Genomic DNA, 111,362 nt, shown 5'->3' with positions numbered 1-111,362 from the left:
GGCTGCGGCGTGGCCTGGCTCCTGGGCCTGGACGTGCCCCACGCCCTGGCCTGGTCCGTGATCTTCGGCGGGTTCGGGCAGATGCTCATGCAGCAGCCCGCCATGAAGCGCTTCGGGTTCAGCTGGTTCGGGCCGTGGAAGCTCTTCGACGAGGGCGTCATGCGCATGGGCAGGCTCATGCTGCCCACGGTGTTCGGCGCGGCCATCTACCAGATCAACATCCTGGTGGGCACGCTCTTGGCCTCGTTTTTGGCGGCTGGGTCCATCTCCGCGCTCTACTACGCGGACAGGCTGGTGCAGTTTCCGCTGGGGGTCTTCGGCGTGGCCGTGGGCACGGTCGCCCTGCCGAGCCTCGCGCGCCTGGCCTCGGCCGGGAAGATCGACGAATTCAAGGGCACGCTTTCGGCGTCGCTTCGCCTGACGCTCTTCATCTGCCTGCCCGCCACGGCCGGGCTCATCGCCCTGGCCTCGCCCATGGTGGCCGTGCTCTTCGGGCGCGGGGCCTTCACGCCGCAGGCCCAGCAGGCCACGTCCGCCGCGCTCGTGGCCTACGCCGTTGGCCTGCCCGCGTTCGCCTGCGTGCGCCCGCTGGTCTCGGGCTTCTACGCCCTGCACGACACGAAGACCCCGGTGAAGGCCGGGTTCTACAGCATGGTGGCCAACATCGGCCTGGGCGTGGCGCTCATGTTCCCCATGGGCCACGTGGGGCTCGCGCTGGCGACGTCGCTCTCCTCCTGGCTGAACGTCTGGCTCCTGGCCAGGGCGCTCAAGGCCAAGGCCGGGCACTGGTCCGTGGCCGGGCGCACCACCACGGTCAGCGCGGCCCTGAGCCTTTGCGTGGGGCTCGGGGCGTGGGGCTTGCCCCTCGGCAATTACGCGGCCCTAGGCATGATCGCGGTCTGGGCCGCGCTCTACATGGCCCTGGCCTTGGCGTTCAAGGTGGAGGAGGCGGCCATGCTCGGGGACTTCCTCTCCAGGCGGCTCGCGCGCCGCCGCGCGGGCTGAGGCCTGCGCCGTGGCTGAGCCCGCTCTGACGAGCGCGGCCCTCGCCGCGCGCCAGGCCTTTCCCACCGGGCTCGCGCAGCCCAGGGGCGGCTACCGCTTCTCGCTCGATCCCCTGCTTCTGGCGGCCTTCGCCAGGCCCAAGAGAAACGCCCGCGTGGCCGACCTGGGCACGGGCTGCGGCGTGGCCGCCCTGGCGCTTTTGCTTACGCACTCGACGCCGAAAAGCGCCACGGGCTTCGACATCGACCCGGCCATGGTGGACGCGGCTTCGCGAAACGCGGGAAGGCTCGGGCTGGAGGGGATGTTCGAGGCCAGAGAGCTGGATCTCAAATCCATCAGGGAGGCCGTCCGGCCGGAATCGTTCGACTGCGCCCTGGCCAACCCGCCCTACCGCGAGCCCGGCACGGGCCTGCCCTGCCAGGGCCAGGAGCGCAACAGGGCGCGCTTCGCCACCAGCGCGGGGCTTTCGGACTTTCTCGCGGCAGCGTCCTGGCTGCTGGCCAACCGGGGCTGCCTGAACGTGGTCTTTCCGGCCGCGCGGCTGGCCGGGCTCTTGCGCGGCTGCCTGGAGGCCAGGCTCGCGCCCAAGCGCCTGCGGCTCGTGCATTCCAGGCTGGACGAACCGGCCAGGCTCGTCCTGCTGGAGTGCGTGAAGAACGCGGGGGAGGAGCTCGCGGTGGAGCCCCCCCTCGCGCTCTACGAAGGCCGTGGCGAAGAGACGCGCATGACCCAGGCCGCCTTGGAGTTCTGCCCTTTCCTGGCCAAAAACCCCTAGGCGGCGGGCCTCCCCGCTACTCCGCCGCGTGCTCCTGCGGCAGGCCCAGCACCTGGGCCCTGAATCCCGGGGCCTTCTCGATCAAGTCCAGGATGAGCATGGCCGCGTACATGTTCTTGCGGTTGGCCGCGTCCACGGCCTGGAGCATGTAGTTGCGAAGCTGGGCTGCCGCCTCGGCCAACTCCACGTGATCGCTCGGAGTGGCGTGGGCCGCGGCGTCCATGAGGTTCAGAAGCAGGTAGGCCCAGACGTCCTCGTAGTAGAGGTAGTAGTTGAGCACCTCGCGGATCTTCAGGATGCCGAAGACGACGTTCTCCAGTTTCCCGTAATCCTTGGACCAGACCTGGCTGTCGTTGATGTAGGGCTCTCCCGGGGCCTGCTCCGGCGGGTCCGGGGCGAGCGAGACCTTGTCGCGAACGAATTCGCGCATCGAAATGACCTTGGCCATGGGCGACTCCTTGGGTCAGAAGACATCCGTGTCGGCCGCGCCCGCAAGCGCGGTCCCTTCCCAAGGAGATTGATCGGTCAGCGAAGGGAATTCTTAAGGTCAGCCCGCGCGCAAAAGTCCGGCGAGCTTGTCCGAGGGTTCGAACCCGGGCAGCACCTGGGCCAGGGCCGCCCGGTCCAGGCCGAAATGGTCGAGCACGACCCGGGCCACCACGTCGCGGTAGTCCACGGCGGCGGCCAGGTCCAGCCCGTCCGAGAGCTTGTCCGGGGCGAGCCCGGGCCACGGGCCGTGCAGGGCCCCGCCCGCCACGCGCCCGCCCAGGAGCATGAAGAGCGTGCCGTGACCGTTGTCCGTGCCGCCGTACTCGTTTTCGCGCAGGCCCCGCCCGAACTCGCTCATCACCAGGACCAGCGTGTCGTCCAGCGACGGCCCGAGCGCCTTGCAGAGCCCGGCCAAGCCCTTGCCCAGCGGCGCGAAGGCGTCGGCCAGGGGCCCCTTGGCCGCGCCCTGCTCGTAGTGGGCGTCCAGCCCGCCCAGGGCGGCGTAGCCCAGGCGCACGGCCGGGTTCTTGTTCATGTAGGAGACGATCTGCTCCCCGATCTTGGGCAGGGCCGCCACGGACGGGGCCCCGGAGGCGGAGACCGTTATTTCCCGGTCCAGCTCCGTGAACTGGTTGCGCATGACGATCTGCGACTGCTGGTAGGCCCGGCTCAAGGGGTCGGCGCCCTTGTAGAGCGCGTCGAAGGACTTGAAGGCCTCGGGCCGCGACAGGGGCCAGCGCGAGGGCGGATACCCCTGCGGGGCGATGTTCTGCGCCCCGGGCTTGCCCTGGCCGATGAGCGGCGGCTTGGGGGCCAGGGTGAAGGCCTTGGCGTCCTTGCCGAGCAGCGCCAGGAGCCTCGCCAGCCAGCCGTCGCGCATGTGGCGTTCGCCCGGCTGGCCGCTCTCCATGGCCTGCTGGGCCTCCACGTGGGAGCGCAGCGGCGCGGGCAGCCCGCAGGCCGGGACGAAGGCCAGCCTGCCCTCGCGCCACGGCCCCAGGAGGTCCTCCAGGGCCGGGTGCAGGCCGAAGCCCGGGACGAGCGGCAGCGCCCCCCCCTCCCTGCCCGGCGGGGGCAGGGCGATGGCCGGGCGCGAGCGGTAGTAGTCGGGCTCGTCCAGAGGGACCAGGGCGCTCAGCCCGTCCAGGCCGCCGCGCAAGAAGAGCACCACGAGCCTGCGCGAGAGGGCCTGGCCCTGCGCGCGCGCAGCCCCGGGCGCCATGGCTGCGAGGGCGGCCATGGCCGCGGAGGAGAGGAATTGCCGCCGGTTCATGCCTGCCTCAGTGCTGCTGGGCCTCGGGGCTGCCCAGGAGCACCCCGGCCTTGAGTTCGGGTTTGGCCTGCTCGATCACTTGCGAAAGCGCGGGCGGGAGCCTGAGCCCCATGGTCCTGGCCAGAGAGGGGGCGTCCAGCTTCTCCACCGGAGCGTAGGCAGGAGGAGCCCAGCAGGGCAGCGCGCCCTTGCCCGCGATGACGGCCAGGTTCAGGCGCTTGAGCATCAGGTCCGCCGCCAGCCAGCGGGCGCGCTCGTCCTTGAAGCCCGAGGTCCCGGGGGCGTCGTAGAGCGGCTGGCCCAGCCATTCGAGGTTTTCGGCCAGGGAGCGCGTTTCCTGCACGGGCCTCGCGCTCGCGCGCACCATGGACACCACGTAGCGCGAGGGGCTCTTGAACTTGTTGAAGGCGAATTTCAAGTCGGAGAATTCGGGGCTCGCAAAAAGCGCCTCGAGCACCTTGCGCAGGTCCCCGCCGGAGTCGAGGAACACCTTGGAGAGGCTCTCCACGAGCTTGTCCTGCGGCTCCTCGGTGAGGAAGAAGCGCACCAGCTTGGAGCAGACGTTCTTCGCCGTCTCGGGCTGGGCGGCCAGGACCGCCAGGGCCTCCAGGCCCTGGGCCATCCCCCCGGCCTTGAGCGTCCTGCCCATGAAGGAGCGCTCCATGGGCACGTGGCGGCGCTCGTCGAAGACGAAGCCGTTCACGTCCTGCGGCCCCTTGGGCGAGCCGATGCTCCACCCGGCCAGGATGTGCGCCAGTGTGGCGATGTCCTGGGCCTTGGGCCTGGCGTCCGCGCCCATGGTGTGCGCGGTCATCAGCTCGCGCGCGTGCAACTCCACCAGCGGGCGTTGCAGGGCCTTGCCGATCTGGCTCTCGGGCGAGGAGCTCTGCCAGTTCTCCAGGTGGATGAGCATGGCCGGGTGGCGCGTCACGGCCGCGAGCATGTCCCCGAAGCGCCCGAACACGTGGGGCCTGATGGCCTCGCGCTCGAAGCTGCCCACCCAGAGGTGTGCGAGCCCCTTGGACGCGGGCACGTTGAAGTGGTTGTACCAGAACTCGCACAGAAGCTCCTCCAACTGCCTGGGGGAGAGGATGGCCCGCCAGAGCCTGGCCTCGGCGGCCTCGGCCTGGATCACGGAGGCCTTTTCCTTGGCGGCCTGGATCTCGTCCATGGTGGGATTCTTGCGGGGCCCGCCCGGGGCCTTGGGGCCGTAGGCGCGGAAGAGCTGGACAGTGTCCATGTTCCAGGTGGGCAGCGCGTCCAGGCGCGCGGTGAGCGCCTGGGGCAGGGCCAGGCCTTCCGGGTGCAGTTGCTCCTGGATGTAGGCGCGGGCGCCCATGGCCCGCACGCGCTCGATCTCTCCCGGGAAGGGTCCGTAGGAGAGGCGGTTCAGCACGTGCACGGCGAAGGCGTCGTCGGCGAGAGCCTGGGCCCAGCCGGCCTGGGCGGCCAGCAGGCAGAGCGCCCAGGCGAGAACGAGCGGTTTTGCCCACATGCCGAGCTTGTTAGCGCGCCCGTGGCGAAAATTCAAATCGTTTCGCCCCGAGGCCTCCTCCCGCGCAAAAGAGCGCGCCCCGGCACGAAACCGTAACCCCGGCGGCCTAGTGATGGCCCGAATCAGGCCCCCGGGGGGATATCCATGCCGCATTCCGCAGCCGCCCTGCTGAGGGCCGCCGTGCGCCAGGGCCCGGCCCTCTCCGTGAGCGGAGCGCTCGAGCGCATCTTCTGCCAGCAGTACCGCGCCCTCAAGGAGCAGTCCCCGGACGGGGCGCTCGAGGAATACCGCAAGCGCGTGGAGAAGCTGGCCTGCGGCTTCCCCCTCTCGGACAACCCCTTCGCCTGGCAGGCCTTCGGCAGGCGCTACGGCCGCCAGGGCACGGGCGAGGTCCCGGACTACCTGCGCGCCGCGAACTTCGAGCGTTTGCGCAGGGCCGCGCAACGAACCACGGTCACCCACGACAGCCTCCAGGGCCACCTGGCCCGCCAGGGAGCGCGCAGCCTGGACCGCTCCTGCCTCTACGGGGGCTTCCACCTCTACCGCCTGGCGGAGTGAGACATGGACCACGCCCTGCGCATGGACCGCATCTGCGGCTTGCAGAGGCACTTCTACGACGTGACACGCCGCTTCTACCTGCTCGGGCGCGACAGGCTGCTCGAAGGGCTGCCCGCGCCCCAGGGCGGCACCGTGCTGGAGGTCGGCTGCGGCACGGGCCGCAACCTGGCCAGGCTCGCGACACTGAGGCCCGACCTTGCGCTTCACGGCCTGGACGTGTCCGGGAAGATGCTCGAGACCGCCGCGCGCACGCTTTCGGGGCGAAACGCGCGCCTGGTGCAAACAAGCGCCGAGGAGCTCGACCCGGGCCGTGATTTCGACCTGCCGGGCGGCTTCGACGCGGTGTTCTTCTCCTACTGCCTGTCCATGATCCCGGGCTGGCAGGCCGCCCTGGAGGCGGGCTTCCGGGCGCTCAAGCCCGGCGGGACGCTTGCCGTGGTGGACTTCTGGGGACAGGGCGGGCTGCCAGGGTGGATCGCGCACGCGCACGCGCGCTGGCTCGGGCTCTTCGGAGTGGATTTCAGGCTCGAGGTGCTCACGCGCCTGCGGGAGATGGAGCGTGCGGGCAAGGCCCGCCTGGCGGTGGAGTCCGTGCGGCGCGGCTACGCCTTCCTGGCCTGGGCCAGGGCCTGCGTGTAGGCCGCAGGCTTCCGGCGGGGCCTCCCCTACTCCCCGCCGCCGCGCAGGGCCTCGATGGGGTCGAGGGAGGCGGCCTTGCGCGCGGGCTTGAGCCCGAAGACCACGGCGATGGCCACGGCTGCCAGCAGGGCCATCACGAAGAGCTTGCCCGAGAGCTGGATCTCCAGAATCCCCAGCTTGCTCAAAAGCTGGCCCATGGCGATGCCGATGCCCACCCCGGCCAGCGCCCCGCCGATGGTCAGAAACACCGCCTCGGCCAGGAACTGCAGGGTGATGTCCGTGGAGGTCGCGCCCATGGCCTTCCTGAGCCCGATCTCCTCGCGGCGCTCGCTCACGGAGAGAAACAGCAGGTTCGCCAGCACGAATCCCCCCACCGCGATGGCCGCCCCGGCCGTTATCCCGAGAAAGACCATGATGCCGCCGGTGATCATGTTCAGGAACTTGAGCACCTCGCTGGCCGAGAGGATGGAGAAGTCCGAGGGCTCCTCGGGTTCGAGCCTGTGGTTGTGCCTGAGGAGCGAGCGCAGGTTCTCGATGTGCGAGTCCATGAGCTCCGGCTCCAGGAACTTGACCCGAAGCGCCCGGAACCAGCGCCGCTCCAGGTGGAAGCGCTGGGTGAGCGTGGTCAGGGGCATGATGATGCGGTCGTCCACCGAGCTTCCCCCGCCGCCCGGCGCGAACCCCCTGTAGGCGAGCCTGCCGATCACCTGCACGGGCAGGTCCTGCACGAGGATCACCTTGCCGATGGGCGAGGCGTCGCCGAAGAGTTCCTTGGCCGGGTAGTCTCCGATGAGGCAGACCTTGGCCGAGTGCTTCACGTCCTCCTCGCTGAAGTCGCGGCCCTCGGCCAGGGGCCAGTTCCAGGACTGGGCGTAGCCCGCCGTTGCCCCCACCACGATGGGGGTGACCATGTTGCGGTTCTCGTACTTGAGCGTCACGCCCACCTTGGAGCGCATGGGCACCACCAGGTAGGCCCCGGGCAGGGAGCGCTCGATGGACAGGGCGTCCTCCTCGGAGAGCGTCATCACCCGCTGGCCCACGGCCCTGGTCTCGATGTTGCCGCCGAAGACCAGCACCGCGTCGGGGCCGAACCACTCCACGATCTCGAAGGCCTTGCGCCTGGCACCGTCCACCGCGGCCACGATGATGGTCAGGGCCGCGATGCCCAGGGCCACGGCCAGGGAGACGAAGAAGGAGCGCAGCTTGTAGGCCCACAGGGCCTCCCAGGCCGTGCCCAGCACGCGCGCGAGCCTGGCCGCGCGCCGCCGGGCGTCAGGAAGCCAGGCCGTCCTGGACCAGGATGCGTCGCGTGGCATAGCTCGCGGTCTGCTCGTCGTGGGTGACCACGACGATGGTCTTGCCCTGGGCGTTGACCCTGGCGATGAGGTCCATGATCTCCACGGACGTCTTGGTGTCCAGCTGGCCCGTGGGCTCGTCGGCCAGGATCAGGTCCGGGTCGTTCAGCATGGCCCGGGCCATGGCCACGCGCTGCTGCTGGCCTCCGGAGAGCTGCGAGGGCTTGTGGTCCATGCGGTCGCCCAGGCCCACCAGGTCCAGGAGATTCCTGGCGCGGGCGCGCAGCTCGGACTGCGGTGCCGGGCTGTAGAGCCCGGGCAGGAGCACGTTGTCCAGGGCCGTGGCGTAGGGGATCAGGTAGAAGCTCTGGAACACGAAGCCGATGACGCGGTTGCGGGCTTCGGAGAGCTCGTCGTCGGGCAGCTCCGAGACGTCGCGGCCTTGCAGGTAATAATGGCCGGACGTGGGCCGGTCCAGGAGCCCGATGATGTGCAGGAGCGTGGACTTGCCCGAGCCGGACGGGCCCTGCAGGGCCACGAACTCCCCCGCGCCGATGCTCAGGCTGACCCCTTTGAGCACGTGGGATTCGATGTCGCCCCAATGGTAGGACTTGGTGATGTTCTCGAGCCTGATGAGCGGTGCTGCGTCCATGACGCCCGGCAGTCTGCCAGATCGGGGCGCCAAGGTCGAGGGGGGGCGGGCGATTCCCGCGCCCGGACGAAAGAGGGGCCCCGGCGCTTTCGCGGCGGGGCCCCGGTTTTTCTTTTCTCGAGCGCCCTAGGGCTTCTTGGCGGGTTCGTCCGGCTTGGCCTGCTCCCCGGCCTCGGGCGCCTGCCCTTCCGGCGCTGCCTCGCCGCCCGGCGGGGTTTCGGCGGGCGAACTCACGGACCCGTCGGCGTGGCTCTCGTCTGCGTCGTGGCCCAGAGCGGCGGTGTCGTGGGCCTCGCGCTCGGCCTCCTCGGCGGGAAGCGCGGGCGCCTCGGCGGGCTTCTCCCCGCCTTCCTCGACGGCCGGGGCCGGATTCTCGGAGGCTTTCGCGTCGTCCAGGGCGGAGTCCGTGGCCGCTGGGGCCTCCCCGCCTTCCGGGGCTTCGTCCTGCACGGCGGGCAGGTTCTCTTCCTCGGGCGCGGGCTTCTTCTTGCCGAAGAAGTAGGCCACCCAGATGCTCACCTCGTAGAGCACCACCATGGGCGCGGCCATGAGGATCTGGTTCACGGCGTCCGGCGTGGGGGTCAGGATGGCCGCCACCACGAAGAAGACCACGATGGCCCAGCGGCGCTTCTGCCTGAGCCAGGTGTGGTCCACCACGCCGAAGCGCGCCAGGAAGAAGATGAACACCGGCATCTCGAAGATGATGCCGAAGGCGAACAAAAGGCCCATGCAGAAGGAGTAGTACTCCGAGAGCTTGGGCATGAGCGTGACCACGTCGGCCGCGTAGTTGGCCAGGAAGGTGAAGCCGAACGGGAAGACCACGAAGTAGCCGAAACAGGCCCCGGACACGAAGCACAGGGCCGTGAAGAAGGCCACGGGAACGGCCAGCTTGCGCTCGGACTCGTAGAGCCCCGGGGCGATGAAGCGCCAGATCTGGTGGAAGATGATCGGGCTGACCAGGAACAGGCCCGCCACGAAGGCGGCCTTCATGGAGATGAAGAAGCCCTCGGTCAAGCCCGTGGTGATGAGTTCACTCTTGGGCGGCAGCACCTGCTTGAGCGGGTGCAACAGCACTTCGAGGATGCGCTCGGCGAACGCGAAGCAGATCGCGAAGCCCACCGCGGCGGCGATGATGCAGCGGACCAGGCGCGCCCGAAGCTCCTCCAGGTGGCCCAGGAGGCTCATCTCGTGGCCTGGTCCGACGGGATCGGGAATCGAACTCACGCCTTCTGGCCCTGGGCGGTCTGGGCGTCGCCGTCACGCTGGAGGGCGTCCAGGCCGGAGCCCAGGTCCACCAGGATGGGGCTGGCCATGAAGATCGAGGAGTACGTTCCCGTGGCGATGCCGATGATCATGGCCAGGGAGAAGTCCCTCAGCACGCTGCCGCCGAAGAGGTAGAGCGTGACCACGGTGAAGAGCGTGAGCAGCGAGGTGAGCATGGTCCGCGAGAGCGTCTGGTTCACGGCGCTGTTCACCAGGGTGACCATGCACTGGTCCTTGTTGGAGTGCAGGCGCTCGCGGATGCGGTCGTAGACGATGATGGTGTCGTTGAGCGAGTAGCCCAGGATGGTCAGGAGCGCCGCCACCACGGTCAGGTCGAACTCCAGGTTGAAGATGGAGAAGATGCCCACCGTGATGAAGATGTCGTGGAGGTCCGCCACCAGCGCGCCCAGGGCGAACTTGAGCTTGAGCGCCCAGCACAGGCCCAGGGTGATGAGGATCGCGCCCATGATCAGGTAGCCCGTGGAGAGCCCCAACTTTCGCAGGGCCCAGATGCCTATCCCGAGCCCGGCGGCCATGGCCGCGGCAGCCAGCCAGCGGCCCTCGAACCGGCCCGAGATGTACACCGCGATGAGCAGCACCGAGTAGAAGATGGCGTTGAGCGCCCCCGCGCGCAGGTCCGCGCCCACCTTGGGGCCGACCACCTCGAAGCGCTGCACCTGGTAGGCGCCCTCGCCCATGTCGGCCTTGAGGGCCTGCTCCACGCGCACGCGCACCTGCTCCAGGGGCTCGCCGCGCTCGGAGGCGCTGATCAGGAAGGCGGCGTCGGACTCCTGGCCCATGCGCTGCACCGTGATGCCGAGCAGGCCGGCGGCGTCCAGGGGTTTCTTGATCGCTTCGGCGGTCACCGGCTTGGCGAACTTGAGCTGGATGGTCATGCCGCCCGCGAAGTCCACGCCGTAGCGCGGCCCGCCCTTCATCACCAGCGAGATCGCGCCGGCCAGCATGAGCAGGGCGGATAAGACGTAGGCGTACTTGCGGTAGCGCATGAAGTCGAAATTGATGTTCGGCTTGATCAGCTCAAGTCCCATGGATTCCCCCAATGCGGAAAGTGGCGCCGCGTGCGGCGCAAGTGGAGTGAATTCGGTTTTTTCCCGGCCCTTGTCAAGTCTTGCCGCCCACCGGCCGGGGCCAAGGCGCGGCCCGGGGCTCAGAACAGCCTGCGCCGCACCAGCAGCCAGACCCCGGCCGCCGTGGCGATCCCGGCCACGGCCAGGGTGGTCAGCACGCCCGCCTCGCTCTCCTGGAAGGGCAGCTTCACGTTCATGCCGTAGAAGCTGAAGACGAGGTTCGGGATCATGAGCACGATGGTCACCGTGGTCAGGAACTTCATCACCACGTTCAGGTTGTTGGAGATGATGGACGCGAAGGCGTCCATCATGCCCGAGAGGATGTTGGTGTAGATCTTGGTCATGTGGATGGCCTGGAGGTTCTCGGTGATGGCGTCGTCCAGAAGCTCGGCCTCCTGCGCGCTCATCTTGATCACGTCCGCGCGCTGGATGCGGGCCATGATGATCTCGTTGGCCTTGATGGACGTGGTGAAATACACGAGGCTCTTCTCCAGGTTCACGAGCATGATGAGCTCCTCGTTCTTCATGGCCCGGTGCAGTTCCTGCTCGTAGGCGTTGGTCTTGCGGTTGATCTCCTTCAGGTACTTGAGGAACAGGATCGAGGTCTGGTGGAAGATCTGGATCACGAAACGCGCCGGGTGCTCGGGACTGAAGTTCTTCACCTTGCGCGAAAGAAAAAGCTCCATGATGTCGATTGGTTGGCTTGACACCGTGACCAGACAGCCGTTTTTCAGCACGATGCCCAGGGGCACGGTCCTGAAGGGGACGCTGCCGTCCTCGCGGTCGCGCACGGGGGTGTGCAGCACCACGAGCAGGCACTGGCCGTCGATCTCGATGCGGGCGCGCTCGTCCAGGTCGAGGGGATCGGTAAGGAAGTCCTGCGGGATCGAGAACGTCCCGGCCACCTGGCGGATCTCCTCCTCCGTGGGCGCGGCGAGGTTGACCCAGCAGGCCCCGGACAGGCCGCACCCGGGCGTGGCGACGCCAAAGGCCACCGAATAGCAGTCGATCATGAAAGCCCTCCCGGCTTGCGGTGCGCGGCCCGCCCGTCGGCTTTCGCCACGGGAGGCGGGCGCGTCAGCTTTTTTTCGCCGGTTTGCGGGACGGCTGCTTGGCGGAAGACTGGGCAGCCTTGGAGGGCTTGGCGGAGTTCTTCGCCGCGGCGCTCTTCACGAGCTTCTTGGAGGGGGTGACCGAGGCGCTCAGCTCGGGCAGGGGGCTTAGCCCCCTGAATTCCGTTTCGATGGGGCGAAGGGGCACGGGCTCCACCGCTGGGGGCCTGTCGCGCTCCACCAGGCGGGTCATGGCCTGCACGCCCTCGGCCGAGCAGAGTTCGCCGCCCTTGACCACCAGGGCGACGAAAAGCGCCGCCAACAGAATCATCCTGATGTTGAAAAATTGCATCTCGATCCTCGGAACAAGCCAGATGCGCCCGTGCGCGCAAGACCCCGATCCGTTACACCCGGCCCGGCAAATTGGCAACCCGGCAACTACCACCGCACGGTTACGGACCCGTGACGCCCGTCCGGTTTTCCCAGGCGCGGCAAGCCGAAACGAAAAAAGGGAGGCCTTCCGGCCTCCCCGTTTTTTCGTCGTCCCCGCCGGCGCGAGGCGCTACTTGAGGTACTTCATGAAGCCCGAGCCCGGGGTCATGATCACCCGGCCGTTCTCCTTGAGGGACTTCTTGTAGGCGTCGAGGCTGCGCATGAAGCCGTAGAACTCGGGCGACTTGCCCAGCGACTCCGCGTAGGTCTTGGTGGCCAGGGCGTCGCCGTCGCCGCGCAGCACCTCGGAGGCCCGGCCCGCCTCGGCCAGGAGCACCGTGCGCTCACGGTCGGCGTTCGACTTGATCTTGGCCGACTCCTCCTGGCCCTCGGAGCGGTAGAGCTTGGCCTGGCGTTCGCGCTCGGCCTTCATGCGCCCGAAAATGGCCTTCTCGTTCTGGGGCGGCAGGTCGGTGCGCTTCACGCGCACGTCCATGATCTGGAGCCCGAAGTTCTTGACCGTGTCGTTGACGTTGCTGGTGACGATGGACATGATCTCGGCGCGGCGCGAGGAGACCACCTCGTCCATGGTGTAGTTGCCGATGGCCACGCGCACCTCGGCGTAGACCAGGTCGTCCAGGCGCGACTGGGCCCTGGGCAGGGTACGCAGGGTACGGAAGAACTGCAACGGGTCCACGATGCGCCACTTGGCGTAGTTGTCCACCACGAGGTTCTTCTTGTCCTTGGTGAGCACCTCGGCGGACTTGGCCTCGTAGTGCAGCACGCGCGAATCTATGTAGACCACGTTCTGCACGAAGGGCAGCTTGAAGTGCAGGCCGGGGCCGATGCTTCCGGACACGGGCTTGCCCAGCTGGAGCACGATGGCCTGCTGCGTTTCGTCCACGGTGTAGACCGACTGCATGGCCACCACGGCCGCCACCACTCCGGCGATGATCAGGAATGCGAAACGGCGCATGGCTACTTCCCTCCCTTGTCGCCGGATTTGACCCTGCCCTGCCGGTCCAGCGGCAGATAGGGCACGGCCTGCTTCAGGGCGTCGTCGGAGAGGATGGTCTTCTCGAGCTCGGGGTTGGCGAAGATTTCCTCCATGGCTTCGATGAACATGCGCTCGCGGGTGATGTCCTTGGCCTTGTCGTACTCGGCCAGGATGGCCAGGAAGCGCGCGGCCTCGCCCCTGGCCTTGCGCACCACGGACTCCTTGTAGGCCTGGGCGTCGTTCAGCATGGCGGCCGCCTGTCCGCGCGCCTTGGGCAGGATGTCGTTGGCGTAGGCGTCGGCCTCGTTGATCACGCGGTTCTTGTCCTCCAGGGCGCTGGCCACGTCCTTGAAGGCCTCCATGACGTCCTTGGGCGGGTGCACGTCCTGGAGCTGCACGGCCACCACGGTGACGCCCGCGTTGTAGCGGTCCAGGATGGACTGGAGCAGCTCCTTGGTGGTGTTCTGGATCTCCAGCTTGCCCGTGGTCAGAGCGGTGTCGATGGTCTTGTTGCCGATGACCTCGCGCATGGCCGCCTCGGCCGCCGCCTTGACGGTCTCGATGGGGCGCTGGATGCGGAAGAGCCATTCCACAGGGTCGCCGATCTGGTACTGGACGATGAACTGCACGTCGATGATGTTCTCGTCGCCGGTGAGCATCAAGGCCTCCTCGGGGATGGCCTTGTACTGGGTGGCGGCCCCCGTCATGCTCTCGATGCTCTTGAAGCCCACCTCGACCCGCTGGACGAACGTGACCTTGGGTCTCTGCACGCTTTCCACCGGGAAGGGGATGTGGTAGTGCGGTCCCGGCCCGGTGGTGCGGTCGTACGCGCCGAAGCGCTGCACCACGCCCACTTCGTCGGGCTCCACGATGTAGATGCCCGAGGCCAGCCAGAGAAGGCCCACGATGAGGATGACGAGCTTAGGCCCGCCGGGAATCCGGAAATTGAAATCAGTGATTTTCTTGAACTCGTCGCCGAAGTTCTTGAAGTCTGGCTTGGAGCCGAATTGCCGCTGCCTTTTGTCCTGCAACCTTTCCCAATCCCAATTCATGTAACACTCCCGTTCGAGGACGGACGACGACGATCATGAAGACCATCTCGCCTGACATTTTCCGAGCATACGACATCCGGGGCATAGTGGACAAGGACTTTGACTCTAACTGGGTGGAGGTTTTCGGCCGCGCCTGCGGGGCGTACTTCCTGTCCAAGGGATTCGCGCGCGCGGTGGTGGGGCACGACGCGCGCCTCTCCTCCCCGGACTACCAGGAGCGCCTCGCGGCCGGTCTCGCGTCCACGGGCGTGGACGTGGTCATGCTCGGCATGGTCTCCACGCCGGTGTGCTACTTCGCGGCCAAGCACCTGGGCATGGACGCCGGGGTGATGGTCACGGCGAGCCACAACCCTCCGGAATTCAACGGTTTCAAAGTGATCGCCGGGCCCTCCACCATCTACGGGGAGGAAATCCGGGAGCTCTACCGGATCATGGCCCGGGGGGAGTTCCCCCAAGGGCGCGGCCTGGTCTCCGCCCACGACGTCGCGCCGGCCTACGTGGAGGCGCTCTCCTCCCAGGCCAGGCTTTCCCGGCCCCTCACCGTGGTGGTGGACGGCGGCAACGGCGCGGGCGGCCCCGTGACCACGGCCGTGCTCGAGGCCGTGGGCGCGCGCGTGGTCCCGCTCTTCTGCGAGCCCGACGGAACCTTCCCCAACCACCACCCGGACCCGGTGGTGGAGAAGAACGTGACGGCCCTTGTCGAACGCGTGAAGGCCCTCGGCGCCGACTGCGGCATCGGGCTGGACGGCGACGGCGACCGCCTGGGCGTGGTGGACGAGACGGGCAGGCTCATGTTCGGCGACCAGCTCCTGGCCATCTTCGCCCGCGAAGTGCTCGCGGAGAACCCCGGGGCCACGGTGATCGGCGAGGTCAAATGCTCGCACCTGGCCTACAAGGACATCGCCGCCCACGGGGGCAAACCCGTGATGGGGGCCACCGGGCATTCGCTCATCAAGGCCCGGATGCAGGAAACGGGCGCGCTCCTGGCCGGGGAGATGAGCGGGCACATGTTCTTCGCGGACCGCTACCTGGGCTTCGACGACGCCACCTACGCGGCCATGCGCTTCCTGGAGGTGCTGGACCGCCACCCGGACAGGAAGGCCTCCACCCTGCTCTCCGACTGGCCCAAAACCTACAACACCCCGGAGATCCGCTTCGACTGCCCGGAGGAGATCAAGTTCGGGATCGTGGAACGGGCCAAGGAGCACTTCCGCGCGGATCACGAAATGATAGACGTGGACGGCGCGCGCATCGTATTCCCCGACGGATGGGGCCTCATCCGGGCCTCCAACACTCAGCCCGCGCTGGTGCTGCGCTTCGAGGCCGAAAGCCCGGAGAGGCTTGCGGAGATCCGCTCCCTGATCGAGAAGCCGCTTGACGCCTGGGTCGCGGAAATGAGTTGAACATGCGCAACAAGCGGATCTGGATCGCGGCGGCCGTGCTGGTGGCGGCCGTGGCCGCCTACCTCGCGGGCCGCGACGGCTCCTCCAAGGAGGTCAGGGTGCTCTCCACGGCCCAGGCCCACGTGGGGGACGTGCGCAAGGTGCTCCAGGCCACGGGCATCGTGAAGTCCCAGGTGGGGGCCATCGTGCGCATCGGCGCGCGCGCCACGGGCACCATCAAGGAGATGCGCGTGCGCGTGGGCGACGAGGTCCGCGCGGGCGACGTCATCGCGGTCATCGACGACCGCGAGCTCCAGGCCCAGAAGGACCAGGCCGAGGCCACCCTGGAGAAGGCCCGGGCCGAGGAGTTGCGCGTGCTGGACGTCTACCCCCGGCGCATCGTGGAGGCCGAGGCGCAACTCAGGCTGGCCGAGGCCCAGCACGACTACGCCAGGGCCAACGCCTCGCGCCAGACCCAGCTTTTGCGCCAGAACCTGGTCTCCCGCGACACCCAGGAGGCGGCCCAGCGCGAGGAGCTGGTCACGGCCAACACCGTGCGCGCCCGCAAGGCCACCCTGGACCTGACCAGAACAGAATCCGAGCGCGAGAAGGTCAAGGCCGCCAAGGCCGTGGAGGAATCCCAGGCCGCGCTGGACACCATAACCACGCGCATCTCCTACACGCGCATCGTCTCGCCCATCGACGGCGTGGTCAGCCAAGTGACCACCCAGCAGGGCGAGACCGTGGTGGCGGGCCTCCAGGTGGCCAACCTGATCACCGTGCTCGACCCCACGCGCCTGGAGATGTGGATCTACGTGGACGAGACCGACGTGGGCCAGGTCAAGCACGACATGCCCGTGGAGTTCCGCGTGGACGCCTACCCGGACCTCAAGTTCTCGGGCAGCGTGGACACCATCTACCCCCAGCCCGAGATCCGCGACAACATCGTCTATTACCAGGCCCTGGTGCGCCTGAGCGCCGAGAACGCGGCCAAGCTGCGCCCGGAGATGACCACCCAGTGCCAGATCGTGGTGCGCGAGAAGAAGGGCGTGCTCGTGATCCCCAACTCAGCGCTCAAGTGGGTGGACAACCAGCAGGTGGTGTTCGTGGTGGAGGACGGCAAGGCCGTGCGCACCAAGCCGGAGCTTGGCCTGGCCGGTCTCAACGAGACCGAGGTGATCTCCGGCATCGCGGACGGGCAGCTCGTGGCCACCCAGGTGGTGCTGCCCTCCTCGGGCAAGAAGCCCGACCCGCAGCAGCAGGCGGGCGGACGCCCCGGAGGGCCTCCCGGCGGCGGAGGCGGCAGCGGGCCGCCCAGGGGGCGCTAGCGGCGCAGGTGTGCCTGTGGCGCCACTCGCCTAACAGCCTGAAAAAGCTGAATCCAGAGCGGGACATTTCACATCGTGGAATTGAAATCGCGGCCGATTTGTCCTACACGACAAATCGGTCGCGTGCCGAAGCATCGCGCACGGACGCGCCAGCCCTCCGCACTCAAGCAGGGCCGCCGAAAGGCGGGCCATCATCCGGATGCCCCATGCGCAAGGCGGCCTTCCTCATCGCGCTTTTGCTCTTCGCCCTGCCCGGCGGCGTCAGCCGCGCCCAGGTGAAGATCGCCACCATCGAGACGCCGCCCTGGGCTTACAACGACCCGGCCACGGGGCGCCCCGAGGGCGTCTTCCCGGACGTGGTGCGCGAACTCGAACGTCGCACCGGCGTGGCCTTCGCCATGTCCCTGATACCGTTCCCGCGCATCGCCCCGGAACTCGAATCCGGCGCGCAGGACTGCGCCGTGAGCGTCTGGCTGGAGAGCGCCGGGCAGTACGCGGTCAAGGGCGAAGAGGTCGCCAGCCACTCCATCGGCGTGGTTCCCCGCAGGGGCGTCCCGCTGGAAAGCTACGCCGACCTGCGCGGGCTGATCCTCTCCACGCTGCCCGGGCTCGTTTTCGGCGAGCCCTTCGACTCCGACTCCACCATCCGCAAGGTCCGCGACCCCGACTACTTCACCGGGGTGCGCAAGGCCGCGCACGGCCGCGTGGACGGCGTGGCCGGGGCCGTGCCCACCATTCTGTACATCGCCGGGAAGGAGGAGCTGGCGGCGGCCTTCGACGAGCCTTTCGTCCTCGCCCGCGCGAGCATCGTGCTCCAGTTCTCCAAGGTCTCGCCGCACCTGGGCCAAAAGCCCAGGCTCGACCAGGCCCTGGCCGGCATGCGCCGCGAGGGAGCGTTGGAGGCCATCCGCGCGGCCCACTACGGCGGCCTGAAGCCCTGAAGCCGCAAAAAGCGAAACCGGCGGACAGGTCTCCCCTTGGGGCCTGTCCGCCGGTTGTTTCTTACCCGCGCGGCGTCTGCTTCCCTGCCCGCCGCGTGGATTCGCGCCCTGCCGCGCCCTGTCCGCCTCCCCGTTCCGGCAGGGGGGCCGAACACCCGCCCGCCTTGCCTGGAATCACGGACCTTACGCGTAGTCGCGCCTGAACCGGTGAATGCCTTCCGTGACCATACCGGCCAGATAAAGAACACCGTTGAGCATCGCCGGAATCACGTCCGGCACCATCTGGGCGCGCCTGGGCTCGGCTTCCAGTGCGTCCTCCTCTTCCGCCTCGCCCCAAGGCTCGCCGGTCCAGCGCTCGTAGAGCGAGAGCGCCTCCTCGTCGTGCCCCGAGAGCATGAGCGACTGGCTCACGCTGCGCCGGGCCAGTTCCGGCTCGCGTTTGAAGTGGTAGGCCTTGGCCAGCTCCAGGTGCGCCTTGGGGTCGTAGGGGTCCAGCCAGACCGCGTTTTTCAGCGCCATGAGCGCGCCGTCCCAGTCCATGCCCCTGCCCAGGCGCATGCCCAGGCTGACGAAGGGGTTGAAGCCGCGCGGGTCGGCCTTGAGGATGTTCAGGAATTCTTCCTTGTAGCGCTCGAAGCGCGCGGTCCTGGCGCAGACCTCGGCCGCCCGGGTCAGGGCCTTGCGGTAGCGCACCTCGTCGCCCAGGGCCAGCCAGCAGCGGGCCAGGCCCAGATGCGCCTCGGCCATGAGCGAGCTCAACCGCGCGGCGGCCCCGAAGGCCTCGGCGGCGGCGGAGTAGTCCTCGCGGGCCAGCAGGCGCAGGCCGCGCTGGTAGTGGTGCACGGCCTCGTCCGGGGTCTCCAGGGCCTTTGTGAGCACGGGCAGGGCCTCGTCCTCGCGGCCCTCCTCCACCATGTCCAGGCCCTGGGCCACCTGGGCGCGCTCCTCGCCCAGAAAGCAGCGGGACTGGCGCGCCAGGGCCAGGTGCTTGAAAAAGGTGTCCAGGGTGTAGGGGCGCACCAGGTAGCCCGTGCAGCCGAGCTTCACCGCGCCGAGGACCTTCTCGCGGTCGCCCGAGGAGCTGACCATGATCACGGGCACGCCGCCCAGCACCGGGTCGGCCTTCAAGGCGCGCATGAAGTCCCAGCCCGCGCCGTCCTCCAGCACGTCGTCCACCAGCACCACGTCCGCGCCGTTCTTGCGCAGGTGCTTGATGGCCTCGGCGCCGCTCCTGACGGCTCTGGAGACGCTTATCTTGGCGTTTTTCAGGCTGATGCGGTCCACGCGGGCGTGGCCTTCGTTGGCGCTGACCACCAGGGCGGTGCGAAGGGGCTCCTGGGGAGAGATTTTCCTGACGGCGTTCATGGCGAACCTCGCTTGAGTCGGATGCGGCGGACGCATTCGTCCCCCGATTGCGGCGCGGCTTCCCCGAACGAACCGGGCAACCGCACCGCAATCTCCTCTCCCCTGAAAGGGGTATCGGTGGTTCCGGGAATTGCTTTAGGGGCCTCGAGGCAAAAAACGGGCGGAACGCTTGCGGCGGGCTCGGCGGATGGAAATGAAAAAAACCGCCTGTAAGCGGCGGTTTGGGACGGGAAGGCGGCCCTCCCCGGGACGGCCCCGGCGAGGCCTCAGACCTGCTTGTTGACCACCACGCCGGGGGTGAGCCCGGAGGCGTCGTAGGCGTTGGCCGAACCGGCGCGCCTGCGCCTGATGGAGCGCCCGCGCCTTTTGGCGCCGTGAGAGGGTTCGGCGGGGGCCGCCTGGACCGCTTCCCGCGCCTCCGTGCTCGCGCCCCCTCCCGCCGCCTGCCCGTCGGCCTCCGGGTCCACGGGGAAGCCGGATTCGTCCACGGCCGGGGCCATCTCGTCGGCCAGCGTGCCCGAACCGTCCCGGGCCTCGTCCAGGCTCTTCTCGAAATCGTCCTGCGCGGAGCCCATGAGCATGGAATCCGGGTCCACGGCGTTCTCCGTGAACTTCTTCATCACGGCCGCGATGGCCTGCCCGGCGGCCTGCCCGAGCTTCTGCGTGGCCGAGCCAAGGTCCTGCGCCAGGAAGGACTCGTCCTGGCCGTTCTGGAAGTAGCCGTTGATGGCGCTATTGAGCTCGCCGTTGAAGTGCTCCATGGCCCGGTCGCCCGAGGCGATGCCGAAGGTGCGGTCGATGAACTCCAGGGCGTCCACGAAGCCCTCGCCCAGGCTGTCCTCGTCGAGCGCGCCCGACGAGGCCCGCTTGAGCACGATGCCCATGACGGTCCTGGCCGCGCGGTCCCCGAAGTTCTCCTCCACGTAGGACACCGCGCCGGACACGGCCTTTTCCAGGCCGCCCAGGTCCACCGTGCGCTCGGCCCCCTCGGGCAACGCGGTCTGGGACGCCCGGCGGGCGATCTCCTGCGCGAAGCCCTCCACCGCCCCGGATTCCAGGGGGATGAAGGCCCTCGAGAAGAACGAGCCGGGGTTTAGCGCCTTGGTGGCCGGGCCGATGTTCATTTACCGCGCACCTCTCGCGTCCCATCGGACGGGCGCGCGCGCAACTTTAGGGTTGCCCGCGCCGCGCGGGCGCGGGTAATGACCGGCCCATGAACGACTGGACGAAATACGTGCTCCGCGTGGACCTCGCGGCCATGACCGCCACGCGCGAAGCCATCCCGGACGCGGCCCTGCGCGAGGACCTGGGCGGCAGAGGCCTGGCCGGGCGCTTCCTCGAACCCCATGTCCGCCTGGACCGGGACGACCCCTCCATGCCCCTGTGCCTCTTCACCGGGCCGCTCGCGGGAACGGACGCGCCCGGCAGCGGGATCTTGTGCATGGCCTCGCGCTCGCCCCTGACGGGTACCATCTGCGACGACTCCGCGAGCACGGATTTGGCCGTGCAGCTCAAGCGCGCGGGGCTCGACGGGGTGGTGGTCACCGGCAGGGCGCAAGGCCCCGTGGGCGTGGTCATCGACGGAGAAGACACGCGCGTCGTGGACGCGCGCGGCATCGAGGGCCTGCCGCACGCCGAACTCCGCGCCCGCCTGGGCGGCCGGGGCGCGCTGGCCTCCGTCGGACCGGCCGCGTGGTCCGGCGTGCGCTTCGCGGGGGTGAACGCGGACGGGGCCGGGCTTTTCGGGCGCGGCGGCCTGGGGCTTTGCTGGGCGGCCAGGAATCTTCTGTATCTTTCCGTGAAGGGCGAGGGGGAAACCGGCGTGGCCGACCCGCGGGCCCTGGCCAAAACCCGGGAGGACATCCTGCGCCTCGCGGCGGCCTCCCCGGTGCTCTCGGGCGGCTACGGCTTCTCGCGCTTCGGCGAGGGCGCGCTCTACGACCTCATGGACTCGCGCTCCATTATGCCCACGGACAACTTCCGGGACACCCGCTTCGCCGCCGCCCCGGGGCTCGGCGCGGTGGCCTACTCCAGGGCCTTCGGCTCGCGGACGGTCCCCTGCGCGGGCTGCCCCGTGGGCTGCGGCAAGGCCGCGCGCGACGGCCGCCCCCTGCCCGGGTTCGAGGTGATGTCGCACTTCACGGCGCTTCTGGGCCTTGCGGACATGGAGCTGGTGATGGAGGCGAACGCGCTCTGCCTGGGCCTGGGCATGGATCCTCTGTCCGCCGCCGTGACCCTGGCCTGCCACGCGGAAGTCACGGGCGAGCGCCCGGACTCCGCGCGCGTGCTGGACCTGCTGGGCGCCATCGGTCGCGGCGAACGCCCGGACCTCGGCCAGGGCGCGGCCCGCTACGCGACGTCGCTCGGCAGGCCCCGGGCGGCCATGACGGTCAAGGGGCTGGAGCTTGGCGCGTGCGACCCGCGCGGGGCCTACGGCATGGCCCTGTCCTGCGCGGTGGCCACCGTGGGCGGCCGCCACGACCGCGCCGGGGCGCTCGGCCACGAGATCTTGCGCAAGCCCGTGGCCACGGACCGCCTGAGCTTTCTGGGCAAGGCGCGCATCGTCAAGCTGGGCGAGGACGCCGTGGCCGCCGCTGGCAGCCTGCCCGTGTGCGCGCCCATGCTCCTGGCCGCGTCCCTGGAGGAGTACGCCTCCGCGCTCCAGGCCGTCACGGGCGAGCCCGCCAGCGCCCAGGGGTTGCAACGCGCGGGCGAGCGCGCCTGCTACCGCGAGCGGATCATGAACGCCCGCCTCGGGTTCTCGAGCACGCATGACGACCTCCCGGCGCGCCTCTTCCAGGAGCCGGGCCAAGGCGACGTGGCCGGCGGAGTGCGGCCCGTGCCGCGAGGCGATTTTCTGGAGGCGCGCGCCCGCTACTACGCCGCGCGCGGGCTCACGCCCCAGGGTCTGCCCACTCGTGAGAAAGCGCGCGAGCTGGGCCTCGAGGAGTGCTTCGAACGCTCGCAGGAGGCTTCAGCCGGGCCAAACGGAGGCCACCCATGATCAGGCTCCTGGAAAAATACGCACAGAAGCTGGTGGAGGCCCATTTGGCCGAGCCCGGCGCGCCGCTCTTGGCGGGCATCGACGACACCCTCGTCTTCAGCCGCGAGGCCCCCGAGGCGGCCGTGCTGGCCGGGGTCATGGAGCGCATGAGCGTCAACTCGCTCCTCTTCCTGCCCCCTGCCGAGCCCTACGCCTCCATGGTGGACTTCCTGGCGTTAAGGAGCGGCGGGGCGATCCAGCCGAGCGACTGCGAGACGCGCACCTTCCTGCACGACCTGCCCGTGGTCCGCGAGTTCACCCCCGAGGCCATCGCCGGAGCGCTCAAGCGGCGCAAGAGCGTGATCGTGCCAGGCAGGGGCGTGCTGGCCCACGGCACGGTGAGTCCGGAGCAGGCCTTCGTCAGCGCGAGTTCCGTGCTGTTCGCCTGCTTCGTCAAGTTCTTCGCCGACTACCTCCAGGCCGTGCGCGAGGGTTTGGCGGACGCGGAGTGGACCGCCGCGTTCGAGCGCGCGAAATCGCGCCTCGCGCCAATGCGCTCGCGCCCTCCCCTGCTCATGAAGGGCCCCTTCGAGGCGCGCGAACAGATCGTCCGCGCCATGGACGAGGTGGGCAAGGCCACCGTGGGCTACGGCCTGGTGGACTCGTTCTTCGGCAACGTCTCCTACAACCACGCGGGCGTACTTTCCATCAGCCAGACCGGGTCCTCGCTGGACGAGCTCGAAGGCTGCGTGGACCACTGCCCCCTGGACGGCTCCTCCTGCGCGGGCCTCACGGCCTCGAGCGAGCTCACCGCCCACGAGGGCGTGGTGCGCGCAACCGGAGCCAGGGCCATCCTGCACGGGCACCCGCGCTTCGCCGTGATCATGTCCATGGACTGCGGCGAGCGCGACTGCGCGGACCGCGAGCGCTGCCACGTGGACTGCGCGCGGGCGCGCTTCGTGTGGGACGTACCCGTGGTGCCGGGCGAGGTGGGCACGGGGCCGAGGGGGCTCGTGAACACGCTGCCCCCGGCCATGATCGGCAGGCGCGGGGTGATCGTGCACGGGCACGGCCTGTTCGCCGTGGGGGACGAGGATTTCAGGCGGCCCTTCGCCACTCTCCTGGAGGTGGAGAACTGGTGCCGGGAGGAATACTTCAGGCGCGTGGAGGCTTTGAGGGGCTAGCCGCATCGAGCATCCCGCCTGCGGGTGGAGCCGTGCCGGAGGACAAGGCGGGGACCACGGCGGTTTGACGCGCTTTTCGGAGCCATGCGCTCCGTGCTGGAAATCCGTTCGCGCCGGCCGCAGCCCCCTGACGGTCTATTTCCCTTCGCGCCCGCCCTTGCCCGTGACCCACTTGATCTGGCGGCACACGCCCATGAGCAGGTTGAACTCGGCGCGCTTCAGGCGGATGCGCTCCACGAACGCCCGCACGGGCAGCATCCAGTAGTCCGCGTTGTCGTCCTTGATGAAGTCGATGGCCGTGAGCGCCTGGCGCAGATTGGAGAACAGGGCCTCGCGCTCCTCGAAGGTGGCCGCGCGCCCGCCCCGCGCGGAGACGGGTTCTTCCCGCGCGGGGGCTCCCTGCTCCGCCTCGTCGGGTTCGGGCGTTTCGTGCGCCCGGCCGGGCCTCCTGGAGGCCTTGAGGAACTCGTAGAGCAGGATGAGCACGGCCTGGGCCAGATTGAGCGAGCTGGCTTCGTCGGACGTGGGGATGGTCACCAGCCTGCCGCAGACCTTGGTCTCGTCGTTGGTCAGGCCCTTGTCCTCCGGTCCGAAGAGCACGGCCACGCGCGCTCCCGAACGCAGGGACTCCACGCCCCTGGCCGCCGCCGTCTCCGGCGAGAGCAGGCCCTTGCGCCAGCCCCCCGTGCGCGCCGTGGTGCCGAAGACCACCTCGAAGGTGGCCAGGGCCTGGGCCAAGGTGTCCACGACCACCATGCGGTCCAGGATGTCCTGGCCCTTGGCCGTGGCCAGGGCGCGGGCGCGGCCCTCGTCCCACTCCTGGGGGCTGACCACGATGAGCTCGGCGCAGCCCATGTTGGCCATGGCCCGGGCGGTGGAGCCCACGTTTTCGGAGAATTTCGGGCGAAACAGTATGACGGCGAGATTTTCGAGCATCCAGGGCCTCCGTGACCGGGGCGTGTAGCCCCGCGCGGCTTGGCTTGCAAGCCCGGCGGTGATAGTGTGCCGCGCCCTTGCCCGGGAGCCCGGGTTCCTGCCTCGAGGCCCGGAGGACGCCCCGCGCGCGATTTGAAGACGATCCGTCGCCCGCGCGGCGCGGACGGCATGCAGGGGCAGGAGCATCCGGACGGCTGCCTTGCGGCGAAAACTGCGGAACAACGCCCCGATCATCATTTTTCTGGAGGGACCATGGCGGTATCGCCCGAGAAGAACATCTACCTTGTCGGCCCCAGGGCCTGCGGCAAGACCACCATCGGCCGGATGCTGGCCCGGAAGCTCGGCCGCCCCTTCATGGACCTGGACGAAGAGTTCACGGAGACCACCGGCCGGACCATCGCCGACGTGGTGGAGACCGAGGGCTGGGAGAGCTTCCGCGAACTGGAGACCGCCGTCTTGGCCGCCGTGGCCGAGACGCCCGGCAACGTGGTGGCGACCGGCGGCGGCGTGGTGCTCAAGGCCCGCAACCGCGAGATCCTGGCCGGGGGCGTGGTGGTCTACCTCCAGACCGACCCGGAAAAGGTCGTGGCCCGGCTCATGGAGGAGTTGAAGCCCGCCCAGCGTCCGGCGCTGACGGAGCTCTCCCTGGAGGACGAAGTGCGCAAGACCGTGCTCGAGCGCGAGCCCTACTACATGGCCGTGGCCACGCTGATCGCGCCCGACAGGCCCGCCCACGTGCTGGCCGAGGAGCTGGCGGCCAAGCTCGAGGAGTGGCCGGAGTAGCGGCCCCGCCGGTTTGCTCGTGTCGCGTCCTTGAGGAACATGAGCATGTTTTCAAGGAAAAAATAATTATTTCAAATTATTACCCACAAAATAAATGTACATTTATTTTGTGGGCGAGACACTACGCCTTGCAGGCCACGCTGCGGTTGGCCATGGGCGAGACGTCGTACTGGCCCGTGGACTCGAGCACCGCGCGCCAGTAGTCCGAGGCCAGGTCCAGCTTCTTGCGCCGCCTGGTGACAAGCTCCAGGGGCAGGTGCACGAAGCGCCCGTAGACTTGGCTGACCACCATGCCCGTCTTGCCCGCCATGGCCGCGTGCACCGCGAACTGGCCCAAAAATCCGCAGTAGACCCTGTCGTTGGCGTTGGCCGGGACCGAGCGGATGATGTAGCTCGGGTCGATGTACTTGAGCGAGAAGGGCATGCCCTTGGCCTTGAGATGATCCGAAATCTCCCCGATGAGCAGCGTGGAGATGTCGCCCAGCACCAGGTTGCCCGAGGCGTCCGTCCTGCCGGACTGCTCCAGCAGGTGCTGCCCCGCGCCCTCGGCCACCACGATCACCGCGTGCCCGCGCTTCTGGAGCCTCTTTTCCAGAGAGGGCAGAAGCCCGTGCTCGCCCGAGAGCTCGAAGGGGTCCTCGGGCACGAGCACGTAGTTCACTTCCTTGAGCGCCAGCGTGGCCTGCGCCGCGATGAACCCCGATTCCCGGCCCATCAGCTTGACCATGCCGATGCCGTTCTGCGCGCCGAGCGCCTCCGTGTGCGCGCAGCGGATGGCCTCCGTGGCCTTTTCCACGGCCGTGTCGAAGCCGAAGGAGCGCGTGACCAGGTTGACGTCGTTGTCGATGGTCTTGGGCACGCCGATCACCGCGATCTTGCAGCCGCGCCGCTCGACCTCCTCGTGGATCTTGCGCGCGGCCTTGAGCGTGCCGTCCCCGCCGATGACGAAGAGCACCCCGATGTTGGAGCGCTCCAGCGCGTCCACGATCTCCTCCGGGGCCTGGGGCCCGCGCGAGGAGCCCAGCATGGTGCCGCCGAACTCGTGGATGTTCGAGACCGTGGCCGGGGTCAGCTCCACGATCTCGTGGCCGTACTTGGGGATGAAGCCCTGGAGCCCGAAGCGGATGCCCAGGGTGGCGGCCATGTTGTAGTTGTGGTGGGCCTCCATGACGATGGCCCGGATCACGTCGTTGATGCCCGGGCACAGCCCGCCGCAGGTGACGATGGCCGCCTTGACCTTGGAGGAGTCGAAATAGATGTTCTCGCGCGGCCCGGCGGGCTCGAAGAGCGCGTCGCTGTCCTGGTCGCCGTTGTCCAGGTCGTCGGGCGAGACTCGGATGGGCACCAGCTCCTCGTCGCGCACGAAATGGCAGTAGGTCAGCGGCGAAGGGACGTTGGCCGGTCCCAGGGTCTTGATGGCGGTGTCGAGGCAGTTGGCCTTGGCGCGCTTGGGCATGGCTCCTCCAGGAAAGGTGACGATGAGGGAGCCATAGCCCAAAGACGCCTGAAATCAAAGCTCGGGAACTCTAACGAGTCCTCTTCTTCCTGTGTTTCATTTGGGATTACCCTCCGGTTACGGTCGGGATGGCGCATAATCCGGACCGCGTCCGCAGGCTGGCGCGCCGGGGCAAAAGAAGGTAGGGGTGGCCGCCGGGGCGCTTCCCGCGCCCGGCTACCATCTGCCATCATTTTGGAGGTTCGAGTGGGCATACTCGCAACGAGCGGCAGCTTCACCCGCTACGCCATAGTCGAGGAGATGACCGGCCAGCTGGCCTCGGAGCTGCCCGAGCGCCTGGCCAAGTTCTCCTTCCGCGACATCGACCAGACCACCGACGAGAGAAGCTACGGCTGGGTCTGCCTGGAGGACTGGCTGGACAGCTTCTGGCGCGCGGCCCCGCCCGAGAAGGCCCACTACCTGGCCTTCTCCCTGCGCCTGGACACCAGGCGCATTCCCCCGGCCGTGATCAAGAAGCACTTCCTGCTGGCCGTGAAGGCCGAGAAGGAGGCCATGAAGGAGGCGGGCAAGACCTTCATCACCAAGGACCGCAAGCAGGAGCTCAAGGACCAGGTCATGCTCAAGCTGCGCTCGCGCTTCCTGCCCATCCCGGCGGTGTTCGACGCGGTGTGGAACCTGCGCGCCAACGTCGTCTGGCTGGCCACCACCAACTCCAAGATCAAGACCATGTTCGAAGAGTACTTCAACCTGAGCTTCGGGCTGAACCTCGAGGCCCTGACCCCCTACTTCCTGGCCCTGCGCACGGCGGACAAGTCCCGCCACGCCATGATCGACGACCTCGAACCCAGCGCCTTCGCGGCCCCGTAAGGAGAAGCCTTCATGGACCTCATCAAGGCCGCATTGCAGGACGTGGTCCTCGGCCAGGACTTCCTGACCTGGCTGTGGTTCCGCTCGGAGAAAAACGGCTGGCTCTTCAGGATGGGCGACGGCTCGGAGTTCAACGTCTACCTGGAGCAGCGCCTCTCGGTGCGCGGCGGCTCGGGCGAGAACGTGGAGAAGGCCGTGGTCACGGGACCGCACGCCGAGTTCACCGAGGCCAAGCTGGGGCTCAAAAACGGCAAGCTGGTGGACAAGGCCCTGGTGCGCATCGAGCGCGACGGCGCCACCTGGACCGTGCTCCTGGCCGCCGACGACTTCTCGCTCTCGAGCCTGAAGACCCCCAAGATCGAGACGCGCTTGGAGGAAGGCGACGACCCGGACGCGCCCTTCCTGGAGAAGATGATGCTCGTGGAGCAGTGCACGGCGTTCGTGGACGAGCTCTACAAGCAGTTTTTGGACGTGCGCCTCTCCACCGGGTGGACCGACGAGCTGCGCCTGTTCAGGGAGTGGCTGGAGGAACGCTGAACCCGGGGTTTCAATCCGGAAACTTGTCATTTCCGCCGCACATGCCTTAATGGGGGTGGTGCGGCGGACCGCCGCCCGACCTTCGTAGCCGCATGACGGAGGGAGGCCAGCCATGAGCGTAGCGGAAAATGCCGTGAAGGCCGTTCTGGCAAAGGCGGGGATAGAGGCCGGGGGAAGCGCCCCGTGGGACATCACGGTCCACGACCCGAGGTTCTATTCCCGGGTCATGCGCGGCGGAAGCCTGGGCCTGGGCGAAACCTACATGGACGGCTGGTGGGACTGCCAGCGCCTGGACCAGTTCTTCGAGCGCGTCTGCCGGGCCGGGCTGGACGTCACGCACTCTCGCGGGCTGCTCTTCCGGTTCGCGTGCGCCCTGTCCGAGGCGCTCCTCAACCTCCAGTCGTTGCGCAGGGCCCGCCAAGCGGCCACCCGCCACTACGACCTCGGCAACGACATGTTCCTCTCCTGGCTGGACCCGCACGCCCAGTACAGCTGCGCCTACTTCGCCGATTGCGACACCCTTGAGCGCGCCCAGGAGCGCAAGCTCCACCTCATCTGCCGCAAGATCGGGTTGTCGCCGGGGGAAAAGCTCCTGGACGTGGGCTGCGGCTGGGGCGGGCTGGTGGCCTTCGCCGCGCGGAACTACGGATGCTCGGCCACAGGGGTGAACATCTCGGGCAGCCAGATCGAGAAGGCGCGCGAGGCCTGCGCGGCCCAGGGCCTGGACGCGGTGGTCCTGGACGTGGACTACCGCGAGATGCGGGGCCTCTTCGACAAGGCCGTGTCCATAGGCATGTTCGAGCACGTGGGCAGCAAGAACCACCGCGCGTTCATGCTCTCGGTACGCCGCTGCCTCAAGGACGCGGGCATCTTCCTGCTGCACACCATCGGCTCCAACGTCACGGCCAGGGGCTGCGACGCCTGGATACGCAAGTACATCTTCCCGGGCGGCGACGTGCCTTCCCTGGCACAGATCGCCCGGGCGGCCGAGGGCGTCTTCGTGGTCGAGGACGTCCAGAACCTCGGGCCGCACTACGACTCCACGCTCATGGCCTGGAACAGGCGCTTCCAGGAGGCCTGGCCGCGCCTGGCCGGGAGCTACCCGGCCACGTTCAGGCGGATGTGGGAATACTACCTGCTCTCCTGCGCGGGGGCATTCAGGGCCAGGGCGCTCCAGCTCTGGCAGCTGGTGATGACCCCAGAGGGCGCGCCGCAGCCGCCCTGCCGGGTGTCCTGAAGCATCGGCCTCTACTCGTTCCGCAGGTAGGGCCAGGCTTTGCTGGAGAGCATCCGCCACATGCCGGAAAGCGACATGGCCAGTGTGAGCGCGATGGCCGAGCCCACCACCAGGAGCACCGGCCCGGCGAAGAAGCTCCAGCCCACGTTCATGTAGCGCGTGACGAAGAACCACGAGAGCCCGGCCCCCAGGGCCAGGGCGGCTATCCCGGCCGCGAGCCCGGCCAGGCCGTGCTCCACGAGCATCATGGCCATCACGTCTTTTCTCGAAGCCCCGCAGACCTTGTAGATCACCGTCTCGTACACGCGCCGTGCCATGGCCGCGCGCAGGCTCTGGGCCAGCACCAATAGCCCCGCCGCCAGCGTGACCACGGCCGAGGCCCGCACGGCCAGCGCGATCTGCGCCGCCAGCCTGCCCACGTCCTCCAGGGCTTCGTCCACACGCTGCATGCTCACGTTGCCGAAGCGCGAGCCGACGCCGTCGTAGACCTGCCGGGCCGCATCGGGCTTGGCCGGGTCCAGGTAGGCCGTGGCCAGGTAGGTCATGGGGTCGTTGTCGATCACGCCCGGGGAGAGCACCAGGGCGTAGTTGAGTGAGAGCGAGAGCCAGTTGATGCGCCGAAGGCTCGAAACGGTGAGGTCCACCTCGCGCCCCAGCACGCTCACGGTCAGGTGGTCGCCCACCGAGAGCCCGAGGCCCTTGGCCACCTCGGCGTCCAGCGACACCAGGGGCGGCCCCGTGTAGTCGGCGGGCCACCAGCGCCCGGCCGAGAGCTGCGCCCCTTCCGGCATCTCGCGGGCGTAGCTGAGGCTCCTGTCGCCGCGCACGGCCCAGGCAACCTCCTCCGCGACGGTGAGGTTCTCCACGGGCACGCCCTTGATCTTCACGATGCGTCCGCGCAGGGACGGCGCTGTCTCCACGCGCGTAACCCCGTCGATCCCCCCCAGGATGTCCTTGAACTCGTCCAACTGGTAGGGCTGCACGTCGAGGAAGAAGAACGACGGAGCCTTGCCGGGCAGTTCCTCGCGCATGACGTGCTGGAAGTTGGAGTCCGAGAGCGTCACGGCGGCAAGCACCGTGAGCCCGAGCCCCAGGCAGGCGACCACCGGCCCCGTGGGGCTTCCCGGCCTGTAGAGCCCGCGCACGGCCAGCGACAGGCGCGGGTCGCGCAGCGTGGGCAGCATGCGCGCGGCCGCGGTCAGAAGCCTGCCGATGACCCAGAAGGCCACGGCGCAGGCCGCGGCCGAACCGAGGAATCCCCAGCCCAGGCGGCCGTCCGGGGCGCTTGCCAGCACCAGCCAGGCCATGGCCGCGCCGAGAAGCGCGGACACGGTGACGGAGCGCCAGCCCGGGCGGGCCCGCTCGGGAGCCGCGTAGCCCCTGAAGAGCGTCAGGGGCGAGACCCGCGTGCGCGACGAAAGCGGCGGCAGGGCGAAGGCCACGGCGGTCAAAAGCCCGAAGAGCGCGGCCAGCCCCAGGGCCAAGGGGTAGACCCCTGCCTTGGGGGCCACGGGCAGCACCTTGCCCAGCACCGGCGCGGCCAGGTACGCGGCCAGGCCGCCCACGGCGACTCCCCCGGCGATTCCGGCCAGGGCCAGGGCCAGTATCTGGGGCAGGAAGATCCAGTAGACCATCGCGCGCGAGGCCCCCAGGGCCTTGTACGTGGCAATGGAGCGAGTCTTGCCCTCCAGGTACCCGACCACGGCCTCGTAGACGCCGAGCCCCCCGAGCAGGAGCGCGGAGAGCCCCACCAGGGCCATGAGCCCTCCCAGGCGGGTGAACCCGTTGCTGATGGACGGGGCGGCCTCGGTGGCGGTGCGGGCGCGCACGCCCGGGTCGTCCATGGCGGCCTTGACGGCCTCGGCCGCCTGGGCCGGGGGCGAACCTTGCGGCAGGGCCAGGCGGTACTCGTAGCGCACCATGCTGCCGGGGCGGACGAGCCCGGTGCGCTCCATGCCCTCCTGCGAGACCATGAGCCTCGGGCCGAAGGCCAGGAGCCTGAAGGAACGGTCCGGCTCGGAGACCAGGGCCGCGCGCACCTGGAAGGCGGCGTCGCCCACGCCGATCACGTCGCCCACCTTGGCCCCGAGCCTGAGCAGCAGGTCCGGGTGGGCCACCGCCCCGTAGACCCCGCCTCGCTCGCCCAGGGCCTCGGCCATGGGCATGGGCGGGTCGAGGACCACGGAGCCCAGCAGAGGGTAGGCCCCGTCCACGGCCTTGAGCGAGGTGAGCGAGCGCTTGGGGGAGGCCGTGTCCTCGCTGAAGACCATGGCGCGCATCTCCACCACGCGCGAAACGCGGCCCAGGCGCGCGACCGCGCCCAGTTCGGCCTCGCTGAGCGGGCGGTTGCTCAGGCTCACCTCCACGTCCCCGCCCGTGAGCGAGGCAGCCTCGGCGTTCACTGCCGCGCGGAAGGACTCGGTGACCGAGCCCACTGTCGCGATGGCCGCCACGCCAAGAGCCAGGCAGCCGAGGAAGGTCCACAGCCCGCGCACGCCGCCGCGCATCTCGCGCCTGGCAAGGCGCAGGAAGAGGGGCAGGCCCGCGCTCACGGGCGCCTCCCGGCGCGCCGGTCAGGGCGCGCGCGGGAAGCGCCGGCGGAAAGCGGAGCCAGGGCGCGGAGGCGCGTCAGAAGGCGGAATTGCATCCGTAGAGCTCGTTGTTGCAGCTGGCCACGCAGGCTGCGCGGGCGCGCGCGTCGCGGATCTGGTTGCAGCGGGTGGCGCAGCGGCTCCACTCCACGTTGCAGCGCTGGCGCACGCGCGAGACGTAGGAATCGTAGCTTTCGTTGGGGTACGGCTGGAGGATGTAGCCGCCGAAGTAGCGGCGGTTGTGGCCGCGCCAGTAGTCGTTGTACCAGTTGCGGTATTCGCGCTCGCGCCTGCGCTCCTCCTTGCGCCACTGCTGCTCCCACTTGCGCTCCTGCTTGCGCATCTCCTGCTCGCGCCTGCGCTCCTCGCGCGAGTCCCGGTCCGGGCCGCGTCCGTGAGGGGGGGGGTAGCCCGGGGGCGGCCCGGGCTGGGGCGGCCAGGGCTGCGCGCCGGCGAAGTCGGGGATGGCCAGGGCCAGAACGAGGGCCGCGAGAATCAGGATCGAACGAAAATCCATCAACATCTCCTTTTTACGAACATCACACGCTCCCGCCGGGGCGCGGGGATCATTCCCCTCGCGCGGCAAGGCTCCAGGGTGAAGTCTACATCCGACACGGCAGCGTACGCAAGACGAAACGGCGATTCGTTCGCCCACCTCCGAAAAACGCGCCTCACGGCTTTCCCCCGCGCCCGGCCTGGGATATGACCCCGGAAACGGGGTTCGGGACAGGCACGGGTACCAAATGGACAGCGCGACGCTCAACACGGCCCGCTTGAGGGCCATAACCATCTCGCTCGCGGCCGGGGCGCTCATCCTGGCGCTCAAGTTCGGGGCGTGGCTGCTCACGGGCTCGGCCGCCCTGCTCTCCGACGCCCTGGAATCCATCATCAACGTGGCGGCCAGCGCCTTCGCCATGTGGAGCATCCGCGTGGCCGGGGAGCCGCCCGACGCCAACCACCCCTACGGCCACGGCAAGGCGGAGTACTTCTCGGCCCTGGCCGAGGGCCTGCTCATCGCCACGGCAGCTGTCTTCATCATCCACACGGGGGCGTCCCGGATGCTCGCCCCCTTGCCCTTGTCCAGGCTGGACGCGGGCCTGGCCGTCTCGGCCGCGGCCTCGGCGGGCAACCTGCTCCTGGGGCTCTTCCTCGTGCGCGAGGGCCGCAGGACCGGTTCCATCGCCCTGGAGGCCGACGGCAGGCACGTGCTCACCGACGTCTACACCACGGGCGGGGTGCTGTCGGGCCTCGTCACCGTGCGCCTGACCGGCTGGCTCTGGCTGGACGGGGCCATCGCCTGCGTGGTGGCCCTGGCCGTGCTGCGCACGGCCTACACGCTCATGTCCCGGGCCGTGAGGGGCCTCATGCAGGAGGCCGACCACGGCCTCCTGGAGGACATCCGCGCGTCGCTCGAACAGTTCCGCGATCCCTCCTGGATCTCCATCCACGGGCTTCGGGCCTGGCGCTCGGGCGGGTTCGTGCACGTGGACTTCCACCTGGTGCTGCCGCGCGCCATGCCCTTCGAGGAGGTGGACGCCCAGGTGAAGCGCCTCGAGAGGCTTTTCGCCGGGAAGTTCCACGGACGCGCCGACGTGCTGGTCAAGCCCGAGATCTGCGGGCAGGGCGCGTGCCCCGGAGAGTTCGCCATCACCCCCTCCGGGCCTGGCCCCGACGCCGGCGGCCCTTGACCTGCGGGGCATGTGCGTACAATAGAGCGCCTGACCGCCACTCCCAAGGAGCCCTTCCATGAACGCAGCCGGAAAATCCCCCGTCTATTTCGCCAACCTGCGGGCCAGGGGCCCCAGGGAGAACAAGGCCGCCCGCATAGCCAAGCTCTTCGACGCCGCCGGGTTCAAGTCCCTGGCGGGCAAGGGCGCGCTCGCCGCCGTGAAGGTGCACTTCGGGGAGCTCGGCAACGACACGTTCATAAGCCCGGTGCTGGTGCGCGCCGTGGTGGACCGGCTTAAGAAGCACGGGGCCAACCCCTTCCTGACCGACACGGCCACGCTCTACTCCGGCTCGCGCCACAACGGCGTGGACCACCTGCGCACGGCCTTCATGCACGGCTTCGGCCCCGAGACGGCCGGAGCGCCCGTGCTCATCGCGGACGGCCTGCGCGGCGACGACTGGAGCGAGGTGGAGGTGAGGCTCAAGCACTTTCAGAAGGTCAAGATCGCCTCGGCCTTTCTGGGCGCGGACTCCATGATCGCCGTGAGCCACTTCAAGGGCCACGAGATGGCCGGGTTCGGCGGCGCGGTGAAGAACCTGGCCATGGGCTGCTCCCCCCCGGCGGGCAAGCGCGACCAGCACTCCCCGCGCTTCCAGGTGGACACGCAAAAGTGCACGGGCTGCGCCGAGTGCCTGCGCGTCTGCCCCGAGAACGCCGTGACCGTGGCCGAAAAGAAGGCTTCCATCGACAAATGGCGTTGCGTGGGCTGCGGGGAATGCCTCACGGTCTGCCGCACCAAGGCCGTGACCATGGACTGGGCCACCGAGCTCGGCCCCTTCACCGAGAAAATGGTCGAGTACGCCTACGGCGCGGTGAAGGCCCTGGACGGCAAGGTGGGCTTCATCAACTTCCTGGTGAACGTCACGCCGGACTGCGACTGCGCCTCCTGGTCGGACGCGCCCGTGGTGCCGGACATCGGCATCCTGGCCTCCCACGACCCCGTGGCCATCGACGCCGCCTGCCTGGACCTGGTCAACGCCCAGCCCGGCATCAAGGGCACGCACCTGCACGGCAACTTCGAACCCGGCCAGGACAAGTTCCTGGGCATCTGGAAGCACACCCGGGGCGACATCCAGCTGAGCTACTCGCGCGAGATCGGCCTCGGCTCCACCGAATACGAGCTGGTCAAGGTCTGAACATTTATGTAGCTTTCCTACCGAAACGATTACGCGCCCCGGGCAGCTCCCCGGGGCGCGAGGTCATATCTCCGGCCCGCCGGAGAGCCACGCCAACCCTAACTCATCTTGGAGATTTTCGATGTCCGCTGACGCCAAAAGCGCCAACCCGGCCCCCCTGGGCCTTCTCGGTTTCGGCATGACCACCATCCTGCTCAACATCCACAACGCCGGATTCTTCCCCATCAGCGCCATGATCCTGGCCATGGGCATCTTCTACGGCGGAATCGCCCAGGTGATCGCCGGAATCCTGGAATACAAGAAGGGCAACACCTTCGCCTACGTGGCCTTCACCAGCTACGGCATGTTCTGGCTGACCCTGGTGTTTCTGATCGTGGCCCCCAAGTGGGGGATCACCACGGCCACGGAGCACGCCTACATGGGCTGGTACCTGTTCGTGTGGGGCCTGTTCACGCTGTTCATGTTCATCGGCACCCTGAACAAGGGCCCGGTGCTCAAGTTCATCTTCGGCTCGCTGACCGTGCTCTTCTTCCTGCTGGCCATCCGCGACTGGACCGGCTCGGAGCTCATCGGCACCCTGGCCGGCTGGGAGGGCATCGTCTGCGGCGCCTCCGCCTTCTACCTAGGCATGGCCGAGGTGCTGGAGGAGGCCCGGGGCCGCAAGATCCTGCCCTACTAGCGCGGGCGCGCCCTGAAGCTTCACGGGGGGCCGGGAGCCGCGAGGCTTCCGGCCCCCTCGACTACCGGGCGCTTCGGTGCTAGAGAGCCACAAAAAAAGGGGAGTGCTTCAAGGTATTTCTCTTTTTCCGCCCGGTTGTCCTTTGGTGGTCAAAGGCCATTTCCCCCCGGGCGGTTTTTTGCACAATCATACCGCGGAGCCGGACGTGGACAAGATACAGGACAAAGCCCTCCAGGTGGCCAAGGAGATAGTGGTGAAGTTCGTGGAGACGGGGCGCATCTCCCCTTCCAACTTCACCGAACACTTTTCCCGCATCTACCTCGAGGTGCTGCGCACCATCACCGAACACACCCCCTATTCCGGCCAGGACAAGGACGCGTAGCACGACCATGAGTTCCGATCACGGGCAGAAAGTCGCCTCCATGTTCGGGCGCATCGCCGGATGGTACGACTTTCTCAACCATTTCCTGAGTTTCGGCCTGGACATCCTCTGGCGCAGGCGGCTGGTGGAGCACCTCAAGCTGCCCCACGGACGCCCCTCGCGCCTGCTGGACCTCGCCGCCGGAACCCTGGACGTCTCCCTGGAGGCCCTGCGCGCCCGCCCGCGCTGCCGCGTGGCCGCCGCCGACTTCTGCCTGCCCATGCTGCGGCAGGGAGCCCGGAAGCTGCAAAGCAAAAGCGTGCGCTCCATCGACCCGGTGCAGGCCGACGGGCGCGCCCTGCCCTTTGCGGAGAACACTTTCGAGGCCGCCAGCATCGCCTTCGGCATCAGAAACATTCGCCCGCGCGAGGAGGCCTACGCGGAACTCCTGCGCGTGCTCAAGCCCGGCGGGAGGCTGTGCATCCTGGAGTTCGGCTCGGGCAAACAGCGCATCATGGGCGGGCTCTACAATTTCTACCTGAACTTCCTGCTGCCCCTGATCGGCAAGGTGTTCTCAAAGGACGACGGCGCGTACCGCTACCTGGCGGACACCATCCTGGAGTTCCCGGACGCCGACTCGCTGGCCGATGAGTTGCGCCGGGCCGGGTTCACGGGCGTGCGTTACGAAAAGCTCACCTTCGGCATCGTGGTGGTGCACGTGGGGGTGAAGGGGGCGTGAGGGGGCGTAGGGGTAAGGCTTTAGACCGGCTGCCTGGAAGCCAGTCGCTCCGGGTCCGGACCGGGCAAAGGCCCTGGCCTGCCGCTTAGGAGGCGACCGCTCAGGCCGGGCGGGGGAGGAAGAACCCCGTTCACTGCTTCATGAGCCAGACAAGCGCCAAGCCCAAAAGCATGGCCGCCATGCCGAAGAGCCTCAGGCTGCGCGTCGGCATGGCCGAAAGCGACCGCAGCACGCGCGGCATCTTTTCGGCGAAGAGGAAATACGGCATGCCCTCTATCACCAGGGCGATGCCCACGGCCATGGCCACGAGCTTGAAGTCGATGTTCATTGGCGGCGTTTAGACCCGCGCGGGCGTTCTGTCCAGCCCGCTTGATGCCCGGGGGAAAGTCCGGTACTGACGGCTTCCCCCAAAACATACCAGGGAGAACGGATTGGTCACCTTCGAGGATCTCACGTCGGGCAGGGAGAAGATAGCCGTGGTCGGGCTGGGCTACGTGGGCCTGCCCCTGGCCGTGGCCCTGTCCGCCCATTTTTCCGTGGTCGGCTTCGACATCTCGCAAAGGCGCGTGGAGCGCTTGAAGCAGGGCGTGGACGACACCGGCGAGGTGGAAGCCGCCAGGCTCGCGGCCGCCCAGGTGGAGTACACCGTGGACCCGGCGGCCATCAAAGCCTGCCGCGTGGTCATCGTGGCCGTGCCCACGCCCATCGACGCCCACCGCAGCCCGGACCTGCACCCCGTGCGCTCGGCCTCGGTCACCGTGGGCAGGAACCTCGCGCCGGGCGCGGTGGTGGTCTACGAGTCCACGGTCTATCCCGGGCTCACCGAGGAGGTCTGCCTGCCCCTCCTGGAGGAGCACTCCGGGCTCACTGGCGGCAAGGACTTCTTCATCGGCTACTCGCCCGAGCGCATCAATCCCGGCGACAAGGTCCACACCCTGGAGACCATCGTGAAGGTGGTGGCGGGCCAGAACGACGACGTTCGCGAGCTCTTGTGCCGGATGTACGGGGCCGTGGTCACGGCGGGCGTGCACAAGGCCAGCTCCATCAAGGTGGCCGAGGCCGCCAAGGTCATCGAGAACACCCAGCGCGACCTGAACATCGCGCTCATGAACGAGCTTTCGCTCATCTGCGAGAAGGTGGGCATCGACACCCTGGAGGTGCTGGAGGCGGCCGGGTCCAAGTGGAACTTCCTGCCCTTCCGGCCCGGCCTCGTGGGCGGCCACTGCATCGGCGTGGACCCCTACTACCTGACCTTCCTGGCCGAGGGCCTGGGCCTGCACCCGCAGGTGATCCTGGCGGGGCGGCGCATCAACGACTCCATGGGCAAGCACGTGGCCGAGGCCTGCATCAAGCGCCTGATCGCGGCCAAACGGCCCGTGAGCGGAGCCAAGGTGGGCGTGTGGGGCCTCACGTTCAAGGAGAACGTGCCGGACCTCAGGAACACCAAGGTGGTGGACGTGATCCGCGAGCTGAGAGATTACGGCGTGGAGGTCCTGGTGCACGACGCCATGGCCGACCCCGAGGAGGCCATGCACGAGTACGGCCTCGCGCTCGCCCCCATGGAGGCCTTCACGGCCCTGGACGCGCTGGTCGTGGCCGTGGGCCACGCGGCCTACGTGGACTTCCCGGCCGAGAAGCTGCCCGGGCTCTTCGCGGACCCGTCCGCCGGGCTCGTGCTGGACATCCGGGGCACGCTGGACAAGGCGCGCCTGGAGGCCCAGGGCCTGACCTGCTGGAGGCTCTAGCGCGCCACGGTTTTGCGGTTGGATCAAACGGCGTCCACGTGTTACGCCCGGAGCCCATATGGAAGAACTTCGCGGATCAGGCGTCCAGGCGCGGGCCATCCCCCGCCTCAACTGCGCCGGCGACTGCTGAAAGGGCTTCCTTGAAGCGAGTTCGCTTCTCAAGGGCCTGGAGAGCGGCGGCGAGATCGAGGTGGAGATCCGCCTGGACCAGCGGCGCAAGCTCGAGCTCGTGAGCGCGCACAGGAAGGCGGACGTGGTCGACCTGCGCGACATGGGCGAGGGCAAGTTCGTGGCCCTGGTGAGGAAGCGCTAGGGTGGCCCTGGCCCTGGTCACGGCCACGCCCCTGGAGATGCGCGCGGCCCTGGCCGTGGCCGCCCCGGGGCTCGAGCCCCCGGCGCGCGGAGTCCGCGAGGCCCGCATCGCCGGGCGGGACGCGCTCCTCCTGGTCACGGGGGTCGGGCCGCTGAACGCCGCCCTGGAGATGGGCGCGGCGCTCGCCGCGGGGGGCGTCGAGGGCGCGGTCAACCTGGGCGTCGCGGGAAGCTTCGACATGAACGCGGCCCCGCTGTGCGCGCCGGTGGCCGCCGACGCGGAGGTCTGCGCCGAATTCGGCGTGACCGGCCCTGGCGGCCTGGCGGACGCCTCCGGCTTCGCCTTCCCGCAGTGGGAAGGCCCCGGCGGCAAGATTTTCGAGCGAATTCCCCTGGACCCGGCCCAGGCGGCCCGGGCCATGGGGCTCTCGCTCGGCGCGGACGTCGCCCTGGGCGCGGCCCTGACCGTGGCCGGGGTGACCGGGTCGCGCGTGCGCGCGGCCGAACTGGCCCGCCGCCACGGGGCGCTCACGGAGAGCATGGAGGGTTTCGCCCTGGCCCTGGCCTGCCTGACCAGGGGCGTGCCTTTTCTGGAGGTCCGGACCGTCTCCAACGAGGTTGGGGAGCGCGACCGGGCCAGGTGGATGTTGAGGGAGGCCCTGACAGGCCTCGGAGACGTGCTGGCCGGGCTTTTGTCCGGCACCATACAAACCGGGTCGGACCCGTCTACACGATCATGATGCAAGAATTCGTCGACTACATGGCCCGGGAGATGCCCCTCATCGAGGACTGCCTGGGCCGCCACATCGCGGGCCTCGACCCGTACGTCCGTCCCACGGCCGAGCACGTGCTCAAGGCCGGCGGCAAGCGCCTGCGCCCGCTTCTGACCATCCTCTCGGCCAGGGCCCTGGGCTACTCCGGGGGGGACGCGGTCTATCCGCTGGCCTGCTCGCTGGAGCTTCTGCACTCCGCCACGCTCATCCACGACGACATCCTGGACGGGGCCACCCTGCGCCGGGGCAAGCCCGCCGCGCACACGGTCTTCGGCCAGGCCCACGCCATCCTCGCGGGCGACGCCCTGCTGGCCCTGGCCAACATCATGGTGGCCTCTTACGGCAAGCCCGAGCTGACCACCTGCCTCTCCGAGGCCATCCTGCGCACGGCCACCGGCGAGATCAAGGAGATCGCGCACATCCGCGACGTCGGGCTGACCCGCGAGGGCTACCTGGACATCATCACCGGCAAGACCGCCTGCCTGATCCAGTCCGCCTGCCAGGCCGGGGCGCTTTTGGCCGGGGCCGGACAGGCCGACGTGAACGCCGTCGCCGATTACGGCATGAACCTGGGCGTGGCCTTCCAGCTGGTGGACGACGCCCTGGACTACACCTCGCCCAAGGAAGTTTCCGGCAAGCCCAGGGGCTCGGACATCCGCGAGGGCAAGCTCACCCTGCCCCTGGTGTTCTACCTGGAGAGCCTGCCCGCCTCCCGCCGCGAGAGCTTTACAAAAGCCTTCAAAGAGAACACATTGAAGGACGATGAACTGGACTCGGCCCTGGCCGAGGTCGCCGCGGGGGACTTTGCCGAGAAGACCCGCGACATCGCGGCGGACTACCTCGAAAAGGCCGGGGCGAGCCTCTCCGGACTGCCGGACTGCATGGAGACACGGATCATGCATGCCGCCCTGGAGGGCATGGCCAAACGGGACAAATAAGCGGACCGTCAGTAGATGATCACGCCCATCGCCTCCCTTCGCCAGTGCATGAGGATCACCTTTCCTCCGGTGATGCTTCAGCTCTTGGAGGAGGCGGTGAAGCCCGCCGCCGATTTCGACGCCATCGCCCGGATCATGGGCATGGACCCGGTGCTCACGGCCACGGTGCTCACCCTGGCCAACTCGCCCTACTACGGCTCGGCCCAGAAGGTCACGGACCTGCGCCGCGCGGCCACCATCCTGGGCACCAAGGAGATCCTGAAGATCGCCTTGTCCATCACCTACCAGAAGCACCTGAACGAGGCCTTCGACAGGCGCGGCATCGACTTCTTCTCCAACTGGCGGCTGATCATCTGGTCCGCCATCGCGGCCGAGCTCCTGGCCGAGCGGCTCTGCCCCGAGTTCACGGACCAAGCCTACCTCACGGCGCTGCTCAAGGACATCTCGCTTCTGCTGCTCGTGTGCGCCGACCCCGAGAAGTTCCGCAACACCAAGCACGGCCCGATCATCACGGCCTACGTGTCCGGCCAGATCGACGAGGAGCGCGAGCTCTGGCGCACCGACCACTGCCAGCTGACCTCGCAGCTCCTGGAGGACTGGCGCATCCCCGTGCCCAACCCGGCCTGCATCGACCACCACCACGACTTCGACGGCGTGGACTCCTACGACCCGCTCACCCAGTGCATCATCCTGGCCACGCGCTGGTCCGAGATGGAGCTGTGCTCGCCGGACAACCCCACGGCCGTGGTCCTGTTTCGGGCCATGCTCCAGCGCCGCCTGACCATGAGCGCCGACGAGCTCGAGGGCATGGTCAACCGCTGCGCCCAGAAGTTCCAGTCCGTGCTCTCCACGCTGGGCATCGCCGAGTCCTCGCCCAACGAGCGCTACTACCAGCATACGCTGAAGCTCATGCAGGAGTACCACTTCTTGGCCTCGGAGGTCTCCGGGGCCACGGGCGGCAAGGAGGAAGTGGCCAACATCATCGGCCGCCACCTGCGCTGGGAGTGGGGCGTGGAGCAGTGGGAGCTGGCGCTTGGCGTGCCCGAGTACATGGACTGGGACCTCTTCGCCTTCTCCTCCAAGTCCGGCCTCACGCGCAGCAAGACCGAGCAGGGCCTTGGCGACGTGGCCTGGACCATCACCAAGGGCGCGCGCTTCCAGGTGAGCGCCCAGGGCAGGACGCTCGGGGAACTGCGCCTGCCGCGCCAGGGCCTCACCGAGGACTGCGTGCGCCAGATCGGCCTGTACGTGCGCTTCGTGAGCCAGAGCTACGAGAACTACGTCATGCGCCAGACCGTGCTCGAACTCAAGGCCCACACCCTGGACCAGTTGCCCGTGGGCGTGGCCAGGCTCTCCCCCAAGGGGGCCATCCTGGAGATCAACGATCGGCTGCGCCAGTTCCTGGGCGTGGACGGCGAAAGCCGGGGCATGGACCTCTGGGCCGCGCTGGGCGAGGGCAAGGACTTCGCCCGCGACGCCCAGTGGAACGCCTTCCTGGCCGACCCGGAGCTCACGGCCCTGCACAAGATCTTCTGCCTCTGGAAGGGCGTGAACCACGGCCAGGACGCCTGCGTCTACCTGGCGGCCGAGAAACGCCGCTGGCAGGGCCGCGACGAGATACTTTTGTTCCTGGAGGACGTGAGCCTGGTCTCCGGCTGGGAGTTCAAGGCCCTCAAGCAAGGGGAATTCCTGGAAAAGCTCATCACGTCCATGCGCGACGCGGTGTTCACCATGGACCAGACCGGGCGCATCACCTTCGCCTCCAAGCGCGTCTCGGACTACCTCGAGAAGAACCTCTTCCATGTGGCCCGCCCCGTGGCCAGCTACCAGGGCGCCTGGGGGCCGGAGATGCTCGCGGGCGCGCCCGCGCCCGTGGAAGCCGTACTCTCCGCCGGGGAGGAGTTCGGCCACACCCTGGAGCTGGTCTTCTCGCCCCTGCCCAAGGCCCCGGACGGCGTGCGGCACTGGCTCGTGGTCGGGCGCGACATCACCGTGGTGCGCCGCCTGGAGGAGAAGCTCAAGCGCCTGGCCCTGTTCGACGGCCTCACCGGGCTCCTCAACCACTACCAGTTCCACGTCATCCTGGACCGCGAGGCCCAGCGCTCCCGGCGCACGGGCAGGTCCATGGGGCTTTTGTTCTTCGACCTGGACAATTTCAAGGCGGTCAACGACACCAAGGGTCACCAGGCCGGCGACGAGGTCCTGCGCATGGTCTCGCGCATCCTCAAGTCGCGCCTGCGCAAAGGCATGGACTACCCCTGCCGCTACGGCGGCGACGAGTTCGCCGTGGTGGTCACGGAGATCGAGGCCCCGCAACTCGAACAGCTGGCCCGCAGGGTGAGCGCCACCATCGAGGAGCAGTTCAAGGGCGAGCTCGGCATGAGCGCCGGGCTGGCCATGCTCGGCCCCGAGGAGAGCCCCTCAGCCCTCTTGCGCCGCGCGGACAAGGCCGCCTACACGGCCAAGAACGAAGGCGGCCGCCGCATCCTCTGGGCCGGGGAGGAGCCGCACCCCTGACGCGGCAGTTTTCCACGGGGAGCAGGCGCGCGCCGCCCTCCCCCGTAACGGCCGGGCGGCCCGTGGCTGGCCGCCCCGCGAATGAAAAGCCCTAACAGAACAAGGATATCCGTCATGCTCTTTCGGGTGGAAGTAGCTCCCAAACCGCATATTCCCGACGTACCCGGCCGCCGCGCCGCCCACCGCATCACCCACGAGCTGGGCGTGCCCGTGGAGGACGCCTCCGTGGTCAAGACCTACACCGTGGCCGGGCTCGAAAGGCCGGACCTCGAGCGCGTGGTGGAGGCCGCGGCCCTGCACGACCCCGTGTCGCACGTGGCCTCCCTCGACCCGCTGGCCGGGGACTTCGACTGGATCGTCGAAGTGGGCCTGCGCCCGGGCGTCACGGACAACGAGGGCCGCACCGCCCGCGAGACCATCGCCCTGGTGCTCGGCCTCGAAGGCGAACGCGCGAAAAAGCTCGCGGTGTACACCTCCGCCCAGTACGCCCTGCGCGGCGACCTCGCGCGCGAGACCGTGGAGCACATCGCCCGCGACCACCTCTGCAACGAGCTCATCCAGCGCTTCGAGATCAAGTCCGCCGCCGAGTGGGCCGCCAAGCCCGGCTTCGAGGCCAGGGCCGCCCAGGTCACGGGCCACTCCTCGGACGAGGTGAACTCCATCGACCTCTTCGCCATGACCGACGAGGAGCTTCAGGCCTTCTCGCGAGAGAACGTGCTGGCCCTGTCGCTCGAGGAGATGCGGGCCATCCGCGAGCACTACCGCGACCCCGGGGTAGCCGCCGCGCGCAAGGCCGCCGGGCTCGGCCCGAACCCCACCGACGCCGAGCTCGAGGTGCTGGCCCAGACCTGGTCCGAGCACTGCAAGCACAAGATATTCGCCGCCGACATCGACTACCTGAACGCCGAGACCGGGCGCAGAAGCGAAATCTCCAGCCTCTACAAGACCTACGTGCAGGGCTCCACCGCGAAAATCCGCCAGAACATGGGCCAGGGCGACATCTGCCTCAGCGTGTTCAAGGACAACGCTGGCGTGATCCGCTTAAGCGACGAGCACCACCTCTGCGTGAAGGTGGAGACCCACAACTCCCCCTCGGCCCTGGACCCCTACGGCGGGGCGCTCACGGGCATCGTGGGCGTGAACCGCGACCCCATGGGCACGGGCATGGGCGCGAACCTCCTGTGCAACACCGACGTGTTCTGCTTCGCCTCGCCCTTTCACGACAAGCCCCTGCCCCCGCGCCTCCTGCACCCGCGCCGGGTCATGGAGGGCGTGCGCGAGGGCGTGGAGCACGGCGGCAACAAGTCCGGCATCCCCACGGTGAACGGCTCCGTGGTGTTCCACGAGCGCTTCCTGGGCAAGCCCCTGGTCTTTTGCGGCACCGTGGGCGTCATGCCCGCCACGGTGAACGGCAAGCCCAGCCAGCATAAGCGCGCCCTGCCCGGCGACTTCATCGTCATGACCGGCGGGCGCATCGGCAAGGACGGCATCCACGGCGCGACCTTCTCCTCCGAGGAACTGCACGAGGGCTCGCCCGCCACCGCCGTCCAGATCGGCGACCCCATCACCCAGCGCAAGATGTACGACTTCCTCATGCGCGCCCGGGACATGGGCCTCTACCACGCCATCACCGACAACGGCGCGGGCGGCCTCTCCTCCTCCGTGGGCGAGATGGCCAACGACTCGGGAGGGGCGGAGCTGGACCTCTCCAAGGCCCCGCTCAAGTACGACGGCCTGCGCCCGTGGGAGATACTGCTCTCCGAGGCCCAGGAGCGCATGACCGTGGCCGTGGGCCCGGACCAGATCGAACGCTTCATGGCCCTGGCCTCCGAGATGAACGTGGAGGCCACCGCGCTCGGGCGCTTCACGGACGGCGGCGTGTTCAAGGTGACCTACGGGGACAAGCCCGTGGCGCTCCTGGACATGGACTTCCTGCACGAGGGCACCCCGCGCATGCGCCTGGAGGCCGTGTGGGAGCGCCCGGCCGGGCAAACCTCGGCCGCGCCCGCGGTTGAGGACCACGGCGGGCTTCTCGAGCGCATGCTCGGCAGGCTGAACATCTGCAGCAAGGAGTACATGATCCGCCAGTACGACCACGAGGTGAAAGGCTCGAGCGTGGTCAAGCCGCTGGTGGGCGCGGAGCGCGACGGCCCGGCCGACGCTGCCGTGATGCGCCCGGTGCTCGGGCGCAAGGAGGCATTGGTGCTCTCCCACGGCATCTGCCCCAAGTACTCCGACCTGGACGCCTACTGGATGATGGCCGGGGCCATCGACGAGGCCGTGCGCAACGCCGTGGCCACCGGCGCGGACATGGGCCACATGGCCGGGGTGGACAACTTCTGCTGGTGCGACCCGGTGCAGTCCGAGAAGACCCCGGACGGCCGCTACAAGCTCGCGCAGCTGGTGCGCGCCAACCAGGCCCTGGCCCACTTCTGCCAAGCCTACGGCGTGCCCTGCGTCTCGGGCAAGGACTCCATGAAGAACGACTACACCGGCGGCGGCGAGAAGATCTCCATCCCGCCCACGGTGCTCTTCACGGCCCTCTCCGTGATCCCGGACGCCGCCCAGGCCATGACCTCCGACTTCAAGCAGGCCGGGGACGTGATCTACGTGCTGGGCCTGACCCGGCCCGAGCTCGGCGGCTCGGAGCTTGCCTCGGAGCTGGGCTTCGCCTCGGCCGAGGTGCCCCAGGTGGACGCGCTCTCCGCGCTCAAACGCTACCGGGGCGTGCGCAAGGCCATCATGGGCAAACAGCTCAACGCCTGCCACGACTGCTCCGACGGCGGTTTGGGCGTGGCCCTGGCCGAGATGTGCATCGGAGGCAGACTCGGCGCGGACGTGGACCTCGCCCGCGTGCCCGCGAGCCCCGACTGCGCCTCGGCCCTGGAGATCCTCTACTCCGAGAGCCATTCGCGCTTCGTGGTCGGCGTGCCCTCGGGCAACGTGCCGAGCTTCGAGAAGATCTTCGCGGGCCAGTGGATGGCCCCCATCGGACGCGTCACCGCCGACGGGACTCTCACCGTGCGCTCAAACGGAGAGACGCTCCTGAGCCGCTCCGTGGAGGACCTGGCCACGGCCTTCAAGGCCACCCTGGACTGGTAGGGCCCTCGCGGGGCCGCCCCGCTTCGTGACACGCGCGACAAGCGGCGGGAGGAGACTCCCGCCGCTTTTTTTATTCAACGCCTGAATTATCGTAAACGCGCAATTGCTTTCGAACAACGCGTATAAACCTTCCCCCCGAACCAAGCGCCCCCTTGCTCACGCGCGGCCGGCAACCCTCCCGAAATGGTCCATTATTCCAAGGAGGTGCCGAGGCGCCGCCAAGAAAGCCCGGTCACGTTTTTCGTGTTGCCCTACCCGGCATTAATACGTAACAGAGGGGCGGCGAATCCATCGTGCAAACCCAAGCCTTTACGGAGGTTGCGCATGCGGTGCGTGGCAGCTCTCTTGGCAGTGGTGTTGTTGCCGTTCGGGCTCCTGGCCGCCGTTCACGCGGCGGAGAACAAAACCTACGTTGGGTCCAAGGCTTGCGAGGAGTGTCACCAGAAGGAGTACTCCTCGTTCCATAGATTCGCGAAGAAAGCCCACTCCTTCAAATCCATCCAGGTCATGGCCTCCAAGCTCGAGCCGTCCGAGCTCAAGGAGTGCTATTCCTGCCACACCACGGGGTACGGACAGCCCGGCGGCTTCGTGAGCGCCGAGAAGACCCCCGAGCTCGCCAACGCGGGCTGCGAGGTCTGCCACGGCCCCGGCTCCGAGCACGCCGCCAGCGGCGACAAGTCGCTCATCAAGGCCAAGCCCAAGGTCGAGGAATGCCAATCCTGCCACAACGAGCAGCGCGTGAAGTCCTTCGGCTTCAAGCCCATGCTTTTCGGCGGGGCGCACTGACGCGCGCCCGCGGGCAGCGCGACGCGGCGAGGCCCGCGAAGCACGGCCGCCCGGGGGGCGTGGCGGGCGGGCGCGGCCGGAGCGTTCACCGGGTTGGGAGTCCCCGTGGGGGGGACGAGACAGGGAGGGGGAAATGCATCTGTTTTACCAGTCGCTCGGCGTCCGGGTCATCCTTCTGATCACGGCGGTGTCCGTGGCCGTGTTCGGCGGCTTGTACGCCGCGAACTCCACCTGGCAGAACCGCTCCACCATGCAACTGGTTTCGGCCGGATCGGACCGCACGGCGGACCTCATCCTCATGGCAGTGGAAGAGCCCATGCGCCTGGGCAAGAACGCAGAGACGGCCCACGTGTTCGACAAGGTGGCCAGGCGCGACTCGGCCTCGCACATCTTCCTCACCGATTTTCGCGGCAACGTGACCTACTCCACCAATCCCGGGGCCCTGCGCAAGGACCTGGGGCCCTTCCTCAGCAATCCCCTGGTCAACTCGCTCCTGGCCGCGAGCCTGGCCGGACGCGACGGCTCCGGCAGGACGGACATGGGCGAGAAGCACCTGCTGGCCATGTCCAAGCCCATCCGCAACGAGGCCGAATGCCACCACTGCCACGGGGCCTCCAAGCCGGTGCTGGGCGCGGTGGTGGTGCTCCAGGACATCACCCCCACCATCGACCAGACCGAGCGCGACCAGTTCATGGGCGCGGCGATCTCCCTGGCCGGGCTCGTGCTCCTTCTCGCGCTGGTGACGTGGTTCATGAAGCGCGCCGTGCTCTCGCGCATCAGGGCCATCGCCTCCAACGCCGCGCTGGTGAGCCAGGGCCGCCACGACGTGGACTTCAGCATGTCCGGCCAGGACGAGCTCTCCGGGCTCTCGCGCGACCTGGCGGGCATGGTGCGCACCATCCAGGACCAGCTGGAGTACAACCGCAGCGTGCTGGCGGGCATGACCATCCCCATCTATATAAGCGACGAAAAGGGCGAGTTCTGCTACATAAACGACCGCCTGGCCTCGATACTCGGCCAGAAGAGGCAGGACCTGGCCTGCGCCGACGTGGACGTGACCCTGAGCGCGGGCGGCGCGCCCGTGACCCTCACGGCCGACGTGATGCGCTCCGGCCAGGCCCAGAGCGGCAAGCTCCTCTACGAGCGCGCGGACGGGGTGATCTTCCCGCTGCATTTCGAGGTCTCGCCGCTTCGCGGCGCGGGCGGCAAGACCGTTGGCGTCATCGGAGTGTTCATGGACCTCACCGAGGAGGAGGAGGCCAAGCTGGCCATCGAGGAGCAGCGCGCGAGCCTCATGGAGGTGGCCCACGAGGTCATGCAGGTCTCGGCCAGGCTCGAGGAGGCGGCCATCGAGCTCACCGGCCAGATGGAAGGCCTGACCCAGGGCGTGGAGAAGACCGCCGCCGAGACCTCCAAGCTCACCCTGGCCATGGACCAGATGAACGACACCGTGGCCGACGTGGCCAAGAACGCCTCCGAAACGGCCAGGGCCTCCGAGACGGCGCACAAGGTGGCCCAGGAGGGCGGCAAGGACATCGTGAACACGGCCCGCGAGACCAAGGAAGTGGCCGACAAGGCCGAGGAGCTGGCCATGTCGCTGGGCGAGCTCAAGGACCGGGCCATGAACATCGGCAAGGTGATGGACGTGGTGGGCGACATCGCGGACCAGACCAACCTCCTGGCGCTGAACGCGGCCATCGAGGCCGCCCGCGCGGGCGACGCCGGGCGCGGCTTCGCCGTGGTGGCCGACGAGGTGCGCAAGCTAGCGGAGAAGACCATGCACGCCACCGCCGAGGTGGCCCAGGCCGTCACGGAGATCCAGGACGGCACCAGCCGGGCCGCCGGAGGCATGGCCGGGACCAAGGAGGCCGTGGAGCAGGCCGCGGGCATGGCCGAGCGCTCGGGCCAGGTCTTCGCGGACATCGTGGCCCAGTCCAACCGCATCGCGGACATGATCCGGGCCATCGCCTCGGCCGTGGAACAACAGTCCTCCACCAGCGAGAACATCGGCGGCAACCTGGGGCACATCAACACGCTCTCCCAGGACATCTTCGCGCGCATCCAGGATGCCCACAAGAGCATCTCCGACGTGCGCGAGCTCTCCGCCAAGCTCTCCGGGCTGGCCCAGCGGTTCTCGCGCACGGGAAGCCAAGGAACTCCGGCACTTCGGGCTTGACATGGCGGCGTGATTGAGCGGATAGGATGGGCAAGGTGAATCGGCTTCCGGCTGGGGCAAACGCCAACCTATCAGGTTGCCCATTCACATTGGCTGGTAAAACGGATACAACTCGTTTTGTCCGGGCGTTAACGCAACCCCGGAGGGTCTGTCCGGACGCTTAGGCCTCTTTGCCGCTCAGGCAAGGTCCCGCCGCGAGGCGGGTCCGGCGCTGAGGGCTAAAAGATGGAACTACGCGCCACCGACCCGCTCAACCAGGAGGATACATGGACAAGTACGTCTGCAACGTTTGCGGCTATGTGTACGATCCCGCCGAGGGCGACCCCGAGAACGGCATCTCCCCCGGCACTTCCTTCGAGCAGGTGCCCGATGACTGGGCCTGCCCGGTGTGCGGCGCCCCCAAGAGCGAATTCACCAAGGAATAGCTTCGCCTGACCCGGCCCGCCGCACCGCGCGGCGGGCCTCTGTCTTTGCTCCATCCCCCCATCGAGGTAGAAAAATGACCGCCGTCGAAATCAAGAAGGACGTCCACTGGGTCGGCGCGGTGGACTGGGACCGCCGTAACTTCCACGGCTACTCCCTCTCCCCCAAGGGCACGACCTACAACGCCTTCCTCATCAAGGACGAAAAGAACACCCTCATCGACACCGTGGAGGACCACTTCGCGGGCAGGCTCCTGTGCAACATCGCCCACGTCATGGAGCCCGAAAAGGTCGATTACATCGTGGTCAACCACGTGGAGCCCGACCACTCCGGGGCCCTGCCCAGGCTGGTTGAGGCCTGCAAGCCCGAGAAGGTCTTCTGCTCCGTCATGGGCGAGAAGGCCATCAAGGAATACTACGGAGCCCAGGGCTGGCCGCTGCACGTGGTCAAGACCGGCGACTCCGTCTCCATCGGCTCGCGCACGCTGCACTTCATGGAAACGCGCATGCTGCACTGGCCCGACTCCATGATGACCTACGTGGACAAGGACAAACTGCTCGTCTCCTCCGACGCCTTCGGCCAGAACTACGCCTCCTCCGAGCGCTTCGCCGACGAGGTGGACCAGGCCGAACTGGCCAGGCAGCTCTCGCGCTACTACGCCAACATCGTGCTGCCCTACTCGTCCGTGACGCTCAAGATCCTTGAGGAAGTGGGCAAGCAGGGCTGGGACGTGGACATGATCGCCCCGGACCACGGCCTGATCTGGCGCGGCGAGGGCGTGGCCCGCGTGCTCGCGGACTACCGCCGCTTCGCCGTGCAGAAGCCCGCCAACCGCGCCGTGATCTTCTACGACACCATGTGGAACTCCACGGCCAGGATGGCCGAGGCCATCGCCCAGGGTCTGGTGGACGGCGGCACGCCCGTGAACGTGATGTCGCTCAAGTCCAACCACCACTCCGACGTGATGGCCGAGGTCTTCGAGTGCGGCGCGGTGCTGGCCGGTTCGGCCACGCACAACAACGGCGTGCTGCCCCTGGTGGCGGCCATGCTGGCCTACATGAAGGGCTTGCGCCCGCAGAACAAGGTCGCGGCCGCCTTCGGCTCCTACGGCTGGAGCGGCGAATCCCTCAAGCAGGTCAGCGAGGCCCTGGCCGGGATGCACTTCGAGGTGGTCGAAGGCGTGCGCGCCAAGAACCGCCCCACCCACGACCAGCTCAAGGCCTGCGTGGAACTCGGGCGCACCGTGTCCAAGGCGCTCAAGGCCAAGATCGACTCCTTCTGATGCCCCGCCAGCTTCAGGAGCGGTCCCGGGGCCGCTCCTGAAGCTGTAACCCCGCTTCGTTGACCGGCCTCCCACCTTATGGTATCTTGAAACTTGGTCGTCATCATTGTCTCAGGAATTCAACGCACTGCGAACCCATTGACGCGCAAGCGTCACGTCGCCGATGACTTATACCTTGATCCAGGCCCTGCGCGGTCTTCTTTGCGTGGGCGTCGTGTTCATCCATATCAAGATATATCTCGCCCGCTTGGGCGATCCCTCCCTTTTTGCCTACGTACCGAACATCCTGGGCGGGATACCCTGCGGGTTCTTCGTGGTCTCCGGCTACTTCATGGCCTTCCTCGTGGACCGCAACGCCCCCAACTTCCTGTTGCAGCGGCTCGTGCGCGTCTACCCGATGTACTTCATCGTGGTGGGCTTGGCCTTCATCCTGCGCGCCTTCACCCACAGCCCGCTCAATTTCGACGACATGCCCCAGGTGCTCTCCCTGCTGCCCTTCGGCATGGGCAAGAGCTACAAGCTGGGCATCGAATGGACCCTGGTCTACGAGATCTGGTACTACTTCATCTGCGCCTTCTTCTGCCGCCCAGGCTGGAACAAGCGCTTCCCGGCGTTTTTGCTGGCCTGGCTCTTCGTGCAGGTGATGGTGGACACCCTGGCCTTCACGCCGCCCAAGCCCGTTCCCAACGTCCTGCAGGTGTGGTTCGCGATCTGGAACTACTCCTTCATCATGGGCGCGCTGACCTTCTACTACCTCCAGCGCCGCCAAGAGCCCGAGACCATGTCCTGGGCCGGGCACGTGCTGTTTGCCTCCATCTGCGCCATCTCCGCGCTGTACATGAAGTCCTACTCGGTGCTCTATTTCCTTGCGCTTGTCTCCTGTGTGCTCGTGGACTGGCTGATCCGCCTCGAGAGCCGCGTGCGCGCGCCAAAGTTGATGGCCCAGTTGGGCGACTACTCCTACGCGCTCTACCTGGTGCACTCCAACGTGATCATCCTGGTGCTGGACCGCTGGACCGCCATCACGGGCGAGAAGCCCGGGCTCATCGCCGGGCTCATGGCCCTGGTGCTGTGCATGGGCTCGTTCTGGTACCTGGGGCAGGTGGACGTGTACGTGCACAAGCGCTGCAAGGCCTGGGTGGGGCGCAACATGCCGGACGGCTTCCTGGCCGCGCTCAGGCGGCTACTGCCCAAGCCCGCCGCCGTGGCCGAGCCCAACAGGGACAAGAGCTGACGGCTCGCCTTTTCCTCCTTTCGTTCGTTTTTCCCGCAGAATTGGCTTTTTCCCGCAGACTCCGTTGACTTTCCTCCTCGACCTCAATATAGGACAAATCGACTCCTATTTGTCTCAGTTGAGGCCGAGATGAAACTGACCCGCGCCGCCGAATACGCCATCCGCTGCGTGCTCCACCTCTCCAAGCGTCCCTTGGGGCAGGTGGCCAGCCGCCGCGAGGTGGCCGAGACCATGGACATCCCCATGGCCTTCCTGGGCAAGATCGCCCAGGGCCTGGCCAGGGCCGGGATACTCGTGGTGCGTCAGGGATCGCAGGGCGGATACGAATTGGCTCTTCCCCCAAAAGACATTTCTTTGCTAATGGTTGTGGAAGCCATCGACGGCGAGATACTGGTCAACGAGTGCCTCTCCCGGCCCCAGGAGTGCGGGCGTAGCGGCTACTGCGCGGTGCACCGCGTCTGGGAGAAAGCCCGGAGCCAGTTCAGGGAGACCCTACAGGACGCGAGCTTCGAGGAGCTCGCCCGGGCGGACGTCTGCCCGGAACCCGCCGCCCACCATCACAGGCGGCGTGTTCCGGCGGCCCGTCTGCCCTGATGCAACGCTTCCCCGGCGGTTTTCGGCCCCGGGGAACAAGAGGTTCGGTCGGCTGGCCCATCCCGGCGGCGGGTTCACCGGGACGCCTCGCAACACTTTAACCGGCCAGGCACAGGAGAGAAGGCGCATGGACACCTTGATGCTTTCCCGTTTGCAGTTTGCCGCCGCCACCTTCTTCCACTTCATCTTCGTCCCGCTGACCCTGGGCCTCTCCATCATAGTGGCCCTGATGGAGACGCGCTACGTGCGCACGGGCGATGAAGTGTACAAGAAGATGGCCAAGTTCTGGGGCAAGCTCTTCCTCATCAACTTCGCACTTGGAATCGTCACCGGCATCACCCTGGAGTTCCAGTTCGGCACCAACTGGTCGCGCTATTCGGCCTACGTGGGCGACGTGTTCGGCCCGCTCCTGGCCATCGAGGCCTCGGTGGCGTTCTTCCTGGAGTCCACCATGGTGGGCGTGTGGGTGTTCGGCTGGGACAAGATCTCGAAGAAAGCCCACGCCGCGGCCATCTGCCTGGTGGCTTTCGCGGCCAACCTCTCGGCCCTGTGGATCATCATCGCCAACGGCTTCATGCAGAACCCCATGGGCTACGTGATGCGCAACGGGCGCGCCGAGCTCGACGACTTCTGGGTGCTCATCACCAACCCCTTCGCCTGGAGCCAGTACGTGCACGTGCTCTCCGCGGCCTTCCTGCTCTCGGGCTTCTTCGTCATGGCCGTGTCGGCCTGGCACCTGCTGCGCAAGAACGAGGTGGACTTCTTCACCCGCTCCTTCAAGTACGGCGCGGCTTTCGCCCTGATCTTCTCCATCGTGGTGGCTGCCCAGGGCCACTTCCACGGCAACGAGGTGGCGCGCATCCAGCCCGCCAAGCTCGCGGCCATGGAAGCGCACTGGCACACCCAGAAGAACGCGCCCATGTACCTGCTCTCCATCCCGGACGAAGCCAACGAGCGAAACTCCGTGGAGGCCATCGGCATCCCCGGGCTTCTCTCGCTCCTGGCCTTCAACGACCCCTCGGCCGAGGTGAAGGGTCTCCTGGACTTCAAGCCCGAGGACCGTCCGCCCGTGGCCATCACCTTCTGGAGCTTCCGCATCATGGTGGGGCTTGGCACGCTCATGCCGCTTCTGGCCTTCTTCGGCTGGTGGAAGTCCAGGAAGCTGCTTGAACACCCGAATTACCTGCGCCTGATGCTCTTCGCCCTGCCAATGCCCTACCTGGCCATCCAGGCGGGCTGGGCCGTGGCCGAGGTGGGCCGCCAGCCCTGGATCGTCAACGGGATCATGCGCACCAAGGACGCCGTCTCGCCCGTGGACCCCTCGCAGGTGGCCACGTCGCTCATCGCGTTCATCGTGGTCTACGCCTTCCTGGGCGTCATCGACATCTACCTTCTGGCCAAGTACGCCAAGAAGGGACCGGTCCACTAACTCGGAGGAAACGAAATGGATCTCGGAACCATCTGGTTTCTGTTGTGGGGAGTGCTGTGGGCCGTCTACTTCGTGCTCGACGGCTTCGACCTGGGCGTCGGCATGCTCGCCCCCGTGGTGGCCAAGAACGACGTGGAGAAGCGCATCCTGCTCAACAGCGTCGGCCCCTTCTGGGACGGCAACGAGGTGTGGCTGATCACGGCTGGCGGCGTGACCTTCGCTGCCTTCCCCGGCACCTACGCCGTGATGTTCTCCTCGATGTACTCGGCCCTGATGCTCCTTCTGTTCGCGCTCATCTTCCGGGGCATCGCCTTCGAGTTCCGCTCGAAGATGGAGTCGGCCTCCATGCGCGCGCTGTGGGACAAAATCCACTTCCTGGGGAGCTTTTTGCCCGCGCTGCTTCTGGGCGTGGCTTTCGCCAACATCTTCAAGGGCATTCCCATCGACGCCAACGGGCACTACCAGGGGACGCTCTTCACCCTGCTGAACCCCTACGGCCTGGCGGGCGGCGTGCTCTTCGTGCTGGCCTTCCTGATGCACGGCGCGCTGTACCTGGCCTGCAAGACCGAAGGCGCGCTGCACGACAGGGCGGTGCGCGTCTCCGAGAAGCTCTGGCCCGCGCTGCTGCTCGTGGCCGTGCTCTTCCTGGTGTTCACGGCCGTGGCCACGGAGCTCTTCCAGAACTACGTGGACAACCCGCTCCTGTTCCTGATTCCGCTCCTGCCCGTGGGGGGCCTCATCATGCAGCGCGTCTACATCGGCCAGCGCAGGCTGGCCCTGGCCTGGACCGCCAGCGCCGTGACCATCGCGGGCGTGGCGCTCTTCGGCGTGATCGGGCTCTACCCGGCGCTTTTGCCCTCGAGCCTGAACCCGGCGTGGTCCATGACCATCGCCAACAGCTCCTCCTCGCCGCTGACGCTCAAGATCATGCTCGTGGTGGCGCTGACCTTCGTGCCCATCGTCATCCTGTACCAGGGCTGGGTCTACAAGACCTTCTCCCACAAGGTGACGGAGAAGGACGTGGAGTACGAAGAGGCCTACTAGGCACGGCCCCGCCCCTCAGCGGAACCTGAAGCCTGGCCCCCGGAACGCGCGTTCCGGGGGCTTTTTTTTTCGGACGGGCCTTTGCCAAAAGCCCCTCGCGGGGGTAAGCTGGCGATACTCACCGGAGGCGCCCGCCATGAAAGCACTGCTGATCGCCGTCCTGGCCGTTTCGGCCATCCTGCCGGGGTTCGCGCCGGCCGCCCGCGCCGAGCAGACGCTCATCATGTTCGACCGGGCCAATCCCCCCTTCATGTACGCCACCACGGACAACAGGCCCGCCGGGATCTACCCGGCCATCGTGGCCGAGGCCTTCGAGCGCATGAAACACCCCGTCACGCTCGAGGCGGTGCCCTGGAAGCGCGCCCTGGCCATGGCCGAGAACGGACAGGCGGGGGTGGCGGGCCTCTACGGCAACGAGCCGCGCAGGGCCGTGTTCGCCTTCAGCGACCCCCTCTACGTGGAGGTGCTGCTCGTGGTGCAGCGCAGGGGGGTGGAGTTCCCCTTCACGGGCCTGGGCTCGCTCAAGGGCCGCAGGGTCGGCGTGCTCCGGGGCTGGTCCTACGGCGACGACTTCGACAAGGCCCGCGCGGCCGGACTCTTCCAGGTGGAGGAGGTGGACGGCGACGCCCAGAACCTCTCCAAGCTCCACGCGGGGCGCATCGACGCCATGATCGCGGTCAAGGAGGGCGCGGAGGCCGCCCTGGCCGCCTCGGGCGCGCGCGACGACTTCGTGGCCAGCGCCACCCCGCTCTCAAGCAACGCCGCCCACCTGGCCTTCGCCAAGGACTCGCCCGGGGCCGCCCTGCTCCCGGCCTTCAACCAGGCGCTTCGCACGATGAACGAGGACGGGGCCATCGACATGATCGTGCGCTCCATCCTGGCCAAGCAGTAGAATCCGGCGGGCTGGGCCTGTTCCGCTTCGCGCCCGGACCTGCTATCAAGGCCCGCGTGACGCCCGACGACGCCGACACCCTTTCCGCGCCCATGGCCGTGGCCGTCTCCGGCGGCATGGACAGCCTGCTCGCCCTGGCGCTCACGCGCGAGGCCGGGCACGAGGCCGTGGCCCTGCACGCGCATTTCCTGCCTCCGGACCCTGCGCGGGAGCGGCTGGCCGAGGCCCTGGGCAAGCTCTGCGAGGCGCTCGGCGTGCCCTTTCACGCCGTGGACCTCTCGACGGCCTTTAGGCAACAGGTGATAGAGCCGTTCGTGGACGCCTACGCGTCCGGACTGACCCCCAACCCCTGCGCGGCCTGCAACCGGGACATGAAGTTCGGCCTGCTCCTGGAGGAGGGGCTGCGCCTGGGCGCGGGCCGAATCGCCACGGGGCACTACGTCGCCTTCGACGGGGGGCTCAGGCGCGGGGCAGACCCGGCCAAGGACCAGAGCTATTTCCTGACGCTCACGCCGCGAAGCGCCCTCAAGCGCGCGGCCTTCCCCCTGGGCGGCTGGCGCAAGGCCGACGTGCCAGGGGCGCTCGCCCAAAGGGGGCTGGCCCCGCCGCTGCCGTCCGAAAGCCAGGAGGTCTGCTTCGTGCCGGAGGACGACTACCGCTCCTTCCTGGAGGCTCAGGGGCGAAGGCTGCCGGGGCCGGGCCCCATAGCCCTGGCGGATGGCCGCGCCATCGGCCGCCACGAGGGCCTGTGGCGCTACACCATCGGCCAGCGCAAGGGCATCGGCGTGGCCTGGAGCGAGCCGCTCTACGTGCTGGACAAGCTCGCGCGAAGCAACACGCTGGTGGTGGGCCCCAAGTCCGGCCTGGAATCCTTCTCCTGCCGCGCCCGGGGCGTGAACCTTCTCGTCGATCCGGGCCGGTGGCCCGAGGCAGTCCTCGCCCAGACCTGCTACCGCCAGCGCCCAAGACCGGCCACGGCGACGCTCAGGCCGGGCCGCGACGGCGAGGGCACGGTCATGCACTTGCGCTTCGCCGAGGCTGTCACCCGCCCCACCCCCGGCCAGGTGGCGGCGGTCTACGACGAATCCGGCCTGGCCCTGGCGGGCGGGACCATCTTTTGACCCAAGGAAGCGGCATGCGCATCGAAAGCGTCCTCATCGACCGCGACGGCACCGTGATCGCCGAGCGCGATTACCTGAGCGACCCGGCCCAGGTGGAGCTCCTGCCCGGGGCGGCCGAAGCGCTTTCGCGCTTTGCGCGGGCCGGGGCCCGGCTCTTTCTGGTCACCAACCAGTCGGGCATAGGGCGCGGATACTTCGGCCTGGAGGACTTCCAGGCCACCCAGCGCCGCCTGGAGGAGTTGCTCGCGCAGGGCGGCGTGGCCCTTGACGGCGTGGCCTTCTGCCCGCACGCCCCGGATGACGGGTGCGCCTGCCGCAAGCCGTCCACGGGCATGTGGGAGGAGCTTCGCCGCCGCCACGGGCTTTCGCCCGAAACAACGGCCATGATCGGCGACAACGCCTCGGACGCGGCCTTCGGCAGGGCCTGCGGGCTGGCCGAATCCGTGCTGGTGCTCACCGGCCACGGGAAAGCCTTCGCGAAAGGCCTGGGCCTGCCGGACTCCCTCGATGCTTCGCCCGGCTGGGCGCGCGTGGCGTCCCCGGCTCCGGGGCAGCCCACGGCCCTGGCCAGGGACCTGGCCTCGGCCGCGGACCTTCTCCTGCAACCCGGCCGCTAGCCCGCTTGCAGGGCCGCCCGGCCTGGGCTACCTCAAGGGCCACATGAACACGACCCCATTTTCCTCGGAAGACGAGTTCCTGGCCGCCATCTCGGCGCGCTTTCCCAACGAGCACCCGCACATGACCCTGGGGCGCGGCGACGACTGCGCCGTGCTCGACTGCCCCCAGTCCATGGCCCTGACCACGGACCTCTTCGTGGAGGACGTGCACTTCAGGCGCTCCTACTTCTCGCCGAGCGACGTGGGCTACAAGGCCCTGGCAGTGAACGTGAGCGACATCGCGGGCATGGCCGGGGAGCCCCTGGGCTTCAGCCTGGGCCTGGCCGGGCCGCCGGACACCCCGGCCGCCTACTGGGAGGGCGTGCTCGACGGCATGGCCGGGCTGGCCTCGTCGCTCAATCTGCCGCTGGTTGGCGGGGACCTGAGCGCCTGCGCCAAGATCGCGATCGCCGTGACCATCTGGGGCAGGCAGGGGCCGGGCGGACGCTTTCTCAAGCGCGGACGCGCGGCGGCCCGGGACGTGCTCTTCGTGGTGGGCGAGGCTGGCCTTGCCCGGGTGGGCCTGGAGGCGCTGGAGCGCTTCGGCCCCGAGGCCGCGCGCGACTGGCCCGAGGCAGTGGCCGCGCACCTGCGCCCTGTCCCCCGCGTGGAGCAGGGGCTTCTGTTGGGCAACATGCGCGGAGTGCGCTCGCTGATGGACGTTTCCGACGGCCTGGCCAGGGACCTGCCGCGCTTTCTCGGCCCGGGCCTGGGCGCGAACCTGGCCGTGGACCCGTCCACCCTGCACCCGGAGGTGGAGCGCTGGGCCGAGGCCGCCGGGCGCGACCCGGCCGCGCTCGCCTGCCTGGGCGGCGAGGACTACGCCCTGCTGGGCGCCTGCGCGCGCCAATCCTTCCTGGACCTCTACGGCCACCTGCCGGACGCCTGGCCCCTGGGCGAGGTGGTGGCGGGCGGGGACATCCTCTTGCACGGGGAGAAGCTCGCGCCCGGCTTCGACCACTTCGCGCGCTGAGGAAATCCTGAGCGAGCCTTGCCAAAACCGGCTGGCGGCGATAACCTATGATAGAGAATATCTAGTCGTAACCCTAAGGAAAAAACGGGGACAGCCATGCCCGAACGCGAGAAATTCGGCGTCCAGATGGACGAGCAGCTGAAAAAGCTGCGCGAGAAGATCGACAATACCAAGTCCCGCGCCGAGTCCAGGGGGCAGGACTTCATCGGCAAGTACGAAAGCGAGCTGACCAAGCTCGAATCCAAGTACGACCTGGCGCGCTACAAGCTCTCGCTTCTGCGCAAGGGCGGCCAGTCGGCCTGGGGCGAACTCAAGGAAGGAGTGGACAAGGCCTTCCACGACCTCAAGGACGCCGTGAGCAAGGCCAGGGAAAAATTCTGACCGCGCGCCCGGCCGGGCCGGGCGCGCACCGTCACGATCCGGGCGCTCCGCCGCGCCGCGCGCGGCTGGCGGAGCTTTTCGCCCCTACTTCTTTCCCTTCTTGATCTGCCCCATCTCCACCATGATGCCGTCCGCCCCCAGGTTCAGGGCCAGGCCCTTGGACGTGACGCGCAGCTTGAGCACCACGCCGTTGGAATTCTCCAGCCAGTGCACGCCCTTGCCCTCGTCCAACGCGGAGTAGCCCGCCCTGGCCTGGAAGTAGCCGCCCGGGAAGTCCTCCAGGCGGGTGAGGTTGTAGACCTCGCCCGTGGCCTTGATGCGCGAGACCCCGATCCCGCCGACGCCCAGCCCGCCCACCTTGAAGGCGTGCTTGCGGCCCTTGAAGGTCAGCGTGCCCTTTCCGCCGCTGGCGCTGATGAGGAAGCCGCCCTGGCCGAAATCCATGGTCACGGCCCCCGAGGCGACGGGCTTGCCGGAAGGCTGGGCCTCGGCCGCGGCGCAGGGCGCGGCCGCGAGCGCCAGGCAGAAGAAGAAAAGCAGGATGCGTCGGATCATGAGCCCGTCCTCCCGGAGGTTTGCGCCGAGGCGCGTTTCTCTAGCGGTCCCACTGGAACAACAGGCCCTCGCCGCCCACGGCCAGGGACACGCCCTTGGTCTTGGAGCGAAGCCTCAGGAGCACGCCTTTGGTGTTTTTCAGCCACAACACGCCCTCGCCCTCTCCGGCGGCCCAGTCGAACGAGCCCTGGACGTAGGCCCCGGTGAAGTCCTCCACGCGGTCCAGGTTGTAGACCTCGCCCTCGGCCTCCACGCTGGTCACGCCCAGGAGCCCGAAGCCGAGCCCACCGAGCTTGAATGCGTACTGCTGGCCCTGGTAGGTGAGCGTCCCCTTGCCGCCGGTGGCGCTTATGATCATTGCCCCGCGCCCCACGGTCATGGTCACGCGCCCGGATTCCCCGGTGGGCCGCCCTTCCTGGGCGCTCGCGGGGACGCAGGGCAGAAGCAGGGCGGAAAAGAGGATCAGGGCTGCCAGGGCAAGCCCGGGCGACGAAAGCGTGGATCGACGAGACATATGTGCAGGCTCCTTGGTGTTCATCATCCCTTCGCGCTCACCGCCTTCGAGGCGATGCCGAAAAAGAGTACAGAATCGCGCCATCGCGTCAACCCGCGCGGCCCAGGCGCGGCTAGTCCGGGAAGAGCACGCGCCCGATTATCAGGTTGCTCACGAGCATGCCCTGGCGCGTCAGGCGCAAAAAACCGTCCTTGATGCGAATGAGCCCGCGCGAGCGCAATTCCCCCAAAAGCCTTCCCTCGGTCGCGACGATGTCGCGCCCGGTCAGGCGGCGGTAGTCGGAGAGGGCCATGCCCTTGGAAGTGCGCAAGGCGAGCATCAGGAGCTCCCGGGCGCGCACCTCGGGGGACAACTCCTCCGCGTCCCGGCCGAAGGCGCGCTTCGCGGCCATGTCCGCGTATTCGGCCACCCCGCGCGGATTCTCCCAGCGCCTGCCCGCCATGGTGGACACTGCCGAGGGCCCAAGGCCCAAGTAGTCCCGGCCCTCCCAGTAGCCCTGGTTGTGGCGAGAGGCGTAGCCCATGCGCGCGAAGTTGCTGATCTCGTATTGCAGGTAGCCCTGGTCCTCCAGGAAGTCGCCGCCGTTCGAATACATCTTGGCGGCCTCGTTCTCCCCGGGCAGCTTGAGCTCCCCCCCGGCCACGGCGCGCGAAAGCGGCGTGCCAGGCTCGAGCGTCAGCCCGTAGGCCGAGACGTGCTCCGGCCCCAGGCGCACTGCGGCCTTGAGGGTGTCCATCCAGGTCTTGAGGCGCTGGCCGGGCAGCCCCCAGATCAGGTCCACGGAGAGGTTGGCGAACCCGGACGCGCGCAGGCGCTGCACCGCCGTGTGCACGTCCCCCACGGTGTGCGGGCGGCCCAGCATGGAAAGCTCCGCGTCGTTCATGGACTGCACGCCGAGCGAGACGCGGTTGACGCCAAAGGAGCGCCACAGGCGCGCGAGTTCCATGTCCCCGGCGGACTCCGGGTTGGCTTCCAGGGTGAATTCGGCGCCGGGCGCGACCTTGAAGTTGCGCCCTATCGCCTTCATCAGGCCCTCGAAGGCCCAGGCGGGCAAGAGGCTCGGCGTGCCGCCGCCCAGGTAGACGGTCTCCGCGCCGGGCTTGCCCAGGACCCTGCCGTAATGGTCCGCCTCGGCGGAGACGGCCCGGAGCCAGGCGTCCACGGCGTCCATGTCCATGGGCTGGGAAAAAAACGCGCAGTAGCGGCACTTGGCCCTGCAGAACGGAACGTGGACGTAGAGGAGCATGAGGCGCGCGTCTCTCAGCGTCCGAGCTTCTTCCGGTAGCGGTCGAACTCGGAGAAGACGCACCCGCAGTAGGGCTGGCGGTAGAGGTCCCACTCCTTGGACAGGCGGATTCCCTCCTCCCAGCCCGGGCGGAAATCCTCGTAGGCGAAGGTTACGCCGTGGGTTTGGCCCGCGGCCTCGCCCGCGGCGCGGATGGCCTCGTGGTCCTGGTAGCGGCTGTAGAGGAGAGTCGTGGTGAAGGCTTGGAAGCCAAGCGTCCGGGCCTGCCGGGCCGCGCGGTCCAGGCGCAGTTCGTAGCAGAAGCGGCAGCGGTCAAGCTCGCGGAAGGCCGCCTGGCGCAGGAAAACGGCCGGGTCGTACTCGGAGTCGGCGAAGCTCACCGCCACGCCGAGGCGCGAGCCCACCTCGGCCAAGGCATCCTTGCGGCGCAGGTATTCGGTCAGGGGGTGGATGTTCGGGTTGTAGTAGAACCCGTGAACTTCCTCCCCCCTGTCCTTCAGCGCCGTGAAAACCGTGATGGCGCAGGGGCCGCAGCAGGCGTGCACCAGGAGCACGGCCTACTCCGGCAGGATGTGGATGGCCTTCTGGTAGTGCTCCTCCAGGGCGGCCAGGCGGTGGCGCTTCTGGTTGAGCAGGTAGAAGGACAGCTCCGGCGTCGCGCGCAGGCTCACGGACTCGCCCGCCCCGGCGCGGCGCAACAGGCGGAAGAGCTCGCGCAGGGCCTGGATGGACTGCCACTCCAGGTTGCGGCGCGAGCCCGAGCCGTTGCAGCAGGGGCAGGTTTCGGTGCTCACGGACATGGCCGAGGAGCCCATGCGCTGGCGCACGATCTCCATGAGCCCGAAGCGCGAGATCTTGCCCACGTCGTGGCGGGCGCGGTCGATCTTCATGGCCGTCTTCATGGCCTTCTCGACCTCGGCCACGTGCTTGCGGTCCTTGAGTTCGATGAAGTCCACCACCACCTGCCCGCCGATGTCGCGCAGCCGCAGCTGCTTGGCCACCTCGATGGCGGCCTCCAGGTTGGTGCGCAGGGCCATCTCCTTGAAGTTGGTCTCCCCGCCGATCTTGCCGGAGTTCACGTCCACGGCGGTGAGGGCCTCGGTGGGGTCGATCACCAGGCGTCCCCCGGAGGGCAGGATCACCTCGCGGCCGTGCAGCTGCTCGATCTGCTTACGCAGGTTGAAGCGCTCCCACATGGAGTGCTCGGCGTCGGCGTGGTGCTTCACCAGGTCCTGGCGGCGCGGGAACACCAGCGAGGCCATCTGGGTGACGCGCTCGGCGGTCTCCTTGTCGTCCACCCAGACCTCGCTCACGTCGTCGGTGAGGTAGTCGCGCACGGCGCGCGCGGCCAGGTCCGGCTCCTGGTAGATCATGCTCGGGTTGGGGGCGGAGGCTCCGCGCCCGCGCACCTCCTTCCAGAGGCGCTTCAGGTAGCTGACGTCGCGCTCCAGGGCGGCCTTGGACTGGCCGATGGACGCGGTGCGCACGATGATGCCGATGCCCTCGTCGAGCTTCACACCGGCGGCGATTTCCTTGAGGCGCTTGCGCTCCTCGTCGTCCTCCACCTTGCGGGAGATGCCCTTCTGCTCGCGGCCCGGGGTGAGCACGAAATAGCGCCCCGGCAGCGACAGGTAGCTGGTGACGAAGGCGCCCTTGTTGCCCGTGGGCTCCTTGACCACCTGGATGAGGACCTCCTGGCCCTTCTTGAGCACCTTCTGGATGGGCGGGTACTTGCCCTTGCGCTCGCCGCTGGGGTCTTCCAGGTAGTATTCGGGATGCACCTCGTCGATCTGGAGGAATCCGTTGCGGTCCGCCCCGTAGTTGATGAAGGCGGCCTGGAGGGAGGGATCGATGTTGTGGATCTTGCCCTTGTAGATGTTGCCGCGCGTCTTGGCCTGGTGGGTCATCTCCACGTAGTATTCCTGGAGTGCCCCGTCCTCGGTCACGGCGACTTCGACTTCCTCTCCGGGAAGTACGGAGACGAACATTTTGCGCTTGCGCTTCTTCGCAGCCATGCAAAATTCTCCTGCTGGACAGCCCGCGTGCGCCATGAGAGCGGGCGCGATGCGACCGTTGCGCCCCATTCAGGGGCCGGGCGTCCGTTGGGCGCGGCCACTCCGGTGTGGATCGGCCGCGCGTTGAAACCGTTGAAATCCCAAGGGAGAGGGCGCGAGCGCGCTACTTCTCCCCCCGCAGGTAGAACGTCTCGCCGCCCAGGCTGGTCGGCCTGACGAGGCCGCGCGCGGCGAGATCGTCCAGTAAATTCGAGAGGATGTCCGGGGCAACGCCCAGGGCCGAGGCCAGGGAGGCGAGCCTCTGCGGCCGCCTGGCCAGGGAATCGAGCACCCTCATGCTCAAGGCCTGTAGCTCCTGTTGCGTCCCGTTGTCCAGTGGCGTGGTGAAATGTCCGGACTTTTCCGGCACTTCCGTCACGCATCCGGTCTCGGAGCACAGGGCGTCCCTGAAGCGCGCAAGCACTTGCGGCGGCGCGGGCAGGGCCTGGGGATAGGCCCCCGGGCGGGTCATGGTCACCACGTCCACCCTGTCGGGCCTGAGCTCCCGGGCGTAGGCGCGCAGCCGCTCCAGGTTCTCGGCGGAGTCGTTGACGCCTGCGAGCACCAGGACCTCGAGGTAGATCTTGCCGGAAAAGAGCTTGCGGAAGTCGAGGAGGCCGCGCCGGATGTCCACCAGCGACGCGCCCGGGAGGGGCTTGTTCAGCGCCTGGAACTCAGAGGCCACCAGCGTGTCCATGGAGGGCAGAACGATGTCGGCCGTGGCCAGTTCCGCGCGCACGGCCGGGTCCGAAAGGAGGCTCGAGTTGGTCAGCACGGCGATGGGCACGCCCGGGACCAGCTCGCGCACGCCCTCGATGATCCGGCCCATGTCGGAGTTGAGCGTGGGCTCGCCCATGCCGCCCAGGGTGACCACGTCGAAGTCCGGGTGCGGCTCGAAGAGCCACCCCGCCAGCTCGCCCAGGATCCTGGCGGCCGGGACGTAGGGCTTGCGGGCGGTGGTGAGCACGCGGGTGTGCCCGACCTCGCAGTAGAGGCAGTCGAAGGAGCAGATTTTGGCCCCGAGAAGGTCCAGGCCCAGGGACGCCCCGAGGCGTCCGGAGCGGACCGGGCCGAAGACGAGGCCCTGTCCGTCACGAGGCATGTGCGCCCCCCGGCTTGACAGGTGCGCCCCGCAGGGCCACACTGGAGTGCTTTATTCCACGCATCAAAGGATATTCCGGCATGATCCGAACCGGCGAATTGGTACTTCTCATAAGCCCCGAGGGCAAGCGCTATCTTCGCGCACTGGACCCCGCGCACTCCTTCCACACCCAGGAGGGGCTGCTCAAGATGGAGGACGTGGCCCGGGCGGGCTTCGGTGCGGTGGTGCGCACCCACAAGGACCTGCCCTTCAAGGTGCTGCGCCCCACCCTGCACGACTGCATCAAGGGCGTGCGCCGCTCGACAACCATCATGTACCCCAAGGAGATCGGCTACGTGCTCCTCAAGCTCGGGGCCGGTCCGGGCAGGCGCGTCGTCGAGGCCGGGAGCGGCTCCGGCGGGCTGACCACGGCCCTGGCCTGGATGGCCGGGGACGACGGCCACGTCTACTCCTGCGAACGCCGCGAGGAGTTCTCCAAGAACGCGCGCGAGAACGTGGAGCGCGCGGGCCTCGGCCACCGCGTGAGCTTCTTCCACCGCGACATCGCCGAGGGCTTCCCCGAGGAGGCGCGCGGCGCGGACGCCCTGTTCCTGGACGTGCGCACGCCCTGGGATTACCTCTCCCAGGCGGCGGACATCGTCTGCCCGGGCGCGCCCATCGGCTTTCTGCTGCCCACGGTGAACCAGATCGTGGACCTTCTGCGCGCCCTCGAGGCCTCCGACTTCGGCGAGGTGGAGGTGCTGGAGATCATGCTGCGCCGCTACAAGCCCGTGGCCGAGCGCCTTCGCCCCGAGGACCGCATGGTGGCGCACACGGGTTTCCTGGTGTTCGCCAGGCACAAGGGCCTGGAATACATCGCGGAGCCCGGCCCCGAGGACGACAGGGAGGACGACCCCCAGGACGCCCCGGCGCGGCCCGTGGATGCGGCCGGGGAGGACCCCGGAGAAGAGCGCTAGAACCCGCGCGCATTAACTTTTTGTAATCTTGCGTTCATGCCCCGGGATACTGAAGGAATTATCCGCAGTTACGCAACGGGTCGAGGGGCGCGGGCAGGCACGTCCCGGCGTTGCGGCGCGGGAGGCCTTTGCAGTCCGCGCCTAATCTGCTACCGCCGCCGTGGCCATGCAGTGTTTCCCGCGTGCATGGCCCGTGAATGGAGCAGCCTCTACAATGCATGACGAATTGGAACGGATCGCACGCATCTGGCCCGCTTCCGGAAAGGTGCTCGTCCTGACGGGAGCGGGCATTTCCGTGGCCAGCGGCATCCCGGACTTTCGCAGTCCGGGCGGTTTGTGGTCGAAATACGACCCCATGAAGGTGGCCACCACCGAGGCTCTGGAGGACGATCCCACGGCCGTGTGGACTTTTCTCATGGACGCGGTGCGCGTGATGTCCTCCGCCAGGCCCAACCCCGCCCACGCCGCCCTGGCCGAGCTTGAGCGGGCCGGACTCGTGGAGGCGGTGGTCACCCAGAACATCGACGGGCTGCACCAGCAGGCCGGTTCCCGCAACGTCCTGGAATTCCACGGCACCATGGCCTCCTACCGCTGCAATTCCTGCGGCGAACCCCATGACGCCAAGGGCGCGGAGTCCATCACCCCGGCCGACTCCCCGTGGCGCTGCCGCTGCGGCGGCGTGGTCCGCCCGGACATAGTCTTCTTCGGCGAGGCCATTCCCCTTGACGCCCTGAACAAAAGCGGTCAATTGGCCTGCGGCGCGGAGCTTACCCTCATCGTGGGCACGTCCTGCGAGGTGGCTCCGGCCAACGCGCTGCCGGGGCTGACCAAACAGTGCGGGGGCAAGGTGGCCGAGATCAACGCGATGCCCAGCCGCATGCGGCATCTGTGCGAGGCCTCGGTGACGGCCAAGGCCGAGCTGGCCCTGCCCGTGCTGGCTGAAATGCTCATGAAAACAGGCAATCACGCAACAAGGTGACCAAATGCTCGATACCTTGACGCCGCACGGCGGCATCCTCTCGATGCTGGCCTCGGCCACTCTCACGGTCAAATTCGTTCTGGCCATCCTGGTGGTCATGTCGCTGACGAGCTGGAGCATCATCTTCCTGAAGCTCTTCACGCTGAGCTCCGCGCGCAAGGACGCCGCCCGCGACTCCAAGCTCTTCCAGGAGGCCGAGAACCTCAAGACGGCCATGCGCTCGGTGAGCCAGAACAAGAACTCCCCCTGCTACGCCGTGGGGCTCCAGGCCTTCGAGGAGCTCATGCGCATGGAGGAGGCCGACCTGGACCCGGCCGAGAAGTCCCGGGTGGCCATGGACAACATCCGCCGCACCCTGCGCCAGGCCGTGGCCACGGAGCTCGGCATGCTCACCAAGTCCCTGTCGTTTCTGGCCACGTGCGCCAACGCCACGCCCTTCATCGGCCTGTTCGGCACGGTCTGGGGCATCATGAACTCCTTCCACGCCATCGGCCTGCAGCAGTCCGCCGCGCTGGCCGCCGTGGCCCCGGGCATCTCCGAGGCCCTGGTCGCCACCGCCATCGGCCTGGGCGTGGCCATCCCGGCCACCCTGGCCTACAACTTTTTCCTGGGCTACATCCGCCACATCGAGCGCGAGCTGATCGGCTTCTCGGGAGCCTTCCTGAACCGCATCCAGCGCGAGGTCAGCTGGGCGCCCAAGGCCCAGCGCGCCGACTCGCCCAGGCCCGCCGCCCGCGCGAGGGAGGACTACTAGCATGGGCATGGCCACGGGCGGAGGCGGCGACGGCTTCCTGGCGGACATCAACGTCACGCCCTTCGTGGACGTGATGCTCGTGCTGCTGATCATCTTCATGGTCACCGCGCCCATGATGACCCAGGGCCTGGAGGTCGACCTGCCCAAGACGCAGACCGTGACCACCCTGCCCAAGGACTCCGAGAACCTGGTGCTGACCATCAAGAAGGACGGCACCCTGCACCTGGACCAGTACCAGGTGACCTTGGACGAGCTGCCCGGCCACATCAAGCGCCTGGTGACCGACCAGAACAAGATGCTCTTCCTGCGCGCGGACCGCGAGGTGCCCTACGGCATCGTGGTCCAGGCCATGGGCGTGCTCAAGGGCGCCGGCGTGGACAAGCTCGGCATGGTGGCCGAGCCTGAACCCGTCAAGGACGACAAGGCCCAGGGCCGCCCCAAGAAATGACCCTCCACCGGTTCCATCAGCAGTCGCCACTTACGCCATGAGCTACCTGAGCTGGCTCTTCTCACTCTTCCTGCACCTCACCGTCGTGCTCGGGGGCATCCTCCTGGCCAACATGGAGATGACCAGGATCAAGCTGGACGTCCCGGTCTACGAGGTCGAGCTGGTGGACCTGCGCCTGCCCGGCCCCGGCGTGAAGCCGGACGCGGCCCCTGGCTGGGAAGGCCCCGGCCAGCCCGGACAGACCAATTTGCCCACGCCGCCCGGCCCCAAGGACGCGACCCCCATCCCCGACCAGGCCAAGGCCGCCGAGGACGCCGCCCGCAAGGCCGCTGAAAAGGCCGCCGAGGACGCCCACAAGAAGGCCCTGGCCGAGGAAGCCGCCAAGAAGGCGGCCGCGGACAAGGCCGCGGCCGACAAAGCTGCCGCCGAAAAGGCCGCCAAGGACGCGGCGGACAAGGCCGCGCGCGAGAAGGCCCAGGCCGAGGAGGCCGCGCGCCTGGCCGCCGAGAAGGCCGCTCGCGAAAAGGCCGAAAAGGAAGCTGCGGACAAGGCGGCCAAGGAAAAGGCTGCCAAGGACGCCGCCGACAAAGCCGCCAAGGAGAAGGCGGAGAAGGAAAAGGCCGAGAAGGACGCCGCCGAGAAGGCCGCGAAGGAAAAGGCGGCAAAGGACGCGGCCGACAAGGCGGCGAAAGAAGCGGCGGACAAGGCGGCCAAGGAGAAAGCCGCAAAGGATGCGGCCGACAGGGCCGCCAAGGAGCGCCAGGACGTCCTGGCCCAGGCCCTGAAGGACGCCAAGAACCAGGCCGGCGGCTCCTCCGGCGACGCCGTGTCCAAGGAGCTGGCCAACCTGCGCAAGCAGGCGGGCCAGGCCGGAGGCGGCGGAGGCGGGGGCGGCAGCCCGGAATCCAGCGCCACCTACGGCGCCATCGTGAACAAGCTCATCAAGCAGAACTGGCGCTTCCCGCAATTCGCCAACCTGAAGCTCGTCTGCGTGGTGGAATTGCATATCGGGGCCGATGGGCGTATCCAATCGTCCAGGCTCGCGCAGCCCTCGGGCCGCCCGGACTTCGACAACTCGGCGCTGCGGGCCGTCCAGGACACCGGCGACCTGCCCAAGCCCCCTTCGGGCGTGGAACGCATCGAACTGACATTCAACTCACAGGAAAGACGCTAGCATGAAGCGACTCAGCACCACCCTCGCCTGCGCGTTGGCTGCCCTCGCACTCATTGCCTCGGGCGCGCCCGCCCGCGCCCAGGACACCCTGGCCATCGAGATCCAGGGGCCGGGCCAGGCCCGCATGAACATCGCCCAGTCCAAGCCCTTCGGCGACGGCAACCTGCCCGCCGACGCGCAGTACCTGAACGAACTCATCCGCAAGAACCTGGCGTTCATGCCCTTCCTCAAGGTCATGAGCGATTCCGACATCCTGGGCGGCGGCGCCCTGGCCGGGCCCAAGGCCGACCAGATCGACTTCAAGCCCTTCTCCCTGGCCAAGGTGGACCTGGTGGTCACCTCGGTGTGGAAGCCCGGCAAGGGCCTGGGCGACGTGGAGCTGCGCGCCTACGAGGTGTTCTCCCAGAAGATGCTCCTGGGCAAGCAGTACGCGGGCCTCACCCGCGACCAGCTCCCCGAGGTGGCGGACCGCTTCTGCATGGAGCTCATGGCCCTGCTCACGGGCCAGGGAACCATCTTCAAGTCCAAGCTGGCCTTCGTGCGCCCCACGAGCAAGGGCAAGGACATCTGGATGGTCGGGGCCATGGGCCGCGACCTGACCCAGGTGACCCGCTACGGCGACCTGGGCATGGCCATCTCCCCGGCCTGGTCCTGGGACGGCGGGCGCATCTGCTTCACGCTGATCGGCTCCTCGTCGCACTACCTGGGCGTGTGGAGCGGCGGCAAGGCCAACGTGTACACGCTGCCCTCCTCCACGGTGATCAGCCCGCACTTCATGCCCAACGGCACCATCGCCGTGGGCATGAACATGCGCCAGAACACGGACATCTACACCCTGGACGGCTCCTACAAGAACGTGGCCTCCACCCTGGTGGCGGACTCCTCCATCGACGTCTCCCCCAGCTTCGACCAGTCCGGGAACCTGATGGCCTACGTGTCCGACAAGCTGGGCAACCCCAACATCTTCATCAAGGACATGGCCTCGGGCTCCACCCGCCGCGCCTCCAAGTCCGGCTACAACACCAACCCCTGCATGAGCCCGGACGGCAAGTTCGTCACCTACTCCAAGCAGGCCGGGGGCGGGCACCGCATCTTCGTCTACGAGCTGGCCACCGACACCGAAAAGCAGATCAGCTACGGCCCCGGCTCCGACGAAAACCCGAGCTTCGCGCCCGACAGCTACTTCGTCGCCTTCTCCTCCAGCAGGGGCGGGCCGCGCCAGATCTACCTGACCACCCGCAACGGCGACAACGCGGTGCTCATCCCCACCGGCCCCGGCGAGGCGCTCATGCCCGCCTTCAGCCCCGTGGCCGGGAAAGACTGACGCCTGACCAAGGGCGGGGGCCGGTTCGCGCCGCCCCCCGCAAGGTACGCATGACAGGGCGCTTGCCTTTTTCATGCAAGAGAGTATGAGTTGCGGCCGTCAGCGCAAGACGTTCCACAGCGCTGACGTAACGCGGTAATGGGTGGCCGCGTCATGTATCGCAAGAGGAGGAAAACTGAATGAAAAGTAGACTGTTGTTGGCCGTTATGGCGCTTCTGTGTCTTTCCCTGATGAGCTTCGGCTGCGCCAGCAAGAAGGTGGCCGGTCCGGACAAGGACAACTGGGAGGAGCAGGAGCGCGAGCGCCTCGCCCGCGAGCGCGAACTGCGTGAGAAGCTGGGCCGCGTGGCCGGAGAGCTGGGCACCATGATCCACTTCGACCTCGACCGCTACGACCTGAAGCCCGAAGCCCGCCAGGTCCTGACCCGCAAGGCCGAGATCATGAAGCAGTACCCCGAGATCAAGCTGGTCGTGGAAGGCCACTGCGACGAGCGCGGCACCGCCGAGTACAACCTGGCCCTGGGCGAGCGCCGCGCCCGCGCCGCCGCCGACTACCTGGTCAACCTGGGCGTGGCCGCCGGCAAGCTCTCCATCGTGAGCTACGGCAAGGAGCGCCCCCTGGACCCCGGCCACAGCGAAGCCGCCTGGGCCAAGAACCGCCGCGACGAGTTCAAGCCCAGCTACTAGGCCAGGCCGTCACGACGCTTTCGACGAAGGCCGCGGAGAGATCCGCGGCCTTTTTCGTGCTTCGTTTCCGTATGCGCCGCGTTTGACATCCCCGCCGAGTTCTGACAGCCCCACCACCATGAACACGAACTCCCCCTCCCTCGATTCGCTGCCCATCGAGCCCGTCACCCTGGAATGGCTCAAGGCCCGCGCGGCCATGAACCTGCCCCCCATCTGGGAGGTGCCCGTGGACCGCGCCCGCGCCGCGCTGGAGGCCGCCCAGGCCCAGCATCCCGGCAAGCCCCGCGCGCTCTCGGACGACCTGGAAATCCCGGCGGGGGAATACGGCAAGGTGCCCGTGCGCCTGCTCAGGCCGTCCGGCGTGCCGGGCAAGCGCCCCATCGTGGTCTACCTGCACGGCGGGGGCTGGGTGGTGGGCAGCCCGGACAGCCACGACCGCTTCGCCCGCGACGTGGTCGAAGCCTCGGGCGCGGCCCTGGCTGTGGTGCACTACTCGCGCGCTCCGGAGGCGCGCTACCCCGTGGCCCTGGAGGAGACCTACGCCGTCACGGCCTGGCTGGCCGGGAACGGCGCGGCCCTGGGCCTGGACGAATCGCGCGTGGCCATCCTGGGCGACAGCTCGGGCGGGAACCTCGCCGCCGCCACGGCGCTCTTGGCCAAGCGCCGGGGCGGCCCGCAGCTCAAGCACCAGACGCTCATCTATCCCGTGACGGACGCCGCCTGCTCGAGCCCCTCCTACATGCAGTTCGAGAACGGCCCCAACCTCACGCGCAAGGCCATGCAATGGTACTGGGACCAGTACGCCCCGGAAGGACAATCCAGGGACGCGGACACCTTTTCCCTGGCAAGCGCCTCCGTGGAGGACCTGCGCGGCCTGCCCCCGGCCCTGGTGGCCACGGCGGAGTTCGACGTGCTGCGCGACGAGGGCGAGGCCTACGCGGCCATGCTCATCAAGGCGGGCGTGCCGGTCACGGCCACGCGCTACCTGGGCACGGTCCACGGCTTCGCCTCGCACAACCCGCTGGCGGGCACCCCGGCCACCCGGGCGCTGGTGGCCCAGATCGGCGCGGCCCTCAAGGAAGCCTTCAAGGTCTGAGACATAAAAAAGACCGGCCGGGGGAGCGATCCCCCGGCCGGTTCGGCATTACGGTGTCCGCGCGGGGCAGGCCCCGCCGGTTCAGGCGTGCAGCTTCTTGAGCAGCCAGGCCATGTTGCGGCCCAGGTCGCGCATGGTGCGCATGCCCTCCTGGTCGCCTTCCACCTGGCCGATGTCCCGGCCGAAGCCCATGTTCCAGTAGCTGGACCCGGCCACCACCATCTCGCTCACCAGGAAGAAGGAGTTGAGCGTGTTGAAGGCCTGGATGCCCCCGCCCCGGCGCATGGTGACGATCCCGGCCCCGGCCTTGCGCGCGAACATGTTCTCGCAGGCCCTGGCCACCATCCCGGCGCGTTCGATCACGGCGCGAATCCCGGCCGTGGCGTCCGCGAAGTAGGTGGGCGAGGCCAGGATGATCCCGTCGGCGTCGAGCATCAGCTCGATCAGGGCGTTCAGGCCGTCCTTCTTCACGGCGCAGCGCCTGTCCTTGCGCTTGAAGCACTCGTAGCAGGCCGTGCAGCCGGTGATCTTCGTCACGCCCAGCTGCTCCATCTGCGTCTCGATGCCCTCGCTCTCCAGCTCGTCGAAGACGGCGCGCACCATGATGGCGGTGTTGCCGTCCTTGCGGGCGCTCCCGTTGATGGCCAGAACCTTCATGCGTTTCTCCTAGAAGCCCAGGTCTTCGTTGATGAGCACCACGATGATGCGCTCCTTGGGAGCGGACTTGAGCGTGATCGCCCAGTGGTTGCAGATGCGCTCGGGCGAGGGGCAGTCCTGGCAGCGGTGGGTGGCCACGCAGGGCGTCTTCTTGTCCAGGCGCGCGGCGTTGACCGGGGCGGCCAGGTCGCGGATGTGCTCCATGGCCGCGAACTCGTCGGAGCAGAGCTTGTTGCGCCCGGCCAGCACGATCACCCTCTTGGGGCCGAAGGTGATGGAGGCGGCGCGGTTGCCGGTGCCGTCCAGGTTGACCAGCACGCCGGTCTCGGTGACGGCGTTGGTGCTGGTCAAAAAGAGGTCGCACAACAGGGCCTGGCGGCGCAGCTCGATCATCTCGGCCGGCGGCAGGGAGTAGTTGTAGGTGTCGAAAATCTTGAGTCCGGGCAGGGCCTTGACCTCGTCGTAGAGGCCGGAGCCCGCGATGGTCATGGAGCCGCCGAAGGCCACGGAGCCGGGGGCGCACTGGGGGATCAGGGTTTCGAGCACGAGCTTCTTCGCTTCCTCGGCGGTGTCCACCACGTGGGCGGCGAAGTTGTTCTTGCGCAGGGCGGCGGCGGCTTCCTCGAGCCGGGCCTTGTGGAATTCGAGGCGTTTGGGATGCATGGCGAGTCCTTGTTGACAGAAGGTTGAACGGGCCTTACGACAGCCAGGGATTTTAGCTCCGGACCGCGCCCAAGTCCAGCGGGTGCGCGGGACCGGTCATTTTGCTTGACTCGGGGTGTTCAAGCGGCTATTAAGCCGAGTTCCTTTTTTCATCAAGATATGGAGACGATTCATGAAAAGAACGTACCAGCCCTCCAAGACCAGGCGCAAACGCACTCACGGCTTCCTGGTGCGCTCCAGCACGAAGAACGGCAGGGCCATCCTGCGCCGCCGCCGTGCCAAGGGCCGCAAACGCTTAGGCATCTAGGTTTCCCCAAGGCCTTTCACCTGGTCCGGCGCCGGGAGTTCCTTGCTTGCTACGAGCAGGGACGGCGCCTCCACTCAAAAGGCTTCATCCTTTTCGTGCTCCAACGGCCGGCCCCGCCCGAACACTGGAGGGTTGGGCTGGCCGTGAGCAAGAAAACCGGCCATGCGGTGTTGCGCAACCGGGTGAAGAGGCTTCTGAGGGAATTCTTCCGGCTCCACGGCCCCGAGATCCCCGGCGGGATCGATATCGTGGCGGTTCCGAAAAAACACCTCGACGCAGCAGGCCTGACGCTCGACATCCTGACCAGGGATCTCGAGCCGGTCATCTCGAAACTGAAGGCCAGCCCGGAACCAGCTTCCCGCCGCGCGGACTCTTGAAAAGCCGCATGCAGCCGGACGGGTCCTCCCAGGACCCTCAATCCAGGCCCACGGGCCCGGTTCGGGATACTATGCAAAGGCTTTTATTGGCGCTCATCGCCTTGTACCGGTATTGCCTTTCGCCCCTTATTCCCGGGCATTGCCGGTTCACCCCATCCTGTTCGGAGTACGCCCGAGAGGCCGTTCTCCGCTTCGGAGCCTTTCGCGGCGCGCTGCTCGCCGCCTGGCGGCTTCTGCGCTGCCAGCCCCTTTGCAAGCCCGGTTACGACCCAGTCCCCCAAAACCTGAGCTGGCGCGCGTTCACCACGCGGCGCCGCGCGCGGCTCGCCGCGAAATAGGACGTTTCCAATGGAAAACAACAAGCGCGTTTTGCTCGCCATCGTCCTCTGCCTGGGCGTGCTCATCGGCTGGCAGTACTTCTTCCCCCAAAACGCCTTGATCCAGAAGGCTCCCCAGGAACAGTCCCAGAAAGCGGCCACGCCCTCCCCGGCCCAGCCCAAGCCCGACTCCAAATCCGACTCCAAGCCCGACGCCTCCATGGCCGCCGCCGAGCCCACTCCCGGCAGCCCCGTGACCGTCTCCACCCCGCTCTACAAGGCGGTGCTCCTGGATTCCGGCGGCGTGCTCAAGCATTTCAGCCTGAACAAGTATAAGCTCTCCATGGCCAAGGACTCCCCGAGCATGGACCTCGTCTCGCCCCAGGCCGGGAGCAAGGCCCCCATGGGCCTGATCGTCGACGGCAAGGCCACCTGGCGCGAAGCCAAGTGGACCACCGACGCCAAGGACACCACCGTGGAGCCGGGCAAGTCCGTGACCCTGACCTTCAACGGCGTCCTGGGCGACCTGGCCATCAAGCGCGAATTGACCTTCCACGCCGACAAGTACGAAGTCGACGAAGCCGTGACCCTGGTCTCCAAGACCGCTCAGGTCTCCCGCCTGGCCTTCACCCTGGCAGCGGGCAGCCTCACCGGCGGCGAGGACAACTACAACCCCACCCGCGCCGCCTACCTGACCAAGAGCCTCGAGGAGGTCACCGACCTGGAGAAGCTCAAGGAAGGCAAGGTCATCGCCACCGGCGGGCGCTGGGCCGCGGTCGAAAGCAACTACTTCATCTCCGCCCTGATCCCCACCGGCGAGGCCGCGCTGAAGCTCCAGCACATCGACTCCGTCACCCGCCTGGCCGCCGAGAAGGAGAACATCTCCCTGGCCGCGGGCCAGCCCGCCCAGGTCAAGAACAGCTACTACCTCGGCCCCAAGGAGCGCTCCACCCTGGCCTCCGCGCCCGGCGACCTGAAGGAGGCCCTGAACTACGGCTGGTTCCACGTGCTGGCCGAGGCCTGCCTGTGGCTCCTGCATTTCCTCTACGGCTACGTGCACAACTACGGCGTGGCCATCATCATCCTGACGGTGATCATCAAGCTGCTGTTCTGGCCGCTCTCGCACAAGAGCTACCAGTCCATGGAAAAGATGCGCAAGCTCCAGCCCATGATGGCCGCCATCCGCGAGAAGCACGGCGAGGACCGCCAGAAGATGAACGAAGAGCTCATGCAGCTCTACAAGACCTACAAGGTCAACCCCGCCGGGGGCTGCCTGCCCATCCTGGTGCAGATCCCGGTGTTCTTCGGCCTCTACCAGGCCCTGCTCAACTCCATCGAGCTGCGCCACGCCGCGTTCATCGCCCACGTGCCCTTCACGGACATCACCTGGCTGGCCGACCTCTCCGCCAAGGACCCCTTCTACGTCACGCCGCTGATCATGGGCGCGACCATGTTCATCCAGCAGAAGATGTCGCCCCCGCCCGGCGACCCGACCCAGGCCAAGATCATGCTCTTCATGCCGGTGATCTTCACCTTCATGTTCCTGAACTTCCCCTCCGGCCTGGTGATCTACTGGCTGGTGAACAACGTGCTCTCCATCGTGCAGCAGGGCCTGTTGATGAAGGGCAGCTCCCCGAAGGCGGCGGCGAAGAAGGCGTAGGAAGGCCCACATGAGCGACTTCAACACTTTCACCGGCAAGACGGTCGACGACGCCATCAACGAGGCCTGCCGGTTCTTCGCCACCGGGCGCGAGCGCCTGGAGGTGGAGATCATCACCGGCGGCTCCACCGGCATCTTCGGGCTGGTGGGCAAGAAGAAGGCCCAGGTCAGGGCCCGGCGCAGGGTGGACCCGGCCGTGGCAGCGCTGCTCGAAGCCGAGGAGCGCCAGGCCCAGGCCGCCCAGGCCCAGGCCCAGGCTCAGGCCGAAGCCGAACCGGCCGCGCAGGCCGAGGCCCCGCAGGCCCCGCAGGCCCCGGCGCGCGAGGAAGGCCCGGCCCGCTCCCGCAAGCCCAGGCCGAGGCGCCCCGAGCGGCCCGCCAGGCCCCGCGAGGAGGGCCAGAACGGTTCGCGCCCCAAGCCCCCCGAGGCCACGGACGCTCCGGACCAGGGCGGGGAAGCCCCGCGGGAGCGCCAGCGCCCGCAGGAGCCCAGGGCCGAAAGGCCCAGGCCCGCGCCCAGGGCCAGGGTGGAAGCCCTCGAGGACGACCTCCCGGAAGAGCACGACCCGACTCCCGCCTCGCCGGAGCTCATCGCGCTGGCGGGCGAGATCATGTCCAGGCTGCTCACCCCCATCCTCGGGCAGGAGCCCGTGGTGGAGGTGGAGGGCAGCGCCACGCGCATAAGCGTGCTCATCCAGGACGAGGAGCACTCCGGCCTGCTCATCGGCCGCGAGGGCCAGACCCTGGCCGCGCTCCAGTACCTGGCCAACCGGATCATGGCCCGTCGCTGGGAGACCCCGGTGCGCGTGCAGGTGAACACCGGCGAGTACCGCGAGAAGCAGGACGACAACCTGCGCAAGATGGCCGCCTTCCTGGCGGACAAGGCCCGCAACCTGGGCCGTCCCCAGAGCACCAAGCCCTTGAGTTCGTACCACCGCCGCGTGATCCACATGGCCCTGCAGGGCGACGAGACCATCCAGACGCGCAGCAAGGGCGAAGGCCCCATGAAGCGCGTGATCATCGTGCCGCGCAGGCCCAAGGGAGACTCCCAGCCGTCGCGTTAGCGCCCGCAAGGGCGGAACAGGAACGCAAGGCCGGGGGAGACCCCGGCCTTTTTCGTTCCCCGGCCTGGCTTGCCCCCGCGCCGGGGCAAAAGACGCCTTCTTCCTGTTGACCGGGCCCCGGGACGACCCGGGGGCCCGAACCCGCAAAAGGGGACGACCCCGCAACCAGTCAGGAGAACATCATGGCGTGGACACTTCTTTTCGTGGCCGCCGCGTTCGAGATCGCCTGGGCGGCCGGGCTCAAGTCGACCCAGGGTTTCACCCGTTTCTGGCCCACGGTGATCGTCGGGGCGAGCATGGTGGCGAGCATGGTCTTTCTGGGCCTGGCCGCCAAGCAACTGCCCATCGGCACGGCCTACGCGGTCTGGACCGGCATCGGCGCGCTCGGCACCGCAGTGGCGGGCATCTTCTTCTACGGCGAACCGGCCACGGCCGCGCGCCTGGGCTGCATCGCGCTCATCGCCGCGGGGGTCATGGGCCTCAAGGTCTTCTCGGAATAGGGCTTTTTGCTTCGGCGGGAACGCTTCCTGCACTTTCGCCAGCGGCGGGCAATTTCTGCCCGCCGCGACCCGCAGCGCAGGAAGGCCCGCCCATGGAAACCTCCGCTCTTTCCGCCTACTCGAGCTACGCTTCCTCCCAGGTGTCGGGCGTGAGCGCCGCGCGCACGTCCGGCTCCGGCTCGTCCGCTTCGGGCACGCAAGCCTCGAGCCAGGATTCGGTGACCATCTCCGAGGCGGCCGAGCAGCTGCGCAAGATCCTGGCCAAGGGCCGCGGCGAGGCGGCCCAGGACGATTCCGAGAGCCAGGACCCCATCGAGCGCATCAAGAAGAAGATCGAGGAGCTGGAGAAGAAGATCGCACAGGTGGAAGAGAGCTCCGTGCCGGACGCCACCAAGCAGGGCGTGGTCAAGGGCATGGAGGCGGAGCTGGCCTCGTTGCGCCAGCAACTGGCCCAGCTCATGGCCGAGGCGGCCAAGTCCTCCGCCGGGTCCTCCGGAGGCGGCGGCGCGGCGAGCTCCAAGCAATCCTAGCCTGTAAGGCCCGAATCAAAAAGAGCGCCCGCGCGCAGGCCCCGAGGGGTCCGCGCGCGGGCGCTTTCCTGTTTTTCCGCCTCCCCTAGTTCGCGGGAGCGGGCCTGGGCAGCCTGACCACCACCGCCTTGGGCTGCTTCTCCACCGAAGGCTCGGGAGCGCCCGAGAGCTCCTTGTCGCGGTAGTCCACCACGAGGCGCAGCTTGTCCGGGTGCGCCCCCACGCGCACCTTCTCGATGAATTCGCCCTGCACGGCCTTGGCGGACGGCCCCGAAACCTGCCAGCCGCCCCAGATGTCCACGGCCAGGCGCGAAGGCCCCTTGGCGTGGAAGGACGTGACGCGCTCCACGGGTCCGTCCGTGACGATGGTCAGCACGAACTCGCCCGCGCGCTCCTCGGCCTTGATCTCCAGGACCTTGCCGCCCTTGGCTTCGCTTGCGGGTTGCTTCGCGGCCTCCTTGGCGAGCTGGCCCTGCACGGGGCCGGGTACGCCCTTTTCGGCGGGGGCGGCCTCCTGGGCCTTGGGCTTTGCATCCTCGACGAGCTTTTCCGCACTCTCGACCGGGCCTGGGCCGGGCGCAGCCGGAGCTTCCTGCGGGCTGGGCACGGACGACGGGGCCGAAACCTCCCCGGGCTTGCCGCCGGACGGATTGGCCTCGGGGGCCGCGGCCGCCTGGGGCGCGCCCGCCTCCGGAGCATTGGCGACGCTATTTTCGTCCTTGGGAGCCGGGTCCGGGGCCTTGGGCGGCGCGGCGGGCTTTTCGGCCTTGCCCGCGTCCGCCGGGGCGGAAGCCACCGGGGACGTGCGCCCGAGCTTGGCGGCGCGGGCCTTGTCCTTGTCGTCGGTCACCCTGGGCTGGGAGAGCGCCGGGCTCGAAGGCAGGGCCGCCACCTCCACGGCCGCCGGGGCAGGCTCCCCGGCCTCTTTCGGCTGCGCCTCGGGAGCGGCCGGGGCGGGGTCTGCCTTGGCAGCGGCCTCCTTGGGGGCCGGAGGGGCTTGCGCCGGAGCCTCGGCCTTGGGCGCGGGCTCCTCCTTCTTCTGCTGCGCCTGGGGCTCCGCGACGGGCCGTGCGACCGGCTCCTGCGCGGCCTTGGGCGCGGGCTCCTGGTACACCTGGGGCACCGGAGCTTTCGGGGCCTGGGCCACCGGGGCCGGAGGCGGCGACGTCTCCGAAGGCAGGGTGCGGAAAGGATTGCGGAACTGGAACATGTTCAGCGAAAGCCCCAGGAACAGGGCGATCACCACGATCACGATCTTCAGGAAGACGGGGTTCTTGCGGTCGGCCATGGGCGGATCACCTTTCCTGTCCGAGGGCCTTGGCCTGTTCAGCATACACGAACGCGGCCGGTTTGGAGATGAAACTGCTGGTGTAGAGCCCGAAGAGGTACTGGGGCGGCCTGTCCCAGTCCAGGAAATAGACTGCCAGCGAAACGTAACCGAAGCGCGTGCGCAGCATCTCCAGCGATTTCTTGAGGTACATGGCCTGGCGCTGCTCGCCCACCTCGGCCGAGGACCAGCCCCACTCGGTGATCCATAGGGGCTTGGAGGACTGGCCGAAGGCCTGCATGATCCTGTGGATCAGGGCGATGTCGTCGAAGTTGTTGTCCCACTGCTTGAACTGGTCGGGCGCGACCCGGGTGTAGGGGTGGATGGCGATGATGTCCGGGAACACGCCGCGCTCGTAGAGCTTCTGCAGAAAGAGATAGCCGGGCATGCTGCCCTCGCCCACGAAGCTCAGGTTGCCCAGGCCCCCGAGGGCTATCTCGGCAGAGGGGTCCACCGAGCGGATGACCTCGCGCATGGCCGTGTACCAGGCCACGTACTGCTCGAAGTTCGCCCGGGGCCGCCAGGCGTCGCTGATGTTCTCTTCGTTCCAGAGTTCCCATTTGCGCACCTTGCCTTTGTAGCGGGCGGCGGCCTCGCGCATGAAATCCTCGTAGCGCTTGAGCCACGCGCCAAACGCCTTGGGCTCCACGGGCACGTGCAGCCAGTACTGGTCCTCCGTGCCCGTGGCCCCGCTGGCCCACGTGGGCGAGCCGTACACGCACATGATGGGCTCGATGCCGGAAGCGCCCAGCATGTCCACGATCTGGTCGAACTGCGACCAGTCGCGCCTGCCCCGCTCCGGCTCCACCTTGTGCCAGAGGAAGCTGTTGCGCGAGTAGCGGGCGAAGACCGTCCTGGCCAGGGTCACGGCCCTGGCGTTGATCCCCTGGTCGTCGCAGAAGGTCATGTCCATGTGCAGGCCGAGCTCCAGGGCCCGCGCGGGGACGGCCGCGCCCAGCATGCAGATGAGCGCGGCCCAGAGGAAGGCCTGCCTCACGGCTGCCGCCTGGGCTTGCTGGGCGGCAATTCGTGGGCGTTCTTGAGCCCGGAGAGGTACCCGGCGATCTTGCCCGCGTCCGCCACGAGCAGAAGCCCGGCGATCATGGCCACGGCCTTGGCCGTGAGCGGATAGGCGTTCAGGGCGCGGAAGTTGCGCACCGGCTGGTAGACGTAGAGCCCGAAGCCCAGGATGAGCGGGATGAACCAGCCCGGCCGCCACATGCCCATGAGCAGCATCTCCAGGCCCGCAGCGTAGGCGCCCAGGCGGATCAGGTGGCGCTTGGTGTGTTGAAGCGCCCTGCCGTCGCCCTGCATGTAGCGGTAGAACTGCCTGAAGACCGCCTTGGCGTCCGGGCGCATGCGCCAGTGGACCACGGCCCTGGGCTCCAGGCGCATGGTGAAGCGGCTCTGGCGGATCATGTTGTGGAACCAGGTGTCCTCGGAGTGCTCCAGCCACTCGGGGTAGCCGCCGAGCTCCTCCCAGACGACCTTGAGGAAGGCCAGGGAGCGGCTGGAGATGGCGTAGCCCTCCAGCTTGTCCTTGGGCCTGAAGATGTTGTGGATGCTGTACTGGCAGGCGTCGAAGAGGCTCGCGATCACCGGGGCGTAGCCGCCCACGACCACGTCCGCGCCCTGAAGGTCGGTGATGCGCTCCAGCCAGTCGTGGTCCAGCACGCAGCCCGCGTCCGTGACCGCGATCAGCTCGCCCGTGGCCAGCTCGATGGCCTTGTTGCGCCCGCTGGCGATGTTGCCCTCGAAGACCTCCAGGCGCGCCTCGAGCGGATGGGAGGAGACGAGCTCGCGCGTGCGGTCCGTGGAGCCGCCGTCCACGATCACGATCTCGTCGGGCTGCCTGGTCTGGGCGGCCACGGAGTCCAGGAAGGCCCCGATGGTCGCTTCCTCGTTCTTCACCGTAAGGATGAGGCTCACTTTCATTGTCGGTATACCTTCTCGTTGAGTTTTTTCACGACCTCGGCCCACGTGTAGCGGGCCAGGACCAGCTCGCGACCCGCCTCGCCCACTCTCCGGGCCAGGCCGTCGTCGCCGAGCACGTCGGCCACGGCGTCGGCCATGGTCCGGGGCGTGTCGGCCACCAGCAGGTGCCTGCCCGGCTCGGCCTCGATGCCCGAGACGCCCACGCTGGTGCTGACCACGGGCACGCCCCAGGAAAAGGCCTCCAGGATCTTGAGCCGCGTGCCGCTGCCCACGCGAAGGGGGCAGACGAACACCCTGGCCAGGCGGAAATACTCCGAGACGTCCTCCACCCTGCCGGTCACGGTCACGTCCGGCCCGGCCAGGGCCAGCACCTCCGGGCGCGGGTCCTTGCCCACCAGGAAGAGCCTGGCCCCGGGGCAGCGTTCCCTGACCAGCGGCCAGACCTCGCGGCGGAACCAGCGCGCTCCGTCCGCGTTGGCAAGATAGCCCATAAGCCCCGTGAACACCACGTCCTTGCCCTGGGGGAAATCCCGCTCGCGCACGCCCTCAACGGCGTTGGGCACGGTGAACGTCTCCGGGTTGGCCTTCAGGAAGAACTCGCGGTCTGATTCGGAGCAGGCCAGCACCGCGTCCATGCGCGCGGCGACCCCGAGCTCGAAGCGGCGCATGAGCGCGCCCTGAACCAGATGGTGCGCCCAGGCGAACACGTTCGAGGCCCGGCGCGCGTTGCCCGCGAGCACGTCGGCCTCCACGTTCTGAGTGTCCATGACCTTCAGGCAGCCAAGGCCCACGGCCAGTTGCGCCCCGTAGGGGTAGACCGCGTGCACGGCGTCCTGACCCTGGGCCAGGCGCGCAAGCTCACGGCGCAGCCTGCGCCCCCCGTAGAGCCCGGCCAGGTAGGGCTTGAGGCGAAGGAGCGAGAGCAGAAGGCTCGCGCATTTGCGCCAGCGCCCGTTCGGAAGTTCCACCGCCTCCACCCTGGGCAGCATGGTCCGCAGGTGCTCCACCGCGAGGGCGTCCGCCGGGGAGCGCACGGTGGTCAAAAGCGTCAGCTCGTGGAACTTCGCCAACTCCGTGAGAAGCCCCATGGTGCGCATCTTGCCGCCCTCGTCCGGCGGCCACGGGCACACGGGCGAATAGAGCAGGATGCGCATGCGTTCTACCTCCCGGCCAGGCCCAGGGCCAGCCCGCGCAGGTAGGCTGGGATGCGGTCGAAGGCCCCGCTCCGCACGAAGCGGAACATGGCCCGGGGCGTGTCGTGCAGGGCTATCCAGAGGTAGGCCGCGATCCTGTTGGGCCAGGGGTAGAACTTGGCGACGAAGTAGGCCCTGCTGCGCATGTAGTGGTGCCAGTAGCGCGCGGAGCCGGCCCCGCCCATGGAGCGGCTGACCTTGTGCCAGAGTTTCGCGCGCGGCACGTAGACCACCTTGTGCCCGGCCCGGGCGGCGCGCAGGCAGAAGTCGGTCTCGTCGAAATAGATGAAGTAGTACGGGTCGATGCCGCCGAGCTCCTCGTAGAGCGAGGTGCGGGCCAGCATGCAGCAGCTGGTGACGTAGTCGGTCTCCGCCTCGTCGTCGTACTGGCCCGTGTCCTTCTCGCCGTAGCCCCGGTGCGAGCAGTCACCGCGCCAGGGGTGGACCACGCCCCCGGCGTACCAGATCACGTCCGGCTCCGAGTGGTAATACATCTTCGGCCCCACCACGCCCACGCGCGGGTCGGCCTCCAGGGCGTCCACCAGCACGCCCAGCATGTCCGGGTCCACCTCGGTGTCGTTGTTCAGGAGCATGATCATCTCGAAGCCGCGCTCCCTGGCCCTGGCGATGCCCACGTTGTTGGCGCGCGCGATGCCCAGGTTCTCGCCGTTCTCGATCAGGTCCACGTCCGCCCGCTCGCGCAGGACTTCGAGCGAGCCGTCGGTGGAGCCGTTGTCCACCAGGATCACCCCGAAGTCCCGGTAGGCGAGGCGCGCTAGCGACTCCAGGCAAGCCAAGGTGTCCTCGCGGTTGTTCCAGTTGACCAGGACGACGGCCACGGAGGGATTTTTCATCCGGTCACCAGCCCGTGGTCGCGCAGTTCCTTCCAGGCCGAGTCCACCATGTCGTGGGCGGCCTCGTCCCCGGCCCAGCGGGCCAGGCCCGCGACTCCCTGCTCCAGGGTCACGCCGGGGCGGAAGCCCATGGCCTTGATGGCCGAGCAGTCCCCGAAGCAGTGGCGGATGTCGCCCGCGCGGAACTGCCCCGTGACCCGGGGTTCCACGTCCGAGCCCAGCACCCGGGCGATGGAGCGCGCGAGCTCCAGCACGCTGACAGGCGAGCCCGAGCCCACGTTGAAGGCGCGGTTGTCCATGGCCGGGTTCTCCATGGCCAGGATGTTGGCCTGGACGATGTCCGAGACGTGCACGAAGTCGCGCATCTGGCGGCCGTCCTCGAAGATGAGCGGCGGCTGGCCGTTTTTCAGCCTGGAGACGAAGATGGCGCAGACCCCGGTGTAGGGGTTGGAGAGCGACTGGCGCGTGCCGTAGCCGTTGAAGTAGCGTAGGGCCACGGCGGGCACGCTCGAATGCCGCCCGGCGCTCAGGCACATCTCCTCCTGGTCCCGCTTGGTCACGGCGTAGACCGAGTCCGGGCGCAAGGGGTGGTCCTCGGGCGTGGGCACGGGCGCGGCGGCTTGCCCGCAGGCCGCGCAGGGCGTCTCGTAGTCGCCCGAGGCCATGCGCTCCTGGGTGCGCTGGGACACCTTGGAGCTTCCGCAGGCGGGGCAGCGGTAGGCCCCCTCGCCGTAGCAGCTCATGGAGCTGGCCACCACGAGTTTGCGCACGCGGTGCTTGCGGTTGGCCAGGTGGTCCAGGATGGCCGCCGTGCCCAGGCAGTTGGATTCCGTGTAGCGCACCGGCTCGTACATGGACTGCCCCACCCCCACGCGCGCGGCCTGGTGGAAGATCACCTCCACCCCGTCCAGGGCGTGGGCCAGAAGGCCCTGGTTGCGCACGTCGCCGATCACGGCCGCGGCCCTGGGGTTGGCATAGGCCGGATACTTGCCCCGGTGCACCTGGTATTCGAGGTTGTCCAGGGCCACCACGTCCAGGCCCTTTTCCACCAGGGCGTCCACGAGGTGCGACCCGATGAAGCCGAGGCCGCCCGTGACCAGTGCTCTCATGACTGCATTTCCCAACGGTTTGAGGCCTCGCGGGCCATTACGAAGACGCTGCCCAGCACGAAGGCGTTGATGGGCGTCATGTTGTCGATGTTGAACATGGGGCCGAACACGGAGATGATCATGTTGCCCGCCAGCACCCCGGCCAGGGAAAGCAGTAGGGCCTTCTCCTCGGGCGCGTCCGTGGACCTGAGCGCGCGCACGGCGGTGCGCATCGCCGTGAGCCACACGGCCAAAAACGAGACGAGCCCCAGCGCGCCCATCTTCACCAGCAGCCACATGTAGCTGTTGTGCATGTAGATGTCGCGGCTCAGGTACCCGAGCTTCTCCTCCTGGGGGTCGTACATGGGGCTCTCGAAGACCACGCGCGTGCCCAGGCCGTTGCCCCAGACCGGGCTTTTGGAGATGAGCTCCACGGCGGCCTCCCATTCGCGCAGGCGGTGCACGGAGGAGATGTCGTCCTTGTACTGGCCGAGCGACAGGATGCGCCTGGCCACGGACTCGATGGGGTTCACGGCCTTGGGGCTCCATATGCCGTGGGCCAGGGACGCGATGGCCCCGGCCAGGAGCAGGAACACCCCCAGCTTGAACATGGTGCGCTTGAGCCGCCCGTCCGCCAGGGCGAAGACGAAGAGCAGACCCGAGGCCAGGCCCAGATAGGCGCTGCGGAAGAACGTCACGGCCAGGGCCGCCAGGTTCAAGAGGCCTATGGACATGGTCAGGCCGGGGCGCACCCCGCACATGGAGTAGACCAGCCCGATGATCACCGGCGGCAGGTAGGCCCCGAGTTCCAGGAGTACCACGCGGATGCCTTCGCCGAAGAGCAGCACCTCGCCCACGCCCAGGAAGTAGTCCCAGAGGATGCGCGCCGAGGAGGCCACGGACACGGCCAGCAGCACCCACACCCCGCGCTTGAGCGCGGCCGCGTCGAACTCGGCCATGAGCGGGAAGACCAGCAGGTATTGCAGCAGGGGGCGCAGCTCCAGGAGCGCGTCCTTGAAGTAGATGCCCGAGGAGATGGCCCAGGCCGCCGAGAAAGAAGCCACCGTGAGGAAGGCCAGCACCAGGCAGGAGAAGAACGGGGGAAGCCTGAGCACGGCCGCCCGGAACACGACCACGCGCACGGCCCAGGCAGCGAGCGTCACGGCCAGCAGGAGGTCCGTGGGCTTGAGCCCGCCGCCCGCGAAGGGGATGTGGTAGGAGTAGACCTCGTCGCGGCCGAAGACCATCATCATGGCCACGGAGGCGAGTATGGCCGGCTTGGGGTTTTTCAGCGACAGCAGGAAGAAGCCCAGCCCGGCCACGGCCCCGAGCCCCATCCCGGCCCCGGCCAGGGCAACGGCCCCGCCCGCGCCCAGGCCCAGGGCGATCACCGTGGCGCGCGTGGAGAAGAGCCGGGAGAGAAGCCCTCCCAAGCCCCTGGCGTAGGCGTCCGTGTCCGCTTTCCGGCTCATCTGGCCCCCTGCCGCCACTTTCCCCTCACGGCCTGACGCGCTTGTTGGCGCGCGCGGCGTTCCGGGCGAGCGTCAGCCATTTCCAGGCCCTGATCCCGGCCAGGGCGGCCACGCGCCGCAACCCCGGCTCAGGGTGGGTGTTTTTCACGCAGAAAAGCTCCATGGAGTCGAAGAAGGCGTGGATCATGCGCGCGCTCTTCAGGCGCGAGCTCTGGCCCTTCAGATGCACCACCGTGCACGCCGGGCAGTAACGGACCTCGAAGCCAGCCTTGGCGAAACGCCAGCACCAGTCCATGTCCTCCATGTACATGAAGTAGCCCTCGTCCAGAAGCCCCACCTTCTCGAGCGCCTCGCGGGTGACCAGCATGAAGGCCCCGTTGAGCGCGTCCACCCTGGCGGCCTCGCCCTCGTCCATCCAGGTCAGGTTGTAGCCGGTAAAAAGCTTCACGCGCGGCAGAAGCGCCGAAAGCCCGGAGGCGCGGCAGAAGCCGTCCCAGAGGGTGGGGAAGCCGCGACGGCAGGCCAGGTCCGGCGAGCCGTCCCCCGTGACCAGGCGGCAGCCCGCCATGCCCGCGCGCGGATGCGCCTCGAGGTGCGCTATGCAGGTGTCGAAGGCGTGGTCCGGCACCAGGGTGTCGGGGTTCAAGAGCAGCACGTAGGGCGTGCGGGCCTCGCGCAGCACGAGGTTGTTGGCCTTGGCGAAGCCCAGGTTCTCCCGGCTTTCCGTCAGGCGCACCCAGGGATGACGCTGGCGCACGGCCTCGACGGTGCCGTCGGAGGAGGCGTTGTCCACCAGGTGCACGGCGTAGTCCACGTCCTGCGCCGAGGCGCGGATGGAGTCCAGGCAGTCCAGCAGCACGTCGCGGCAGTCGTGGCTGACCACGATCACGGTGAGAGCCGGCTCCACTTCTCAGCTCGTGCGCGCGCCCAGCACGGCCCAGGGCGTTTTCAGGAGGATCAGCACGTCCAGCCAGATGCTCCAGTTGTCGATGTACTCGATGTCCAGCTTCAGGCGCTTCTCGAAGGTGGCCCCGCCCCGGTCGCCGATCTGCCACAGGCCGGTGATGCCCGGCTTCACGGAGAAGCGGCGGCGTATGGCCGGGTCGTCGATGCGCCCGATCTCGAAGGAGAACAGGGGTCTGGGGCCGACCAGGCTCATCTCGCCGCGCAGCACGTTGAAGAACTGCGGCAGCTCGTCGATGCTGAAGCGGCGCAGGAAAGCACCCACGCGCGTCACCCGGGGGTCGTTTCTCACCTTGAAGGCCGGGCCTTTCTCGTAGTTGAGGGCGGCCACGTCCATGAGCCTGTCCTCGGCGTCGGCCACCATGGAGCGGAACTTGAGCATCCGGAAGGGCCGCATGCCGAGCCCGGCGCGCCACTGGGAGAAGATCACCGGCCCGGGCGAGGAGAGCTTCACGGCCAGGGCCGCGGCCAAGAACAGCGGCGAGAGCGTGACGATGGCGCAGACGGCCCCGGCCACGTCCAGGGCGCGCTTGAAAAAACCCTCGAAGCCGCTCATGCCGCCCTCGCCCCCGAGGGAGAGCACCTGGGCGCTGCCGCCTTCGAGCCAGAACCGGCGCGAGCGCATCCTGTCCGAGGTGAGCATGAGCTTCAGGTCGATGCCCCGGGTGGAGGCCAGGTCGATGACCCACTCGGTCTCCTCGTAGAACTTGCGCACGGGCAGGCCCACCACGAGCATGTCCACCACGCTGGAGTCCACCACCGAAGTCAGCTCGGCGATGGAGCCGAGCCTCGGCACGCCGAGCCTCACCAACTCCTGGGAGCCCGCCCAGTCGTCGTCCACGAAGCCCAGGATGTTCACGCGGCCCTTGCCGTCCCCGGCGCGTGAGGCCTCCACGAACTCCACGATCCTGCGCCCGGAGCCGATGAGCACGGCCTGGGGCACGATGGAGCCGAACCGCCAGTCGCGGTTCATGACGCGGCGCACGAAGAAGCGCCCGGACACCACGCCCGCGAAGGCCAGGGGGCAAAGCAAAAGCAGGAAGGGCAGGCTCACGGGCCTGCCCGTGAAGACGCCCATCAGGCCCATGACCAGCACCCCGCTCAGGCACGCGCCCAGAAGCCGCTGCGCCTTGAGCCTGGGCTTGCCCGTGAGCCAGGGGTCGTAGAGGCCGAAGCCCCAGAAGAGAAGCCGCCACATGCCGAGCGACCCCGCGAGCAGGATCAGGCTGCCCACGCGCACGCGGTAGTCCAGGGCCTCGCGCAGGGATTCGGGACGGTCGACGAAGCGCGCGGACCCGGCCAGCCAGAACGCGGCCGCCATGGCCAGGCAGACCATGACGAGGTCCAAGGTCTTGTAGGTCCTGTAGCGCTCCCAGGGGGTGGGGGTGTGCATGCGCGTCCTTTTTCGACTGCCGGACGGGCAGCGCCTGTCAGATCTGGCGGTAGAGCCAGTTGGGGATGTAGAAGCGCCTCTTGTTGAGGACAACGCCCAGGATGCGCGCGTTGACCTCCTCGAGCCTCTCCTTGGTGCGCTCGACGATCTGCACGCGCACGCGCTCGGCCTCCACCACCAGGATGACCCCGTCGGTCACCGTGGCGATGCGCGCGGGCAGGTTGGAGCGCCACACCGCCGGACAATCGACGACGATGTAACCGAAGCGCTCGCGGTACTTGGCGAGCACGGCCTCCATGGCCTTGGGGTCCAGGCAGGCCTCCCCGGCCGAAGCGTCCTCTCCGGCGGGCAGGAGCCACAGGCGCGGCTGGTCCGGCTGGGGCACGGGCTCGACGTACTCTTCCCGGCCGCAGAGCATGTCCGTGAGGCCCCGGACCTGGGAGACACAGCCGAAAAGCCGGTTCTGGCCCGGGTCGGAGAGGTTGGCGTCCACCAGGAGCACGTTCTCGCGGCTGTTCTTGGCCATGGCCGCAGCCATGTTGGAGGCCACGGTGCTCACGCCCTCGCCCTGGTAGCTGGAGGTGACGGCGATGGTGCGCGGGGGACGCGTGAGTTCGGAGCGTTTGAGAAAGAGCCTGTCCCAGATGTTCTCGAAATAGGGCTCGGTGTGGGCGAGCGTGTGCAGCCTGGATTCGGGCGTGTCGGGCATCCTGGGTTCGCCCAGTTGGTTCTTGACCGAGGAGCCGACCTTGGAGGCCACGCCGCGCAGGCGCCGCCCCAGCCCCCCCTCCCCGTCCTCCGGGGAGCCCGGCTGGCAGGCGGCCGCGCCCTCCAGCCTGAAGGGTTTGTTGGGCACGTCCAGGAGCACGGGCATCATCACGGAATACTCCACGTCCTCGGGCCGGTTCACGGTGTGGTCCAGGTATTCGAGGACGAAGGCCAGGGCCAGCGCGCCGACCAAGGCCAGGGCCAGCCCGGCGGCCAGGTTGCGCAGCATCCTGGGCTTGACGTGGGTCACGGGCAGGGTGGGGTCCTGCACGATGCTGATGCTCGAGATGCGCTGGGCCTTGAGGGCCTCGTCGATGCGGGCCTCCTCCAGGCTTTTCTGGTACTTCACGTAGTTGCCGCCCAGGACTTCGCGCTCGCGCTCCAGGTTCTGGATGTTGAACTCGAACTCGTTGAGGGTCCTGAAGTCCTCCATGAGCTTGTCCATCTGGCGCGCGAGCACCGTGCGCCGCGCCACCAGCGAGGAGTGCACGGTCTCCTCGGCCACCAGGGAGCTCGTGAGTTCCAGGAAGATGGGGTTGGCCCCGACCACGGTCTGGGTGCGGCTGCTGGCCTGGTCCCTGAGCATCTTCTCGGCCTCGGCCACCTGGCGGGCGACCTCCTTGGCCTGGGGCGTGTCCGGGCGGTAGACCGAAAGGATCTCCTGCTGGCGCAGCTGGAGCCGGAAGAGGTCCTGGCGCATGTAGTCGTAGGCCTGGTTGGCCACGTTCTTCTGCACCTCGCGGGTCATGGTCTCGGGGAAGCGGGCCAGCTGGGCGCGGATGGAGTCCACCTTGGCCTTGGACGCGGCCATGCTGGAATCCGTGCCCTCGAGCTGCTGGCGCAGGAAGGAGTACTGGTCGCGCAGGGTGCGCTGCTGGTCCTCCACGGAGGAGATGCCCACCTTGTTCTTGAGTTCCAGCAGGTCGTTCTCGGTCTTGAGCAGGGCCTTGCGCACCTGTTCGGTCTGGGCCAGGAAGAAGTCGTAGGAGCCGGGCGTCCAGTGGGCGGAGATGTGCTTGTCCTGGAAGGCGTCGATGTAGGCCTTGAGCACCTGCTGGGCGAGCCTGGGGTCCTGCGACTCGTAGGACATGGCGATCACGTTGGAGCGCGGCACGGCCTCGATCTTCACGGAGGTCATCACCGCGCGCACGGCGTCGTCGCGCTCGCGCATGGCCTCGTGCAGCACCTTGTCGCCGCCCAGACGTTCGCCCGCCCCGCTCTCGCGCTTCTCGAGGATGCGCTCCGGGCCCACCGCGCCGACCACGCGCTCGGCCATCTCCCGGCTTTGCAGCATGACCATCTCCGAGTTGACCTCGGTCTCGCGGTTCTGGTTGACGCTGACCACCTGCCCGGACGCGGCCACGGTGGGGTCGATGACCGCGGACTGGCGGCCCAGGCGGATCAAAAGCTCCGCGTCGGACCTGTAGATCTTCGGGGCCAGGAGCGTGCCCAGCACCACGGCCACGAGCACGGAAAAAAAGAACAGCGTCACGTTGGCCTGATGCCTGAACAGGACGTGGTACACGTCGCGCATGGTCTTGGGCGCGACCTTGGACCCGAGGACCGAGTGCGTGATGGGCGAACCGATGGAGGTGAAGTTCATAAGTACGGTTCTAGAAGTTCGTCTGCACGCCGAGCGACCTGACCACGGTCCCGCCGGATTCGGTGATGCCGCCTTGCAGGCCGGTCTTGGGGATCATCTTGTTGATGTACTGGTCCACGTAGTCGTTGAGCTTGGTGATGACGGTCCTCGGCACCCAGACGATGTCGCCGGGCTTGAGCCAGAACACCTTGCCCGCCTTGCCGTCGAGCTCGCCGGAGAGGTCCAGGGTGCAGCCGTAGCGCTCGTCGCCCTGGTGGCGCACGATGACCACGCTGGAGACGGCGGCGGTCTTGGGGTCGAAGCCGCCCGCACGCATCACCGCCTCCAGGGCGGTCATGCGGTTGCGCACGCGGATGAGCCCGGGCGAGCGCACCTCGCCGCCCACGTAGACCTGGAGGTTCGCCTGGGAGCGCATGATCACCGTGAGGTCGGGGTAGTTGAGCTTGTCGGCGTACATGGCCGTGAGCTCGCGGCGCAACTCGGGCAGGCTCTTGCCTTCGGCCTGCACCTCGCCGACCATGGGCAGGTCGAGCTTGCCGTCGGAGCGCACGGCCTGGGATTCGTTGAACTGAGTGGCGAAGGCGAAGCGGATCTCCAGCACGTCGCCCGCCTGGATGGACACGGGGTCCACGGGCTCCATGGCCATCTCCGGAGCCTCCTTGGCGGCCTTGCCGGCGCACCCGGCCATGAGGAGCAAAAGCATGAGGATGGCCGGCGCGGCCATCAGCGGTCGGTTCTTGTCGGCGGTCCGGATCTTCCCGCCAGCCGTATGCGGCATGAGTTCCTCACGGAGGTTTTCGTCACGGGCGCGATGCTGCGCACGGGCGCGCATACTCCGTTTGGTTTCAACTATCTGCGGGCAAAGAAAGAGTCAACGCCGTTTAGGAAGCAATCGCCTTACGCCTTCGATTTCCGCTCTCCGCGCGCGCCCGGCGGGCGTTGACTTCGGCCCGCCCATTCCGTAGCGGTTGGAGCCTCACGCACGCCCAGCGCATGGACACCCGATGGAACGCCCAGACCACGCCGCCACCCTCTTCCGCACGACGGCGCTCGTGGCGGCGGTGAACGTCTTCAGCAAGCTGCTCGGCGTGGCGCGCGAGGCCCTGGTCGCGGGCAGCTTCGGCGCGCACGAGGCCACGGACGCCTTCTTCGCGGCCTGGCGGCTGCCGGACGTGCTCTTCAACAGCCTGCTCGGCGTGCTCCTCGCCAACACCTTCATCCCCGTGTTCTTCGAGCTGACGGCCTCCCACGGCCCCGGCGCGGCGAGGCGCTTCGCACGCTCGGCCTGCGGAGCCGCGCTTCTGGCGCTCTCCCTGGCCGCGCTGTGCTACGCCCTCTTCGCCGACTCCGTCATGGCCGTGCTCGCGCCGGGGCTCTCACCCCAGGCGCGCGAGTTCGGCGCGGACATGGCCCGCCTGCTGGCCCCGGTGGCGGTGGCCGGAGGGCTCACGGGCATCCTGCGCGCCATGCTGCACGCCGAGGGGCGCTTCCTCGTCCCGGCGTGGCTGCCGGTGGTGCAGAACCTTTGCGTCATCGGCATGATCCTGGCGCTCGGCCCGCTCGTCGGGGTGGCCTCCATGGCCTGGGCGCTTCTACTCTCCTGCGTGCTCCAGGCCGCGATGCTCTATGCTCCCCTGGTGCGCGAGGGGCGCGCCCCCCGGCCCTCCCTCGACTTCGCGGACCCGGGGCTCAAGCGCATGGGCGCGCTCATGGCCCCGGTGCTGGCCACCTTCGCCCTGGGCAACGTGATCCCGCTCCTCGAGGTGCACCTGGCCTCGGATGTGGCCAGCGGGGCCATCTCGCACCTGAGCTACGCCTACCGGCTCTTCACATTGCCCGAGCAGGTCTTCGCCCTGACCCTCTCGGCCGTGCTCTTTCCGTACCTGGCGCGCGACGCGGGCGCGGGCGACCGCGAGGCCATGGCGGCCAAGCTCTCGGCCGGGCTGCGCGCCTGCCTGTACCTCACCGCGCCCATGGGCGCCTTCCTGGCCGTGTTCAGCGAGGAAACCGTGCGGCTCTTCCTGGGGCGCGGCGCGTTCGGGCCGGAGGCCGTGGCGGGCACCGGGCTCGTGCTGGCGGCGTACGCGGGCGGACTCTTCGCCGTGTGCGCGCGCAACCTCCTGGTGGACGCCTGCTTCGCGCTGACCTCGCCCGGGATCATCCTCAAGGTGGCGGCGGCCATGATCCCCGTGAACGCCGCCCTGGACGTCTGGCTCTGCGGGCTTCTGGGCACGCCCGGACTGGCCCTGGGATTCTCGCTCACGGCCGCCCTCCACTGCCTGGCGCTCGGCCTGGCGCTCGGCCCGCGCCTGCACGGCCTGGACGCCCGCGCAGTGCTGGCCGCGCTGGCGCGCGCGGCAGCCGGGTCGGCCCTGGTGGCCGCCCTGTGCCTCGCGGCCAGGCCCACCCTCGCCGGGCTCTCGGCCGAAAGCGGATTCGCCGGGCAACTGGCCCTGCTCGGGCTTGCCGCCGCGCTGGCCGGGGCCCTCTACGCCGGCGCCCAGTCCCTGATGCGAAGCCCCGAGCAGGCGCTCCTTACGGGCGCGCTTCGCCGGAGGCGGCCGTGAGCGCGCCCATCCCCGTGCTCCAGGCGCTCATCCATTCGCCGTGGTACTTCCGCGACGAATCGAGGCCCATGGACGAGCAGGCCATGGGCGACGACTGGCACGTGCGCACGGCCCTGGCCCTCGAGCGCGCCTTCCCCGGCCGTTTCGCCCTGGAGTGCTGGCGGCCGGACTGGCGCGAGCCCGTGGAACGCACGGCCTGCGTCTCGGGCCTGACCTGCCGGATATTTCCCTCGCGCAGGGCCGCCTTCGGCAAGTTCCTCTGCGAGGTCAGCCCGGCCATGTTCGCGGCCCTGTGGCGCCGGGCCAGGCGGGAGCGTTTCGTGCTGCACGTGCACGAGATGCACTCGGCCACGGGCATGCTGGCCGCGTTCTTGCCCTCCGGGGCCGTGAAGGCCGCGCACACCCACGGCAGCCCGCCCGTGGGCCTGCGCCTGGAAAACGCCGCGTCCCCCCTCAAGCGCGCGGTGCTCAACGCGCTGTGGCCCCTGGAGAAATTTGCGCTCGCGCGCTACCGTTGCCTCTTCGCCATCGCGGACAGGGAACTCGCCTACCTGCGCTCGCTTGAGCTGCCCGCCTCGAAACTGACCATGGGCGTGGACTTCCATGCCTTCGCCCCGCGCGCCAGGGCCGAGGCCAGGGCGCGCCTTAGCCTGCCCCGGGACGCCAGGATCGTGCTCTACTGCGGGCGCTCCTTCAGGCTCAAGGGCCTGGACGCGCTGCTGGACGCCATGGACGTGGTGCGCTCCCGCCTGCCCGGGGCCTTTCTCGCCACGGCCGGGGGCCTGCCCCAGGACGAGCTGTCCGCCCAGGTCCGCGCGCGCGCGGACAGGGACTTCGCGCGCGTGCCCTACGAGGCCATGCCGGACCTCATCGCGGCCAGCGACCTGGTGGCGCCCAACGTTGCCGACCCGGGGCTTCTGGGCATCGGCATGGCCACGGTGGAGGCCCTGGCCATGGACGTGCCCGTGCTTTCGAGCGCCCTGGGCGAATTCCCGGGCACGGACGAAGAGAGGCGAAGCCTGGGCGTGCACTATCGTCCGGGGCGAGACGACCTGGCCGGGGCCATCGTCGAGGGGCTCTCCCTCCCGGCGGGCGCGAGACCGCGCGAGACCGCCAGGCGCTTCTACGACTGGCCCGTGATCGCCTCCCGCCTGGCCCAGGCCTACGAAGAACTCTGGAGAGGCTGAGCCTTCTCCACCAGGCCTCTCAGCACCCGCAGGTTCTCCACGTCCTCCTCGAGGTCCTTGCCCTTGTGCGTCTCCAGGATCATGGGCAGGCGCGAAAGCGCGGGGTGGTTCACGATGGCCCTGAACCCCTCGACCCCGATGGAGCCCTTGCCGATGTGCTCGTGGCGGTCCAGCCGGGAGCCGCGCGCGCCCTTGCAGTCGTTGACGTGCACGAGCCCAAGAAGGTCCTTGTCGATCCCGGCGAGCATGGCGTCCAGGCCTTCGGCCGTGTCCACGCCGTACCCCGCCGCGAAGGCGTGGCAGGTGTCCAGGCAGAGCCCCACCCTGCCGGGACGTTGGACAGCGTTCAACATCTCCATCAATTCCTGCATGTTCGAGCCGAGCCCAGTGCCCTGCCCGGCGGTGTTCTCCAAAAGGATGCCCGGGCCGTCCCCGTTGGAATCGAGCGCCTCGGCCACGCTCCGCGCCGCCCGCGCCAGGGCCTCGCCCCGGGGCGCGCCCATGGCCGATCCCGGGTGCAGCACCACCCAGGGGACGTTCAGCTCCCGGCAGCGCGCGAGTTCGGCCGCGAGGGCCGCCACGCCCTTTCGCCTGAGCGCCTCGTCCGGCGAGGCCGGGTTGAGCAGGTAGGAGGCGTGGCTGAACACGGGCCAGCCCCCCCAGCGCCCCCAGGCCTCGGCGAAGGCGACCGCCTCCTGGGGCGTGACCGGGGGCGCGTCCCATTGGCGCTGGTTGCGCGTGAAAATCTGCAAAGCCGTTCCGCCAGCCTTTTCGATGCGTTCGAAAGCGGTCTGAAGGCCTCCGGCGACGGATTCGTGCGCTCCGAAGAGCCTTTTTTCTGATCGCATGGGCACTTTTTCCCTGAAAGAATTTAATTGAGCAGTTTGTTTCGTGGTGCTACTGATTTCGCCCCGGGAGAGCCGGAGACTTCGATCGCTTCGACCGAGATGAATCACACAGCATATGTAACCCTCTGGTATCCAAAGCCTTCCGAGACGTTCGTGGTCGGCGAAGTAGCCGGGTTGCGCGCTCTCGGCATGCCCGTGACCGTCTACACCCTCTACGGCAGGCTGTGCAGGCACGTGGGCAGGGACATGGAAGCCAAGTGCTCCTCCGTGGTCCGCCTGGGCCTGGCCAGCATCCCCAAGGGATTCGCCGACCTCTGGTGGTGGCGCAAGCACCACCCGGAACTCCTGAAGAGAACCGCCAAGACCGTGCTCTGCCGCTTCTGGCGCGACCTGGAGCAGACCGGCGAGAACACCTGGGCCTTCTTCGCGGGATGCCGCCTGGCCAGGATGTTCCTGCGCGACGGCGTGACCCACATCCACGCGGGCTGGGCCAACGGCCCGGCCACCGCCGCCTGGACCGCCTCGCTGCTCACGGGCATCCCCTTCAGCTTCACCGGCCGCGCGGGCGACATCTACCCGCCCGACGGCGCGCTCGAGGAAAAGATCGCGGCTGCGGCCTTCGTGCGCACCGACGCGGCCTTCAACCTGGACTACGTGCGCCAGTTCACCTGGGACCGCAAGGACCGCGTGCGCCTCGTGCGCAACATGCTCTCCTGGGACGTGCCCGAACCCGCGCCCGTGCCCATGGGCAAGCCCCTGCGGCTTTTGGCCATCGGGCGCTTCGTCAAGACCAAGGGCCTGGACGTGCTCCTGGACGCCTGCGCCCTGCTGGCCGAACGCGGGGTGGATTTCCGGGTGACCCTGGCCGGGTCCGGGCGCATCGAGCGCGCCCTGCGCGCCCAGGCCAAGCGCCTGGGCATCGAGGACAGGGTGGATTTCCCGGGCTTCGTGCTGCACAAGGACATCCCCGAGCTCCTGCGCGCCCACGACGTCTTCGTGATGCCGAGCAAGATCGCCCCCACCGGCGACCGCGACGGCCTACCCACCGTGATCATGGAGGCCCTGGTCAGCCGCGTGCCCGTGGTGGCCACGGACGTGGGCGGCATCCGCGAGGTGGTCCGCGACGGCGAGACCGGGTACATGGTCCAGCAGAAGAACCCCGCCGCCCTGGCCGAGGCCGTGATGAACATGGCCGCCGACAGGGACAACGCCGTGCGCATGGCCGACAAAGGCAAGAGCCTGGTGCTGGAGCTCTACGACACCGCGCGCAACTCGCGCTCCTTCCACGACCTCATCGCGGAGAACAGCCTGGAGCGCCCGGTCACGGCCCCCCCGGCGTAGGACCAGCGCGCGGACTTTAAGGATTTCACGGGGAGGCCTTCGGGCCTCCCTTTTCTTTTACCGGCCCCGGCCCCTCGCGGCGTGGGCCTCCTCGATCACCCGGGCGTGCCGGGCGGCCACGCGCTCCAGGCAGTGGTGCGCAAGCGCGGCCTCGCGCCCGGCGCACCCCGCGCGCTCCCTCAGGCCCGCGTCGCCCAGGAGCCTGCCGAGTGCTTCGGCCATGGCCGCCGGCTCCTTCTTCGGGACCACGAAGCCCGTCTCGCCGTGGCGGATCACCTCGGCCACGCCGCCCACGTCCGTGCCCACGCAGGGCAGGCCCATGGCCATGGCTTCGAGGAGCACGTTTGGCATGCCCTCGTTCTCCGAGGAAAGCGCGGCCACGCTGGCCCGGGCGTAGTGCGAGCGGGGATCGGCGGTGCCGGGCAGAAGCTCCATGCTTGCACGCGCCGGGCTCGCGGCCATGCGCGCGGCCAGGGCGTCGCGCAGGGGGCCGTCGCCCACGACGCGAAGCCTCGCGCCGGGATGGCCGGGCGAGAGGATCTCGAAGGCGCGGATGAGCGTCTCGTGGTCCTTGATCGGGGCCAGGCGGGCCAGGCAGAGGATCACCGGGCCTTCCTCGCGAGCTGGCGGGTCCGGCGAGAAGTGCGCGGTGTCCACCCCGGTGGGGATCACCTCGACGCGCTCCCCGGGCAGGCCGTAGCGGGCCGTCAGGACGCGCTCGAGCGCGGCCGCGTTGCACACGTGGCGGCAGGCCAGGTTCTTGAGCACGGCCTCGTGCTGGCGCCAGAGGTCGTCCCCGCCACGGCAGTTGGCCACCACGGCCGGAACCCCGGCCAGCCTGCCCAGCACCCGTCCCCAGATGTTGGGCACCACGGTGAGCGCCATGAGCACGTCCGGCCGGAAAGCCCTGAGCGCCCGCCACAGGCCCCACAGCGAGGCCGGGCCGACTGTTGGGGTTTTCGAGAGCGCACGCACCGTGAGGCCGTATTCCACGGCCTTGGGCAGGAACTCCCCGCCGGGAACGAGCGTCCAGATCTCCGTGTCGAAACGAGCGGGGGGAAGCCGCCTGCCCAGTTCCAGGGCGTGGCGCTGGGTGCCTCCGGCCAGGAGGTCCTGAAGCAGAAGGATGGTCTTGATGGGGCGCATGGTTGTATGAAATGATTCCTGGTCCGGGCAGGCCGTCATACGCCATGACGCCCCGGCCGCCAAGAGATACCTCCCTACATGAAGACCCAGCACTCCATCCTGCGGAAGTTCCTGCACCTGGCCTCAGCCCAGGGCGTGCGCGACTGGCTGCACACGGCGCTCATCGTTATCCTGGCCAGGGCCAGCTCCGCCTCTTACGGCGAGTTCGTGCTGGCGTTTTCCCTGGCCCAGTTCATCCAGTTTCTGGGCGAGTTCGGGCTCAACCAGCCCATGGTGGTGGCCTTGAGCCGCAAATGGGGCGACAAGGGCCACGTGCTGGCCCAGTACGGGCTCATCAAGCTGGCCCTGTACGGCGCGGGCATGCTCGGCGTGATCGGGTTCTGCCTGGTCCAGGGCTACGAGCCCGGGCTCTTCTGGATGGCCGTGCTCGTGTGCGCGGGCTGCGGGCTGGAGCCCCTGGCCGGGTCGTTCTTCGTGGCCCTTCGCGTCCAGGGCCGCCAGGACCAGGAGAGCTACGTGCGCTCCGCCGCCGCCCTGGCCGGGTACTCCTGGGCCCTGGCAGCCGTGCTTCTTAACTGGCCCGCCTGGAGCCTCGGGCTTTTCAAGCTCATCGAAAACGCCGTCAACCTGGCCGGGGGGGCCTGGCTGTGCCTGCGCTGGGAGGAGATCTCGGGCCTCACCCTCGGGCGCAGGGGCATGGCCCGGGCCTGGCGCACGGCCGTGGGCGGGCTGACCTTCGTGGGCATGGCCCTGGCCGCCATCGGCTACAACAAGGTCAACGTGTTCTTTTTGCAGCGCCACGGCGGGTCGGAACTGGTCGGAGCCTACGGCGTGGCCTGGGAGCTGGTGGACGGGGCCTCCAACGTGGCTGCAACGCTGCTGCTCTCCGGGGTGATCTACCCGCTCCTGGTGAAGCACTGGCGCGCGGACAAGGCCGCGTTCACGGCCCTGGCCCGGGGCTGCGCCAAAAGCCTCGCCGCCATGAGCCTGCCGGTGATGGCCGCCATCGCCATGGAGTGCGACCGCATCCTGCCCCTGGTCTTCGGCCCCAAGTACGCGGACCACGCCTGGGTGGCGGCCTGGCTCGCCCCGTCCATCGCCGTGGCCTTCCTGCACAACCTGGCGGCCTACATGATGCTGGCCTTCGGGCGCGAGAGGCTTCTTCTCGTGATCTACTCCGGGGGCCTGGCCGCCGGGGCGGCGCTCTGCGCGCTGCTCATCCCGCCCTCGCCCCTGTGGGGCGCGGCCGTGGCCATCGTCTCGACCAAGGCCGTGGTGGCCGTGTGCACCGTGGGCTACTGCCAGGTGCGCGTGGGGCTTCTGAACCTCGGGCAGCTTCTTCTGGCGCTCGCCTGTGCGGGCCTGGCCTTCGGCTTGTGGAGGCTCACCGGGCAGGCGGCCCCGCGCGAGGCGGCCGAGGCCGCCGCCCTGGCCCCGCTTCTCTGGCTGGCCTGGCGCTGGCGTCCGCGCCGCGCGGCCGGATAGCCCCCCGGGCGGCTCCCGTCCTGGGTTTCTTCGGGGCTTTTCAGTTCCGCGTCTTCCTGCTACCAAGCGCCACCGCTTTACGGTATCGTCGGGAACCGGTTGTCGGCCGGCGACGAAAGCCCACTGCGGGAGGTGCCCCGTGGAAACCCGATCCTCATTCGTACGGCTTCTGGCCCTGTGCCTGGCGCTCCTGCTGGGCGCGGCCGTGTTCGTCTTCCACCAGGCCACCAGCAGGGCCGGGGAGGAACTCGTGCGCGAGTTCGACGCCCGCGAGGCCAAGACCCTGGACATGGTGCTCTGGCTGGTCCAGAGCCGCGCGCCCTACCAGGGCCTGGAGCCCCTGCGCTCCCTGGCCGGGGAACTCTCCGGGCGCTTCGGCGTGCGCGTGACCTACGTCTCGAACGGCAAGGTCCTGGCCGAGTCCGACCTTGGCCCGGCCGAGACCGAGAAGATGGACGACCACTCCCAGCGCCCGGAGATCGCCGACGCCCGCAAGAGCGGCTTCGGCAAGTTCGTGCGCTACAGCACCACCCTCCAGACGACCCTGTGCTACATGGCCAGGCCGGTCTCCGGCGTGGCGGGCCTGCCCGACGGCGTCTTGCGCATCGCCGTGCCCTACACCTCGGTGCAGAAGGTGCTGGAGGAGTCGCGCTCGCAGTTCTTCGCGGTGATCGCGGCCATGGCCGTGTGCGCCGCCGCCCTGGCCGCGTTCATGATCTTCCGCGCCCGGGGGATGCTCAGGTCCTTCAGCATGGCCGTGGACGACCTGGGCCGCGAGACCGCGCCGGACAAGATAAGGGTCTGCCCCGGCTCGGAGTTCAAGCCCCTGGTGGAGTCCATCAACGTGCTGGCCAAGCGCGCCCGCAAGAACATCCGCCGCCTCCAGGACACGCGCAGCCAGTTCGAGGCGGTGCTCGCCAACATGGCCGACGCCGTGGCCGTGCTGGACAAGGACGGCACCATCATCCTGCACAACGCCGCCCTGGAGGCGCTTTTGGGCGCAGGCCCCCAGGCCTGCGTGGGCAGGCACGTGCTGGAGTCGGGGCTGGGCGTGGACGTGTTCAGGGCCGTGTCGAGCGCGCTGGAATCGGACGGATCTGGACCGCCGCGCTTCCAGGCCAGGCTGGCCTCGGGGCGCGACGCGGACGTGGACCTCGTGCCCTACGTCACTTCCAGGGGCAAGAGGCGCGTGATCCTGGTGCTGCACGACGTCACCGCCATGAAGAACGCCGAACGCGTCCTGCGCGACTTCGTCATCGACGCCTCCCACCAGTTGCGCACGCCCCTGACCAGCATCCAGGGCTACGCCGCCACGCTCATGGACACGCCCCCGGACGAACCCGCCCAGGCCAGGTCCATGCTGGCGACGATCCTCAAGAAAAGCCAGGACATGGGCGCCGTGGTCACGACGCTTCTGGGCAAGGCTTCCCCCCAGGCGGGCGATTCCCCGCGCAACCAATAACCCCTTTCCGTCACCCAAGGAGCCCGCATGGGATTCAGCCTTTTTCCCAAGGAAGTGAAGTTCTACGACCTCTTCAAGGACCAGAACCGCAAGCTCATCAAGGCGGTGACGATCCTGGACGAACTGTTCCACTCCCTTGAGGACGTCGAGGACCGCTGCACGCGCATCAACATCATCGAGGCCGAGGCCAACTCGATATCGCGGCGCATCGCCACGGAGCTCTCCTCCACGTTCATCACGCCCCTGGACCGCGAGGACATCCACCAGATCAACATCACCCAGGAATCGCTGATCAACATCATCAAGGCCACGGCCACGCGCATCGGCCTGTTCGACTGCGGCGAGGTGCTCTACCCCTCGCGCAGGCTGGTGCGCTCGCTCAAGATCATGATCGAGGAGGCCGGGCACGTGCTGGACAGGCTCTCCAAGCGCAGCTCGGCCAAGGACGAGATCGAGCGCATCAAGGCCCACAAGTACGAGTGCGAGATGCTCCTCCTGGTGGGGCTCGGCGAACTCTACGAGGCCAAGGACCAGAACCCCGACGATTCCGGCGTGATCCTGCACATCATCAAGTGGAACCACATCTACGGCCGCATCGAGCAGGCCGTGGAGCGGGCCGAACGGTTGAGCGACGTGCTCGAAGGGGTGATGCTCAAGCATGCCTGAGATCCCCTTCCTGCTCGTGCTGGTGGTGCTGATCGCCCTGATCTTCGACTTCACCAACGGCGCGCACGACTCGGCCAACGCCATCGCCACGGTGGTCTCCACCAAGGTGCTCTCCCCGCGCACGGCCGTGCTCATGGCCGCCGCGCTCAACCTCTTCGGGGCGTTTCTGGGCACGGAGGTGGCCAAGACCGTGGGCAGCGGCATCGTGGGGCCGGACATGGTCGCGGGGTGCAAGATACTCGTGCTCGCGGCCCTCTTCGGGGCAATTTTCTGGAACCTGCTCACCTGGTACCTGGGCATCCCCTCGTCGTCCTCGCACGCGCTCATCGGCGGGCTCATCGGCTCGGCCATCGCCTACGCGGGCTGGGACGCCCCGAGCTACAACTCCATCCTGAGCAAGGTGATCCTGCCGCTGGTGCTCTCGCCCCTGGCGGGCTTCTTCTGCGGCTACGTGCTCATGGTGCTGCTCTCCTGGACGTGCGTGAAGGCCCACCCCAGGACCGTGAACACGGCCTTCAAGAAGCTCCAGATACTCTCCTCGGCCTTCATGGCCACCAGCCACGGCCTAAACGACGCCCAGAAGACCATGGGCATCATCACCCTGGCCCTGGTGATCTTCGGCTACCAGACCGAGGTGGCCATCCCCGTCTGGGTCAAGGCCAGCTGCGCCCTGGCCATGGGCCTGGGCACGGCCATGGGCGGCTGGAAGATCGTCAAGACCATGGGCCACAAGATCTTCAAGCTCGAGCCGATCCACGGCTTCGCGGCCGAGACCTCCGCAGCCGGGGTGATCATGGGCGCTTCCCTGCTCGGCGCGCCCATCAGCACCACGCACACCATCTCCACCACGGTCATCGGCGTGGGCGCGTCCAAGCGCTTCTCCGCCGTGCGCTGGGGCGTGGCCGTGAACCTCGTGGTGGCCTGGGTGCTGACCATCCCGGCCTCGGCCCTGGTGGCCTACCTCTCGTTCTGGGTGCTCGAGCTCATGGGGCTCGACAAGTAAGCCCACGGGCGCGAACACCGGGGCGGACGAAACCGCCCCACACACATTACGCGGCACGCCATGGCCAGACTGGACTCCTTCTACCTGCCCCCGGACAAATGGACGCCGCCCTATACCCTGGAGGGCGACGAGGCCAGACACGCGCTCAAGGTGCTGCGCCTGGCCCCGGGCGCTCGCCTGCGCCTGTTCGACGGCCAGGGGCGCGAGGGCGTGTTCGTGCTGGAGCAGGCCAAGGGCGGCGTGACGCTCAGCCTCGAATCGCAGGCCACCGCCCCCGAGCCCGCCGTGCGCACCTGGCTGGCCCTGGGCTGGAACAAGTCCTCGCGCCGGGGCTGGCTCATGGAGAAGGCCTCGGAACTGGGGGCCGCCGGGATCATGTTCTGGCGCTCCTCCAGGAGCCAGGGGGCCATGCCCGAGGCCCCCAAGGACACCTGGCGGGCGCAGCTCGTGGCCGGGGCCAAGCAGTGCGGCAACCCCTGGCTGCCCGCCATCGAGATGGTCCAGGGCGGGGCCGCCGGGATCAGCGAGCGCTGCCGGGGCTTCGCCGGGCGCTACCTGCCGTGGGAATCCAGGGACGTGACGCGCGGCCTCGGCGCGACGGACTTGACCGCGCCGGGCAGCCGTGTTTTCGTACTCGGCCCCGAAGGCGGGTTGACCAGGGAAGAGGCCGAAATTTTCACCGGCTCCGGCTTTTCCGCCGTGACCCTGGGCCCCCGCCCGTTGCGCTGGGAAACAGCCGCGCTCTTGTGCCTGGGCCTGTCCTGGTGGGGGGCCAACCAGCTAGCCGAGTGAGCACCCCTCGATGAACGCATGGATTCTGGCGGCCGAAGCCTTTACTGTCTACGGCCTCGTTCTCTGGTCGCATTCGCTGCGCCACCGCTTCGGCCTGGCTTTCTTCTATTCGCTCCTGGGCAGCCTCACGGCGGTGATGTCCTGGGTCACGGACGCCGGGGTGGTCGTGAAGCTCGGCGACGTGACCTTCCTGGTGGGCTCCACGGTCTTCTACACCTCGCTTTTGCTCGGCGTGTTCGTGGTCTACGTGTTCGACGGCCCCCGGGCCACGCGCGTGGCCATCCTCACCGTGGTGGGCGTCTCGGCCCTGGTGCCCGTCATCTCGCTGGTGCTGCACTTCCAGACCCGCATCTCGAGCACCGTGCCCCTGGCCCTGGTGCCCATACCAAGCCTGCGCATCAACACAGCCTCGGTGCTCACCACGCTGGCGGACCTGGTGTTCCTGGCCGTGAGCTGGGAGTACCTGCACGGGCGAACGCGCAAGATACCCCTGTGGGCCAAGGCGTTCCTCACCCTTCTCGGCGTCATGTGGCTGGACGTGCTGCTCTTCAACACCGGCGCTTTCGGCGGCACGGAGGGCTTCGTCTCCATCCTGAGCGGCACCTTCCTCAGCCGGCTGATCATCACCTTCTTCGCCGCGCCGATCCTCTGGGCCTACCTGGCCTGGCAGAACGGCATCGCCGGGGTGAGCATGCCGCACAGGCCCGTGTTCGCCATCCTCCAGGAGCTCACGGAGCTGCGCATCGAGCTCCAGACCGCCCAGGAGGAGATCGCCCGGCGCAAGACCGCCGAGACGTCGCTGGCGCGCAGCGAGAAGCGCTACCGCCTGCTCGTGCTCAACGCCAGCGAGCCCATCGCCGTGATCCAGAACGGCCTCTACCAGCTGCACAACCGCAAGTTCCTGGAGCTCACCGGCATGAACGAGGAGGAACTCTCGCTCTCGGTGTTCTCCGAGTTCGTCCACCCCGAGGATCGCGCGGATGTGGAAAAGGCCATGGAGGACGCCATGGCCCATCTGGGCCAGGCCCGCTGCATCGAGTTCGGCTCGGGCTCCGGAGCGCACGGCAGGATGCGCCTGCAGGCCAACATCGTGGGCATCGAGTGGGACGGCTCGGCCGCCATCCTGGCCTTCCTGCACGACGTCACCCGTCAGCGCCTGGACGAGCGCAGGCTCATGGACGAGGCCATGGCCGACGAACTCACCGGCGTGCTCAACAGGCGCGGCTTCGTGGACAAGTACGTGGACGCGGCCCAGACCCTGCTGGACGCCCGCAGGGACTTCTCCGTGCTCTACCTGGACGTGGACCAGTTCAAGTCCATCAACGACCGCTTCGGCCACGCCCAGGGCGACGAGGTGCTGAAATCCGTGGCCCGCGCCGTGACCTCGCAGGTGCGCGAGGGCGACATCGTCGGGCGCATGGGCGGCGACGAGTTCGCGGTGATGCTCCAGGGCGCGGACAGCGGCGAGGCCCGGGCCATCGCCCGGCGCATCCTGGAGCGCGTGCGCGGGGAAGGCGCGGCCGCCTCGGCCGGCGGGGCCACGGTGAGCATCGGCTGCGCGGGCGCGCCCCCGGGCTGCGAGGACACCCCCTTCCAGCTGCTGGACAAGGCCGACCACGCCCTGCTCGAGGCCAAGCGCGAAGGCCGCGACCAGGTGCGCTGCCACTGACAGCACAGGGCCCGGAGGTGACAACCCGGGCTCCAACCCTTAGGTGAAAACCATGCCCCCTCTCGCCCATCTCATCCGTCCGGCGAGCTTCGAGGAGTTCACGGGCCAGGCCCACGTGATCACGCGGCTCCAGGCCATGCTCAAGGCCAAGCGCCTTCCGAGCCTGCTCTTCTACGGCCCGCCGGGCTGCGGCAAGTCCACCCTGGCCATCCTGCTGGCCCGCGAGAAGGGCGTGCCCTTCGTGCGCGTCAGCGCCCCGGAGGCCGGGCTCTCCCAGCTGCGCACGCTCATCGAGGGCAAGGAGATCCTGATCCTGGACGAGCTGCACCGCTTCTCCAAGGCCCAGCAGGACTTCTTCCTGCCCCTGCTCGAACACGGGGACATCACGCTTTTGGCCACCACCACCGAGAACCCCTCGTTCTCCGTGACCAGGCAGCTTCTCTCGCGCCTGCACGTCATGCGCCTGCGCCCGCTCTCCCACGCGGAGATCATGCAGGTGGCCGCGCGCGGGCTCGAAGCCCTCAAGCTCGAACTCTCGCCGGAGAGCGTGGAGCTCCTGGCCGCCATGTCCGGCGGCGACGCCAGGACGTTTTTGAACCTTCTGGAGTTCACCTCCCAGCTGCCCCTGGAGAAGCGCGCAGTCTCCGAGCTGCGCCACAGCCTGCCCGAGCAGGTGGTGCGCGGCGACCGCGACGGGGACCAGCACTACGAGCTGGCCTCGGCGTTCATCAAGTCCATCCGGGGCTCGGACCCGGACGCCGCGCTCTACTACCTGGCCTGCATGCTCGAATCCGGCGAGGACCCGCGCTTCGTCTGCCGCCGCCTGATCCTCTCCTCCTCCGAGGACGTGGGCCTAGCCGACCCGCGCGCCCTGCCCCTGGCCGTGGCCTGCCAGCAGGCCGTGGAAATGGTGGGAATGCCCGAGGGCTTCATCCCCCTGGCCGAGACCACTGTCTACCTGGCCCTGGCCCCCAAGAGCAATTCCGCCTACGCGGCCTACCTCGCGGCGCGCAAGGAGGTCACGGCCCACGGGGTGCTCCCGGTGCCCCTGCACCTGCGCAATCCCTCGGCCAAGCTCCAGCGCCAGTGGGGCTTCGGCGAGGGCTACAAGTACCCCCACGCCTACCCCGGGGCCTGGGTGGAGCAGGAGTACATGCCCCCGGAGCTCACGGGCTTGGGCTTCTACCAGGAGAAGGACCAGGGCGAGGAGCCCAAGCTGGCCGCGCGCTTCAGGGGCCTGAAGAAGAAGCGGGGCTCGTGAGGCGGTGATGCTTCGCAACACGCGCCTGCTGGTCTTCGGGAGCCTGTTCGCCCTGGCCGTCGCCGGGGGCACGCTGGGCTTCAGCCTGGCCGAGGGGCACTCGCTCTTCGACTCGTTCTACTTCACCATCGTGACCATGAGCACCGTGGGCTACGGCGACATCCACCCCTGGACGCCGGAAGGCAAGCTCATCGCCGTGGCGCTCATCTTCGCCGGGGTGGGCACCTTCGTGGGCGTGGTGGAGACCGTGGCCGACTCGGTCTTCGCCGGACGCCAGGAAAAGGCCAAGCGCGAGAAGCGCAACATGATCCGGGGGATCTTCTTTTCCGACATGGGCCTGGCCCTGCTCACGCGCATGGTCGCGGCCGACCCGAACGCGGCGGAGCTCGACGGCAAGCTCGGCGTGGACGCCGCCTGGACGCCCGCCCGGTTCAGGCAGGCCCAGGCGCTCCTGGACGCCCACTCGTTCGCCATGGACGCGGCCCAGGCCGACCTGTCCGGGATGCGCGCCCTGCTGGCCGAAAAGTCCGACCTACTCCTGCGCCTGCTGGAAAACCCCAACATCGGCGAGCACGAGATATTCTCCGACACCCTGCGGGCCATCTACCACCTGCGCGACGAGCTCCTGAACCGCCCGGCCGACCTCTCCGTGCTGCCCGAGAGCGACCTGCGCCACCTGGCGGTGGACATCACCCGCGTCTACGGCCTTTTGAGCAGGCAGTGGCTCGCCTACGCGGCCTACCTCAAGCAGTCCTACCCGTACCTCTTCTACCTGGCGGCCAGGACCAACCCCTTCAACCCCGAGGCCAGCGTGATCGTGAAGGAATGAACGACCCGGCCCGGATTGTGATTTGCTTCACTCCTCTTCTTATTTCAACGCGTTGGTGCTATCCTCCCCAATCACCATGACGGATTTCGACACCTTCTTTTCCGGCCACGCCCGAGACTTCCTGATCCGGGCAGTGGACCTGGCCCTGGACGAGGACGGGCGCGACCTGACCGCCGAGGCGGTCTTCCTGGGTTCCGACCGCCTCAAGGCGCGCATCATCGCCAAGGAGCGCACCCTGGTGGCCGGCCTGCCCATCGCGGACGTGGTGCTTGAGCGCATGGGCATCCTGGAGGCCACGCTTCGCGACTACCGCTGCCGCGACGGGGACCTCTTGGCCCCGGGCTCGCTCGCCGCCGTGTTCGAGGGCCCGGCAGCCGGGCTCATGAAGGCCGAGCGCGTGATCCTCAATTTCCTCTGCCACCTCTCGGGCATAGCCAACCTGACCGCGCGTTACGTCGCCGCGCTCGAAGGCTCGCGCACCAGACTCCTGGACACGCGCAAGACCCTGCCCGGGCTGCGCCATCCCGAGAAGTACGCCGTGCTGGTGGGCGGAGGGCTGAACCACCGCCGCGACCTGTCCGAGATGCTCATGCTGAAGGACAACCACATCGACCGCGCGGGCGGCGTGACCCCGGCCGTCCAGGCCGTGCGCCGCGCCCATCCTGCCGGCACCGTGCCCCTGGAGGTGGAGTGCCGCACCCTGGAGGAGGTCCGCGAGGCCGTGGCGCTCTCTCCCGAGCGCATCATGCTCGACAACATGACCCCGGAACAGATGCGCGAAGCCCTCGAGCTGATCCCCGAAGGCATCGAGACCGAGTTGAGCGGAGGCGTCACGCTGGAGGCGCTGCCCCGGCTGGCGGCCATCGGGGCGGACTTCGTCTCGGTGGGGCGCATCACCCACTCCGCGCCCTACGCCGACTTCAGCATGCAGATCGTTCCGGCCTGAAGGAGCACATACATGACCCAACAAGACCACAACGCCTTCATCGAGGAGGCCCGGGCCAAGCTCGGCAAGGACCTCGTGATCCTGGCGCACCATTACATGTCCGACGCCGTGGCCCGCCACGCCGACCACACCGGGGACTCCCTCGAGCTTTCGCGGAAGATCCCCGACCTGGACGCCCGGCACATCGTGTTCTGCGGCGTGTTCTTCATGGCCGAGACCGCCGCCATCCTGGCCAGGCCCGGCCAGAAGGTGTTCATCCCGGAAATGAACTCGCGTTGCGTCATGTCCGACATGGCCCCGGCCTGGCTGGTGCGCGCCGTGTTGGACACCCTCGACGCGGGCGGGCTCGGGGTGACGCCCTTGACCTACGTGAACTCCTCGGCGGCCGTGAAGGCCCTGGTGGGCGAGCGCGGCGGGTCGGTGTGCACCTCGGCCAACGCCAAGACCATGCTCACCTGGGCGTTGGCGCAAGGCCCGCGCACGCTCTTCTTGCCCGACGTGCGCCTGGCCCTGAACGCGGCCGACTGGATCGGCCTGCCCAAGGAGGAGCGCCACATCGTGGACGTGCGCGAGCACGGCCGCGCCGTGAACCTGGAGAAGGCCGCGCAAGCCAGGCTTTTGTGCTGGCCGGGCCAGTGCGTCATCCATTCGCGCTTCAAGCCCGAGACCGTGCGCAAGGCCCGCGAGCAGTCCCCGGGCTGCCTGGTGGTGGTCCACCCCGAGTGCCACCCCAACACAGTGGCCCTGGCCGACGCCTGCGGGTCCACGTCGTTCATCATCAAGTACGTGGCGGGAGCCCCCGAGGGCAGCGTGATCTACATCGGCACCGAGTACAACCTGGTGAACCGCCTGGCCCAGAAGTACCGGGGAGTGAAGGAGATCAGGGCGCTGACCTACTCCACGTGCTCGAACATGGAGAAGGTCACGGAGCCCAACCTGGCCAAACTCCTGGCCACGCTGGACAGCGCGCCCGAGGTCACGGTGGACGAGGCCCTGAAGGAGCCCGCCAGGCTCGCGCTCACGCGCATGCTCGAGGCCTGCGCCAAATGAGCGCGCGCAAGGACGCGGCGTGACGGCCAAGCCGCCGGTGACGGCCGCCACGCGCCTGCTGAAGGCCAAGGGCGTGGACTTCGAGGTCCGCCTCTACGAGTACGAGGACCACGGGGGCACGACGCGCGCGGCCGTGGAGCTCGGCGTGGACGAGCACGCCGTGATCAAGACCCTGGTCTTCGAGGACGAAGCGAAGCAGCCCTTCCTGGTGCTCATGCACGGCGACCGCGAGGTCTCGCTCAAGGGGCTGGCGCGCGAACTCAAGGTCAAGGCCGTCTCTCCCTGCTCGCAGGAGGCGGCCCAGCGCCATACCGGCTACCAGGTGGGGGGCATCTCCCCCTTCGGCACGCGCAAGGCCTTGCGCGTCTGCGCCCAGAAGAGCATCTTCGCCCTGCCCGCCATCTACATCAACGCGGGCAAGCGCGGGGCCCTGGCCCGGATGGACCCCAAACACCTGCGGGAACTGCTCCCGGTCACTGAAGTGGACGCGGACAGGTAGGCCCGGCACGGGGGAGGCACGATGTACCATTACCGCATGAAGACACAGGTGCTGATCATCGGCTCTGGCGCCGCCGGATGCGCCGCCGCCCTGACCCTGGCCGACCAGGGCCGCGAGGTGGTGCTCCTGTGCGCCGGGGACAGGCTCACGGACGGCAACTCCTCCCTGGCCCAGGGGGGCATCGTCTACACGAGCCCCGAGGACAGCCCCAAGCTCCTGGAGCGCGACATCCTCACCTGCGGCTGGAAGCACAATCACCTGGCCGCCGTGCGCTTCCTCTCGCGCAAGGGCCCCGAGGTGGTGCGCCAGCTCCTCATCGAGCGCCTGAACGTGCCCTTCGAGCGCGCAGAGGACGGCGGCTTCCACCTGACCAAGGAGGGCGGCCACAGCCTGCCGCGCATCCTGCACTGCGCGGACTCCACGGGCCGTTCCATCATGCAGCACATGGTGGCGGCCGTGGAGGCCCACCCCAACATCACCGTGCTCACGCGGCGCACGGCCGTGGACGTGCTCACCTCGCACCACCACGCCTCCTTGCTGGAATACAAGTACCACCTGGTGAACCAGTGCCTGGGCGCGTACGTGTTCAACGAGCTCTCCGGGGCCGTGGAGACCATCCTGGCGGACTACACGGTGCTGGCCACGGGCGGCGTGGGGCAGATTTACCTGCACACCACCAACACCCGGGCCTGCGTGGGCTCGGCCGTGGCCATGGCCTACCGCTGCGGCGCGCGCTACATGAACATGGAGTTCATCCAGTTCCACCCCACCGCCCTCTTCCACCGCGCCGAGCGCAGGTTCCTGATCACGGAGGCCATGCGCGGCGAGGGCGCGAAACTCGTCAACAGCAAGGGCGAGGCCTTCATGTCCCGCTACGACGCGCGCGCCGACCTGGCCCCGCGCGACATCGTCACCCGGGCCATCATGGAGGAGCTCCTCAAAACCGGCGAGGACTGCGTCTTCCTGGACGCGGCCAACCACGTGGCCGACGTGGCCAGGCGCTTCCCGGGCATCGCCGGGAAATGCTCCGAAATCGGCATCGACATCGCCTCCCAGCCCATTCCCGTGGTCCCGGCCGCGCACTACTCCTGCGGGGGCGTGCTCGTGGACGCCCACGGGCGCACCACCGTGGACCGGCTCTACGCCGTGGGCGAGTGCAGCTGCACGGGCGTGCACGGGGCCAACCGCATGGCCTCCACCTCGCTCCTGGAGTGCGTGGTCTGGGGCGTGAGCGCTGGCTCCTACATCGGGTCGCGCTTCGGGGCCAAGCCCACCATCGGGCGAAAGCTGGCCGACTCCATCCCGGACTGGGTCAGCCCCGGCCAGGACCGCAACGAGGACCCGGCGCTCATCAGCCAGGACTGGACCACCATCAAGACCACCATGTGGAACTACGTGGGCATCCACCGCACGGCGTCGCGCCTCAAGCGCGCCTTCGAGGACCTGCGGGACCTGAACGTCCACCTGCACGACTTCTACCGCGAGACCCCCCTTTCCAAGCCCATCGTGGACCTGTTCCACGGCTGCCAGGCGGCCTACATCATCACCCTGGCGGCCATGCGCAACACCAGGAGCCTGGGCTGCCACTACCGGGTGAACTGAAGCTTCGCGGCCCGTTTCCGGAAGGGCGCCGCCCCTTCCGGAAACGGATCGCGGTTGCATCAGGCCCCCCGAAGGGGTAGTCAGGCGTCATCATCCCTCATTCCTGATCGCGCGATGCGTCCCCTCGCGAGGAGGTGCGCCGTGGGCGTCATGATGCAGGCCTTCTATTGGGATTGCCCCGTCCAGGAGAACGTTCCCGGGCTCTGGTGGAACAAGGTGCGCGAGAAGACCGCGGCCCTGGCCGCAGCCGGGTTCACGGCCCTGTGGCTGCCGCCCGTGCACAAGGCGGGCAACGTGGGCGGCGTCTCCATGGGCTACGACCCCTACGACTATTTCGACCTGGGCGAGTACGAGCAGAAAGGCGGGGAAAAGACCCTCTTCGGCTCGCGCGGCGAGTTGGAGGCGCTCGTGCGCGAAGCCCACGCGCGCGGCGTGCAGGTCTACGCGGACATGGTCCTCAACCACAACAACGGCGCGGACGGCAAGGAACGAAACGACATCGACGGCCAGGAGCGCTGGACCCGCTTCACCCCGGCCAGCGGCCGCTTCGCCCGGGACAAGTCCCACTTCCACCCCTGCCGCCACGAGCACTGGGACAACGAGGCCTTCGGCTCCATGCCGGACCTCTGCCACCGCCACCCGCACGTCTACGCCAACATGCTGGAGCTCGCGCGCTGGCTGGTGGAGGATATCGGGTTCGACGGGTTCCGCTACGACTTCGTCAAGGGCTACGGCACATGGCTGATAAAGAGCATCCAGGAGTACCGCTATCGC

At 68.4% G+C, this 111,362-nt stretch carries 105 protein-coding genes and 2 pseudogenes (2 of these 107 only partly in view); 68 read left to right on the top strand and 39 right to left on the bottom strand.

Annotated elements, in window-relative coordinates; translation table 11 throughout:
- Together murJ (ACZ5V4_RS16565) and ACZ5V4_RS16560 are read left to right on the top strand one after the other, a co-directional pair.
- Positions 1-1,005 carry the 3' portion of a murein biosynthesis integral membrane protein MurJ gene (gene murJ, locus ACZ5V4_RS16565; RefSeq protein WP_464317848.1) on the top strand. The gene continues 534 nt to the left of window position 1, outside the view, so the window shows 1,005 of its 1,539 coding nt (coding positions 535-1,539); the start codon falls outside the window, past its left edge; its stop codon occupies positions 1,003-1,005.
- A gap of 10 nt (positions 1,006-1,015) precedes the next feature.
- A complete protein-coding gene (locus ACZ5V4_RS16560) occupies positions 1,016-1,780 on the top strand; it encodes a tRNA1(Val) (adenine(37)-N6)-methyltransferase (protein ID WP_464315975.1) in 765 nt (254 codons plus the stop codon).
- A 16-nt stretch (positions 1,781-1,796) separates the two neighbouring features.
- Here the strand turns inward: ACZ5V4_RS16560 and ACZ5V4_RS16555 are convergent, their stop codons facing one another.
- The 3 genes from ACZ5V4_RS16555 to ACZ5V4_RS16545 form a co-directional block, all read right to left on the bottom strand.
- The gene (locus tag ACZ5V4_RS16555; protein WP_464315974.1) at positions 1,797-2,228 is read right to left on the bottom strand and encodes a hypothetical protein; all 432 of its coding nucleotides are present in this window, start codon (positions 2,226-2,228) and stop codon (positions 1,797-1,799) included.
- 99 nt (positions 2,229-2,327) lie between these two features.
- Entirely contained in the window at positions 2,328-3,542 is a 1,215-nt protein-coding gene (locus ACZ5V4_RS16550; RefSeq protein ID WP_464315973.1) for a DUF1501 domain-containing protein, read from the bottom strand.
- Positions 3,543-3,549: 7 nt separating this feature from the next.
- Positions 3,550-5,037 (bottom strand): DUF1800 domain-containing protein, encoded by a 1,488-nt coding sequence (locus tag ACZ5V4_RS16545; protein WP_464315972.1) that lies wholly within the window; start codon positions 5,035-5,037, stop codon positions 3,550-3,552.
- A 144-nt stretch (positions 5,038-5,181) separates the two neighbouring features.
- Between ACZ5V4_RS16545 and ACZ5V4_RS16540 the strand changes: the two genes are divergently transcribed.
- Both ACZ5V4_RS16540 and ACZ5V4_RS16535 read left to right on the top strand, forming a co-directional pair.
- The gene (locus ACZ5V4_RS16540; RefSeq protein ID WP_464315971.1) at positions 5,182-5,595 is read left to right on the top strand and encodes a DUF3419 family protein; all 414 of its coding nucleotides are present in this window, start codon (positions 5,182-5,184) and stop codon (positions 5,593-5,595) included.
- A gap of 3 nt (positions 5,596-5,598) precedes the next feature.
- A complete protein-coding gene (locus ACZ5V4_RS16535; protein ID WP_464315970.1) occupies positions 5,599-6,234 on the top strand; it encodes a class I SAM-dependent methyltransferase in 636 nt (211 codons plus the stop codon).
- 26 nt (positions 6,235-6,260) lie between these two features.
- On the opposite strand, the gene ACZ5V4_RS16530 is transcribed toward ACZ5V4_RS16535, so the two are convergent.
- The 8 genes and pseudogenes from ACZ5V4_RS16530 to hflK all read right to left on the bottom strand — a co-directional run bounded on the left by ACZ5V4_RS16530 (position 6,261) and on the right by hflK (position 14,065).
- Positions 6,261-7,550 carry an ABC transporter permease gene (locus tag ACZ5V4_RS16530; protein WP_464315969.1) on the bottom strand — a complete coding sequence of 430 codons (1,290 nt, stop codon included), beginning with the start codon at positions 7,548-7,550 and terminating at the stop codon, positions 6,261-6,263.
- The gene (locus tag ACZ5V4_RS16525) at positions 7,507-8,181 is read right to left on the bottom strand and encodes an ABC transporter ATP-binding protein (RefSeq protein WP_464315968.1); all 675 of its coding nucleotides are present in this window, start codon (positions 8,179-8,181) and stop codon (positions 7,507-7,509) included. Before ACZ5V4_RS16525 ends, ACZ5V4_RS16530 begins: the two co-directional genes overlap by 44 nt.
- A gap of 423 nt (positions 8,182-8,604) precedes the next feature.
- A pseudogene (gene tatC / locus ACZ5V4_RS16520) lies at positions 8,605-9,366 on the bottom strand (twin-arginine translocase subunit TatC); the annotation flags it as partial.
- 35 nt (positions 9,367-9,401) lie between these two features.
- The gene (gene secF / locus ACZ5V4_RS16515) at positions 9,402-10,493 is read right to left on the bottom strand and encodes a protein translocase subunit SecF (RefSeq protein WP_464315967.1); all 1,092 of its coding nucleotides are present in this window, start codon (positions 10,491-10,493) and stop codon (positions 9,402-9,404) included.
- Positions 10,494-10,612: 119 nt separating this feature from the next.
- Positions 10,613-11,545, bottom strand: a complete 933-nt coding sequence (locus ACZ5V4_RS16510; RefSeq protein ID WP_464315966.1) for a magnesium transporter CorA family protein — start codon at positions 11,543-11,545, stop codon at positions 10,613-10,615.
- A gap of 64 nt (positions 11,546-11,609) precedes the next feature.
- Positions 11,610-11,936 (bottom strand): hypothetical protein, encoded by a 327-nt coding sequence (locus ACZ5V4_RS16505; RefSeq protein WP_464315965.1) that lies wholly within the window; start codon positions 11,934-11,936, stop codon positions 11,610-11,612.
- A gap of 210 nt (positions 11,937-12,146) precedes the next feature.
- On the bottom strand, positions 12,147-12,992 hold the full coding sequence (gene hflC, locus ACZ5V4_RS16500) for a protease modulator HflC (RefSeq protein ID WP_464315964.1): 846 nt from the start codon (positions 12,990-12,992) through the stop codon (positions 12,147-12,149).
- A 2-nt stretch (positions 12,993-12,994) separates the two neighbouring features.
- The gene (gene hflK, locus ACZ5V4_RS16495) at positions 12,995-14,065 is read right to left on the bottom strand and encodes an FtsH protease activity modulator HflK (protein ID WP_464315963.1); all 1,071 of its coding nucleotides are present in this window, start codon (positions 14,063-14,065) and stop codon (positions 12,995-12,997) included.
- 35 nt (positions 14,066-14,100) lie between these two features.
- Between hflK and ACZ5V4_RS16490 the strand changes: the two genes are divergently transcribed.
- From ACZ5V4_RS16490 to ACZ5V4_RS16480, 3 genes are all read left to right on the top strand, one after another.
- Entirely contained in the window at positions 14,101-15,468 is a 1,368-nt protein-coding gene (locus ACZ5V4_RS16490; RefSeq protein WP_464315962.1) for a phosphomannomutase/phosphoglucomutase, read from the top strand.
- A 2-nt stretch (positions 15,469-15,470) separates the two neighbouring features.
- The gene (locus tag ACZ5V4_RS16485; protein ID WP_464315961.1) at positions 15,471-16,775 is read left to right on the top strand and encodes an efflux RND transporter periplasmic adaptor subunit; all 1,305 of its coding nucleotides are present in this window, start codon (positions 15,471-15,473) and stop codon (positions 16,773-16,775) included.
- A gap of 206 nt (positions 16,776-16,981) precedes the next feature.
- Entirely contained in the window at positions 16,982-17,716 is a 735-nt protein-coding gene (locus ACZ5V4_RS16480; RefSeq protein WP_464315960.1) for a substrate-binding periplasmic protein, read from the top strand.
- Positions 17,717-17,899: 183 nt separating this feature from the next.
- Here ACZ5V4_RS16480 and ACZ5V4_RS16475 read toward each other — a convergent pair whose 3' ends face one another.
- Together ACZ5V4_RS16475 and ACZ5V4_RS16470 are read right to left on the bottom strand one after the other, a co-directional pair.
- Positions 17,900-19,081, bottom strand: a complete 1,182-nt coding sequence (locus ACZ5V4_RS16475; RefSeq protein ID WP_464315959.1) for a response regulator — start codon at positions 19,079-19,081, stop codon at positions 17,900-17,902.
- A 266-nt stretch (positions 19,082-19,347) separates the two neighbouring features.
- Positions 19,348-20,205 (bottom strand): hypothetical protein, encoded by an 858-nt coding sequence (locus ACZ5V4_RS16470; protein ID WP_464315958.1) that lies wholly within the window; start codon positions 20,203-20,205, stop codon positions 19,348-19,350.
- 89 nt (positions 20,206-20,294) lie between these two features.
- Here ACZ5V4_RS16470 and ACZ5V4_RS16465 point away from each other — a divergent pair, with 89 nt between their 5' ends.
- The gene (locus ACZ5V4_RS16465) at positions 20,295-22,085 is read left to right on the top strand and encodes an aldehyde ferredoxin oxidoreductase C-terminal domain-containing protein (protein WP_464315957.1); all 1,791 of its coding nucleotides are present in this window, start codon (positions 20,295-20,297) and stop codon (positions 22,083-22,085) included.
- Entirely contained in the window at positions 22,082-23,248 is a 1,167-nt protein-coding gene (locus ACZ5V4_RS16460) for a class II aldolase/adducin family protein (RefSeq protein WP_464315956.1), read from the top strand. The genes ACZ5V4_RS16465 and ACZ5V4_RS16460 overlap by 4 nt, the downstream gene beginning before the upstream one ends.
- A gap of 135 nt (positions 23,249-23,383) precedes the next feature.
- Here ACZ5V4_RS16460 and ACZ5V4_RS16455 read toward each other — a convergent pair whose 3' ends face one another.
- Complete coding sequence (locus ACZ5V4_RS16455) at positions 23,384-24,184, bottom strand: RNA methyltransferase (protein ID WP_464315955.1); 801 nt, start codon at positions 24,182-24,184, stop codon at positions 23,384-23,386.
- Between the two features lie 252 nt (positions 24,185-24,436).
- Here ACZ5V4_RS16455 and aroL point away from each other — a divergent pair, with 252 nt between their 5' ends.
- Positions 24,437-24,967 (top strand): shikimate kinase AroL, encoded by a 531-nt coding sequence (aroL, locus tag ACZ5V4_RS16450; RefSeq protein ID WP_464315954.1) that lies wholly within the window; start codon positions 24,437-24,439, stop codon positions 24,965-24,967.
- Positions 24,968-25,088: 121 nt separating this feature from the next.
- Here aroL and ACZ5V4_RS16445 read toward each other — a convergent pair whose 3' ends face one another.
- The gene (locus ACZ5V4_RS16445) at positions 25,089-26,423 is read right to left on the bottom strand and encodes an ATP-dependent 6-phosphofructokinase (RefSeq protein ID WP_464315953.1); all 1,335 of its coding nucleotides are present in this window, start codon (positions 26,421-26,423) and stop codon (positions 25,089-25,091) included.
- Positions 26,424-26,669: 246 nt separating this feature from the next.
- On the opposite strand from ACZ5V4_RS16445, the gene rdgC reads away from it, so the two are divergent.
- From rdgC to cfa, 3 genes are all read left to right on the top strand, one after another.
- Positions 26,670-27,290, top strand: a complete 621-nt coding sequence (gene rdgC / locus ACZ5V4_RS16440) for a recombination-associated protein RdgC (RefSeq protein ID WP_464315952.1) — start codon at positions 26,670-26,672, stop codon at positions 27,288-27,290.
- 12 nt (positions 27,291-27,302) lie between these two features.
- Positions 27,303-27,827 carry a hypothetical protein gene (locus ACZ5V4_RS16435; protein WP_464315951.1) on the top strand — a complete coding sequence of 175 codons (525 nt, stop codon included), beginning with the start codon at positions 27,303-27,305 and terminating at the stop codon, positions 27,825-27,827.
- Between the two features lie 112 nt (positions 27,828-27,939).
- Positions 27,940-29,064: a cyclopropane fatty acyl phospholipid synthase gene (gene cfa / locus ACZ5V4_RS16430; RefSeq protein ID WP_464315950.1), complete on the top strand. Its 1,125-nt coding sequence runs from the start codon at positions 27,940-27,942 to the stop codon at positions 29,062-29,064.
- Between the two features lie 11 nt (positions 29,065-29,075).
- Here cfa and ACZ5V4_RS16425 read toward each other — a convergent pair whose 3' ends face one another.
- Complete coding sequence (locus ACZ5V4_RS16425) at positions 29,076-31,616, bottom strand: ABC transporter permease (protein ID WP_464315949.1); 2,541 nt, start codon at positions 31,614-31,616, stop codon at positions 29,076-29,078.
- A gap of 76 nt (positions 31,617-31,692) precedes the next feature.
- The gene (locus tag ACZ5V4_RS16420; protein WP_464315948.1) at positions 31,693-32,172 is read right to left on the bottom strand and encodes a hypothetical protein; all 480 of its coding nucleotides are present in this window, start codon (positions 32,170-32,172) and stop codon (positions 31,693-31,695) included.
- Between the two features lie 226 nt (positions 32,173-32,398).
- Between ACZ5V4_RS16420 and ACZ5V4_RS16415 the strand changes: the two genes are divergently transcribed.
- The 5 genes from ACZ5V4_RS16415 to ACZ5V4_RS16395 all read left to right on the top strand — a co-directional run bounded on the left by ACZ5V4_RS16415 (position 32,399) and on the right by ACZ5V4_RS16395 (position 36,299).
- Positions 32,399-33,343 (top strand): cation diffusion facilitator family transporter, encoded by a 945-nt coding sequence (locus ACZ5V4_RS16415; RefSeq protein ID WP_464315947.1) that lies wholly within the window; start codon positions 32,399-32,401, stop codon positions 33,341-33,343.
- Between the two features lie 58 nt (positions 33,344-33,401).
- The gene (locus ACZ5V4_RS16410) at positions 33,402-34,520 is read left to right on the top strand and encodes a DUF362 domain-containing protein (protein ID WP_464315946.1); all 1,119 of its coding nucleotides are present in this window, start codon (positions 33,402-33,404) and stop codon (positions 34,518-34,520) included.
- A 121-nt stretch (positions 34,521-34,641) separates the two neighbouring features.
- Positions 34,642-35,199 (top strand): acetate uptake transporter, encoded by a 558-nt coding sequence (locus ACZ5V4_RS16405; RefSeq protein ID WP_464315945.1) that lies wholly within the window; start codon positions 34,642-34,644, stop codon positions 35,197-35,199.
- A gap of 205 nt (positions 35,200-35,404) precedes the next feature.
- Positions 35,405-35,581: a hypothetical protein gene (locus ACZ5V4_RS16400; RefSeq protein ID WP_464315944.1), complete on the top strand. Its 177-nt coding sequence runs from the start codon at positions 35,405-35,407 to the stop codon at positions 35,579-35,581.
- 7 nt (positions 35,582-35,588) lie between these two features.
- Positions 35,589-36,299 (top strand): ubiquinone/menaquinone biosynthesis methyltransferase, encoded by a 711-nt coding sequence (locus ACZ5V4_RS16395; protein ID WP_464315943.1) that lies wholly within the window; start codon positions 35,589-35,591, stop codon positions 36,297-36,299.
- Positions 36,300-36,429: 130 nt separating this feature from the next.
- On the opposite strand, the gene ACZ5V4_RS16390 is transcribed toward ACZ5V4_RS16395, so the two are convergent.
- A complete protein-coding gene (locus tag ACZ5V4_RS16390; RefSeq protein WP_464315942.1) occupies positions 36,430-36,627 on the bottom strand; it encodes a DUF2065 domain-containing protein in 198 nt (65 codons plus the stop codon).
- A gap of 103 nt (positions 36,628-36,730) precedes the next feature.
- Between ACZ5V4_RS16390 and ACZ5V4_RS16385 the strand changes: the two genes are divergently transcribed.
- The 19 genes from ACZ5V4_RS16385 (at position 36,731) to ACZ5V4_RS16295 (ending at position 58,677) form a co-directional block, all read left to right on the top strand.
- Complete coding sequence (locus tag ACZ5V4_RS16385; protein WP_464315941.1) at positions 36,731-38,044, top strand: nucleotide sugar dehydrogenase; 1,314 nt, start codon at positions 36,731-36,733, stop codon at positions 38,042-38,044.
- 190 nt (positions 38,045-38,234) lie between these two features.
- Positions 38,235-38,357 carry a hypothetical protein gene (locus ACZ5V4_RS16380; protein ID WP_464315940.1) on the top strand — a complete coding sequence of 41 codons (123 nt, stop codon included), beginning with the start codon at positions 38,235-38,237 and terminating at the stop codon, positions 38,355-38,357.
- A 1-nt stretch (position 38,358) separates the two neighbouring features.
- Positions 38,359-39,096, top strand: a complete 738-nt coding sequence (gene mqnB / locus ACZ5V4_RS16375) for a futalosine hydrolase (RefSeq protein ID WP_464315939.1) — start codon at positions 38,359-38,361, stop codon at positions 39,094-39,096.
- On the top strand, positions 39,096-40,067 hold the full coding sequence (locus ACZ5V4_RS16370) for a polyprenyl synthetase family protein (RefSeq protein WP_464317847.1): 972 nt from the start codon (positions 39,096-39,098) through the stop codon (positions 40,065-40,067). Before mqnB ends, ACZ5V4_RS16370 begins: the two co-directional genes overlap by 1 nt.
- 15 nt (positions 40,068-40,082) lie before the next feature.
- Positions 40,083-42,584: a sensor domain-containing diguanylate cyclase gene (locus ACZ5V4_RS16365; RefSeq protein WP_464315938.1), complete on the top strand. Its 2,502-nt coding sequence runs from the start codon at positions 40,083-40,085 to the stop codon at positions 42,582-42,584.
- 114 nt (positions 42,585-42,698) lie between these two features.
- A complete protein-coding gene (locus ACZ5V4_RS16360; RefSeq protein WP_464315937.1) occupies positions 42,699-45,686 on the top strand; it encodes an AIR synthase-related protein in 2,988 nt (995 codons plus the stop codon).
- A gap of 324 nt (positions 45,687-46,010) precedes the next feature.
- Complete coding sequence (locus ACZ5V4_RS16355) at positions 46,011-46,472, top strand: multiheme c-type cytochrome (protein ID WP_464315936.1); 462 nt, start codon at positions 46,011-46,013, stop codon at positions 46,470-46,472.
- A 133-nt stretch (positions 46,473-46,605) separates the two neighbouring features.
- Positions 46,606-48,648, top strand: coding sequence for a methyl-accepting chemotaxis protein (locus tag ACZ5V4_RS16350; RefSeq protein ID WP_464315935.1), 2,043 nt, complete (start codon positions 46,606-46,608; stop codon positions 48,646-48,648).
- Positions 48,649-48,914: 266 nt separating this feature from the next.
- The gene (rd, locus tag ACZ5V4_RS16345) at positions 48,915-49,073 is read left to right on the top strand and encodes a rubredoxin (RefSeq protein ID WP_464315934.1); all 159 of its coding nucleotides are present in this window, start codon (positions 48,915-48,917) and stop codon (positions 49,071-49,073) included.
- Positions 49,074-49,147: 74 nt separating this feature from the next.
- Positions 49,148-50,353 (top strand): FprA family A-type flavoprotein, encoded by a 1,206-nt coding sequence (locus tag ACZ5V4_RS16340; protein WP_464315933.1) that lies wholly within the window; start codon positions 49,148-49,150, stop codon positions 50,351-50,353.
- A 163-nt stretch (positions 50,354-50,516) separates the two neighbouring features.
- Positions 50,517-51,587, top strand: a complete 1,071-nt coding sequence (locus tag ACZ5V4_RS16335; RefSeq protein WP_464315932.1) for an acyltransferase family protein — start codon at positions 50,517-50,519, stop codon at positions 51,585-51,587.
- A 129-nt stretch (positions 51,588-51,716) separates the two neighbouring features.
- On the top strand, positions 51,717-52,181 hold the full coding sequence (locus ACZ5V4_RS16330) for an RrF2 family transcriptional regulator (RefSeq protein ID WP_464315931.1): 465 nt from the start codon (positions 51,717-51,719) through the stop codon (positions 52,179-52,181).
- Between the two features lie 127 nt (positions 52,182-52,308).
- Positions 52,309-53,610, top strand: a complete 1,302-nt coding sequence (locus ACZ5V4_RS16325; protein WP_464315930.1) for a cytochrome ubiquinol oxidase subunit I — start codon at positions 52,309-52,311, stop codon at positions 53,608-53,610.
- A 15-nt stretch (positions 53,611-53,625) separates the two neighbouring features.
- Complete coding sequence (cydB, locus tag ACZ5V4_RS16320) at positions 53,626-54,654, top strand: cytochrome d ubiquinol oxidase subunit II (protein WP_464315929.1); 1,029 nt, start codon at positions 53,626-53,628, stop codon at positions 54,652-54,654.
- Between the two features lie 136 nt (positions 54,655-54,790).
- Positions 54,791-55,546 carry a substrate-binding periplasmic protein gene (locus ACZ5V4_RS16315; RefSeq protein ID WP_464315928.1) on the top strand — a complete coding sequence of 252 codons (756 nt, stop codon included), beginning with the start codon at positions 54,791-54,793 and terminating at the stop codon, positions 55,544-55,546.
- Positions 55,547-55,638: 92 nt separating this feature from the next.
- Positions 55,639-56,667 (top strand): tRNA-specific 2-thiouridylase, encoded by a 1,029-nt coding sequence (locus ACZ5V4_RS16310; protein WP_464317846.1) that lies wholly within the window; start codon positions 55,639-55,641, stop codon positions 56,665-56,667.
- Between the two features lie 14 nt (positions 56,668-56,681).
- Positions 56,682-57,284 (top strand): D-glycero-alpha-D-manno-heptose-1,7-bisphosphate 7-phosphatase, encoded by a 603-nt coding sequence (locus ACZ5V4_RS16305; RefSeq protein WP_464315927.1) that lies wholly within the window; start codon positions 56,682-56,684, stop codon positions 57,282-57,284.
- A gap of 43 nt (positions 57,285-57,327) precedes the next feature.
- Positions 57,328-58,296 carry a thiamine-phosphate kinase gene (thiL, locus tag ACZ5V4_RS16300; RefSeq protein ID WP_464315926.1) on the top strand — a complete coding sequence of 323 codons (969 nt, stop codon included), beginning with the start codon at positions 57,328-57,330 and terminating at the stop codon, positions 58,294-58,296.
- 96 nt (positions 58,297-58,392) lie between these two features.
- Positions 58,393-58,677, top strand: coding sequence for a sll1863 family stress response protein (locus ACZ5V4_RS16295; protein ID WP_464315925.1), 285 nt, complete (start codon positions 58,393-58,395; stop codon positions 58,675-58,677).
- Between the two features lie 84 nt (positions 58,678-58,761).
- On the opposite strand, the gene ACZ5V4_RS16290 is transcribed toward ACZ5V4_RS16295, so the two are convergent.
- The 6 genes from ACZ5V4_RS16290 to ACZ5V4_RS16265 form a co-directional block, all read right to left on the bottom strand.
- Positions 58,762-59,232: a hypothetical protein gene (locus ACZ5V4_RS16290; RefSeq protein ID WP_464315924.1), complete on the bottom strand. Its 471-nt coding sequence runs from the start codon at positions 59,230-59,232 to the stop codon at positions 58,762-58,764.
- A gap of 40 nt (positions 59,233-59,272) precedes the next feature.
- Positions 59,273-59,746: a hypothetical protein gene (locus ACZ5V4_RS16285; protein WP_464315923.1), complete on the bottom strand. Its 474-nt coding sequence runs from the start codon at positions 59,744-59,746 to the stop codon at positions 59,273-59,275.
- Between the two features lie 112 nt (positions 59,747-59,858).
- Positions 59,859-60,992, bottom strand: a complete 1,134-nt coding sequence (gene hemW, locus ACZ5V4_RS16280; protein ID WP_464315922.1) for a radical SAM family heme chaperone HemW — start codon at positions 60,990-60,992, stop codon at positions 59,859-59,861.
- 14 nt (positions 60,993-61,006) lie between these two features.
- A complete protein-coding gene (locus ACZ5V4_RS16275; protein WP_464315921.1) occupies positions 61,007-61,546 on the bottom strand; it encodes an epoxyqueuosine reductase QueH in 540 nt (179 codons plus the stop codon).
- A gap of 3 nt (positions 61,547-61,549) precedes the next feature.
- On the bottom strand, positions 61,550-63,007 hold the full coding sequence (locus tag ACZ5V4_RS16270; protein ID WP_464315920.1) for an Rne/Rng family ribonuclease: 1,458 nt from the start codon (positions 63,005-63,007) through the stop codon (positions 61,550-61,552).
- Positions 63,008-63,170: 163 nt separating this feature from the next.
- Positions 63,171-64,148, bottom strand: coding sequence for a radical SAM protein (locus ACZ5V4_RS16265; RefSeq protein ID WP_464315919.1), 978 nt, complete (start codon positions 64,146-64,148; stop codon positions 63,171-63,173).
- Positions 64,149-64,228: 80 nt separating this feature from the next.
- Between ACZ5V4_RS16265 and ACZ5V4_RS16260 the strand changes: the two genes are divergently transcribed.
- The 8 genes from ACZ5V4_RS16260 to ACZ5V4_RS16225 all read left to right on the top strand — a co-directional run bounded on the left by ACZ5V4_RS16260 (position 64,229) and on the right by ACZ5V4_RS16225 (position 71,565).
- On the top strand, positions 64,229-65,104 hold the full coding sequence (locus tag ACZ5V4_RS16260) for a tRNA (adenine-N1)-methyltransferase (protein WP_464315918.1): 876 nt from the start codon (positions 64,229-64,231) through the stop codon (positions 65,102-65,104).
- 214 nt (positions 65,105-65,318) lie between these two features.
- Positions 65,319-66,083 (top strand): SIR2 family NAD-dependent protein deacylase, encoded by a 765-nt coding sequence (locus ACZ5V4_RS16255; RefSeq protein ID WP_464315917.1) that lies wholly within the window; start codon positions 65,319-65,321, stop codon positions 66,081-66,083.
- A gap of 4 nt (positions 66,084-66,087) precedes the next feature.
- Positions 66,088-66,837, top strand: coding sequence for a MotA/TolQ/ExbB proton channel family protein (locus tag ACZ5V4_RS16250; RefSeq protein WP_464315916.1), 750 nt, complete (start codon positions 66,088-66,090; stop codon positions 66,835-66,837).
- Position 66,838: 1 nt separating this feature from the next.
- Positions 66,839-67,285 (top strand): protein TolR, encoded by a 447-nt coding sequence (gene tolR, locus ACZ5V4_RS16245; RefSeq protein ID WP_464315915.1) that lies wholly within the window; start codon positions 66,839-66,841, stop codon positions 67,283-67,285.
- A 37-nt stretch (positions 67,286-67,322) separates the two neighbouring features.
- A complete protein-coding gene (gene tolA / locus ACZ5V4_RS16240; RefSeq protein ID WP_464315914.1) occupies positions 67,323-68,459 on the top strand; it encodes a cell envelope integrity protein TolA in 1,137 nt (378 codons plus the stop codon).
- A 1-nt stretch (position 68,460) separates the two neighbouring features.
- A complete protein-coding gene (locus tag ACZ5V4_RS16235) occupies positions 68,461-69,783 on the top strand; it encodes a TolB family protein (RefSeq protein ID WP_464315913.1) in 1,323 nt (440 codons plus the stop codon).
- 179 nt (positions 69,784-69,962) lie between these two features.
- Positions 69,963-70,469, top strand: a complete 507-nt coding sequence (gene pal / locus ACZ5V4_RS16230) for a peptidoglycan-associated lipoprotein Pal (protein ID WP_464315912.1) — start codon at positions 69,963-69,965, stop codon at positions 70,467-70,469.
- A gap of 118 nt (positions 70,470-70,587) precedes the next feature.
- Complete coding sequence (locus ACZ5V4_RS16225) at positions 70,588-71,565, top strand: alpha/beta hydrolase (RefSeq protein ID WP_464315911.1); 978 nt, start codon at positions 70,588-70,590, stop codon at positions 71,563-71,565.
- Positions 71,566-71,646: 81 nt separating this feature from the next.
- Here the strand turns inward: ACZ5V4_RS16225 and ACZ5V4_RS16220 are convergent, their stop codons facing one another.
- Together ACZ5V4_RS16220 and ACZ5V4_RS16215 are read right to left on the bottom strand one after the other, a co-directional pair.
- Positions 71,647-72,222 (bottom strand): flavodoxin family protein, encoded by a 576-nt coding sequence (locus ACZ5V4_RS16220; protein ID WP_464315910.1) that lies wholly within the window; start codon positions 72,220-72,222, stop codon positions 71,647-71,649.
- A 9-nt stretch (positions 72,223-72,231) separates the two neighbouring features.
- A complete protein-coding gene (locus ACZ5V4_RS16215) occupies positions 72,232-72,885 on the bottom strand; it encodes a lactate utilization protein (protein ID WP_464315909.1) in 654 nt (217 codons plus the stop codon).
- A 172-nt stretch (positions 72,886-73,057) separates the two neighbouring features.
- On the opposite strand from ACZ5V4_RS16215, the gene rpmH reads away from it, so the two are divergent.
- The 7 genes and pseudogenes from rpmH to ACZ5V4_RS16180 all read left to right on the top strand — a co-directional run bounded on the left by rpmH (position 73,058) and on the right by ACZ5V4_RS16180 (position 77,639).
- The gene (gene rpmH / locus ACZ5V4_RS16210) at positions 73,058-73,192 is read left to right on the top strand and encodes a 50S ribosomal protein L34 (protein ID WP_464317845.1); all 135 of its coding nucleotides are present in this window, start codon (positions 73,058-73,060) and stop codon (positions 73,190-73,192) included.
- A 14-nt stretch (positions 73,193-73,206) separates the two neighbouring features.
- Positions 73,207-73,569, top strand: a pseudogene (gene rnpA, locus ACZ5V4_RS16205) (ribonuclease P protein component); the annotation flags it as partial.
- A gap of 8 nt (positions 73,570-73,577) precedes the next feature.
- The gene (gene yidD / locus ACZ5V4_RS16200; RefSeq protein WP_464315908.1) at positions 73,578-73,907 is read left to right on the top strand and encodes a membrane protein insertion efficiency factor YidD; all 330 of its coding nucleotides are present in this window, start codon (positions 73,578-73,580) and stop codon (positions 73,905-73,907) included.
- A gap of 10 nt (positions 73,908-73,917) precedes the next feature.
- Positions 73,918-75,546, top strand: a complete 1,629-nt coding sequence (gene yidC, locus ACZ5V4_RS16195) for a membrane protein insertase YidC (RefSeq protein ID WP_464315907.1) — start codon at positions 73,918-73,920, stop codon at positions 75,544-75,546.
- Between the two features lie 10 nt (positions 75,547-75,556).
- Positions 75,557-76,609, top strand: a complete 1,053-nt coding sequence (jag, locus tag ACZ5V4_RS16190; RefSeq protein WP_464315906.1) for an RNA-binding cell elongation regulator Jag/EloR — start codon at positions 75,557-75,559, stop codon at positions 76,607-76,609.
- Positions 76,610-76,791: 182 nt separating this feature from the next.
- Positions 76,792-77,109, top strand: a complete 318-nt coding sequence (locus tag ACZ5V4_RS16185) for a DMT family transporter (RefSeq protein ID WP_464315905.1) — start codon at positions 76,792-76,794, stop codon at positions 77,107-77,109.
- Positions 77,110-77,201: 92 nt separating this feature from the next.
- Positions 77,202-77,639 carry a hypothetical protein gene (locus ACZ5V4_RS16180; protein WP_464315904.1) on the top strand — a complete coding sequence of 146 codons (438 nt, stop codon included), beginning with the start codon at positions 77,202-77,204 and terminating at the stop codon, positions 77,637-77,639.
- 85 nt (positions 77,640-77,724) lie between these two features.
- Here the strand turns inward: ACZ5V4_RS16180 and ACZ5V4_RS16175 are convergent, their stop codons facing one another.
- The 11 genes from ACZ5V4_RS16175 to ACZ5V4_RS16125 are packed head-to-tail and all read right to left on the bottom strand — an operon-like array spanning position 77,725 to position 91,013.
- Complete coding sequence (locus tag ACZ5V4_RS16175) at positions 77,725-78,927, bottom strand: AMIN domain-containing protein (protein ID WP_464315903.1); 1,203 nt, start codon at positions 78,925-78,927, stop codon at positions 77,725-77,727.
- Positions 78,928-78,934: 7 nt separating this feature from the next.
- A complete protein-coding gene (locus ACZ5V4_RS16170; protein WP_464315902.1) occupies positions 78,935-79,963 on the bottom strand; it encodes a GH39 family glycosyl hydrolase in 1,029 nt (342 codons plus the stop codon).
- Positions 79,960-80,901 (bottom strand): glycosyltransferase, encoded by a 942-nt coding sequence (locus ACZ5V4_RS16165; RefSeq protein ID WP_464315901.1) that lies wholly within the window; start codon positions 80,899-80,901, stop codon positions 79,960-79,962. The genes ACZ5V4_RS16170 and ACZ5V4_RS16165 overlap by 4 nt, the downstream gene beginning before the upstream one ends.
- Positions 80,898-82,055 carry a glycosyltransferase family 4 protein gene (locus ACZ5V4_RS16160; RefSeq protein WP_464315900.1) on the bottom strand — a complete coding sequence of 386 codons (1,158 nt, stop codon included), beginning with the start codon at positions 82,053-82,055 and terminating at the stop codon, positions 80,898-80,900. Before ACZ5V4_RS16160 ends, ACZ5V4_RS16165 begins: the two co-directional genes overlap by 4 nt.
- 5 nt (positions 82,056-82,060) lie before the next feature.
- Complete coding sequence (locus ACZ5V4_RS16155; protein WP_464315899.1) at positions 82,061-82,948, bottom strand: glycosyltransferase family 2 protein; 888 nt, start codon at positions 82,946-82,948, stop codon at positions 82,061-82,063.
- Complete coding sequence (locus ACZ5V4_RS16150) at positions 82,945-84,057, bottom strand: NAD-dependent epimerase/dehydratase family protein (protein WP_464315898.1); 1,113 nt, start codon at positions 84,055-84,057, stop codon at positions 82,945-82,947. The genes ACZ5V4_RS16155 and ACZ5V4_RS16150 overlap by 4 nt, the downstream gene beginning before the upstream one ends.
- Positions 84,054-85,508, bottom strand: coding sequence for an O-antigen ligase family protein (locus ACZ5V4_RS16145; protein WP_464315897.1), 1,455 nt, complete (start codon positions 85,506-85,508; stop codon positions 84,054-84,056). The genes ACZ5V4_RS16150 and ACZ5V4_RS16145 overlap by 4 nt, the downstream gene beginning before the upstream one ends.
- A 25-nt stretch (positions 85,509-85,533) precedes the next feature.
- Positions 85,534-86,415: a glycosyltransferase family 2 protein gene (locus ACZ5V4_RS16140; protein ID WP_464315896.1), complete on the bottom strand. Its 882-nt coding sequence runs from the start codon at positions 86,413-86,415 to the stop codon at positions 85,534-85,536.
- Positions 86,416-86,418: 3 nt separating this feature from the next.
- A complete protein-coding gene (locus ACZ5V4_RS16135) occupies positions 86,419-87,864 on the bottom strand; it encodes a sugar transferase (protein WP_464315895.1) in 1,446 nt (481 codons plus the stop codon).
- 37 nt (positions 87,865-87,901) lie between these two features.
- Complete coding sequence (locus ACZ5V4_RS16130) at positions 87,902-90,235, bottom strand: GumC family protein (protein WP_464315894.1); 2,334 nt, start codon at positions 90,233-90,235, stop codon at positions 87,902-87,904.
- A 10-nt stretch (positions 90,236-90,245) separates the two neighbouring features.
- Entirely contained in the window at positions 90,246-91,013 is a 768-nt protein-coding gene (locus ACZ5V4_RS16125) for a polysaccharide biosynthesis/export family protein (protein WP_464315893.1), read from the bottom strand.
- 226 nt (positions 91,014-91,239) lie between these two features.
- On the opposite strand from ACZ5V4_RS16125, the gene murJ (ACZ5V4_RS16120) reads away from it, so the two are divergent.
- A complete protein-coding gene (gene murJ, locus ACZ5V4_RS16120; protein ID WP_464315892.1) occupies positions 91,240-92,802 on the top strand; it encodes a murein biosynthesis integral membrane protein MurJ in 1,563 nt (520 codons plus the stop codon).
- A complete protein-coding gene (locus ACZ5V4_RS16115; RefSeq protein ID WP_464315891.1) occupies positions 92,799-93,989 on the top strand; it encodes a glycosyltransferase family 4 protein in 1,191 nt (396 codons plus the stop codon). Before murJ (ACZ5V4_RS16120) ends, ACZ5V4_RS16115 begins: the two co-directional genes overlap by 4 nt.
- Here ACZ5V4_RS16115 and ACZ5V4_RS16110 read toward each other — a convergent pair.
- Complete coding sequence (locus ACZ5V4_RS16110) at positions 93,965-94,837, bottom strand: deoxyribonuclease IV (RefSeq protein ID WP_464315890.1); 873 nt, start codon at positions 94,835-94,837, stop codon at positions 93,965-93,967. The two genes, ACZ5V4_RS16115 and ACZ5V4_RS16110, sit on opposite strands and share 25 nt — an antisense overlap.
- 153 nt (positions 94,838-94,990) lie before the next feature.
- On the opposite strand from ACZ5V4_RS16110, the gene ACZ5V4_RS16105 reads away from it, so the two are divergent.
- The gene (locus ACZ5V4_RS16105) at positions 94,991-96,178 is read left to right on the top strand and encodes a glycosyltransferase (protein WP_464315889.1); all 1,188 of its coding nucleotides are present in this window, start codon (positions 94,991-94,993) and stop codon (positions 96,176-96,178) included.
- A 57-nt stretch (positions 96,179-96,235) separates the two neighbouring features.
- On the opposite strand, the gene ACZ5V4_RS16100 is transcribed toward ACZ5V4_RS16105, so the two are convergent.
- The gene (locus ACZ5V4_RS16100) at positions 96,236-97,324 is read right to left on the bottom strand and encodes a glycosyltransferase (RefSeq protein ID WP_464315888.1); all 1,089 of its coding nucleotides are present in this window, start codon (positions 97,322-97,324) and stop codon (positions 96,236-96,238) included.
- Positions 97,325-97,402: 78 nt separating this feature from the next.
- Between ACZ5V4_RS16100 and ACZ5V4_RS16095 the strand changes: the two genes are divergently transcribed.
- The 13 genes from ACZ5V4_RS16095 to ACZ5V4_RS16035 all read left to right on the top strand — a co-directional run.
- A complete protein-coding gene (locus ACZ5V4_RS16095; protein WP_464315887.1) occupies positions 97,403-98,809 on the top strand; it encodes a lipopolysaccharide biosynthesis protein in 1,407 nt (468 codons plus the stop codon).
- Positions 98,810-98,948: 139 nt separating this feature from the next.
- Positions 98,949-100,271, top strand: a complete 1,323-nt coding sequence (locus ACZ5V4_RS16090; RefSeq protein WP_464315886.1) for a histidine kinase dimerization/phospho-acceptor domain-containing protein — start codon at positions 98,949-98,951, stop codon at positions 100,269-100,271.
- Between the two features lie 27 nt (positions 100,272-100,298).
- A complete protein-coding gene (locus tag ACZ5V4_RS16085) occupies positions 100,299-100,937 on the top strand; it encodes a DUF47 domain-containing protein (protein WP_464315885.1) in 639 nt (212 codons plus the stop codon).
- A complete protein-coding gene (locus ACZ5V4_RS16080; protein ID WP_464315884.1) occupies positions 100,930-101,940 on the top strand; it encodes an anion permease in 1,011 nt (336 codons plus the stop codon). Before ACZ5V4_RS16085 ends, ACZ5V4_RS16080 begins: the two co-directional genes overlap by 8 nt.
- 60 nt (positions 101,941-102,000) lie before the next feature.
- Positions 102,001-102,732 (top strand): 16S rRNA (uracil(1498)-N(3))-methyltransferase, encoded by a 732-nt coding sequence (locus ACZ5V4_RS16075; RefSeq protein WP_464315883.1) that lies wholly within the window; start codon positions 102,001-102,003, stop codon positions 102,730-102,732.
- 10 nt (positions 102,733-102,742) lie between these two features.
- Positions 102,743-104,401 carry a diguanylate cyclase gene (locus ACZ5V4_RS16070; protein ID WP_464315882.1) on the top strand — a complete coding sequence of 553 codons (1,659 nt, stop codon included), beginning with the start codon at positions 102,743-102,745 and terminating at the stop codon, positions 104,399-104,401.
- A gap of 52 nt (positions 104,402-104,453) precedes the next feature.
- Complete coding sequence (locus tag ACZ5V4_RS16065) at positions 104,454-105,662, top strand: replication-associated recombination protein A (RefSeq protein WP_464315881.1); 1,209 nt, start codon at positions 104,454-104,456, stop codon at positions 105,660-105,662.
- Between the two features lie 7 nt (positions 105,663-105,669).
- The gene (locus tag ACZ5V4_RS16060; RefSeq protein ID WP_464315880.1) at positions 105,670-106,491 is read left to right on the top strand and encodes a potassium channel family protein; all 822 of its coding nucleotides are present in this window, start codon (positions 105,670-105,672) and stop codon (positions 106,489-106,491) included.
- A gap of 76 nt (positions 106,492-106,567) precedes the next feature.
- Positions 106,568-107,437, top strand: a complete 870-nt coding sequence (nadC, locus tag ACZ5V4_RS16055) for a carboxylating nicotinate-nucleotide diphosphorylase (RefSeq protein ID WP_464315879.1) — start codon at positions 106,568-106,570, stop codon at positions 107,435-107,437.
- Positions 107,438-107,449: 12 nt separating this feature from the next.
- Entirely contained in the window at positions 107,450-108,487 is a 1,038-nt protein-coding gene (nadA, locus tag ACZ5V4_RS16050) for a quinolinate synthase NadA (RefSeq protein ID WP_464315878.1), read from the top strand.
- A gap of 19 nt (positions 108,488-108,506) precedes the next feature.
- Positions 108,507-108,986 carry an aminoacyl-tRNA deacylase gene (locus ACZ5V4_RS16045; RefSeq protein ID WP_464315877.1) on the top strand — a complete coding sequence of 160 codons (480 nt, stop codon included), beginning with the start codon at positions 108,507-108,509 and terminating at the stop codon, positions 108,984-108,986.
- Between the two features lie 21 nt (positions 108,987-109,007).
- Positions 109,008-110,588, top strand: a complete 1,581-nt coding sequence (gene nadB / locus ACZ5V4_RS16040) for an L-aspartate oxidase (protein WP_464315876.1) — start codon at positions 109,008-109,010, stop codon at positions 110,586-110,588.
- A gap of 150 nt (positions 110,589-110,738) precedes the next feature.
- Positions 110,739-111,362 carry the beginning of an alpha-amylase family glycosyl hydrolase gene (locus ACZ5V4_RS16035; protein ID WP_464317844.1) on the top strand. 705 nt of this gene lie beyond the right edge of the window, so 624 of the gene's 1,329 nt are visible here — the first part of the coding sequence; it begins with the start codon at positions 110,739-110,741; the stop codon falls past the right edge of the window.

Source organism: Fundidesulfovibrio sp. YSD1, assembly GCF_055397115.1.
Note: the sequence above shows the minus strand (reverse complement) of the source record. Positions and strands in the feature narration are given on the sequence as shown.

Bases quoted from the DNA above. Each gene is read 5' to 3' on its own strand.
- ACZ5V4_RS16485 (WP_464315961.1), top strand. From the start codon at position 15,471: ATGCGCAACAAGCGGATCTGGATCGCGGCGGCCGTGCTGGTGGCGGCC.
- ACZ5V4_RS16065 (WP_464315881.1), top strand. From the start codon at position 104,454: ATGCCCCCTCTCGCCCATCTCATCCGTCCGGCGAGCTTCGAGGAGTTC.
- aroL (WP_464315954.1), top strand. From the start codon at position 24,437: ATGGCGGTATCGCCCGAGAAGAACATCTACCTTGTCGGCCCCAGGGCC.
- ACZ5V4_RS16435 (WP_464315951.1), top strand. From the start codon at position 27,303: ATGGACCTCATCAAGGCCGCATTGCAGGACGTGGTCCTCGGCCAGGAC.
- rpmH (WP_464317845.1), top strand. From the start codon at position 73,058: ATGAAAAGAACGTACCAGCCCTCCAAGACCAGGCGCAAACGCACTCAC.
- murJ (WP_464315892.1), top strand. From the start codon at position 91,240: ATGGAACGCCCAGACCACGCCGCCACCCTCTTCCGCACGACGGCGCTC.
- ACZ5V4_RS16255 (WP_464315917.1), top strand. From the start codon at position 65,319: ATGCATGACGAATTGGAACGGATCGCACGCATCTGGCCCGCTTCCGGA.
- ACZ5V4_RS16415 (WP_464315947.1), top strand. From the start codon at position 32,399: ATGGACAGCGCGACGCTCAACACGGCCCGCTTGAGGGCCATAACCATC.
- ACZ5V4_RS16390 (WP_464315942.1), bottom strand. From the start codon at position 36,627: ATGAACATCGACTTCAAGCTCGTGGCCATGGCCGTGGGCATCGCCCTG.
- ACZ5V4_RS16135 (WP_464315895.1), bottom strand. From the start codon at position 87,864: ATGCACACCCCCACCCCCTGGGAGCGCTACAGGACCTACAAGACCTTG.
- ACZ5V4_RS16545 (WP_464315972.1), bottom strand. From the start codon at position 5,037: ATGTGGGCAAAACCGCTCGTTCTCGCCTGGGCGCTCTGCCTGCTGGCC.
- ACZ5V4_RS16420 (WP_464315948.1), bottom strand. From the start codon at position 32,172: ATGGATTTTCGTTCGATCCTGATTCTCGCGGCCCTCGTTCTGGCCCTG.
- ACZ5V4_RS16145 (WP_464315897.1), bottom strand. From the start codon at position 85,508: ATGAGCCGGAAAGCGGACACGGACGCCTACGCCAGGGGCTTGGGAGGG.
- ACZ5V4_RS16215 (WP_464315909.1), bottom strand. From the start codon at position 72,885: ATGCATCCCAAACGCCTCGAATTCCACAAGGCCCGGCTCGAGGAAGCC.
- ACZ5V4_RS16180 (WP_464315904.1), top strand. From the start codon at position 77,202: ATGGAAACCTCCGCTCTTTCCGCCTACTCGAGCTACGCTTCCTCCCAG.
- ACZ5V4_RS16555 (WP_464315974.1), bottom strand. From the start codon at position 2,228: ATGGCCAAGGTCATTTCGATGCGCGAATTCGTTCGCGACAAGGTCTCG.
- ACZ5V4_RS16480 (WP_464315960.1), top strand. From the start codon at position 16,982: ATGCGCAAGGCGGCCTTCCTCATCGCGCTTTTGCTCTTCGCCCTGCCC.
- hemW (WP_464315922.1), bottom strand. From the start codon at position 60,992: ATGCTCCTCTACGTCCACGTTCCGTTCTGCAGGGCCAAGTGCCGCTAC.
- yidC (WP_464315907.1), top strand. From the start codon at position 73,918: ATGGAAAACAACAAGCGCGTTTTGCTCGCCATCGTCCTCTGCCTGGGC.
- ACZ5V4_RS16470 (WP_464315958.1), bottom strand. From the start codon at position 20,205: ATGAACATCGGCCCGGCCACCAAGGCGCTAAACCCCGGCTCGTTCTTC.
- ACZ5V4_RS16530 (WP_464315969.1), bottom strand. From the start codon at position 7,550: ATGCCACGCGACGCATCCTGGTCCAGGACGGCCTGGCTTCCTGACGCC.
- ACZ5V4_RS16465 (WP_464315957.1), top strand. From the start codon at position 20,295: ATGAACGACTGGACGAAATACGTGCTCCGCGTGGACCTCGCGGCCATG.
- tolA (WP_464315914.1), top strand. From the start codon at position 67,323: ATGAGCTACCTGAGCTGGCTCTTCTCACTCTTCCTGCACCTCACCGTC.
- ACZ5V4_RS16125 (WP_464315893.1), bottom strand. From the start codon at position 91,013: ATGCCGCATACGGCTGGCGGGAAGATCCGGACCGCCGACAAGAACCGA.
- ACZ5V4_RS16315 (WP_464315928.1), top strand. From the start codon at position 54,791: ATGAAAGCACTGCTGATCGCCGTCCTGGCCGTTTCGGCCATCCTGCCG.
- ACZ5V4_RS16405 (WP_464315945.1), top strand. From the start codon at position 34,642: ATGTCCGCTGACGCCAAAAGCGCCAACCCGGCCCCCCTGGGCCTTCTC.
- ACZ5V4_RS16490 (WP_464315962.1), top strand. From the start codon at position 14,101: ATGAAGACCATCTCGCCTGACATTTTCCGAGCATACGACATCCGGGGC.
- ACZ5V4_RS16250 (WP_464315916.1), top strand. From the start codon at position 66,088: ATGCTCGATACCTTGACGCCGCACGGCGGCATCCTCTCGATGCTGGCC.
- ACZ5V4_RS16110 (WP_464315890.1), bottom strand. From the start codon at position 94,837: ATGCGATCAGAAAAAAGGCTCTTCGGAGCGCACGAATCCGTCGCCGGA.
- ACZ5V4_RS16080 (WP_464315884.1), top strand. From the start codon at position 100,930: ATGCCTGAGATCCCCTTCCTGCTCGTGCTGGTGGTGCTGATCGCCCTG.
- ACZ5V4_RS16220 (WP_464315910.1), bottom strand. From the start codon at position 72,222: ATGAAGGTTCTGGCCATCAACGGGAGCGCCCGCAAGGACGGCAACACC.
- jag (WP_464315906.1), top strand. From the start codon at position 75,557: ATGAGCGACTTCAACACTTTCACCGGCAAGACGGTCGACGACGCCATC.
- ACZ5V4_RS16510 (WP_464315966.1), bottom strand. From the start codon at position 11,545: ATGATCGACTGCTATTCGGTGGCCTTTGGCGTCGCCACGCCCGGGTGC.
- ACZ5V4_RS16165 (WP_464315901.1), bottom strand. From the start codon at position 80,901: ATGAAAGTGAGCCTCATCCTTACGGTGAAGAACGAGGAAGCGACCATC.
- ACZ5V4_RS16370 (WP_464317847.1), top strand. From the start codon at position 39,096: ATGCAAGAATTCGTCGACTACATGGCCCGGGAGATGCCCCTCATCGAG.
- nadA (WP_464315878.1), top strand. From the start codon at position 107,450: ATGACCCAACAAGACCACAACGCCTTCATCGAGGAGGCCCGGGCCAAG.
- ACZ5V4_RS16460 (WP_464315956.1), top strand. From the start codon at position 22,082: ATGATCAGGCTCCTGGAAAAATACGCACAGAAGCTGGTGGAGGCCCAT.
- ACZ5V4_RS16540 (WP_464315971.1), top strand. From the start codon at position 5,182: ATGCCGCATTCCGCAGCCGCCCTGCTGAGGGCCGCCGTGCGCCAGGGC.
- yidD (WP_464315908.1), top strand. From the start codon at position 73,578: ATGCAGCCGGACGGGTCCTCCCAGGACCCTCAATCCAGGCCCACGGGC.
- ACZ5V4_RS16365 (WP_464315938.1), top strand. From the start codon at position 40,083: ATGATCACGCCCATCGCCTCCCTTCGCCAGTGCATGAGGATCACCTTT.
- ACZ5V4_RS16150 (WP_464315898.1), bottom strand. From the start codon at position 84,057: ATGAGAGCACTGGTCACGGGCGGCCTCGGCTTCATCGGGTCGCACCTC.
- ACZ5V4_RS16330 (WP_464315931.1), top strand. From the start codon at position 51,717: ATGAAACTGACCCGCGCCGCCGAATACGCCATCCGCTGCGTGCTCCAC.
- ACZ5V4_RS16095 (WP_464315887.1), top strand. From the start codon at position 97,403: ATGAAGACCCAGCACTCCATCCTGCGGAAGTTCCTGCACCTGGCCTCA.
- ACZ5V4_RS16550 (WP_464315973.1), bottom strand. From the start codon at position 3,542: ATGAACCGGCGGCAATTCCTCTCCTCCGCGGCCATGGCCGCCCTCGCA.
- pal (WP_464315912.1), top strand. From the start codon at position 69,963: ATGAAAAGTAGACTGTTGTTGGCCGTTATGGCGCTTCTGTGTCTTTCC.
- nadC (WP_464315879.1), top strand. From the start codon at position 106,568: ATGACGGATTTCGACACCTTCTTTTCCGGCCACGCCCGAGACTTCCTG.
- ACZ5V4_RS16235 (WP_464315913.1), top strand. From the start codon at position 68,461: ATGAAGCGACTCAGCACCACCCTCGCCTGCGCGTTGGCTGCCCTCGCA.
- ACZ5V4_RS16310 (WP_464317846.1), top strand. From the start codon at position 55,639: ATGGCCGTGGCCGTCTCCGGCGGCATGGACAGCCTGCTCGCCCTGGCG.
- cydB (WP_464315929.1), top strand. From the start codon at position 53,626: ATGGATCTCGGAACCATCTGGTTTCTGTTGTGGGGAGTGCTGTGGGCC.
- ACZ5V4_RS16075 (WP_464315883.1), top strand. From the start codon at position 102,001: ATGGCCAGACTGGACTCCTTCTACCTGCCCCCGGACAAATGGACGCCG.
- ACZ5V4_RS16355 (WP_464315936.1), top strand. From the start codon at position 46,011: ATGCGGTGCGTGGCAGCTCTCTTGGCAGTGGTGTTGTTGCCGTTCGGG.
- hflK (WP_464315963.1), bottom strand. From the start codon at position 14,065: ATGAATTGGGATTGGGAAAGGTTGCAGGACAAAAGGCAGCGGCAATTC.
- ACZ5V4_RS16340 (WP_464315933.1), top strand. From the start codon at position 49,148: ATGACCGCCGTCGAAATCAAGAAGGACGTCCACTGGGTCGGCGCGGTG.
- ACZ5V4_RS16265 (WP_464315919.1), bottom strand. From the start codon at position 64,148: ATGCCTCGTGACGGACAGGGCCTCGTCTTCGGCCCGGTCCGCTCCGGA.
- ACZ5V4_RS16185 (WP_464315905.1), top strand. From the start codon at position 76,792: ATGGCGTGGACACTTCTTTTCGTGGCCGCCGCGTTCGAGATCGCCTGG.
- ACZ5V4_RS16060 (WP_464315880.1), top strand. From the start codon at position 105,670: ATGCTTCGCAACACGCGCCTGCTGGTCTTCGGGAGCCTGTTCGCCCTG.
- ACZ5V4_RS16335 (WP_464315932.1), top strand. From the start codon at position 50,517: ATGACTTATACCTTGATCCAGGCCCTGCGCGGTCTTCTTTGCGTGGGC.
- ACZ5V4_RS16225 (WP_464315911.1), top strand. From the start codon at position 70,588: ATGAACACGAACTCCCCCTCCCTCGATTCGCTGCCCATCGAGCCCGTC.
- ACZ5V4_RS16270 (WP_464315920.1), bottom strand. From the start codon at position 63,007: ATGGCTGCGAAGAAGCGCAAGCGCAAAATGTTCGTCTCCGTACTTCCC.
- ACZ5V4_RS16505 (WP_464315965.1), bottom strand. From the start codon at position 11,936: ATGCAATTTTTCAACATCAGGATGATTCTGTTGGCGGCGCTTTTCGTC.
- ACZ5V4_RS16445 (WP_464315953.1), bottom strand. From the start codon at position 26,423: ATGCCCAAGCGCGCCAAGGCCAACTGCCTCGACACCGCCATCAAGACC.
- ACZ5V4_RS16130 (WP_464315894.1), bottom strand. From the start codon at position 90,235: ATGAACTTCACCTCCATCGGTTCGCCCATCACGCACTCGGTCCTCGGG.
- ACZ5V4_RS16260 (WP_464315918.1), top strand. From the start codon at position 64,229: ATGATCCGAACCGGCGAATTGGTACTTCTCATAAGCCCCGAGGGCAAG.
- ACZ5V4_RS16410 (WP_464315946.1), top strand. From the start codon at position 33,402: ATGAACGCAGCCGGAAAATCCCCCGTCTATTTCGCCAACCTGCGGGCC.
- ACZ5V4_RS16395 (WP_464315943.1), top strand. From the start codon at position 35,589: ATGAGTTCCGATCACGGGCAGAAAGTCGCCTCCATGTTCGGGCGCATC.
- ACZ5V4_RS16100 (WP_464315888.1), bottom strand. From the start codon at position 97,324: ATGCGCCCCATCAAGACCATCCTTCTGCTTCAGGACCTCCTGGCCGGA.
- nadB (WP_464315876.1), top strand. From the start codon at position 109,008: ATGTACCATTACCGCATGAAGACACAGGTGCTGATCATCGGCTCTGGC.
- ACZ5V4_RS16455 (WP_464315955.1), bottom strand. From the start codon at position 24,184: ATGCTCGAAAATCTCGCCGTCATACTGTTTCGCCCGAAATTCTCCGAA.
- rd (WP_464315934.1), top strand. From the start codon at position 48,915: ATGGACAAGTACGTCTGCAACGTTTGCGGCTATGTGTACGATCCCGCC.
- ACZ5V4_RS16085 (WP_464315885.1), top strand. From the start codon at position 100,299: ATGGGATTCAGCCTTTTTCCCAAGGAAGTGAAGTTCTACGACCTCTTC.
- thiL (WP_464315926.1), top strand. From the start codon at position 57,328: ATGAACACGACCCCATTTTCCTCGGAAGACGAGTTCCTGGCCGCCATC.
- ACZ5V4_RS16070 (WP_464315882.1), top strand. From the start codon at position 102,743: ATGAACGCATGGATTCTGGCGGCCGAAGCCTTTACTGTCTACGGCCTC.
- tolR (WP_464315915.1), top strand. From the start codon at position 66,839: ATGGGCATGGCCACGGGCGGAGGCGGCGACGGCTTCCTGGCGGACATC.
- ACZ5V4_RS16175 (WP_464315903.1), bottom strand. From the start codon at position 78,927: ATGGCCGACCGCAAGAACCCCGTCTTCCTGAAGATCGTGATCGTGGTG.
- ACZ5V4_RS16325 (WP_464315930.1), top strand. From the start codon at position 52,309: ATGGACACCTTGATGCTTTCCCGTTTGCAGTTTGCCGCCGCCACCTTC.
- ACZ5V4_RS16525 (WP_464315968.1), bottom strand. From the start codon at position 8,181: ATGGACGCAGCACCGCTCATCAGGCTCGAGAACATCACCAAGTCCTAC.
- ACZ5V4_RS16160 (WP_464315900.1), bottom strand. From the start codon at position 82,055: ATGCGCATCCTGCTCTATTCGCCCGTGTGCCCGTGGCCGCCGGACGAG.
- ACZ5V4_RS16475 (WP_464315959.1), bottom strand. From the start codon at position 19,081: ATGAACGCCGTCAGGAAAATCTCTCCCCAGGAGCCCCTTCGCACCGCC.
- ACZ5V4_RS16350 (WP_464315935.1), top strand. From the start codon at position 46,606: ATGCATCTGTTTTACCAGTCGCTCGGCGTCCGGGTCATCCTTCTGATC.
- ACZ5V4_RS16155 (WP_464315899.1), bottom strand. From the start codon at position 82,948: ATGAAAAATCCCTCCGTGGCCGTCGTCCTGGTCAACTGGAACAACCGC.
- secF (WP_464315967.1), bottom strand. From the start codon at position 10,493: ATGGGACTTGAGCTGATCAAGCCGAACATCAATTTCGACTTCATGCGC.
- ACZ5V4_RS16360 (WP_464315937.1), top strand. From the start codon at position 42,699: ATGCTCTTTCGGGTGGAAGTAGCTCCCAAACCGCATATTCCCGACGTA.
- hflC (WP_464315964.1), bottom strand. From the start codon at position 12,992: ATGCGCCGTTTCGCATTCCTGATCATCGCCGGAGTGGTGGCGGCCGTG.
- ACZ5V4_RS16295 (WP_464315925.1), top strand. From the start codon at position 58,393: ATGCCCGAACGCGAGAAATTCGGCGTCCAGATGGACGAGCAGCTGAAA.
- ACZ5V4_RS16305 (WP_464315927.1), top strand. From the start codon at position 56,682: ATGCGCATCGAAAGCGTCCTCATCGACCGCGACGGCACCGTGATCGCC.
- ACZ5V4_RS16285 (WP_464315923.1), bottom strand. From the start codon at position 59,746: ATGTCTCGTCGATCCACGCTTTCGTCGCCCGGGCTTGCCCTGGCAGCC.
- ACZ5V4_RS16535 (WP_464315970.1), top strand. From the start codon at position 5,599: ATGGACCACGCCCTGCGCATGGACCGCATCTGCGGCTTGCAGAGGCAC.
- ACZ5V4_RS16290 (WP_464315924.1), bottom strand. From the start codon at position 59,232: ATGATCCGACGCATCCTGCTTTTCTTCTTCTGCCTGGCGCTCGCGGCC.
- cfa (WP_464315950.1), top strand. From the start codon at position 27,940: ATGAGCGTAGCGGAAAATGCCGTGAAGGCCGTTCTGGCAAAGGCGGGG.